Origin of the sequence: Nocardia puris, from assembly GCF_036051655.1 — a bacterium.
Taxonomy (GTDB): domain Bacteria; phylum Actinomycetota; class Actinomycetes; order Mycobacteriales; family Mycobacteriaceae; genus Nocardia; species Nocardia puris.
Genome location: NZ_CP107943.1, coordinates 57,672 through 173,014, shown reverse-complemented (window position 1 = coordinate 173,014; position 115,343 = coordinate 57,672). Strand labels below are relative to the sequence as shown.

At 68.5% G+C, this 115,343-nt stretch carries 97 protein-coding genes, 1 tRNA gene and 4 pseudogenes (2 of these 102 cut by a window edge); 70 read left to right on the top strand and 32 right to left on the bottom strand.

The window, feature by feature from the left end:
• From OHB21_RS00735 to OHB21_RS00720, 4 genes are all read right to left on the bottom strand, one after another.
• Positions 1-598 carry the 5' end (the start) of a polyketide antibiotic transporter gene (locus OHB21_RS00735; RefSeq protein ID WP_067508598.1) on the bottom strand. 1,010 nt of this gene lie to the left of the window's left edge, so only the first 598 of its 1,608 coding nucleotides appear in the window; the start codon lies at positions 596-598; its stop codon lies off the left edge, out of view.
• Complete coding sequence (locus tag OHB21_RS00730; RefSeq protein WP_232331732.1) at positions 595-1,509, bottom strand: ABC transporter ATP-binding protein; 915 nt, start codon at positions 1,507-1,509, stop codon at positions 595-597. Before OHB21_RS00730 ends, OHB21_RS00735 begins: the two co-directional genes overlap by 4 nt.
• 85 nt (positions 1,510-1,594) lie before the next feature.
• Entirely contained in the window at positions 1,595-3,247 is a 1,653-nt protein-coding gene (locus tag OHB21_RS00725) for an ABC transporter permease (RefSeq protein WP_067508596.1), read from the bottom strand.
• On the bottom strand, positions 3,244-4,158 hold the full coding sequence (locus OHB21_RS00720; RefSeq protein WP_067508594.1) for an ABC transporter ATP-binding protein: 915 nt from the start codon (positions 4,156-4,158) through the stop codon (positions 3,244-3,246). The genes OHB21_RS00725 and OHB21_RS00720 overlap by 4 nt, the downstream gene beginning before the upstream one ends.
• Before the next feature lie 32 nt (positions 4,159-4,190).
• Here OHB21_RS00720 and OHB21_RS00715 point away from each other — a divergent pair, with 32 nt between their 5' ends.
• The 6 genes from OHB21_RS00715 (at position 4,191) to OHB21_RS00690 (ending at position 9,932) form a co-directional block, all read left to right on the top strand.
• A complete protein-coding gene (locus tag OHB21_RS00715; protein ID WP_328437023.1) occupies positions 4,191-4,742 on the top strand; it encodes a GbsR/MarR family transcriptional regulator in 552 nt (183 codons plus the stop codon).
• A gap of 14 nt (positions 4,743-4,756) precedes the next feature.
• Entirely contained in the window at positions 4,757-5,245 is a 489-nt protein-coding gene (locus OHB21_RS00710; RefSeq protein ID WP_067508592.1) for a GbsR/MarR family transcriptional regulator, read from the top strand.
• A 238-nt stretch (positions 5,246-5,483) separates the two neighbouring features.
• A complete protein-coding gene (locus OHB21_RS00705) occupies positions 5,484-6,563 on the top strand; it encodes a potassium channel family protein (RefSeq protein ID WP_067508589.1) in 1,080 nt (359 codons plus the stop codon).
• A 293-nt stretch (positions 6,564-6,856) separates the two neighbouring features.
• A complete protein-coding gene (gene nhaA, locus OHB21_RS00700) occupies positions 6,857-8,158 on the top strand; it encodes a Na+/H+ antiporter NhaA (RefSeq protein ID WP_195125674.1) in 1,302 nt (433 codons plus the stop codon).
• A gap of 224 nt (positions 8,159-8,382) precedes the next feature.
• A complete protein-coding gene (locus tag OHB21_RS00695; protein ID WP_195125675.1) occupies positions 8,383-9,189 on the top strand; it encodes a class I SAM-dependent methyltransferase in 807 nt (268 codons plus the stop codon).
• Positions 9,190-9,305: 116 nt separating this feature from the next.
• A complete protein-coding gene (locus OHB21_RS00690) occupies positions 9,306-9,932 on the top strand; it encodes a DUF234 domain-containing protein (protein ID WP_195125676.1) in 627 nt (208 codons plus the stop codon).
• Between the two features lie 61 nt (positions 9,933-9,993).
• On the opposite strand, the gene OHB21_RS00685 is transcribed toward OHB21_RS00690, so the two are convergent.
• Positions 9,994-10,206: a hypothetical protein gene (locus OHB21_RS00685; protein WP_067508583.1), complete on the bottom strand. Its 213-nt coding sequence runs from the start codon at positions 10,204-10,206 to the stop codon at positions 9,994-9,996.
• Positions 10,207-10,639: 433 nt separating this feature from the next.
• Here OHB21_RS00685 and OHB21_RS00680 point away from each other — a divergent pair, with 433 nt between their 5' ends.
• From OHB21_RS00680 to OHB21_RS00650, 6 genes and pseudogenes are all read left to right on the top strand, one after another.
• Positions 10,640-16,060 (top strand): glutamate synthase-related protein, encoded by a 5,421-nt coding sequence (locus OHB21_RS00680; protein ID WP_195125677.1) that lies wholly within the window; start codon positions 10,640-10,642, stop codon positions 16,058-16,060.
• Positions 16,057-17,793 carry a diflavin oxidoreductase gene (locus tag OHB21_RS00675; RefSeq protein ID WP_328437016.1) on the top strand — a complete coding sequence of 579 codons (1,737 nt, stop codon included), beginning with the start codon at positions 16,057-16,059 and terminating at the stop codon, positions 17,791-17,793. The genes OHB21_RS00680 and OHB21_RS00675 overlap by 4 nt, the downstream gene beginning before the upstream one ends.
• On the top strand, positions 17,783-18,616 hold the full coding sequence (locus tag OHB21_RS00670; RefSeq protein ID WP_195125678.1) for a ChuX/HutX family heme-like substrate-binding protein: 834 nt from the start codon (positions 17,783-17,785) through the stop codon (positions 18,614-18,616). Before OHB21_RS00675 ends, OHB21_RS00670 begins: the two co-directional genes overlap by 11 nt.
• Positions 18,617-18,928: 312 nt before the next feature.
• Positions 18,929-19,794, top strand: a pseudogene (locus OHB21_RS37375) (Abi family protein).
• A gap of 218 nt (positions 19,795-20,012) precedes the next feature.
• Entirely contained in the window at positions 20,013-20,402 is a 390-nt protein-coding gene (locus tag OHB21_RS00655; RefSeq protein WP_228791186.1) for a hypothetical protein, read from the top strand.
• Between the two features lie 80 nt (positions 20,403-20,482).
• Positions 20,483-20,860: a hypothetical protein gene (locus OHB21_RS00650; RefSeq protein ID WP_195125680.1), complete on the top strand. Its 378-nt coding sequence runs from the start codon at positions 20,483-20,485 to the stop codon at positions 20,858-20,860.
• Positions 20,861-21,094: 234 nt separating this feature from the next.
• Here OHB21_RS00650 and OHB21_RS00645 read toward each other — a convergent pair whose 3' ends face one another.
• Complete coding sequence (locus tag OHB21_RS00645) at positions 21,095-21,664, bottom strand: mycothiol transferase (RefSeq protein WP_067508571.1); 570 nt, start codon at positions 21,662-21,664, stop codon at positions 21,095-21,097.
• A 187-nt stretch (positions 21,665-21,851) separates the two neighbouring features.
• On the opposite strand from OHB21_RS00645, the gene OHB21_RS00640 reads away from it, so the two are divergent.
• From OHB21_RS00640 to OHB21_RS00625, 4 genes are all read left to right on the top strand, one after another.
• Positions 21,852-23,363 (top strand): aldehyde dehydrogenase family protein, encoded by a 1,512-nt coding sequence (locus OHB21_RS00640; protein WP_067508569.1) that lies wholly within the window; start codon positions 21,852-21,854, stop codon positions 23,361-23,363.
• A 16-nt stretch (positions 23,364-23,379) separates the two neighbouring features.
• Complete coding sequence (locus OHB21_RS00635) at positions 23,380-24,492, top strand: NDMA-dependent alcohol dehydrogenase (protein ID WP_195125681.1); 1,113 nt, start codon at positions 23,380-23,382, stop codon at positions 24,490-24,492.
• Positions 24,493-24,723: 231 nt separating this feature from the next.
• Positions 24,724-26,376, top strand: coding sequence for a sigma-54-dependent Fis family transcriptional regulator (locus OHB21_RS00630; RefSeq protein ID WP_195125682.1), 1,653 nt, complete (start codon positions 24,724-24,726; stop codon positions 26,374-26,376).
• A 113-nt stretch (positions 26,377-26,489) separates the two neighbouring features.
• The gene (locus OHB21_RS00625) at positions 26,490-27,893 is read left to right on the top strand and encodes an amidase (RefSeq protein ID WP_195125683.1); all 1,404 of its coding nucleotides are present in this window, start codon (positions 26,490-26,492) and stop codon (positions 27,891-27,893) included.
• Between the two features lies 1 nt (position 27,894).
• On the opposite strand, the gene OHB21_RS00620 is transcribed toward OHB21_RS00625, so the two are convergent.
• The 6 genes from OHB21_RS00620 to OHB21_RS00595 all read right to left on the bottom strand — a co-directional run bounded on the left by OHB21_RS00620 (position 27,895) and on the right by OHB21_RS00595 (position 34,853).
• Entirely contained in the window at positions 27,895-28,497 is a 603-nt protein-coding gene (locus tag OHB21_RS00620; RefSeq protein ID WP_232331730.1) for a TetR/AcrR family transcriptional regulator, read from the bottom strand.
• A 228-nt stretch (positions 28,498-28,725) separates the two neighbouring features.
• Positions 28,726-30,561 (bottom strand): acyl-CoA dehydrogenase, encoded by a 1,836-nt coding sequence (locus tag OHB21_RS00615; protein WP_195125684.1) that lies wholly within the window; start codon positions 30,559-30,561, stop codon positions 28,726-28,728.
• 201 nt (positions 30,562-30,762) lie between these two features.
• Positions 30,763-32,007, bottom strand: a complete 1,245-nt coding sequence (locus tag OHB21_RS00610; RefSeq protein ID WP_067508559.1) for a TetR/AcrR family transcriptional regulator — start codon at positions 32,005-32,007, stop codon at positions 30,763-30,765.
• Between the two features lie 299 nt (positions 32,008-32,306).
• Positions 32,307-33,176, bottom strand: a complete 870-nt coding sequence (locus OHB21_RS00605) for a nuclear transport factor 2 family protein (RefSeq protein ID WP_232331729.1) — start codon at positions 33,174-33,176, stop codon at positions 32,307-32,309.
• A gap of 124 nt (positions 33,177-33,300) precedes the next feature.
• The gene (locus OHB21_RS00600; RefSeq protein ID WP_157115828.1) at positions 33,301-33,525 is read right to left on the bottom strand and encodes a hypothetical protein; all 225 of its coding nucleotides are present in this window, start codon (positions 33,523-33,525) and stop codon (positions 33,301-33,303) included.
• Positions 33,526-33,863: 338 nt separating this feature from the next.
• Positions 33,864-34,853: an NAD(P)H-dependent flavin oxidoreductase gene (locus OHB21_RS00595; protein ID WP_067508557.1), complete on the bottom strand. Its 990-nt coding sequence runs from the start codon at positions 34,851-34,853 to the stop codon at positions 33,864-33,866.
• Between the two features lie 139 nt (positions 34,854-34,992).
• Between OHB21_RS00595 and OHB21_RS00590 the strand changes: the two genes are divergently transcribed.
• On the top strand, positions 34,993-35,550 hold the full coding sequence (locus tag OHB21_RS00590; RefSeq protein WP_067508555.1) for a PadR family transcriptional regulator: 558 nt from the start codon (positions 34,993-34,995) through the stop codon (positions 35,548-35,550).
• A gap of 9 nt (positions 35,551-35,559) precedes the next feature.
• Here OHB21_RS00590 and OHB21_RS00585 read toward each other — a convergent pair whose 3' ends face one another.
• From OHB21_RS00585 to OHB21_RS00575, 3 genes are read right to left on the bottom strand one after another with little or no spacing between them, the layout of a single operon-like run.
• Positions 35,560-37,503 carry an acetoacetate--CoA ligase gene (locus tag OHB21_RS00585; RefSeq protein ID WP_195125685.1) on the bottom strand — a complete coding sequence of 648 codons (1,944 nt, stop codon included), beginning with the start codon at positions 37,501-37,503 and terminating at the stop codon, positions 35,560-35,562.
• A gap of 32 nt (positions 37,504-37,535) precedes the next feature.
• A complete protein-coding gene (locus OHB21_RS00580) occupies positions 37,536-38,282 on the bottom strand; it encodes a 3-hydroxybutyrate dehydrogenase (RefSeq protein ID WP_067508551.1) in 747 nt (248 codons plus the stop codon).
• Positions 38,279-39,724, bottom strand: coding sequence for an MFS transporter (locus tag OHB21_RS00575; protein ID WP_067508547.1), 1,446 nt, complete (start codon positions 39,722-39,724; stop codon positions 38,279-38,281). Before OHB21_RS00575 ends, OHB21_RS00580 begins: the two co-directional genes overlap by 4 nt.
• A gap of 137 nt (positions 39,725-39,861) precedes the next feature.
• On the opposite strand from OHB21_RS00575, the gene OHB21_RS00570 reads away from it, so the two are divergent.
• On the top strand, positions 39,862-40,788 hold the full coding sequence (locus OHB21_RS00570) for a LysR family transcriptional regulator (protein WP_084537549.1): 927 nt from the start codon (positions 39,862-39,864) through the stop codon (positions 40,786-40,788).
• A gap of 49 nt (positions 40,789-40,837) precedes the next feature.
• Here OHB21_RS00570 and OHB21_RS00565 read toward each other — a convergent pair whose 3' ends face one another.
• From OHB21_RS00565 to OHB21_RS00550, 4 genes are read right to left on the bottom strand one after another with little or no spacing between them, the layout of a single operon-like run.
• A complete protein-coding gene (locus OHB21_RS00565) occupies positions 40,838-41,671 on the bottom strand; it encodes an energy-coupling factor transporter transmembrane component T family protein (RefSeq protein WP_195125686.1) in 834 nt (277 codons plus the stop codon).
• Positions 41,668-43,380, bottom strand: a complete 1,713-nt coding sequence (locus OHB21_RS00560) for an ABC transporter ATP-binding protein (RefSeq protein WP_195125687.1) — start codon at positions 43,378-43,380, stop codon at positions 41,668-41,670. The genes OHB21_RS00565 and OHB21_RS00560 overlap by 4 nt, the downstream gene beginning before the upstream one ends.
• Positions 43,377-44,273 carry a cell division protein FtsQ gene (locus OHB21_RS00555; RefSeq protein ID WP_195125688.1) on the bottom strand — a complete coding sequence of 299 codons (897 nt, stop codon included), beginning with the start codon at positions 44,271-44,273 and terminating at the stop codon, positions 43,377-43,379. Before OHB21_RS00555 ends, OHB21_RS00560 begins: the two co-directional genes overlap by 4 nt.
• Entirely contained in the window at positions 44,270-45,955 is a 1,686-nt protein-coding gene (locus OHB21_RS00550) for an HAD-IA family hydrolase (RefSeq protein ID WP_067508538.1), read from the bottom strand. The genes OHB21_RS00555 and OHB21_RS00550 overlap by 4 nt, the downstream gene beginning before the upstream one ends.
• A gap of 175 nt (positions 45,956-46,130) precedes the next feature.
• Here OHB21_RS00550 and OHB21_RS00545 point away from each other — a divergent pair, with 175 nt between their 5' ends.
• Together OHB21_RS00545 and OHB21_RS00540 are read left to right on the top strand one after the other, a co-directional pair.
• Positions 46,131-47,135, top strand: coding sequence for a LacI family DNA-binding transcriptional regulator (locus OHB21_RS00545; RefSeq protein WP_067508536.1), 1,005 nt, complete (start codon positions 46,131-46,133; stop codon positions 47,133-47,135).
• Between the two features lie 234 nt (positions 47,136-47,369).
• Complete coding sequence (locus tag OHB21_RS00540; protein ID WP_084537561.1) at positions 47,370-47,969, top strand: MspA family porin; 600 nt, start codon at positions 47,370-47,372, stop codon at positions 47,967-47,969.
• Positions 47,970-48,178: 209 nt separating this feature from the next.
• On the opposite strand, the gene hutC is transcribed toward OHB21_RS00540, so the two are convergent.
• Together hutC and OHB21_RS00530 are read right to left on the bottom strand one after the other, a co-directional pair.
• Positions 48,179-48,946 (bottom strand): histidine utilization repressor, encoded by a 768-nt coding sequence (gene hutC / locus OHB21_RS00535; RefSeq protein ID WP_067508532.1) that lies wholly within the window; start codon positions 48,944-48,946, stop codon positions 48,179-48,181.
• A gap of 83 nt (positions 48,947-49,029) precedes the next feature.
• Positions 49,030-52,371 (bottom strand): annotated as a pseudogene (locus tag OHB21_RS00530) (NAD-glutamate dehydrogenase domain-containing protein); the annotation flags it as partial.
• A 203-nt stretch (positions 52,372-52,574) separates the two neighbouring features.
• Here OHB21_RS00530 and hutU point away from each other — a divergent pair.
• Positions 52,575-54,239 carry a urocanate hydratase gene (gene hutU, locus OHB21_RS00525; RefSeq protein ID WP_067508530.1) on the top strand — a complete coding sequence of 555 codons (1,665 nt, stop codon included), beginning with the start codon at positions 52,575-52,577 and terminating at the stop codon, positions 54,237-54,239.
• Positions 54,240-54,611: 372 nt separating this feature from the next.
• On the opposite strand, the gene hutH is transcribed toward hutU, so the two are convergent.
• Together hutH and OHB21_RS00515 are read right to left on the bottom strand one after the other, a co-directional pair.
• Complete coding sequence (gene hutH / locus OHB21_RS00520) at positions 54,612-56,180, bottom strand: histidine ammonia-lyase (protein WP_195125722.1); 1,569 nt, start codon at positions 56,178-56,180, stop codon at positions 54,612-54,614.
• Between the two features lie 403 nt (positions 56,181-56,583).
• Positions 56,584-57,915, bottom strand: a pseudogene (locus OHB21_RS00515) (amino acid permease); the annotation flags it as partial.
• Positions 57,916-58,489: 574 nt separating this feature from the next.
• Between OHB21_RS00515 and hutI the strand changes: the two are divergent.
• Together hutI and hutG are read left to right on the top strand one after the other, a co-directional pair.
• Positions 58,490-59,665 (top strand): imidazolonepropionase, encoded by a 1,176-nt coding sequence (hutI, locus tag OHB21_RS00510; RefSeq protein ID WP_195125691.1) that lies wholly within the window; start codon positions 58,490-58,492, stop codon positions 59,663-59,665.
• 6 nt (positions 59,666-59,671) lie between these two features.
• A complete protein-coding gene (hutG, locus tag OHB21_RS00505; protein ID WP_067508527.1) occupies positions 59,672-60,595 on the top strand; it encodes a formimidoylglutamase in 924 nt (307 codons plus the stop codon).
• A 337-nt stretch (positions 60,596-60,932) separates the two neighbouring features.
• Here the strand turns inward: hutG and OHB21_RS00500 are convergent, their stop codons facing one another.
• Both OHB21_RS00500 and OHB21_RS00495 read right to left on the bottom strand, forming a co-directional pair.
• Entirely contained in the window at positions 60,933-61,979 is a 1,047-nt protein-coding gene (locus OHB21_RS00500) for an FAD-dependent monooxygenase (protein ID WP_195125692.1), read from the bottom strand.
• A 250-nt stretch (positions 61,980-62,229) separates the two neighbouring features.
• Complete coding sequence (locus tag OHB21_RS00495) at positions 62,230-63,168, bottom strand: SDR family oxidoreductase (protein ID WP_195125693.1); 939 nt, start codon at positions 63,166-63,168, stop codon at positions 62,230-62,232.
• A gap of 161 nt (positions 63,169-63,329) precedes the next feature.
• Between OHB21_RS00495 and OHB21_RS00490 the strand changes: the two genes are divergently transcribed.
• From OHB21_RS00490 to OHB21_RS00470, 5 genes are all read left to right on the top strand, one after another.
• On the top strand, positions 63,330-64,169 hold the full coding sequence (locus OHB21_RS00490) for a helix-turn-helix transcriptional regulator (protein WP_067508521.1): 840 nt from the start codon (positions 63,330-63,332) through the stop codon (positions 64,167-64,169).
• 991 nt (positions 64,170-65,160) lie between these two features.
• Positions 65,161-65,242, top strand: a tRNA-Leu gene (locus tag OHB21_RS00485).
• 170 nt (positions 65,243-65,412) lie between these two features.
• A complete protein-coding gene (locus tag OHB21_RS00480; protein WP_328436982.1) occupies positions 65,413-65,847 on the top strand; it encodes a hypothetical protein in 435 nt (144 codons plus the stop codon).
• A complete protein-coding gene (locus OHB21_RS00475) occupies positions 65,844-66,911 on the top strand; it encodes a tyrosine-type recombinase/integrase (protein ID WP_328436980.1) in 1,068 nt (355 codons plus the stop codon). Before OHB21_RS00480 ends, OHB21_RS00475 begins: the two co-directional genes overlap by 4 nt.
• A 17-nt stretch (positions 66,912-66,928) precedes the next feature.
• On the top strand, positions 66,929-67,690 hold the full coding sequence (locus tag OHB21_RS00470) for a DUF2637 domain-containing protein (protein WP_328436978.1): 762 nt from the start codon (positions 66,929-66,931) through the stop codon (positions 67,688-67,690).
• 262 nt (positions 67,691-67,952) lie between these two features.
• On the opposite strand, the gene OHB21_RS00465 is transcribed toward OHB21_RS00470, so the two are convergent.
• Together OHB21_RS00465 and OHB21_RS00460 are read right to left on the bottom strand one after the other, a co-directional pair.
• Positions 67,953-68,114, bottom strand: coding sequence for a hypothetical protein (locus OHB21_RS00465; RefSeq protein WP_328436976.1), 162 nt, complete (start codon positions 68,112-68,114; stop codon positions 67,953-67,955).
• Positions 68,115-68,507: 393 nt separating this feature from the next.
• Positions 68,508-68,957, bottom strand: coding sequence for a hypothetical protein (locus OHB21_RS00460; RefSeq protein WP_328436974.1), 450 nt, complete (start codon positions 68,955-68,957; stop codon positions 68,508-68,510).
• Between the two features lie 120 nt (positions 68,958-69,077).
• On the opposite strand from OHB21_RS00460, the gene OHB21_RS00455 reads away from it, so the two are divergent.
• The 18 genes and pseudogenes from OHB21_RS00455 (at position 69,078) to OHB21_RS00375 (ending at position 83,605) form a co-directional block, all read left to right on the top strand.
• Positions 69,078-70,634: a hypothetical protein gene (locus OHB21_RS00455; protein WP_328436972.1), complete on the top strand. Its 1,557-nt coding sequence runs from the start codon at positions 69,078-69,080 to the stop codon at positions 70,632-70,634.
• On the top strand, positions 70,622-71,371 hold the full coding sequence (locus OHB21_RS00450; RefSeq protein WP_328436970.1) for a class II glutamine amidotransferase: 750 nt from the start codon (positions 70,622-70,624) through the stop codon (positions 71,369-71,371). The genes OHB21_RS00455 and OHB21_RS00450 overlap by 13 nt, the downstream gene beginning before the upstream one ends.
• Before the next feature lie 96 nt (positions 71,372-71,467).
• On the top strand, positions 71,468-72,649 hold the full coding sequence (locus OHB21_RS00445; RefSeq protein WP_328436968.1) for a hypothetical protein: 1,182 nt from the start codon (positions 71,468-71,470) through the stop codon (positions 72,647-72,649).
• The gene (locus OHB21_RS00440; protein ID WP_328436966.1) at positions 72,637-73,398 is read left to right on the top strand and encodes a class II glutamine amidotransferase domain-containing protein; all 762 of its coding nucleotides are present in this window, start codon (positions 72,637-72,639) and stop codon (positions 73,396-73,398) included. The genes OHB21_RS00445 and OHB21_RS00440 overlap by 13 nt, the downstream gene beginning before the upstream one ends.
• Positions 73,399-74,139: 741 nt before the next feature.
• Positions 74,140-74,340 (top strand): hypothetical protein, encoded by a 201-nt coding sequence (locus OHB21_RS00435; protein WP_328436964.1) that lies wholly within the window; start codon positions 74,140-74,142, stop codon positions 74,338-74,340.
• Between the two features lie 381 nt (positions 74,341-74,721).
• The gene (locus OHB21_RS00430) at positions 74,722-75,054 is read left to right on the top strand and encodes a hypothetical protein (protein ID WP_328436962.1); all 333 of its coding nucleotides are present in this window, start codon (positions 74,722-74,724) and stop codon (positions 75,052-75,054) included.
• On the top strand, positions 75,054-75,500 hold the full coding sequence (locus OHB21_RS00425; protein ID WP_328436960.1) for a hypothetical protein: 447 nt from the start codon (positions 75,054-75,056) through the stop codon (positions 75,498-75,500). Before OHB21_RS00430 ends, OHB21_RS00425 begins: the two co-directional genes overlap by 1 nt.
• Positions 75,482-75,700: a hypothetical protein gene (locus OHB21_RS00420; RefSeq protein ID WP_067514202.1), complete on the top strand. Its 219-nt coding sequence runs from the start codon at positions 75,482-75,484 to the stop codon at positions 75,698-75,700. The genes OHB21_RS00425 and OHB21_RS00420 overlap by 19 nt, the downstream gene beginning before the upstream one ends.
• Before the next feature lie 17 nt (positions 75,701-75,717).
• Complete coding sequence (locus OHB21_RS00415; protein ID WP_328439659.1) at positions 75,718-76,386, top strand: hypothetical protein; 669 nt, start codon at positions 75,718-75,720, stop codon at positions 76,384-76,386.
• A complete protein-coding gene (locus tag OHB21_RS00410; RefSeq protein WP_328440146.1) occupies positions 76,284-76,781 on the top strand; it encodes a DUF4192 family protein in 498 nt (165 codons plus the stop codon). The genes OHB21_RS00415 and OHB21_RS00410 overlap by 103 nt, the downstream gene beginning before the upstream one ends.
• A gap of 21 nt (positions 76,782-76,802) precedes the next feature.
• A pseudogene (locus tag OHB21_RS37370) lies at positions 76,803-77,705 on the top strand (DNA-processing protein DprA); the annotation flags it as partial.
• Complete coding sequence (locus tag OHB21_RS37365) at positions 77,602-77,973, top strand: DNA-processing protein DprA (protein WP_407675269.1); 372 nt, start codon at positions 77,602-77,604, stop codon at positions 77,971-77,973. The pseudogene OHB21_RS37370 and the gene OHB21_RS37365, both read left to right, overlap by 104 nt.
• A gap of 42 nt (positions 77,974-78,015) precedes the next feature.
• Entirely contained in the window at positions 78,016-78,270 is a 255-nt protein-coding gene (locus tag OHB21_RS00400; RefSeq protein WP_328436958.1) for a hypothetical protein, read from the top strand.
• 81 nt (positions 78,271-78,351) lie between these two features.
• Positions 78,352-80,007 (top strand): ParB/Srx family N-terminal domain-containing protein, encoded by a 1,656-nt coding sequence (locus OHB21_RS00395; RefSeq protein ID WP_328436956.1) that lies wholly within the window; start codon positions 78,352-78,354, stop codon positions 80,005-80,007.
• A 243-nt stretch (positions 80,008-80,250) separates the two neighbouring features.
• Positions 80,251-80,835: a hypothetical protein gene (locus OHB21_RS00390; RefSeq protein ID WP_328436954.1), complete on the top strand. Its 585-nt coding sequence runs from the start codon at positions 80,251-80,253 to the stop codon at positions 80,833-80,835.
• 540 nt (positions 80,836-81,375) lie between these two features.
• The gene (locus OHB21_RS00385) at positions 81,376-82,464 is read left to right on the top strand and encodes a DUF4192 domain-containing protein (protein WP_328436952.1); all 1,089 of its coding nucleotides are present in this window, start codon (positions 81,376-81,378) and stop codon (positions 82,462-82,464) included.
• A 92-nt stretch (positions 82,465-82,556) separates the two neighbouring features.
• Positions 82,557-83,069 (top strand): single-stranded DNA-binding protein, encoded by a 513-nt coding sequence (locus OHB21_RS00380; protein WP_328436950.1) that lies wholly within the window; start codon positions 82,557-82,559, stop codon positions 83,067-83,069.
• 62 nt (positions 83,070-83,131) lie between these two features.
• Complete coding sequence (locus OHB21_RS00375) at positions 83,132-83,605, top strand: DUF6283 family protein (RefSeq protein ID WP_328436949.1); 474 nt, start codon at positions 83,132-83,134, stop codon at positions 83,603-83,605.
• Between the two features lie 197 nt (positions 83,606-83,802).
• Here the strand turns inward: OHB21_RS00375 and OHB21_RS00370 are convergent, their stop codons facing one another.
• Positions 83,803-85,704: a helix-turn-helix domain-containing protein gene (locus OHB21_RS00370; protein WP_328436947.1), complete on the bottom strand. Its 1,902-nt coding sequence runs from the start codon at positions 85,702-85,704 to the stop codon at positions 83,803-83,805.
• 151 nt (positions 85,705-85,855) lie between these two features.
• Between OHB21_RS00370 and OHB21_RS00365 the strand changes: the two genes are divergently transcribed.
• From OHB21_RS00365 to OHB21_RS00325, 9 genes are all read left to right on the top strand, one after another.
• Entirely contained in the window at positions 85,856-86,071 is a 216-nt protein-coding gene (locus tag OHB21_RS00365) for a hypothetical protein (RefSeq protein ID WP_328436944.1), read from the top strand.
• 50 nt (positions 86,072-86,121) lie between these two features.
• Complete coding sequence (locus OHB21_RS00360) at positions 86,122-86,307, top strand: hypothetical protein (protein WP_328436942.1); 186 nt, start codon at positions 86,122-86,124, stop codon at positions 86,305-86,307.
• Positions 86,308-86,427: 120 nt separating this feature from the next.
• A complete protein-coding gene (locus OHB21_RS00355; RefSeq protein WP_328436940.1) occupies positions 86,428-86,601 on the top strand; it encodes a hypothetical protein in 174 nt (57 codons plus the stop codon).
• 137 nt (positions 86,602-86,738) lie between these two features.
• A complete protein-coding gene (locus tag OHB21_RS00350) occupies positions 86,739-86,990 on the top strand; it encodes a hypothetical protein (RefSeq protein WP_328436938.1) in 252 nt (83 codons plus the stop codon).
• Positions 86,991-87,420: 430 nt separating this feature from the next.
• On the top strand, positions 87,421-88,959 hold the full coding sequence (locus OHB21_RS00345) for a hypothetical protein (RefSeq protein WP_328436936.1): 1,539 nt from the start codon (positions 87,421-87,423) through the stop codon (positions 88,957-88,959).
• 113 nt (positions 88,960-89,072) lie between these two features.
• The gene (locus OHB21_RS00340; protein WP_328436934.1) at positions 89,073-89,459 is read left to right on the top strand and encodes a hypothetical protein; all 387 of its coding nucleotides are present in this window, start codon (positions 89,073-89,075) and stop codon (positions 89,457-89,459) included.
• Between the two features lie 331 nt (positions 89,460-89,790).
• Positions 89,791-95,334, top strand: a complete 5,544-nt coding sequence (gene mobF / locus OHB21_RS00335; RefSeq protein ID WP_328436932.1) for a MobF family relaxase — start codon at positions 89,791-89,793, stop codon at positions 95,332-95,334.
• A 128-nt stretch (positions 95,335-95,462) separates the two neighbouring features.
• Positions 95,463-96,746: an IS256 family transposase gene (locus OHB21_RS00330; RefSeq protein WP_328436931.1), complete on the top strand. Its 1,284-nt coding sequence runs from the start codon at positions 95,463-95,465 to the stop codon at positions 96,744-96,746.
• Between the two features lie 650 nt (positions 96,747-97,396).
• The gene (locus OHB21_RS00325; protein ID WP_195142845.1) at positions 97,397-97,762 is read left to right on the top strand and encodes a hypothetical protein; all 366 of its coding nucleotides are present in this window, start codon (positions 97,397-97,399) and stop codon (positions 97,760-97,762) included.
• A gap of 30 nt (positions 97,763-97,792) precedes the next feature.
• Here the strand turns inward: OHB21_RS00325 and OHB21_RS00320 are convergent, their stop codons facing one another.
• Positions 97,793-98,221 carry a hypothetical protein gene (locus OHB21_RS00320; protein ID WP_067509201.1) on the bottom strand — a complete coding sequence of 143 codons (429 nt, stop codon included), beginning with the start codon at positions 98,219-98,221 and terminating at the stop codon, positions 97,793-97,795.
• A 68-nt stretch (positions 98,222-98,289) separates the two neighbouring features.
• Between OHB21_RS00320 and OHB21_RS00315 the strand changes: the two genes are divergently transcribed.
• The 6 genes from OHB21_RS00315 to OHB21_RS00290 all read left to right on the top strand — a co-directional run bounded on the left by OHB21_RS00315 (position 98,290) and on the right by OHB21_RS00290 (position 102,389).
• Positions 98,290-98,610: a WXG100 family type VII secretion target gene (locus tag OHB21_RS00315; protein WP_195142844.1), complete on the top strand. Its 321-nt coding sequence runs from the start codon at positions 98,290-98,292 to the stop codon at positions 98,608-98,610.
• Positions 98,607-98,897: a WXG100 family type VII secretion target gene (locus tag OHB21_RS00310; RefSeq protein ID WP_195142843.1), complete on the top strand. Its 291-nt coding sequence runs from the start codon at positions 98,607-98,609 to the stop codon at positions 98,895-98,897. The genes OHB21_RS00315 and OHB21_RS00310 overlap by 4 nt, the downstream gene beginning before the upstream one ends.
• Before the next feature lie 14 nt (positions 98,898-98,911).
• A complete protein-coding gene (locus tag OHB21_RS00305) occupies positions 98,912-100,273 on the top strand; it encodes a putative toxin (protein ID WP_328436926.1) in 1,362 nt (453 codons plus the stop codon).
• Entirely contained in the window at positions 100,270-100,980 is a 711-nt protein-coding gene (locus OHB21_RS00300) for a HEAT repeat domain-containing protein (RefSeq protein WP_328436924.1), read from the top strand. The genes OHB21_RS00305 and OHB21_RS00300 overlap by 4 nt, the downstream gene beginning before the upstream one ends.
• Positions 100,977-101,393 (top strand): YbaB/EbfC family nucleoid-associated protein, encoded by a 417-nt coding sequence (locus OHB21_RS00295; RefSeq protein WP_195142854.1) that lies wholly within the window; start codon positions 100,977-100,979, stop codon positions 101,391-101,393. The genes OHB21_RS00300 and OHB21_RS00295 overlap by 4 nt, the downstream gene beginning before the upstream one ends.
• Before the next feature lie 231 nt (positions 101,394-101,624).
• The gene (locus tag OHB21_RS00290) at positions 101,625-102,389 is read left to right on the top strand and encodes a 2'-5' RNA ligase family protein (RefSeq protein ID WP_328436921.1); all 765 of its coding nucleotides are present in this window, start codon (positions 101,625-101,627) and stop codon (positions 102,387-102,389) included.
• Here the strand turns inward: OHB21_RS00290 and OHB21_RS00285 are convergent.
• Entirely contained in the window at positions 102,370-103,707 is a 1,338-nt protein-coding gene (locus OHB21_RS00285) for a hypothetical protein (RefSeq protein WP_328435870.1), read from the bottom strand. The two genes, OHB21_RS00290 and OHB21_RS00285, sit on opposite strands and share 20 nt — an antisense overlap.
• Before the next feature lie 278 nt (positions 103,708-103,985).
• Here OHB21_RS00285 and OHB21_RS00280 point away from each other — a divergent pair, with 278 nt between their 5' ends.
• Genes OHB21_RS00280 through OHB21_RS00270 form a run of 3 tightly spaced genes read left to right on the top strand, consistent with a single transcriptional unit; the run spans position 103,986 to position 105,426 of the window.
• The gene (locus OHB21_RS00280; RefSeq protein WP_067509221.1) at positions 103,986-104,456 is read left to right on the top strand and encodes a hypothetical protein; all 471 of its coding nucleotides are present in this window, start codon (positions 103,986-103,988) and stop codon (positions 104,454-104,456) included.
• The gene (locus tag OHB21_RS00275) at positions 104,444-104,956 is read left to right on the top strand and encodes a hypothetical protein (RefSeq protein ID WP_328435874.1); all 513 of its coding nucleotides are present in this window, start codon (positions 104,444-104,446) and stop codon (positions 104,954-104,956) included. The genes OHB21_RS00280 and OHB21_RS00275 overlap by 13 nt, the downstream gene beginning before the upstream one ends.
• On the top strand, positions 104,953-105,426 hold the full coding sequence (locus OHB21_RS00270; RefSeq protein WP_328436918.1) for a DUF4254 domain-containing protein: 474 nt from the start codon (positions 104,953-104,955) through the stop codon (positions 105,424-105,426). Before OHB21_RS00275 ends, OHB21_RS00270 begins: the two co-directional genes overlap by 4 nt.
• A 643-nt stretch (positions 105,427-106,069) precedes the next feature.
• Here the strand turns inward: OHB21_RS00270 and OHB21_RS00265 are convergent.
• Positions 106,070-107,020 (bottom strand): 2-dehydropantoate 2-reductase, encoded by a 951-nt coding sequence (locus OHB21_RS00265; protein WP_328435878.1) that lies wholly within the window; start codon positions 107,018-107,020, stop codon positions 106,070-106,072.
• A gap of 341 nt (positions 107,021-107,361) precedes the next feature.
• On the opposite strand from OHB21_RS00265, the gene OHB21_RS00260 reads away from it, so the two are divergent.
• From OHB21_RS00260 to hisS, 5 genes are read left to right on the top strand one after another with little or no spacing between them, the layout of a single operon-like run.
• Positions 107,362-108,762 (top strand): pentapeptide repeat-containing protein, encoded by a 1,401-nt coding sequence (locus OHB21_RS00260; protein ID WP_067509227.1) that lies wholly within the window; start codon positions 107,362-107,364, stop codon positions 108,760-108,762.
• The gene (locus tag OHB21_RS00255) at positions 108,759-110,642 is read left to right on the top strand and encodes a B12-binding domain-containing radical SAM protein (RefSeq protein ID WP_084537631.1); all 1,884 of its coding nucleotides are present in this window, start codon (positions 108,759-108,761) and stop codon (positions 110,640-110,642) included. The genes OHB21_RS00260 and OHB21_RS00255 overlap by 4 nt, the downstream gene beginning before the upstream one ends.
• A gap of 7 nt (positions 110,643-110,649) precedes the next feature.
• Positions 110,650-111,576, top strand: a complete 927-nt coding sequence (locus OHB21_RS00250) for a pantoate--beta-alanine ligase (RefSeq protein ID WP_328435881.1) — start codon at positions 110,650-110,652, stop codon at positions 111,574-111,576.
• A complete protein-coding gene (locus OHB21_RS00245) occupies positions 111,573-112,730 on the top strand; it encodes a hypothetical protein (RefSeq protein ID WP_113975337.1) in 1,158 nt (385 codons plus the stop codon). Before OHB21_RS00250 ends, OHB21_RS00245 begins: the two co-directional genes overlap by 4 nt.
• Complete coding sequence (hisS, locus tag OHB21_RS00240; RefSeq protein ID WP_328435884.1) at positions 112,618-114,123, top strand: histidine--tRNA ligase; 1,506 nt, start codon at positions 112,618-112,620, stop codon at positions 114,121-114,123. Before OHB21_RS00245 ends, hisS begins: the two co-directional genes overlap by 113 nt.
• Positions 114,124-114,141: 18 nt before the next feature.
• Here hisS and OHB21_RS00235 read toward each other — a convergent pair whose 3' ends face one another.
• Positions 114,142-115,224, bottom strand: a complete 1,083-nt coding sequence (locus OHB21_RS00235) for a D-alanine--D-alanine ligase (RefSeq protein ID WP_328436912.1) — start codon at positions 115,222-115,224, stop codon at positions 114,142-114,144.
• 71 nt (positions 115,225-115,295) lie between these two features.
• Between OHB21_RS00235 and OHB21_RS00230 the strand changes: the two genes are divergently transcribed.
• Positions 115,296-115,343 carry the beginning of an ATP phosphoribosyltransferase regulatory subunit gene (locus OHB21_RS00230; RefSeq protein WP_328435887.1) on the top strand. 1,251 nt of this gene lie beyond the right edge of the window, so 48 of the gene's 1,299 nt are visible here — the first part of the coding sequence; its start codon is at positions 115,296-115,298; its stop codon lies beyond the right edge, outside the window.

Here is a 115,343-nt window from a genome sequence, read left to right as displayed (position 1 = left end):
CGGCGGCGAGGGCGGTGACGGCCGCGGTGCGGGCGGCGAACAGCTGCGCGGCGAGCAGTCCGAGCGCGGCGAAAGTGAGGGCGGTGCCGAACATCCCGGCCGCATGGATAAGGGCGCCGGTGGCGTCGGTGCCGGCCGCGACGAGCGCCGTGGCGACGGCGATCGCGATCACCGACGCGGCGATGGTCAGGGTGATCAGACACGCGCGGACGAGATCGGTGAGGCGTACCCGGCCACCGGCCAGCAGTTCCCAGCGCCCGGCCGCTTCCTCACCGCGGCTGATCCTGGTGCCTACGAGCAGTGCCCAGACCGCGACCAGCACGAGTAGTGGCGTACCGGTGCGCCAGACGGTGAACCCGCCGGGGTCGTCCAGGGCCAGCGGTGCGCCGAACAGGGTGCGGATCGCCGGGTTGTCGGCCAGCGCCCGGATCGAGTTCTGATCCAGCGCTTCGGCGAAGGTGGTTCGATACTGGGCCGCGACGAGCGCCGACATTCCCGCGGCGACGACCGTGACCAGCGACGTGCTCACCCAAACTTGCCGCATGCACGCGCCGATCACCGCCCGAACCGGATCGCCGAGCCGTGCCGAGGCGGTCATGGGCGCGCCTGACCGTAGTAGCCGAGAAAGATCTCTTCCAGCCCCGGTTCACGCAGCGACAGGGCGGTGACCTCGGTGTCGGCGAGTGCGCGCAGCATAGGCGCCGGTGGTCCGTGGAGGGTGAACCGCAGCCGGTCCTCATCGAGCTGTTCCACGTCCTGTACGCCGTGCGAGTCCGCCAGTCGCGGCGCGCTGCCGCGGTAGGTGACCTCAACGACGGTGCGGCGCAGTTCACGCAGTTCGGGCAGCCCCGCGATCTCCACCAGCCGCCCGCTCCGCAGGATCGCGACGCGGTCGCACACCGCTTCGACCTCGGCGAGCTGATGGGAGCTGAGGAACACGGTCTGACCGCGGTCGCGGGCTTCGCTCAGGCAGTGCCGGAACTCCCGCTCCATCAGCGGGTCGAGGCCGCTGGTGGGCTCGTCCAGCACCAGCAGCGGCGCGCGGGTGGCGAACGCCGCCACGAGGGCGACCTTCTGCCGGTTCCCGGTGGAGTAGGCGTGGCCGGGCTTGTCCACGTCGAGGGCGAACCGATCGATCAGCTGGTCCCGATACCGGACGTCGACATCCGGGCCGACCCGGGCGAGCAGCTCCAGGGTTTCGGCGCCGGTGAGCCGCGGCCACAGCGCGACATCGGCGGGCACGTACGCGAGCAGCCGGTGCGCCATACGGACGTCTCCGGCGTCCACGCCGAACACACGGACCGCGCCTCGGTCCGGGCGGATGAGCCCCAGCACCACCCGGAGCGTGGTCGACTTACCCGCGCCGTTGGGGCCGAGGAAGCCGAACACCTCACCCGGTCGCACCCGGAAGGTGACGTCGTCCAGCGCGACAGTCCGGCCGAAGCGTTTGCTCACGTGCTCGACGCTGACGGCGTCGGCCGATGTGGTCTTGCTCGGATCGATGGCCACGGCGGTCCTTTCGATGGAAGGTGACGTCGGACGAGGTGGCGTGGTGCGCGTCCGCTCGGCCGAGCGGACAGGCTGGTTCGACGGGCTACTTCATGTCCAGGTCTCGTCGGCCGAACCCGGCGCGACCCGCCGCCGCGGCGGCCGCGGCGAGCGCCGTCAGGGTCAGCGGCCCCTGCCACCGCATCGGCTCCATCGGCAGCCGCGCGACGTGCTCGAGCGGCGAGAGGCCGGACACCCAGGCGGGCAGGTCCATGATCGGTCCGAAGAACCCGAGAATCATGCCGAAGCCGAGCAGCGCCCACGTCACTCCGATGCCCGCCGGGGCGACACCGTAGAGCAGCGCGGCCACACCCGCGATCAGCAGGACGGCGGGCGCGTACACCACATGGGCCGCGATGGCCTCCCACAGGTAGTCCGCGTCGCCGACCGACAGCGCGATGCTCGAGCCCAGTACCGCACCGGTGACCAGCAGGAGTGTGACGACTCCGGCGGCGGTGACCAGGAGATGGGAGGTGAACCAGCTCCGGCGGGAGACCGCGGTGGCCAGTACCGGCTCGGCTCGCCCCTTCGTCTCCTCGGTGCGTAGGCCCTGTACGGCGAGAATCGCGAAGACGGCAACCAGCAGAGCGTCGAACAGCGCCATGGTGCCGACGTATCCGTCGAGCATTCGGCTCGCGTCCCCGCCCATGACGGCGACGACTTCCTCGGGCAGATCGTCGAACGAGTCGACGACGGCGTCGCCGATGCCGCCGTAGAGCGCGCCGCCGGCGGCCAGCGCGGCTCCCCATCCGAACAAGCTGGCACGCTGCAACCGGAAGGCCAGCGCGACAGGGGAATTCAGCCACCGCGCCGCAGTCGGCGACCCGGGCCGCGGGGGCACCAGACCCGCGCCCAGATCGCGCCTGCGCGACAGGGCGTACGCCAGCGCCGCAGCGCCGAGGGCGAGCGCCACCGACAATGCCAGTGGCCACCAGCGCCCGTCGGCATAGGCGCGCGTCTGCTGCGACCAGGCCAGCGGCGACAACCACGACAGAGCACTGCCGCCTTCGCGCAGTGCGTCACCGGCGGCGCGGATCACGTAGGCGCCCCCGAGCGCCGCTCCCGCCAAACCGGCTGCCGCGCGCGAGTATTCGGTGATCTGCACGGTGACGGCGGTGATGGCCGCGAACACCAGTCCCACCGCGCCGACGCCGGCGCCGAAGAGCAGGGCGTCCGCGCCCGACGCGCCGGTGAGTGGGAAGACCGCCGCGATCGCAAGGGCCAGCAGCGCGTTCGCGAGCGCCGCGACCAGCAGGGCGGCGGTGAGCTGGGCGTGGCGACCGACGACGTCGGCGCGCACCAGTTCGGCCCGGCCGCTCTGTTCCTCCACGCGCGTGTGCCGCGAGACCAGCAGGATGTTCATGAGGGCGGCGAGCAGCAGGAAGTACAGCCCGTAGATGCCGACGATCACGGATTCCACGCTGGGATCGGACAGACCGTAGCCGGGCCCGGAAACCAATGCTCCGACCACGCCCTGGCCGAACCGACCGACCGCGCGCAAGTCCTCGTCGGTGCGGTAGATCTGGGGAAGTGCCGCGGCGTAGTACAAGCCCATGAACGCGATGCCGGCGATCCACGCGGGCAGCTTCACGCGGTCGCGGCGCAGCGCGAACCGGACGAGCACGACCGTGCCGGTCAGCGCTTCCTCCTCGGTGGGGAGCCTGCGCCGTGCCGCGCCGGGTGCGAAGGTGGTGGTCATTTGCCCGCTCCGTTGCCACTCGCGGCGAGTTCGTCACCGTAGTGGCGCAGCATGAGTTCCTCGAGAGTCGGGGGATGGCTGGTCAGCGACCGGATGCCGGCCGCACCGAGTCGTGCGATCGCCTCGTCGAGCGCGGCGCCGTCGACGTCGAAGCGGATACGGTCGTCCTCCGTCACGACGCCGTACACCCCCGCGAGTGCGTCCAGGTTCTCCACCGGGCGCGCGGTGACCGCCTCGACGGAGGTGCGGGTGAGATGCCGCATCTCGGCGAGGGTTCCCGACTGCACCGTGCGCCCGCGCCGGATGATGCTGACCCGGTCGGCGAGCTTCTCGACCTGGGCGAGAATGTGGCTGGACAGCAGAACCGTGGCACCGGCGGTCTTCAACTCGTGCACCACGTCCTGGAACACCACCTCCATCAACGGGTCGAGGCCCGCGGTAGGTTCGTCGAGCAGATACAGCTCGACCTCGGCAGAGAGCGCGGCGATCAGCGCCACCTTCTGCCGATTGCCCTTGGAGTAGGTGCGGCCCTTCTTGGTGGGGTCGAGGTCGAAGCGCTCGATCAGCTCCTCGCGTCGCGCCGCGTTCTGCCCGCCGCGCAGCCTGCCGAACAGGTCGATCGCCTCACCGCCGGTGAGGTTCGGCCAGAGCTCGACGTCTCCGGGAACGTACGCCAGCTTGCGGTGCAGTGCGACCGCGTCCGCCCACGGGTCGCCGCCGAGTAAGTTCACCGATCCGGAGGTCGGCCGCAACAGGCCGAGCAGGGTGCGGATGGTCGTGGTCTTGCCCGCCCCGTTGGGGCCGAGGAAGCCGTGCACTTCGCCACGAGCGACGTCGAGATCGAGTCCGTCGAGGGCCACCGTCGAACCAAAGGACTTGTGCAATCCGGAGATTGCGATCGCGGTATCCATGAGAGTCAACGCTACAGTCTTTTCACGAATTTGTGAACTATCTGAACTGTATGATGTACCTGCACGCATCGGTGGATCGGGACGGAGGCGCAAGCGTGGACCAGCAGGAGGAGGCCGTCCTCCGCTTCGTGGAGCAGTTCGCGCTGCTGCTCACCGAATCGGGCATGCCGCGGATGTCCGCCCGGGTGTTCGCGTACGTCCTGGCTGATGACGCCGACCGCTACACCGCGCAGGAGCTGGCCACGGGGCTGCGGGTCAGCGCCGCCGCCATTTCGGGTGCGGTACGCCACCTGGTGCAGATCGGTTTGCTGGGTCGCGAGCGTGAGCCTGGCGCGCGCACCGACACCTACCGCGTGTACGACGACGACGTCTGGTACGCCATCACCATGCACCGCCAAGAGGCGCTCGATCGTTCGATCCGTTTCTTGAGCGACGGGGTGGAACTTCTCGACCACGCGCGACCGGGTGGCCAGCGGGTACGCGAGACGCTGGAGTACTACCGTTTCATGCGGGCGGAGGTCCCCGACGCGATGCGCCGCTGGCAACGGCGGCGCGCGGAACTGTTCACTGACACACCCGGTTGACGAAAGGCGCTGGCATGGCGGACGACACGGGCTCACCTACCTCCGACGACCGGGTGCGGTTCATCGAGAAACTGGCCCTCGGTCTGGCCGAGATGGGGTGGCCGCGCACGCCGGCGCGGGTCTTCGCCGCCATGATCGTCGCCGACAGCGGCCGGCTCACCGCGGCGGAGCTGGCCGAGACGCTGTCGATCAGCCCGGCCGCGGTCTCGGGTGCGGTGCGCTACCTCGACCAGGTCGGCATCGTCGCCAGGGAACGCGTCCCCGGGCAGCGCCGGGACAGCTACCGCCTGTACGACGACCTCTGGTACGCCAGCTTCGTCAAACGAGACCGCCTGATGAAGATGTGGGCGGAAACCGCCTCGGAGGGCATCGGACTCGTGGGCGCGGACACCGATGCGGGGCACCGGCTGGCCGACATGCGCGACTTCTTCGAATTCTTCGCCGCCGAGTTGCCCGTCATGTTCGATCGATGGCACGCCCAGCGGCCCAGTCGCGATCGGTGACACCGGCGTTCGTCGCCGGGGCGGTTTCCTTACGCCATCCTTACGCGCGAAAGCGTCAGTGTTGCGGTAGCGTCGCCTCCGGTGTGCCGGGAAGCCTGGTCGGCGAGGTTCTGCGCGAGAACGAACAACCGAGACCGATCGAGGGAGGTGCGCGTGCGCCACGGCGGTATCGCCCGGGCCTGGGGGCCACGGTACGACGGGGTCCACGCGGGATCGGCCGAACCACCTCTCGGCAGCCGTGTCTCGGCGCCCTGAGTCCGGACCCGGGACGACGGCCCCGGACCTCACCGCCGGGCAGGGGCTGCTGCGAATCCCGGATGCCCAAGTCAATCCGGTGCGCGCCATCGTGCGCAGACTCGGTTACGCGCTCGCCGCGCTGGGCCTCGCGACCCTCGCCGTCTACCTCGACCGCGACGGTTACACCGACCACGACGACCACGTGTCCCTGCTGGACGCGGCCTACTACTCGACCGTGTCGCTGTCGACCACCGGCTACGGGGAGATCGCGCCGTTCACCCCGCGAGCGCGACTCGTCAACGTCCTCGTCGTCACCCCGTTGCGCCTGTTCTTCGTGATTGTGCTGGTGGGCACCACTTTGGTCGCCCTGACCGAGAACTCGCGCGCGGCGTATCGAATCCACCGGTGGCGCGGGAGGATTCGCGATCACACCGTCATCGCGGGTTTCGGAACGAAAGGCCGGGCCGCCGCCGATGCCATCATGCTCGACGGTGCCGACCCCTCGCGAATCGTGGTCGTCGACCCCGACCCCGATGCCGTGGAACGGGCGACCGCGCGCGGATTGATCGCGATCCACGGCTCCGCGGCGGCCATCGAAGTGCTGCGTCTCGCGGGCGCCGACACCGCTCGCAGTCTGATCGTTTGCCCCGATCGCGACGACACCGCCTTGCTGATCACGTTGACGGCGCGGCAATTGACCGTCACCGCGCGGCTGGTGTCGGTGGTGCGCCACGCGGAGAGCGCCCGTCACTTGCGACGGGCCGGCGCCGACGCCGTGGTAGTGGGTTCCGAAACCGCGGGTCGCCTGCTGGGGGTGGCGATATCCAACCCGCACGCGGTCCAGATCATCGAGGACCTGCTGACGCCCGCCTCCGGGCTCGCTCTGGGAGGCAGGCCTGTCGAACCGGGCGAAATCGGCGATTCGGTGGACAATTCGGACGACACAGTCCTCGGCGTCGTCCGTGCCGAGCGTTTGCTGAGGGTGGGTTCGCATGAGATCGGGCCCCTGCGAGCCGGTGATCGACTCCTGGTCGTCCAATACGCCGATACCTCGCGCGCGACCGGCGAACGCGGAGTATGACGTCGCCGGGCCGGGGCGCGCCCACCCGGTGGCAGCGGCGCGGGTGCTCTCCGGCGCCGGACACACTGTGAAGCCGAGCGGGGGCCGCGTACGCCGTCGTGACGTGGAGCACAACTGACCATCCGGTTTGCGCATCGACCGATGTATACGGCATCTTTACAGGCGGAGCGCCGGGAAGTCTGGTCGGCAACCCGACCCGAGACGGGCCCGGGTAGGACTGGCGAAAGGTTGTTCATGGCCATCACGGGCGCATCTCGCGCGTTGTCCGCCGAACCCACGACTCGACGCCTCGCATGAATCGACCTACTTCTCGCCCACGTCTCTTCGCGCCGGGCTCCTGGCCCGAAGCGCAGCGCGTCGCCGCGATCCTGCGCACCGAGACCGTCGGTGGCGCGCTGCTGATCGTCGCCGCCGCCGTCGCCTTGATCTGGGCGAATACGCCGTGGTCGGCCGCCTATGACACGATCCGCGACATCCGCGTGGGACCCGAGAGCCTGCACCTGGACCTCACGCTGGGCACCTGGGCCGCGGACGGCTTGCTGGCCATCTTCTTCTTCGTCGTCGGGCTCGAGCTCAAACGCGAGTTCGTGGCGGGCGATCTGCGCGATCCCCAGCGCGCGGCGCTGCCGATCGCGGCCGCGGTCGGCGGCATGATCGTCCCGGCTCTCATCTTCGTCGCGATCAACCTGCCCTCCGAAGGGGACGCGCTGTCCGGGTGGGCCGTGCCCACCGCGACCGATATCGCCTTCGCGCTGGCGCTTCTCGCCGTTCTCGGTTCGCACCTCCCCGCCGCGCTGCGGACGTTCCTGCTGACCCTGGCGGTGGTGGACGACTTGCTCGCCGTCACCGTCATCGCGGTCTTCTACACCGACGACCTGAACACCACCTATCTGGCGCTGGCCGTGCTGCCCCTGGCCGCGTTCGCGGTCGCCGTGCAACGTCGTATCTCCAGCCCGTGGCTGCTGATACCGTTGGCGGCGCTCACGTGGTTCCTCGTCCATGAGTCCGGTGTTCACGCGACGGTGGCCGGGGTGTTGCTGGGATTCACCGTGCCGGTCCTCGCCCGCGACGGCGGGGAGGGCACGGACCAGCACCACGGCTTGGCCGAGCGCTTCGAACACCTCATCCGCCCGTTCTCCGCGGGCGTCGCCGTTCCGGTGTTCGCGTTCTTCGCCGCCGGCGTCACCATCGGCGGTGCCGACGCGTTCGTCACGGCGCTCGGCGACCGCATCACCCTGGGCATCATCGCGGGTCTGGTGCTCGGCAAGGCCATCGGCATCACCCTCACGACCTACCTCGCCGCCAAACTCACCCGGGCTGAACTGGACGACGACCTCGCCTGGGTCGACATCATCGGCATCGCGTTGCTCGGCGGCATCGGGTTCACCGTCTCCTTCCTCATCGGCGCGCTCGCTTACGATGACCCGACCCGCGGCGACTACACCCGAATCGGCGTTCTCATCGGCACCCTCACCGCCGCGGCCTTGGCCGCCGTCGTCCTCACCAGTCGCAACCGCACGTACCGCCGCATCACCGAGCGTCAATCTCGCGACGACGACCACGACGGCATCCCCGACGTGTACCAGAAGCCCTGAGCGGGTTCGTCTCTCGTTGCACTGCGCCGGGATGGCGCCGGCGTGTGCTTCGGTGTCGAAGTGCTCCGGATCGGCGACGCCGCCGGTATCCTTGCCGCGGTGTCGCGTGCCGGTCCGATCGGATGATCCGACCGAGTTCGTGATGTCCGGGCGACTCCTTTCCGGGTCGCCACTGCTGTCCCATGCACCGCCCCGTTCATCGCCCGACCGAGGAGGACATCAGCATGAGTACCGGCGGACCCACCCTGGCATCCGAATACGCGACCCTGTCGCCCTTGCAGGTACGGATCGACGCCCACCGCGAACACAGCGAGCGCCCGGACGACCCGGTGTCGGCGGTGCTGGGTGCGTTGGCGCTGAAGGGATCCGAGGCGCTGGCCGATATCGGCTGCGGTGACGGACGATTCCTCGCCGACCTGCGCGAGCGGGGGCACCGGGGGCGGCTGGTCGGCCTCGACAGCTCCGCCGCGATGGTGACGGCCACCGCGCAGCTGCCCGACGTGCGGGCTGTGCTCGGCGAGGCCGAGGCGCTGCCGTTCGATGACGCCGAGTTCGACGCCACCACCGCCCGCCACATGCTCTACCACGTCCCCGACCCGCAGCGCGCCCTGCGCGAGCTGCGCCGCGTCACCCGGCCGGGCGGCCGCGTGGTGGTGGTCGTGAACCACGCCGGAACCTGCGCCCGCACAAGGCAACTCGTCCTCGACCGGGCGGCCGAACACGGCATCTCGCCCACCCCGGGCCTGCTCAACGCCGTCGACTCGACCACCCTGCCCGACATGATGGGCGAGGTGTTCACCGACCTGCACATCCGCCGCTACGACAACGCCCTCGTCTTCCACACCCCCGACCCCCTCCTCCGCTTCGCCGAAGCCCTCTTCTCCTTCTGCGGCATCACCCCCGACCACCCCCACCGCAGCGCCATCCTCGCCGCCCTCACCACCGACATCCACACCTGGTTCACCACACACCCTGGTCAACCCTGGCGCGACCCCAAGGGGTATACGGTGGCTACGGCGACCGTCGAATAGCCTTCCCCAGCAGGGGAATTCGACTGCATCGAGGCCACTGGACCCGGTGGCTTCCTCGGGGCGCCAACACCTCGTCCGCCGCGCGCCCGGCCTGATCGCGGCCTCGGCGTCCCTCCGTGAGCACAGCGGCCGCCGCGGGCGGGGCGGGCGCGCTACCCGCGGGCACGCTGACGCCACTGCTGAACACCTTGCAGGCCAAGCGAATTGTCGCGGCGGACGTGCCCCTGTCCACACATCCCGACAGCAAGAACAAGCGTTATCGAATAGCGGACTCCTACCTCAGATTCTGGCTGGCCTTTCTGGCACGCGGGATTCCGCTCGTCGAACGTGGTCGCGGGGATGTGGCGCTGGAGCGGATCGAGCGGTCCTGGACATCGTGGCGCGGCCGCGCGGTGGAGCCGGTGATCAGGGAATCCCTGCTCCGCCTCCTGCCCGACGCCCGCTGGCCGGAGACCGAAGCGGTGGGCGGCTGGTGGAACCGGCAGAACAATCCGGAGATCGATCTGGTGGGTGCCGACCGCGAACCCGTCGCCGGCTCAGTGCATTTCGTCGGATCGATCAAGTGGCTGGAGGACCGGCCCTTCGATCGCCATGACTACGACGCCCTGACCCGCGGCGTACTCTCGGTGCCCGGCACGCGGTACGAGACACCGCTGGTGGTGGTCTCGCGCTCCGGGGTGGAGGAGGGCCTGCCGATCGCCGCGCACTGGGGGCCAGAGGACCTGCTCCGCGCTTGGCCGTGAACCCGATCGAAAAGTCTTGTGCTGTAGTCGTTTACGCGCGGACGCGGGGTCCGAGTTTTGCTCAGGTCGGGCAGCCGACGGCCGAGGAAGACCCGGTCGTCAGGGCGGCGACGAGCCCGGCGAGCAGCCCCGCGGCGCATTCGGCGGAGTAGGTGGCGAGGTCGGTGGCGGCGGGGGTCACCGGCACCGCCGGTTCGGCCGCGGCCGTGGGCGCGGCGGTGAGCACCGCCCCGATCACGAGTGCCCCGGCGGCGATCGCTCGGATCCTGGTCATCGGCTCGCTCCCTCTGTCGGTCCCTGCGCGCTATCCGGGTCGGCTCGTCGCACCGACGCTATCCCGGTGAGCCGGACCCGCGGCAGCCCACAGTTATGAGGGGCGAAACGTAGCTTCCCCACGGACGCTCCACAGGGGCTACGGTTGTGATGGTTCTGACGGTTTCAGGGCGCGAAACGCGGCGAAATCGCAGGTAGGCACCGCTGGCCGGGTCGCGCGCGCGGCGGTGTGACGCAGTCCCCACCGGCGATCGGGCGAAGGGGACGTTAGGCTAGGCTATGCTTAGCCGACTTTGGGGTCGGTTTTCCGCCGGCACCCCGTCGGCTCGGTTCCGCGCGGTAACTCCCGCGCCGGCCAGGGCGGTCGCTCAACGGACGAGAGACGAAGTCACGCTGGGTGCGCCGTTCGCGGCGCTGGGTGAGGAGTACGTCGTTTGCAGGGACTGTATGACCGGGATCAAGAGAAGAGCAGCTGTGGTGTCGGGTTCCTGACCCGCAAGGACGGCGTCCAGACCCACGAGGTGATCCGCAAGCTGCACGAGGCGCTGTGCGCGGTGCCGCACCGCGGCGGTATGTCCTCCGAGGGCGTCGGCGACGGCGCGGGCGTGAATCTGGATCTCTCGGTGCGCTTCTTCTCCGAGGTCACCGGCCACGAGCTGCGGCTCGGGCACTTCGGCGTGGGCAATTTCTTCCTGCCCACCGACACCGCCTACCACCCCGAGGCCGAGGCGGTCATCGAGGACGCGCTGCTGGCGCAGGGTTTCGCGATCCTGGCCAAGCGCGACGTGCCCGTCGACAACACCGCCATTCGCCCAGCGGCGGTCAAGTACCAGCTGCCCATCCGGCAGTGGGTCTTCCGCGCCGACTCCGACCGCAAGATCCACGACGCGCTGATGGACATCGAAGCCGTCGCCTACACGCGCCCGGAATTGCTGGGGCTCTACCCGCTGTCGCTGAGCGCGCGCACGCAGGTGCTCAAGGGCCGTCTCAACTCCCACGAAGTGGTGCCCTACTTCCGCGACCTGTCCGACCCGCGGATGGAAGTGCACTCGATGTTCTTCCACACCCGGTTCTCCACCAACACCGCGCCCAACGCGACCATGGCGCAGCCGTTCCGCCTGATGGCCCACAACGGCGAGCTCAACACCGACAAGAAGAACCGGCTCTCCGAGAACGCCCTCGCGCGCGCTCGCAACCGCGCCATCGTGCGCCCGGTCGGCCAGTCCGACAGCTGTCGTCTCGACCAGACCTTGCAGAACCGGGTGCTCGAGGAGGACCTGGACCTGGTCACCGCAGTCGTCGCGATGATGCCGCCCGCGTGGGAGAACGACAGGACGCTCTCGCCGCGCGTGACGGCCATGCTGGAGTACTTCAGCCTCTACGAAGAGAAGAACGACGGCCCCGCGGCGCTGATCTTCGGCGACGGCACCATCATCGGCGCGCGCCTGGACCGCCTGGGCCTGCGCCCGCTGCGCACCGTGGAGACGGCCGAGTACTTGGGCGTCATGTCCGAGGCCGGTCAGGTGTACTTCTCGCCGGAGGAGGTGGTGCAGCGCGGCCGCATCGAGGCGGGCGGCATGCTCTACTACGACCACGCCGAGAGCCGCTCCTACACCACCACCGAAGCGCTGGAGATGCTCGCCGCCCGGCACGACTACCCGGCCATGCTGGCCGAGGCGCGGGTGAACATCGCCGATCTGCCGCCCGTGCCGCCCGCGAACCAGGGTTCGCCCGCGCGCTACGACGGCGATCTGGACCGCCACCAGCGCTACGTCGCCTACTCGCTCAACCAGGAGAGCTTCAAGTTCCTGATGGATCCGATGCTGGCCACCGGCCAGGAGAAGATCTCGGCGATGGGTTACGGCGCGGCGATCAACGCGCTCTCCGATCAGGAAGGCGGTGTCGCCAAGTACTTCTCGCAGCGGTTCGCGCAGGTCACCAACCCGCCGCTGGACAGCATCCGCGAGGCCGACGGCATGACCCTGCGAGTCGCGCTGGGCGCCAAGCCCAACAGCGGCGCGAAGCCCGCGCCGCAGATCGTGGTGCCCTCGCCGATCCTGACGCACCTGGACATGCTCGGGATCCGCGAGCAGGACCACACCCCCGTGCGCCGGTTCGGCATGCGCTACCGGGTGGACACCACCGACCCCGCCGCGAACGCCGAGGCGCTGGTGCGCGCCATCGACGAACTCTGCGACGAGGTGGAGGCTTTCGCGCGCGAGACCGGCGGCATCGCCGTGGTCACCGACCGCCACGTGTCGCGCGAGCGGGCCGCCATGCCGCTCATCATGGTGATCTCCGCGCTCAACCAGCGGTTGATCGAAGAGGGCCTGCGCCTGCGGGTTTCGGTGATCGCGGAGAGCGGCCAGTTGTGCTCCTCGCACCACGTCGCCGCGGTGCTCGGCTTCGGCGCGTCGGCGGTGTATCCGCTGGCGGTGCAGATGCGCGCCGAGGAGAAGTACGGCGCCGAGGCCGATCAGGCGTTCAAGCATTTCGCGAAGGCGGCCGAGAAGTCGCTGATGAAGACGATGGGCCGGGTCGGGCTCTGCACCGCCGAGAGCTACATCGGCGGCGAGTTCTTCGAGCCGAACTACCTCGACACCGCGGATCCGGTGCTGCACAAGTACTTCCCGAACGTCATCTCGCCCGTCGCGGGCGTCGGGTTCGGCACCATCGCCGCCGCCGTGGCCGACTGGCACGCCCGCGCGCTCGAAGTGACGGGGGAGAAGGACGTCCCGCTGCTGGGCCTGTTCAAGGAGCGCGCGGAAGGCGCGGGCCACTCCTACGGCACCACCGCCGTGCGCGGATTCGTGGACATGACCGAGGAATCCATCTCCTTCGGCGACGAAGCGCGCCCGGACAACCCGGATATGGCCGACGCCACCTTCCTGCGGCTGCTGCCGCTCAATCAGCTCGAGGGCGCGTTCGGTCTCGACGACGACGCCTACCGCAACACCAGTTTCGACGAGCTCACCCCGCGCGCCATCGACAGCTTCGACATCACGCCGGGCTACCGGAACTTCGTGCGGTCGATGAACGCCGAGCGCGCCCGCCGTCCTGCGGCGCTGCGCGACGTGCTGGCGCTGCCCGCCGACGTGAACTTCGTCCACACCGCCGACGAATTCCGCAGCGAGATGGGGCACTTCGCGCGGTTCGGCAATAACGACTTCCAGGTGCGCGGCCTGTCCTGTGAGAACCGCGAGGGCGCCTTCGTGCTGCGGCTGAGCCACGGCCCGGAACGCCTTGCGGCGCTGGCGCATTCGCTCGAGGCGCGGTTCGGCGACGAGATCCAGAGCTTCGAGATCGTGGACGCCGAGCTGCGGTTGCACGCGACCGGCCAGGCCGAGCGCTACCTGGCGAAGATCCGCACCGCGCCGGATTCCATTCCGCTCGCCCAGGTGCAGCCGGCCAGCGAGATCACCCGCACCCTGGCCTCAGGCGCGATGAGTCACGGCGCGCTGGTGGCACCGGCGCACGAGGCGGTGGCGCACGGCACCAACATGGTCGGCGGCATGTCGAACTGCGGTGAGGGCGGTGAGCACCTCACCCGCTACGGCACCATTCGCGGTTCGCGCATCAAGCAGTTCGCGTCGGGCCGGTTCGGTGTGTGGGCGGGGTATCTGGCCGACCCGATGCTCGAGGAACTCGAGATCAAGATCGGCCAGGGCGCCAAGCCCGGTGAGGGCGGCCAGCTGCCCGCGCCGAAGGTCACCGTGGAGATCGCGGCCGCGCGCGGCGGCACACCCGGGGTCGAATTGGTCTCGCCCCCACCGCATCACGACACGTATTCGATCGAGGACCTGGCTCAGCTCATCCACGACTGCAAGGCCGCCCGCGTGCGGGTGATCGTGAAACTGGTGTCCTCCGAAGGCATCGGCACCATCGCGGTGGGTGTGGCGAAGGCGGGCGCCGACGTCATCAACGTCGCGGGCAACACCGGCGGCACCGGCGCCGCGGCCGTGACGAGCCTCAAGTACGCGGGCCGCTCCGCCGAGATCGGTGTGGCCGAAGTGCATCAGGCCTTGTGCGAGAACGGTATTCGCCAGAAGGTGACCCTGCGATGTTCGGGCGCGCACCAGACCGCCAGTGATGTCGTGAAATCGGCGCTGCTGGGCGCCGACAGCTTCGAGTTCGGCACCACCGCGCTCATGATGCTCAAGTGCGTCATGGCGAAGAACTGCAATATCAAGTGTCCCGCCGGGCTCACCACCAATGCCGAAGTGTTCGAAGGTGATCCGCGCGCGCTCGCGCAGTACTTGCTCAACATCTCGCACGAGGTGCGCGAGATCCTGGCCACGCTCGGCCTGCGGTCGCTGCGCGAGGCGCGCGGGCGCAGCGACCTGCTGCATCTGCTGGACCACCCGTCCAGCATCGGCAGGCTCGACCTGCGCCGGATGCTCGCCGTCGCCGAGGAATTCGTCGTCGAGAACCCGATCTACATGGAGAAGGACTACTCGATCGACGACGCGTTCCTCGCGCGCCTGGACTTCGGTGGCGTGGACCTGCCCCCGGTAGAGCTGACCAACCGGAACAAGAGCGTCGGCGGACAGCTCGCCATCGATATCGAGCGGATGCTCAATCACGAAGGCGCGGACGGTCCCGCCGTCGCCACCGACGATCGCGGGCGCCGCTACCTGCTGCCCGACAGCGTGCGGATCACCACCACCGGATCGGCGGGCCAGAGCTACGGCGCGTTCTGCAACGACGGAATGGTGCTCACCCACACCGGTACCTGCAACGACGGCGTCGGCAAGGGCGCGGGCGGCGGCACCATCGCGGTGCGCTCGCCGGGCGGCGGCTCGGACGCCCACGGCGGCAACGTGCTCATCGGCAACTTCGCGTTGTTCGGCGCCTCGGGCGGAAGGCTTTTCGTCGAGGGGCAGGCCGGTGACCGGTTCGCCGTGCGCAACTCCGGTGCGAGCGCCGTGGTCGAGGGCGCCGGTGAATTCCTGTGCGAGTACATGACCAACGGCGCGGTACTCAATATCGGCGGCTTCGGCAAGGGCGTCGCCAACGGCATGAGCGGCGGGTTCCTCTACCAGTACGACCCGGAAGGTCAGCTGCCGTCGAAGGTCAGCGCCGACTCGGTGCTGGTGCTGCCGATCGCCGACGCGCCCTTCCACGAGGTCGCCGCCCGCACCCTGCTCGAATGGCACACCGACGTCACCGGTTCGGTGAAAGGCCGTGCGCTGCTGGAGGATTGGGAGACCACCCGCACACACCTGGTCTACGCGATGCCGCGCGCTCTGCTCCAGTACCAGGACGCCGACGCGATCCTCGCCGCCAAGACCCGCAAAGAACTGCTGGACGAACTCGCCGCCGCGCTCTCGGGCTATCAGGTGCGCAAGTTCAAGGTGTCCTACCGCGACAGCGGCGTCGTCCTCGGCGGTGCGGTGCCGGGATACGGCGACACCGACACCGAGGAGATGTACGCGTTGCTCAACACCTACACGGTGCTGAATATGGCGCAGCAGCTGGCACTTTCGCGGATGCCGGGGGTGGGCGACGTGCAGGACCCGCGCATCGGCAAGGCGGTGCGAAACCTGATCCTCACCGAGGACTTCTTCCTCATCCAGAAGTTGCAGAAGTACGCCCGCGAGGCGATCGACGGCTTCAGCGACGAGGATCTGGCCGTCCTCATCGCGAACAAGCGCCTCACCGACTACAAGGAGGCGCTGAGCAAGCGCAACGTCCGATTCATGGACAGTCCGGGCACCTACGGCTGGATCCTGTTCCAGAGCGCCAAGAACACCGACAAGATCGGCCGCCTGCCCTCCTTCGAGGAGTTGTTCTGCCACCAGGCCATCCCCGTCGTCGCCATGTCCGTCCCCGCTGACCCCGTGAAGAGCGCATGAAGATCGCCTACATTCCCGAAGACGCCCCGTTCAACGAGGACCAGCGCGCCTGGCTCGCCGGCTTCCTGGCGGGGTTGCACTCGCGCATCGCGATGAACGTCGTGTCGCCGCCCGCGGCCGTGGCCGACACCTCGGCGCCCCGCCCGCCGCTGCGCGTGCTCTACGGAACCCAGACCGGCAACGCCGAGGGCGTCGCCAACGACGTGGTGGCGGCCGCGAAGGCGCAGGGTTTCGACGCCACGGTGAGCGGGCTGGACGAGATCGCGCTCGACCAGTTCGCCGGGCTGAAGTATGTCCTCATCGTCACCTCCACCTACGGTGAGGGTGAGATGCCCGATAATGCCGAATTGTTCTGGGAGGCACTGTCTTCCGATATGGCGCCGCGACTCGGGGGCGTCGCCTACGGCGTGCTCGCGCTCGGTGACACCGGCTACGACGGGTTCTGTCAGGCGGGCAAGCTCATCGACACCCGGCTCGAACAGCTCGGCGCGCACCGCGTGATCGGCCGCGCCGACTGCGATATCGACTACGAGACGCAGGCCGCCGAATGGGTGCGCAGCGCCGTCGGCACGCTGGTCACCCTCGCGGGCGCCAGCGGCACTCCGGGCACGCCGCCGCCGAGCACGGTGGCGCGGTCGGGCTGGACCCGCAAGAATCCGTTCCCGGCGCAGGTGCCGGTGAACCGGGTGCTGTCGGGTCCCGGTTCGGGCAAGGAGATCCGGCACTATGAATTCGCCTTGGCGGACAGCGGGATTCACTACGAGGCCGGCGACGCGCTCGCCGTCTTCCCGGAGAACGACCCCGCGCTCGTCGAGGCCATCGCGGAGCACTTCCGCGTCTCGCCCGACACGCTGGTCGACGGCGAACCGCTGGGCGAGCTGCTCGGGCACCGCTACGAGATCAGCACTCCCTCAAAAGATCTGCTCAGCGAAGTGGAGCATCGCGCGGAGAACGAGGAGCTCTCCCACGTGGTGCGCGGCGGGGTGAAGGATGTGCTGGACCGCTGGCTGTACGGGAAGGACATTCTCGACATCCTGCGTATCGGCGGTGACACGCTGAGCCTGGAGGAGTTCGTCGGACTGCTCAAACCGCTTGTGCACCGGGCGTATTCGATTTCGTCCAGTTCGCTGGCCCATCCGGAGCGGATCCACCTCACCGTGGCCGGCGTCCGCTACCACAACGCGGGGCGCGAACGCGGCGGTGTCTGTTCGACATTCCTAGCTGACCGATGTGCGGGCGCGAAGATCTTCTTGCAGCCCAACAAGTCGTTCCGTGTGCCCGCCGACGACGTGCCGATGATCATGGTCGGCCCCGGCACCGGCATCGCGCCCTTCCGCGCGTTCCTGCAAGAGCGCGAACAGCGCGGCGCGGGTGGGCGCAACTGGTTGTTCTTCGGCGACCAGCACCGCGAACACGACTTCATCTACTCCGACGAGCTCACCGGCTGGCACGAAGCCGGGCTGCTCGATCGGCTCGACCTCGCGTTCTCCCGCGACCAGGCCGAGAAGATCTACGTGCAGACGCGCATGCTCGAGCACGGCGCGGATCTGTACGCCTGGTTGCAGGACGGCGGCCACTTCTACGTGTGCGGCGACGCGACGCGCATGGCCAAGGACGTGGACAAGGCGCTGCACCAGATCGTCGCCACGCACGGCGGATTGAGCGCCGAGGACGCCGACGAGTACGTCAACAGCCTCAAGCGCGAGAAGCGATACGTTCGCGATGTGTACTGACGGCCGCCGCCGCGAGCACTGCCCAGCGCAGCCGCTCGGCGCCGGGCCCAGGACGGTCGCCGAAGCATTGCCCGCGCTGGGCACCGTCGTATCGGTCACCGCGAACGACGCGGCGCTGCTCAGCCACACCGGCGAGTACGAACCGCCCGCGCTGCCGAGTGAGGCGCTGCGGTGCGGGGAGCGCAGCATCGCGCTGCGGGTGAATCCCGGGCTGGTGGGCGACATCTTCCTCACGTCGCGCGCGCTGACGCTGGCCGACCGGGCCGGCACCCACCGCGCGTACCTGACGCCCATGTCGGACCGCATGGTGGTGCGAGCGCTGGAGGCGACGCCCGCGCAGGAACCCGAGACCGCCGACGTGCTGGACTGGTCGACCGTCGACTGGAGCGACGCCGACCAGATCACCCACCTCGACGCGCTCACCCCTGAGCGCTACCGCGTGCTGCCCTTCACCGGCGCCCGCCGCATCGAATCCCGTGTCGTCCCACACCTTTTGGCGCGCCTCACCGAGATGAGCCTGGCCTTCACCCTCGCCGTCCCCGGCGGCGGCTGCCTCCAGCTCCACCGCGGCCGCGCCGCCATGGTCGACTTCGCCGCCACCCACTTCGCCGTCGTCTTCGGCGCCGCCCGCTACGCCCTCGACCCCACCTTCGTCGCCGAATGCTGGGTCACCCACACCCACGGCACCGCCGGCCCCACGTCTTCGGTGGAGCTCTACGACCACAGCAACCGCTGCGTCACGGTGCTGACCCAGACCGGGCCCATCTGCCCGCATGTGAGTGCGGCGTGGGAGGCGATCACGGCGTCACTACCGGAGGGGTAGGGGACCTCTCCCGGCGACGCGTGGGTCACACGAATAGCTCGGGCTGTGCACCCCGCCGGTTCGAATGGCGGTTCGGTGCGGATTCGCGGGAACCAGCGTGCGGCTCCGATATCTGGCCAGGGGTGGGTTCGATACGGCTCACCTGGGCCAAGGATGCGACACAGATCAGGACAAGCGGCACAGATCACAAGTTTCCGCCGCGACTCGCCAGTTTCCGATGTTGTGGGCCTCTGGTATTGTTCGTAACAACGATGCCCGCCAAGGCTAGAGCGCAAGCTTCCTTACTTCGGCGGGCTTTCTACTACCCTCACCGTGGTGAAGCCCTTTCTGAGCCTTGACCAGCAGGTTCAAAAGCTGCGCGACAACGGGTTGTCGCTCACCGACGCCGAAGCCGTCGACGCTCGCCGGTTCCTCCAGGACCATAACTACTACCGGGTGAGTGGCTATTTTCGGTACTTTCAGGCCGATCCGGTCAACCAGCAGAATCGGTTCACCGCTGAGGCGAGTTTCGCCAAGATCCGGCAGGCTCACGACTTCGACCGGCACCTGGCCGTCCGGCTGCAAGCCGGCCTGGCAGAGTTCGAGATCGTGTTCCGGTCCCAGCTGGCCTACTTGGTGGCGAAATCGACCGGACCTGACTCCTACCTATACGAGACCACTTACGACGGCGGCGACTCTACGAAGAGGCACTGATCAAGAGCATCAACGATGAGCTCGAACGATCGACGGAGCGGTTCGTCCAGCACCATCGGCGGCTGGGCCAGCCGGTGCCGATCTGGGCGGCCGTGGAGGTCTTCTCCTTGGGGACAAGTTCCAAGTTGTACGGCCTGATCGCGGACGCCGAGGGTGTGTTCAAGCCGCTTGCGGAGCGGTTCGGGATCAGTCATCGCGCGTCGCGCAAGATTTTCCGGTCGATGTCGGTGCTGCGCAACGTATGTGCGCACCATGGCCGGATCTGGAATCGCAACCACGGTATCGATGTCGAGGCGCCGCCGCAGGTGCGCAGCGGGTCCGACAAGGCGATCTTCACGAACACGCCGTGGGCTTGGGTGGTTACGGTGGGGTATCTGGCCGACCAGGTTCGCGGGGACGCGAGCTATTCGGAGTTGTTGTGGGACTTCATCGACGCTCAGCCGGACTGGCTGTGTGAGGGGCTGACGTATCCGTCGCCGAAGTAGTGCCGAGGGTGACGCTCACCGGCGAAGTTCGCTGAGCGGTTTCGACGCGCGGCTCGACGGCTCGGGGCTGGGTGCTCAGGTGTCGGTCCGTGGGACTTCGCAACCGATCAGGAATCGAGAAGCGCTGGTCAAGGGGACGTCGCTAGCGTCGTTCGTATCGAAGTCCCGCCCGGTGCTGTGCCGGAGCGCGGGTTTGCCGGTCGGTTGAGGAGGTTCCGATGAAGCGGGTTCGTCAGACGCATCGATGGATGGGCGTCACGTTCGCGGTGGTTGTGGTCGTGACCGTCGTGGTGTTGGGTGCCGGGGGACCCGAGTGGATGTCCTACGTGCCGTTGCTTCCGCTCGCCGTGCTGTTCGTCTCCGGGGTGTCCCTGTTGGTGGGGTGGTGGCGTGGTGGACGGGCGGTGAGTGGGGTGCGGCAGTGGCATCGTTGGCTCGCAACGGCCTTCGTGATCTCGGTGCTCGTCACCACGGTCACGCTGGCGGCGAGTGGGCCGGTGTGGGTTTCGTACATTCCGCTGCTTCCGCTGCTCGGACTGTTGTTCTCCGGGCTGTACATGTTCATTCGGACGTCGGGCGCGGCGCGGGGTATTCCTGTGGCCCGGTAGTTTTCGGTGCTCGAGTATCCGAACGCGGAGGAGCGACTTACGATGGGAGTCGAAGTATTCGGCGGTCGTCGGGGGTTGCGGTGAGCACGACGTTCCTGGTTGTTCACGATGTCGCCGGGTCGGTCCTGGCGCAGGACTCGGTGCCGGAGGCGCCACCGCTCTCGGACAAGGCGCTTCAACTGATGCGCTATCTGCGGTGGCTGGCCATCCTCGTGATCGTGCTCGCGGTTCCGGCCGTGATCATCGTCGCGATCCGTGTGCTGAGTTCCCGAGGGAGCAGGAGGGACCCGGCCGGTCCGCCGCCGGGATACCAACCGCCATCGCTCTACCCGGGCGCGGCGGCGCACCCGGGTGCCGCTCAGCCGCCCGCGGCCCCGCCGTGGGCGCAACCGGCTCCGCCGCCGAACCCCGCCGCCTTCCAGGACGATGCCGTTTGGCGTCGCCCTGACCGGCAGTGAGCGGAGAGGACTTCTCGCCATGTCGACGGTGTACGTCGGGCAGTGCCCTTTCAGGATGCCGCCTACCGTCGCCGTGACCGGCAGTGCGCAGGGCCGGCTTCGCGCTGTTTCGACGGCGAGCGTCGGTCGAAAGCCTTGCGGGACAACGTCGTCTGGCTCGGTCTCGATCGGCGGAGGCCGAGTCCCACGGCACGTATCGGTTGAAAGTCTTGCAGGGCAAGCAAGCTGATTGACTCAGCCTGGGTGCCCCGGCCGCCAATCGTGCGGCGGATCCTCCCCGACGCGCCCGTCCACAGCCTCGCGGAGAAGGTCGGCGTGCCCGGTGTGGCGGCCGTACTCCTCGATGGCGTCGCAGACGAGTCGCCGGAGGCTGACCGCGGCGCCGTCCGGGGGCGTGAGGGCGATCGGCTGGTCCAGACCACCGTCGGCCAGAGCGGCGGCGAGGGTCGAGCGCGACCACTCGACCGTCTCATCCCACAGCGCATAGAGATACTCGGGGGAGTCGTCGGCGGCGGAATCGAAATCCCAGTCCGGATCGCCGCGCCAGTCCGCGGTCTCCCACGGCGCGCCGGGCGACGCACCGTGCAGTTTCATCGCGAAGCATTCGCGCTCGACCCGCGCCATGTGCTTCAGCAACCCGCCGAGCGTGAGGGTTGAGGCGCCGATCCGGGCGTTCAACCCGGCCGCGTCGAGCCCGTCGGTCTTCCAGCGGAACGTCGCGCGCAACCGGTCGAGCGCGCCGACGAGATGTTCGGCTTCGCTGCCCGCGAGTGGCGGCTCCCAGGGCGGGTCTTCGGGCGTCATCCGCCCACGATATTCCTGGTCCGAGCGGTTCGCCGCCCAACTCCGCACTTCGCGCGGCCACGCACAGCGATGGAGTCTGCGAAGCGACCCACCCCACCGCGCCCGCATTGTCCAGAATCTGAACACGGGATCGCCGCGAAAACGGCGGAGTATCCGTGGTGTCACATCAACACCAGGGAGGTCTTCGATGACGGTCGTCTCCGAATATCCGATCCGGGCGGATATCCGCTCCTTTCTCGCCGAGCGGAAACGGTTGCTGATCGACGGCGAATGGGTCGACGCAGCCTCGGGCCGCACCTTCGAAACCACCAACCCGGCCGACGGCGAGAAATTGGCCGACGTGGCGCACGGCGGTGCCGCCGATATCGACCGCGCGGTGCGGGCGGCGCGCACCGCGTTCGACAGCGGCCCCTGGCAGTGGATGAAACCCAATGAGCGCGAACGCCTGATCTGGCGCGTCGGCGACATCCTCTCCGAACGCGCCCTGGAATTCGGCGAACTCGAATCCCTCGACAACGGGAAGTCGGCGGGCATCGCCACCGCGGTCGATACCGCCTGGGCGGCCGACGTTTTCCGCTACTACGCGGGCTGGGCGACCAAAATCGAGGGCGCCACGGTGAACGTGTCCATGCCGTTCGCCCCGCCCGGCAGTCGATTCCACGCCTACACGCTGCGCGAACCCGTCGGCGTGTGTGGGCTGATCATCCCGTGGAACTTCCCGCTGCTGATGGCGGCGTGGAAACTGGCGCCCGCGCTGGCGGCGGGCAACACGGTGGTGCTCAAGCCCGCCGAGCAGACCCCGCTCACCGCATTGCTGCTGGGCGAGGTGTTCCAGGAGGCCGGATTCCCGCCGGGCGTGGTCAATATCGTCACCGGTTTCGGTGACGCCGGGGCGGCGCTCGCGGCGCACGACGGCGTCGACAAGGTCGCGTTCACCGGGTCGACCGAGGTCGGCAAACTGGTGGTCGACGCGGCCAAGGGCAATCTGAAGAAGGTGTCGCTGGAACTCGGCGGCAAGAGCCCCAACGTGGTGTTCGCGGACGCCGATTTCGACGCCGCCGTCACCGGCTCGCTCAACGCGTGGCTGTTCAACCACGGCCAGTGCTGCGTGGCGGGCACGCGACTGTTCGTGGAAGACAAGATCTTCGACGATTTCACCGCGGCCGTCGCCGAGGCGGCCGCGGCGGTGAAGATCGGGCCGGGACTGGACCCGGAAACCCAACTCGGCCCGCTGGTTTCGCAGGAACAATTCGACCGCGTCACCGGATATCTGGAGGCCGGACTCGCGGCCGGTGCCCGCGCGCTCACCGGAGGAAAGCGATTCGGCGACAAGGGTTATTTCGTGCAGCCCACCGTATTCGTCGATGTGCGACCGGAATTCAGCATCGTGCGCGAGGAGATCTTCGGGCCGGTCGTCGCGGCGCTGCCGTTCGACGCCGAAACCGGGATCGCCCCGGTCGCGCGAGCGGCCAACGATTCCGTTTACGGTCTGGCCGCGGGCATTTGGACCCGCGACATCTCCAAGGCGCACCGCGTCGCGCGGGATCTGAAAGCCGGTTCGGTGTGGGTCAACCAATACAACGGCTTCGATACCGCGCTGCCGTTCGGCGGCTACAAGGAATCCGGTTGGGGCCGCGAACTCGGCGCCGCCGCGATGGACCTCTATCTGCAAACCAAAGCCGTCAACGTCGCCCTCTGACACCCGGGAGTACACCGTGAAAACCACCGCCGCCGTTCTGCTCGATGCCGGAAAGTCTTTCGAGCTCATGGAACTCGACCTCGACGGGCCCGGCCCCGGCGAAGTCCTCATCCGCTACACCGCCGCCGGCCTGTGCCACTCCGATCTGCACCTCACCGACGGCGACCTGCCGCCGCGTTATCCGATCGTCGGCGGGCACGAAGGGTCGGGCGTGATCGAGGACGTCGGACCGGGCGTCACCAAGGTCGCGCCCGGCGACCACGTGGTGTGCAGCTTCATCCCCAACTGCGGCACCTGTCGCTACTGCTCCTCGGGCCGGCAGAACCTCTGCGATATGGGCGCGACCATCCTGGACGGGTGCATGCCCGACGGCACCTTCCGATTCCATTCCGGATCAACGGATTTCGGCGCGATGTGCATGCTCGGCACCTTCGCCGAGCGGGCCACCATCTCGCAGCACTCGGTGGTGAAGATCGACCCGTGGCTGCCGCTGGAGACGGCCGTCGTGGTCGGCTGCGGTGTGCCGTCGGGCTGGGGCAGCGCCACGAACGCGGGCAATGTGCGGGTCGGCGACATCACCGTCGTCTACGGGATCGGCGGACTCGGCATCAACGCCGTGCAGGGCGCCGTGCACGCGGGCGCGAAGTTCGTGGTGGTGGTCGACCCGGTGGCCTTCAAACGCGACACCGCGCTGAAGATGGGCGCGACCCACGCATTCGCGACGGCGGAGGAGGCCGCGGCGAAGGTGACCGAACTGTCCTGGGGACAGGGCGCCGACCAGGCGATCATCACCGTCGGCACGGTCACCGAGGAGGTGGTGTCGGCGGCGTTCGACGCGATCGGCAAGGGCGGGACCGTGGTGGTCACCGGGCTCGCCGACCCGGCCCAGGCCACCATCCACGTGTCCGGCGCCCTGCTCACCCTCGGCGGCAAGACCATCACCGGCACCCTGTTCGGCTCCTGCAACCCGCAGTACGACATCGTGAAACTGCTGCGACTCTACGACGCGGGACAGCTGAAGCTCGACGAACTGATCACCACCCGGTACAAGCTGGAGGACATCAACCAGGGCTACCAGGATCTGCGTGACGGGAAGAACATCCGCGGGATAGTCGTCCACGCGAATTAGGGCGTCTCGCCGGTCGGGCCGCCAGCCGACGGGCCGGGCTCTGGGTTCCCGCCGGAGTTCCTGCGTGCTCACCAGAGCGGTCGCCGCGCGGGGTGTTCAGGATCTGAACACCCCGCCGCCCGTCCGGTCACCCACAATCGGGGGTACGCGGTCATCGTGACGCGGAGCACAATGGAGTGCCGTGGCGCATCGGTGAGGCAAGGTGCCACGGGTGAGCGCGAGGAGTTCGCTATGACGACGCGGCACGGCGGGTCCGGGACGTCGGCGCGGCGCCCGGAGATCGAACTGTCGTGGCGCCGGTCGCGGATGTGTGGCGTGCACCCCGAGTTCCACGGGTTCACGCCTGGGGCAGTGGCCGAATTCGATCCGCGCAGCAGGCTGCTCGAGGCCGCGTCCACGGTCATCGATCAGCTGTCGGCCACGCTCGCGGGCTCCTCCTACAGCCTGCTGCTCGCCGACCGCGAGTGCCGCCTGGTCTACCGGTGGTTCGACGATCCGCGCTTCGAATCGGCGCTCGACGCGCTCGGCGTGCGTGACGGGGTGAGCCTGGCGGAGGACGTGGTCGGCACCAACGCGCTCGGGACCGTGCTGGAGACGCGGCGCGGCATCGTGGTCGACGGCGCGGAGCACTTCATCGAACCCTTCAAGCAGTTCACCTGCTACGGCCACCCGATCTGGCATCCGGTGACCCGGCGTCTGGAGGGCGTGCTCGACATCACCTGCGCCGACGCGCCCGCCTCGCCGCTGCTCGCGCCGTTCCTCACGCGCGCCGCCGCGGATATCGAGCAGTTGCTGCTCGACCAGGCGAAGGCGTCGGAGCGGGTGTTGCTGGCGGCGTTCCAGTCGGTGTCGGGCCAGCGGCGCGCGATCGCGGCCATCGGCGACGACATCGTGCTGACCAACAAGGCGGCGCTGGACCTGCTCGGCCCGTCGGACTACGCGGTGCTGCGGATCATGGCCGAGGAGGCCACCGGCCGTCCGAGCAGTACCGAGGTGGCGGTCGCGTCCGGCGCGCGGGTGCGGGTGCGGGTCATGCGGGTGCCGGGCGCCGGCGTCGGCACGCTGTTCCATTTCGACCCGGTCGAGGGTTCGCGCGCGGTGCCCGCGATCGCCCCGCGCGACTGCTGCGCCGGTGCCGTCGAGGTGGTGCCCGATCTGGTGCTCGTCACCGGCGAGCGCGGCACCGGGCGCAGCACCGAGGCGCGCCGGCTCGCCCGCGCCGACGAGGTCGAGTTCCACAACTGCTCCGATCTCGCCGCCGTCGGCGAGCGGCAGTGGGTGTGCCGGTTGACCGAGCGCCTGCGCCGCCCCACCGGCACCGTGTGCGTCGAGAACATCAACGCGCTGCCGGACGCCGTCACCGACGTGGTGCGCGAAGCGATCGAGCGCAGGCCGCGGCCCCGTCTGATCCTCACCTGCCTGCCACCCGCGACGCTGAGCGGTGGGGCCGCCGCGCTCGCGGCGATGTGCCCCGACCGCGTGGAGCTCGAGCCGCTGCGCAATCGCGGTGCGGAGGTGGCCGCGCTCGCCGATCGCATGGTGCGCGAACTAGATCCGTCGGCGGAGGTCCGGCTGCTGCCCAGTGTGCTGGAGATGCTGGGCGCGCAGAGCTGGCCGGGGAACCTACACGAGATGAAAGCCGTTCTCGCGCACGCGCTTCAACATCGCCGTCGTGGTGACATCACCGTCAACGATCTGCCGGCGCGCTATCGCACGGCGTCGCTCTCGCGCCGGTTGTCGGATCGGGAGCGCGCCGAGCGGGACGTGATCGTCGAGGCGTTGCGCCGGTGCGAAGGCAACAAGCGCCGGGCCGCCGCCGAGCTGTGCATCAGCCGGACGACGCTGTACGCGCGGATGAAGGCGCTGCGCATTATCGACGGCTGACCTGAACCGATCGGTTTGGCAAACCATTCGGTTCTGCTACTTTGGTGTGACCGCGTTCACGTCGCTGTTCGAGCGGGCGTGCGCGGTGTCGAGCCGAAGTGCGAGGAGCTGGGATGGCGGACACGTTGTGGAACAGGCGCGCGGGGGAACTCGCGCGGATGATCCGGTCGGGCGAGGTGTCGTCCACGGAGGTGATCGAGGCCCACCTGGCGCGGATCGACGCCGTCAACCCGGAGCTGAACGCGGTGGTCGTGGTGCTCGCGGAGGAAGCGCTGGCCGCGGCGAAGGAGGCCGACCGGCGCATCGCCGCCGGGGACGCCGACCTGGGTCCGCTGCACGGCGTGCCCGTGACAGTGAAGGAGAACATCGACGTGGCGGGCACATCGACCACGAAGGGTGTGGCCGCCTTCGCCGCGGCCGTGCCCGCCGTGGACGCGCCGCTGGTCGAGCGGCTGCGCGCGGCGGGCGCGATCGTGATCGGCCGAACGAACATGCCCGACATGGGATTACGCGTGTCCACCGACAGCAGTTTGCGCGGCCTGACCCGCAATCCGTGGCACGCGGGCGTGACGGCCGGCGGATCGTCGGGTGGCGAGGCGTCGGCGCTGGCGGCGGGGATGTCGGCGCTCGGCGCGGGCAACGACATCGGCGGGTCGCTGCGCAATCCCGCGCACTGCTGCGGAATTTCGGCGCTCAAGCCCACGCCGGGCCGGGTGCCGTGGGCGGACGCCACCCTGCCCGAGGACTGGCCGTTGTCCTTCCAGCTCATGGCCGTACACGGCCCGATGGCCAGGCGGGTGGCCGATGTCCGGCTCGGGCTGGAGATCATGGCGGGCCCGGATCGGCGCGATCCGGGTGCGCTGCCGGTGCCGCTGACGTTCCCCGATTCCGGTGGACCGGTCCGGGTCGCGTTGCTGCCGGAACCGCCCGGGGTGACGACGAATCCGGCTGTCGCCGAGATGGTTCGGCGGGCCGGCGCGCACCTCGCGGCGGCGGGCTACGAGGTGGAGGAGGCCACGCCGCCGGAATACGAAGCGGTGCGGGAACTCTGGGGATCACTGCTGATGACCGAACTCGAATCCGTGCGGCCTTTGCTCGAAAACGTCATGGGCGCAGACGGTTTACGGATGCTTCACGCGTTCGCGGAGATCGCTCCGCAACTCGATCTCGACGCCTACATCCACCTGTTCGTCACCCGGCGACGGCTCGCCCGCCTGTGGCAGGAGTTCTTCCAGACCTACCCGGTGGTGCTCTCGCCGGTGTGGCCGGAACCGGCCTTCCCGCACGGCTGGGATCTCGACAACCCCGGCGTGACCCTGGACGTCATGCGCCCGATCATGCCCGCCAACGCGCTCGGCCTGCCCGCCGTCGCGACACCCGGTGGTGTGGTCGGCGGGCTGCCGGTCGGGGTGCAATTGATCGGCGCGCCGTTCCGGGAGGACCGGGTGCTGGACGCGGCGGCGGTCATCGAGACCGCGGTGGGGATGACGGGCGTGGTGGACCCGTTCGCCGGCTGAGTCAGCGGTTCTCGTGGGGGAGCGCGTCCAGCATCGCGATCAGCGTGTCGAACGCGCTCTCCACCCGTTCCCGATCGCCCGTCGCGAGGAGGTCCAGTTGCAGGCCGCGCACCTGCGCCAGGATCAGCGTCGCGATCACGGGTGCGGTGTCGCGCGCCCACCCGTGGCGGACCAGCGCCTCCGTGATCAGGTGCAGCCAGTCGTCCACGAGCGTGCGCACCGCCGGGCCGCGCTCGTCCCCGTGCACCGCCAGCGAGACCAGTTCGAACAACACCAGGAACTGCCGCTGTTCCCTCGGCTGGCACAAGCGCTCCCACGCCCGGCGCAACAGCTCGATTCCCGAAGCGGCAGAACGCACTTCATCCGAGCGCAACCGCGCCTCGAAGTCGGTGCGGATCTTGGTGAGCACCTCGGCGACCAGCTCGTCCTTCGTCGCGAAGTGCCGGATGAGCGTGGCGTGGCCGACGCCGAGCGCGTGCGCCATCGGGCGCAGCGACAGCTCGCCGACGCCGTGCTCGAGCACGTACTCCGTCGCCGCCGCCAGCAGCTCGGGCCGCCGATGCTGGTACCGCAGCGCCCGCCCGTCGATCCGCTTCTCACTCACCGCGTGCAGCGTAGCGGGTGGTGGGCGCGTTCCGGTGCGCGACCGAGGCGGGTCGGCCGTGAGGGTGGTCGCCGTCGCAGGCGCGGCGGCCGCTGGCATCGCGCTCCTCTTGCGTGTTCCTGTCCCGGGTGCGATTCGGCGGGAGGGGCTGCGCGCACTCTTGGGAGCGCGGCTGACACGGGCCCCGCGTTACTCTGCCGCGCGACCGGCAACGCGGGGCCCCGGTGATCAGAAGGCCTTCTCGTCGACCCGCATGATCTCGGCGTCGAGCTGGGAGATCACCGCCCAGTCGCTGCTCAGGCGGGGGAGGACGGTCGTGGCGAAGAACGAGGCGACCGCGATCTTGCCCTCGTGGAAGGCGCGCTCGTCGGTGCTGAGGTCGTGCTCGAGTGCGGCGGAGGAGATATCGGCGGCGACCAGCAGTCGCCAGCCGATGAGGAGGTCGCCGACGGCGAGCAGCAGCGGCACCGCGCCGAGTCCGACCTTGTACAGCGCTGCCGGATCCTCCTGCGCCGCGAACAGGTGCTGGGTGAGTTTGCCGACGATGTCCTGGACATCGTCGAGGGCCGAGGCCAGCTGTACCTTCTCGGCTTTGAGGTGGCCGTCGCCCGTGCCGGAGTCGGTGAACTCCCGGATCCGACCCGCCAGATGGGCCAGGGCGGTGCCGCGGTCGCGGGCGATCTTGCGGAAGAAGAAGTCCTGGGCCTGGATGGCCGTGGTGCCCTCGTAGAGCGAGTCGATCTTGGCGTCGCGGATGTACTGCTCGATCGGGTAGTCCTGGAGATACCCGGAGCCGCCGAAGATTTGGAGGGATTCGGCCAGGTACTGGTAGGCGCGTTCGGAGCCGACGCCTTTGACGATGGGCAGCAGCAGATCGTTGACGCGCGCGGCCATTTCGGGATCGGCGCCCGAAACATGCTGGGCGACCAGGGGATCCTGGTGAGCGGCGGTGTAGAGGTAGACCGCGCGCAGCCCCTCGGCGTAGGCCTTCTGCGTCATCAGCGATCGCCGCACGTCGGGGTGGGCGATGATGGTGACCTTCGGCGCGGTCTTGTCGGCGATCTTGGTCAGATCGGACCCCTGCACGCGCGTCTTGGCGTACTCGAGCGCGTTCAGGTAGCCCGTGGACAGCGTCGCGATGGCCTTGGTGCCCACCATCATCCGCGCTTCCTCGATCACCCGGAACATCTGCGCGATCCCGTCGTGCACCTCGCCGACCAGCCAGCCCTTGGCGGGAATCCCGTGGCCGCCGAAGGTGAGCTCGCAGGTGGCCGAGGCTTTGAGTCCCATCTTGTGCTCGACGTTGGTGACGAAAACCCCGTTGCGATCACCGATTTCGCCGGTCTCGGAATCGAAGTGGAACTTGGGCACCAGGAAAAGGCTCAACCCCTTCGTTCCGGGGCCCGCGCCCTCGGGGCGGGCGAGCACCTGGTGCACGATGTTCTCGAACAGGTCGTCGGAGTCGGCCGAGGTGATGAACCGCTTGACGCCCTCGATGTGCCACGAGCCGTCTTCCTGCGGAACGGCTTTGGCGCGGCCCGCGCCCACGTCGGAGCCGGCGTCGGGTTCGGTCAGCACCATGGTCGCGCCCCAGTTGCGCTCGACCGCCAGCTTCGCCCAGCGGCGCTGCTCCTCGGTGCCGAGGCCGTGGACGATATCGGCCATGCCGGGACCGGTCAGGTACATGTAGGCGGCCGGTTGCGCGCCGAGCACGAATTCGCTGATGGCCCAGGCCACTACGCGGGGCGCGGCGACGCCGCCGACCTCCTCGGACTTCCCGACCCGCCACCAGTCGCCGTCGTACCAGGCGCGCACCGATCGCTTGAACGACTCCGGCAGCCGCACCGTATGCGTCTGCGGGTCGAAGACCGGCGGGTGCCGATCGGTCTCGGCGAACGACGCCGCGACCGGTCCCTCGGCCAGGCGGGCGGCCTCGGCCAGCATCGAGCGCACGGTCGCGCCGTCCAGATCGCCGAACGTTCCGGTGCGCAGGATCTCTTCGAGTCCGAGCACGTCGAAGAGGTTGAACTCCAGGTCTCGCACGTTGCTCTTGTAATGGCCCACCGGCGCTGCCCTTCCCGACGAATCGCCCGATGGCACGGGCGGGGTGAACCCGGGGCGCGGAGGTGTGCCCCGGTGCGCACAGTCTGTCGGACGCGCGCCGGGTGTCGCAACCGTAAGTTATCGGCTACTAAGTGATCTGCATTACCGATCGTGCGAACTGCCGCACTATTCACTCTATTTTCGGGCGCAAGTTAACGAGCGCTAAACGGTTATCGCCACCGGCTGTCCGTGCGAGCGGGGCGCGGAGAACGCGATGCGGTCGCCCACCGAGACCAGCGCGTCGAGCAGATCTTCGCGGCGGGTGGCGCGCGGATTGCGCACCGTGTCGATGACCACGGTCGACATCGCCTGGATCAACACCCGCGCGGTCGGCAACGACAGCTCCGGGCGGGCGGTCTGCAACAGCCGCGCCCAGTTCAGCACGCCGTCGCGGTGGGTGCGGCGGAACCGGCTGGCTTCGGGCGCCGGAAGGTGGCCCGCCTCGCTGACGGTGGTGCCGAGCAGGTCCGGGTGGTCCATCGCGAAGCGGACGTAGGACCGCAGCAGCAGGCGCATCGAGTGCGCGGCGTCGCGGCCCTCCGCCAGCGCACGGGAGGTGTACAGGCGAATCCATTGGTCGGTGCGTTCGATGATCTCGTTCAGCACCTCCGCCTTCCCCGCGAAGTGGTGGTAGAGCGCGGGCCCGCTGACCCCGGCGGCCGCGCCGATGTCCTCGATGCCGACCGCGGCGTACCCCCGGGTGTTGAACAGGCGGGCGGCCGCACCGATGATCCGTTCCGAGCGAGTGAAGCTCTCCAGCTCCGCGGGGCCGGCGGCGACGGGACTCGGGCCGGTCGCGCGCGCGATGTGCCCGCCCGCGGGCAGGTCCGCGGTGATCACCTCCAGTACCGCGCCGTTCAGGACCGCCGTGAAGGTGGCGGCGGGTAGGTCGACGCCGTGGTAGGAGGGGCTGACGGCGACCGACAGCGCGCACCAGCTCAGCAGTTCCACCTCGGGCTCGGCGACGTCCGGTCGGCGCAGGCGGATGACTTCGCGCAGATAGCCGGTCAAGCGCGCGGCCCGCACCAGCACCGCCCGGCGGTCCCGCGCGGACACGTTGCGGAACTCCAGCTGCCACAGCTTCGGCAGCCCGCGCAGCTCCAGCGCCATCGCGACGAGTTCGGTCAGTACTCGCTCGCCCCCGGGGTCGTCGGCCGCCGCGCTGTCGAGCCGGGCGATGGTGGCGTCGAGCCCGCTCAGCAGGCACTGGCCGAGCAGATCCTGTTTGTTGCGGAAGTGCCGGTAGAGCGCGGCCGACGAGATGCCCACCGCGGCGGCGATATCGGCCATCGACGTCTCGTGATAGCCGGACCGGGCGAACGCCTCGGCCGCGGCGGTCAGGATCGTCGCCCGCCGATTGGTGGGCCGCGTGCGCTTCGGCCGGTCGGTCTTCGTTGTGCCTGTCATCGCCCACCAGTCTGACGGAGTCCGTCGCCGGTCGGGCGGCTGCGGTCGAGCCGGTCCTGTGATTGCAGCGAGTTCCGGCCCGCCGGACGGAATGGCGCGGAATCGAAATTGCTGGAGTACGTGCAGGTTCCCTGAGAGCGTGATCCAGGTCGAGTTGGTATCGCCTCATGTCAGCCTGTGCAAATCCGGCAGTTTCGAGTACGCCTTGATTTGGCTGGTAACTATCGGATTTCACCAGTTGCTATCGCCGCCGCCGGGCGTCGGGGTCGGTTGGCATGCTCGCAGTTGAGAAGCAGGCATCATTCCTTGCGGATCCAGGCAGGCGTAATCCGGATCTCGCTGAGTCGCCAGCCCGCCGAAGTCCGTACTGCGGTGCAGGTCTGCCGGAGACCGCCTGTCTGGTGGGGCGGCTGGCCGTCGCGGTAGTAGTACACGATCGAGTTCGACGAGGCAGCGGCATGGTCGCCGTTCACGTTCACCAGTAGGTCGGTGGTCGTGTGCTGGGTGTGTTCCCCGTCGACCTCGGCCTGTCGCATGAAGTCGACGACCTTGTCGATACCGCGGACTTGAATTCGGGGTGAGTCGACCTTCACATCGTCGGCGAAGACAGTGCCGACATCGTCCCACCGCCGCTCGTCGAGCAGACGGGCCAAGCGGGTGAACAGGTCGGCGATCTCGAGGCGGTCTGCGGTCGAAGCAGCGGTGGACATGGCGTCCTCTTTCGTTGTCGTGGTGGAGGTGCGGCCCTCGGGTGAGGCCGTGGGTCGGTGCCGCAGGCGGTGACGGTGAGGGCGAGAGTGAGGGCGACGGCGCAGGTTGCTGCGGCCCGGAGCATTCGGTGCATACCTTATTCGATTCCGATCGGCCTTCAGAGCCCGAGCCAGCGCTTCGGTCCGCGCCACCGGTGACACGTCGAGTCGGTCGAAACGCCAGCCGCTGGCGCTGCGGCGTGCTCGGTAGCGGTGGATCGCGGCCGCGAGGGCCTCGGTCTTGTCGTCGAGGACGTAGACGGCGACGTCGTGCGCCCGCACCGTCGCGGTGTCGCCGTCGATCTCGATGACGAGGTTGCACTTGCTGCGCAGAGTGCGGGCGTACGCGTCATGCCCCTTGCGCGCGAGGGCGGTGAGCGCCTCGATACCGTGCGCCTCCCCGCGGAAGGAGGTGACCACGACATCTCGGTGAGAAGCTGGCCGGTGTCGGCGTATCCCTCGTCGACCCACAGGCTGTGGCGGGCGATGAGCTCGGTCAATTCAGCGCGGTCGGCGAGGCTGCGGATCAACGCATCGATGCTGGTCATGAGAGTCTCCTCGCAACGACCTCGAAGACGGCGGGTGGGTTCGCCGCGCGCCCGACCCCGCTGACAAGCGTCGCAACGTCATCACCATCACCGAGCACGGCGAGCGCCGCCTCGCCGAGTTCGACCGTGTCCTCGACGGCGTCAACAAACACATCATGACGCCGCTCGACCACGACGAACGCGCGCAGCTGTTCAACCTGCTCAACCGCATCAACACTCATCTCGCCACAGCAGCGGGTGGCACCCGTCCGCCGGGCCGGCAAATCCCCTAGCGGTACGGACCAATCAGGTCGAGTTGGACCATCTCGACCAAGGTCTCGGGGCAGTGCAACCAGCAGCCGAACCCACATCCCACACCTGGTATTCAACCCAGTGCCAACGCGAGTTCCACGCCCACCACCTCCGAGAATCGGCGAACCCGCCCGGTTTCGTCCGCACCGAACCGGAACCCGCCCTCCGGGAGACCGTGTGTCGGCGCGCTCGCCCAGCGCGGGCTGTCGAGCGCGGCCGACGAACCGGGCTCGGCCGGTGCTGGGCGAGCCGAGCACGGTCGGCCCGATCAGGCGGCCTGGGTGACGCGTCCGAGCTTGCCGGTGAGCGCGCGGGCCGCCTCGTCGTACTGTTCGGTGAGGGTGGCGACGAGTTCGGCGACCGTGCCGTTCGCCTTGATCGCGCCGACGCCCTGGCCCGCGCCCCAGATGTCCTTCCACGCCTTGGCATCGGTGTTGCCGCCGGAGCCGAAGTTCATGGCCGACGGGTCGGAGACCGGCAGCGCGTCGGGGTCGAGACCGGCGGCGAGGATGCTGCCGCGCAGGTAGTTGCCGTGCACGCCGGTGAACAGGTTGCTGTAGACGATGTCCTTGGCGGTGGAGTCGACGATCATCCGCTTGTAGCCGTCGACGGTGTTGGCCTCGGCGGTGGAGAGGAAGGCCGAACCGATGTAGGCGAGGTCGGCGCCCGCGGCCTGGGCGGCGAGGATGGAGCGGCCGTGCGCGATGGCGCCCGAGAGCAGCAGCGGCCCGTCGAACCATTCGCGAATCTCCTGGACCAGCGCGAACGGCGACTGGGTGCCGGCGTGCCCGCCCGCGCCCGCGGCGACGGCGATCAGCCCGTCGGCCCCCTTCGCCACGGCCTTGCGCGCGAACTCGTCGCTGATCACGTCGTGCAGCACGATGCCGCCGTAGGAGTGCACGGCGTCGTTGATCTCGGGGCGCGCGCCGAGGGAGGTGATCACGATCGGGACCCGGTGCTCGACGATCACGGCCATGTCGTGGTCGAGGCGGTCGTTGCTGCGGTGGACGATCTGGTTGACGGCGAACGGCGCGACGACGGCCTCGGGATGCGCGGCGGCGTAGGCCGCGTTCTCCTCGGTGATGCGGTCCAGCCAGTCGGTGAGCAGGGCGGCGGGGCGGGCGTTGAGCGCCGGGAAGGAGCCGACGATCCCGGCCTGGCACTGGGCGATGACGAGTTCGGGGCCCGAGGCGATGAACAGGGGCGAGCCGACGACGGGCAGGGCGAGCCGGTCGGACAGGACGGCGGGGAGGGCCATGGGATGTCCTTCGAAAGTCGTGGTGGGAGGCAGCGCGCTCCCTCGACGGTAGGGCGCGCGCACCCATTGTGCAACTAGTTGCACAATGATGTGGCGGCCGTCACCCGGAGCGCCCCGCGCACCCCTTTACGATGGGCGGGTGGCCCTCCAGTTCGCGATCCTGACCGCGTTGACCGAGCGTGAATCGACCGGTATCGAGCTGGCTCGCCGCTTCGACCGCGCGTTCGGGTACTTCTGGCCCGCCACCCACCAGCAGATCTACCGGGAGCTCGACCGGCTCAAGACCGGCGGGCTGGTCACCGAGGTCCCGCAGCCGGAAGCGCCCGGCCGCGGGCAGCCGAAGATCTTCGCGATCACCCCCGCGGGCGCCGAGGCCCTGCGCGACTGGGTGAGCGAGACCGACGATCCGTCGCGCCTGCGCGACGGTTTGATCGTGCGGTTGCGGGCGGCCGCCGCGACGGGCGATTACGAAAGCGTCCGTGCCGCCGTCGAACACCACTTGGACGTGCACGAGCGGACCTACGCGCTCTACCGCGAGATCGAGGACCGCGATTTCGCGGCGCCGGCCGACGGCGGCGACGCGCTGCGGCACATGGTGTTGAAGGCCGGGCTGTCGATGGAGCGGAGCTGGGCCGACTGGTGCCGCGAAGTGCTCGAGACCCTGGACTCGATCCCGGCCCCGAGCGAATCGCGCTGAGCCGCAGGGCTATCGGAGCGCGGGCGGCCGGATCCGGGCGTACCAGTCGAGCAGGGCGGGCTCGTCCACCGCGCTGCGTTCCACCACCCGGGCCGGATCGGCGCCCTGGAACAACTTCTTGATCGGCACTTCGAGCTTCTTGCCGGTGCGGGTGTGCGGAATGGCGGGTGCGACGAGGATTTCGTCCGGGACGTGCCTCGGGGAGGCCTCGGCGCGGATGACCTCCTTGATCCGGGTGGTCAGCTCCTCGTCGAGGGTGCTGTCGGGGGCGAGCACCACGAACAGCGGCATCCAGTAGCCGCCGCCGGGCTGTTCGACGCCGATGACCAGCGCTTCGGCCACCTCGGGCAGGCGTTCGACAGCCTGGTAGATGTCGGCGCTGCCCATGCGGATGCCGTGGCGGTTGAGGGTGGAGTCGGAGCGTCCGTGCACGACGATGCTGCCGTGATCGGTGATCGTGATCCAGTCACCGTGCCGCCACACGCCGGGATAGGTGTCGAAATACGCGTCGTGATAACGCTTTCCGTCCGGATCGTCCCAGAACTGGACCGGCATGGACGGCATCGGCGCGGTGACCACGAGTTCGCCGACCTCGCCGCGCACCGGCTCACCCGTACTGTCGTAGGCGTCGAGCGCGACGCCGAGGTAGGGCGCGGAGAGTTCGCCCGGCCATACCGGCACCGTGCGGACGCCACCCGCGAAGGCCGACACCACATCGGTGCCACCGCTGATCGAGTTCACCGGAATGTGCTCGCCGACCTTGTCGCGCAACCAGAGTGCCGAACTCGGCGGCAGCGCGGAGCCGGTGATGCCGATCTGCCGCAGCGCCGAAAGGTCGTGGTCGCGACCGGGTTCGGCGTCCGCCTTGAGGCAGGCCAGCACGTAGCCGGGACTGGTGCCGAGCACGGTGACGCGGTGTTCGGCGGCGATCCGCCACAACGAATCCGGCGCCGGATGGGTGGGGCTGCCGTCGTAGGTGACGATGGTCGCCCCGGCGAGCAGGCCGGCCACCTGGAAGTTCCACATCATCCAGCTGGGGCTGGTGTACCAGAGGAAGGTGTCGTCCGGTCCGATATCGGATTGCAGGGCAACGGCTTTCACGTGTTCGACGAGAACGCCGCCGTGGCCGTGGACGATACCCTTCGGCAGGCCGGTGGTGCCGGAGGAGAACACGATCCACAGCGGGTGGTCGAAGGCGAGCGGTTCGGTGACGACGGCCCGTCCCGGCGAGCCCGCTGTGGCCTCCGCGAAGGGCACGGAGTTCGGAATCCGGTTGCCCAGCCGGGTGATCGCCACCGTGGTGTGCACCGAGGTCAGCCCGTCGCGCAGGGCGGCGATATCGGCCCGCTTGTCGAACACCTTGCCGCCGAAGCGGTATCCGTCGGCGGTCACCAGCACCACCGGCTCCAGCTGACCCAGCCGGTCCAGTGCCGCCTTCGCCGAATAGTCCTGCCCGCACGCGCTCCACACCGCGCCGACCGCCGCCGTGCCGAGGAAGGCGATGACGGCCTCCGGAATGTTCGGCAGGTAGCCGACCACACGGTCGCCGGGGCGCACACCCTGCGATCGCAGGGTGTGTGCGAAAGAAGCTGTCGCACTGAGAAGTTCGTCCCATGTAATCTCCTGCGCGGGGGCGTCCTCGCGGAGTGCGATGAGTGCGGGCCGATCGGTGCGGGCCTGTCGCACGACTCGGTCGACGTAGTTCACCCGGGTGCCCGGGAACCACCGCGCGCCCGGCATGGCGGGATCGGCGAGGACCTCGCCGGCGATGTCGCCGAGCTCGAAGTACTCCCACAGCGTGCGCCAGAATCCGGTCGGATCGTCCACCGACCAGCGCCACAGCGCGGCATAGTCGGGAGCCTCGATGTCGTTGCGGCGCTCGGCGAATCGCGCGAAGTCGGTGATCGTCGCCTCGGTGAGGTCGCGGTCGGACGGCGTCCACTGCGGTCGCATCGGTGTTCCTCCTGAGTTTCCCGGGCGGCGCCTCAGCGGGCGCTCCACCCGCCGTCCATCGTGTACGACGCGCCGGTGACCATCCCGGCGTCCGGCCCCGCCAGCCACGCCGTGAGCGCGGCGACCTCCCCCGGTTCCACCAGGCGCTTGATCGCGCTCTCGGTCAACAGGATTCGCTCCACGACCTCGCTCTCGGCGATGCCGCGGGTGCGGGCCTGATCGGCGATCTGCTTGTCCACCAACGGTGTCCGCACGTAGCCGGGATTGACGCAGTTGCTCGTCACGCCGTGCGGGCCGCCCTCCAGCGCGGTCACCTTCGACAGCCCCTCCAGGCCGTGCTTGGCGGTCACATAGGCGGCTTTGTAGGGCGAGGCGCGCAGGCCGTGCACCGAGGAGATATTGATGATCCGGCCGAAACCGTTGGCGTACATGTGCGGTAGCGCCGCGCGGATCAGCAGGAACGGTGCTTCGACCATCAGGGCCAGCAGCGCGCGGAACCGCGCGGGATCGAATTCGGGGATCGGGTCGATGTGCTGGACGCCCGCGTTATTGACCAGGATGTCGACATCGAGGGCCAGGTCCTCGAGAGCGTCGGTGGCCAGCAGGTCGACGGCCCACGCGGTGCCGCCGAGGGCGGTGGCGACCTCGTGGGCGCGGTCGGCGTCGATATCGGCGACCGTGACCTTCGCGCCGCGCTCGGCCAGCGCCTTCGCGCACGCCGCGCCGATCCCGCTGCCGCCGCCGGTGACCAGGGCGTGCCTGCCGTGCAGCGTGCTCATTCGACGCTCACCTGCGCCGCATCGCGCCGGGCCGAATCGCGCTGGGCCGCACTGGCTGTCGTCACCGCGGCGGGCGTTTGTCCCGAGGCCAGCGCGGCCGCGTCGGCCTCGTCCACGTCGGTGAGATCGACGCCGCGGGTCTCCCGGGCGACGATCACCGCGATCGCCGTCACCGCGCACGCCGCGGCCAGGTACCAGGCGATCGGCACCGCCGAGTCGAACGAGTCCAGCAGGCGCACCGCGATGATCGGCGCCAGCGAGCCCGCCACGATGGAGGTGACCTGATAGCCCAGGGACACACCGGAATACCGCATCCGGGTCGGGAACATCTCGGCCATGATCGCCGGCTGCGACGCGTACATGAGCGCATGGAAGACCAGGCCGATGATGATCGCCGCCATGATGACGGCGTTGTGCCCGCTGTCCATCATCGGGAAGGCGAAGAAGCCCCAGGAGCCCGCCGTGATCGCGCCCGCCAGGTACACCGGCCGCCGCCCGATCTTGTCGCTGAGCCGCCCGGCCAGCGGGATCGCGAAGAAGTGCACCGCGTGCGCCGCCAGCAACCACCACAGGATCACCGAAGTGTCCACGCCCACCTGGACTTTCAGGTAGGTGATGGTGAACGTGACCACCAGGTAGTACATGATGTTCTCGCCGAAGCGCAGGCCCATCGCGGTGAAAACGCCACGGGGATACCGCTTCAGCACCTCCACCACGCTGAACGAGCTCGCCTTGGCCCGCTCGGCCTGCTGCTGGGCCTCCACGAAGATCGGCGCGTCGGTGACCTTCGTCCGGACGTAGTAGCCGACCAGCACGACCACCGCCGACAGCCAGAACGCGACCCGCCAGCCCCAGCTCAGGAACGCCGCCTCCGACAGGGTGGAGGTGAGCGCCAGCAGCACCAGCGTGGCCAGCAGGTTGCCCATCGGCACGCCCGCCTGCGGCCAGCTGGCCCAGAATCCGCGGCTGCGGTTCGGGCTGTGCTCGGCGACCAGCAGCACCGCGCCGCCCCATTCACCGCCCACCGCGAAGCCCTGGATGAAGCGCAGCAGCACCAGCAGGGTCGGCGCCCAGTAGCCGATCTGGCCGAAGGTGGGCAGGCAGCCCATCAGGAAGGTCGCGCCGCCGACCAGGAGCAGGCTGAATTGGAGCAGCTTCTTGCGGCCGTACCGGTCGCCGAAGTGGCCGAAGACGATGCCGCCGAGCGGGCGGGCGGCGAATCCGACGGCGTAGGTGACGAACGCGGCCAGGATGGCGTCGAGCTCGCTGGTGCCCTCGGCGAAGAAGATCTTGCTGAACACCAGGGTCGCGGCCGTGCCGTAGAGGAAGAACTCGTACCACTCCACGACGGTGCCCGCCATGGAGGCGGTCACCACCCGCCGTAATCCGGTCGGCGCCGTTGCCGGCTCGCCGCTACGCCCCGGTGCGTTCTGCGCGCGCATCCTGCTCTCCTCGTGATCCGAACCACGGTCGCCGATCGAATGTGATCGGCGACACGTCTATCTCGGATCGAGTATCGGTGCGCATTTACGCCCATGCAATGGCCAGATGTGCAGGACATATCTGCGAGAATGCAGATATGTCCGCGAGTTCGCCCGGGTCCGCGCGCCCGCCCAGCGCCGACGATCTGCTCGTCCTGCTCGCGGTCGGGCGTTCCGGGCGGTTCGTCACGGCCGCGGCCGAGCTGGGCATCAACCACACGACGATCTCCCGGCGCATCGCCGCGCTGGAGGCGACGCTCGGCGGGCGCGTGCTCACCCGCGTCACCGGCGGCTGGGAGCTCACCGATCTGGGGCGCGCCGCGCTCACCGCCGCCGAGGCGGTCGAATCGGCGGTGCGCTCGCTCGCCGCCGATCCGGCCGGGCCGCCGGTGCTGCGGGGCGTGGTGCGGATCGCCGCCACCGACGGGTTCAGCGCTTACGTCGCGGCGCCCGCCGCCGCCGAGGTGCAGCGGGAACATCCGGAGATCCAGGTGGAGATCGTCTCGACCCAGCGCCGCGCCTCCCAGCAGCGGTCGAGCCAGGACATCGAGATCGTGGTCGGCCAGCCCGACGTGCCGCGGGCGCGGGCCGAACGGCTCGCCGACTACTGCCTGGGCCTGTACGCCGCGCCCGACTACCTACGCCGCCACGGATTCCCGCGGACCGAGGCCGAACTCGCCCGCCACTCCTTCGTCTACTTCATCGACGCCATGCTCCAGGTCAAGGCCCTCGACCTGGCCGCGCGCTTCACCCCGCCGATGCGCGAATCCGTCACCTCCACCAACGTTTTCGTGCACGTCGAAGCCACCCGCGCCGCCGCGGGCATCGGCCTGCTGCCCTGCTTCATGGCCGACCGCCACCCCGACCTGGTCCGCGTCCTGCCCGACCAGGTCACCGTCGGGCTCACCTACTGGATGGTCGCCCGCGCCGAAACCCTGCGCCGCCCCGAGGTGGGCGTGGTCCTCGACGGCATCCGCGCCCGCGTCGACGACTTGCACGACGTTCTGCTGGGGTTGGATCGCTGAGTCGCCGCGGCCACTCGGCCCGCGCCGCCAGGACCCGTCTCGGCATCTGTCAGAAGTTCCGGGAGTAGACCGGGAACTGGCCGCCGAGCACGAAGGCACTGACGAGGAGCACCGTCGTGACCATGACCAACGCGATGTCCGCCGGCCCCACCCGGAGTCCGCTCAACCGGATCTCGCGCCCCAGCGCGCTCTCACCGGCGAATGTGAAACCACGTGTTTCCAGGGCTTCCACCGTGGTTCGAGTGCGCTTGGCGGTGTTGAGCATCATCGGGTAGAAGCTGCGCACCAGCATCATCGCGAGGTGGTGCACGGAGCGCCAGCCCAGGATGCCGCGGCGGGCCGGCGGCGCCGAGCGGAGCCGATAGCCGTCGATGATGGTGTGGAACTCGTCCATCATGACCGGCAGCATGCGGTAGCCGTAGCTCACGCCGAAACTGAGCAGCGGCGGCGCGTGCAGGCTGACCAGAGCGTTGGACAGCTTCTCCGGATCCAGCGAGACGAACGCCGCCATGCTCGCCAGGGAGATGACGCCCAGCTTCAACGTGAGGGTGAGCAGCGACATGATGGTGCGCAGATCGCCGTCGAACAACCATGCCGCGGCGAACAAGTAGACGCTCTCCATGACGAGGCCGAAGGTGAACAGCCCCAGCACCAGGGGGCCGACCCGGCTGAGCAGCACCATTACCGCGGTGAGGGCGAACAGCGCCCCGAGCGTGACGATATTGTGCGTCAGCCACGGCACCACCGCGAACACCAGGTACCAGCACAGCACCACCCGCGGATCGCGGCGCGAGAGCAGACCGCCGCGGGTGGCGTAGGCGGTGCGGAGGAGCTCGAGCTTGACCCACTCCACCGACAGGACATCGCGTGGTTTCCGGTTCACGTCGTGGTTCCGATCAGGTCGGCGGGCGAGCAGGCGGCGACGAGGGCATCCACCGACAGCGGTGGCGGGCTCATGCCGAGCGACCTGCCCAGCAGACTGATCTGCGGGGGGATCAGCCGCACCGCCTCGGTGAGCTCAGGAGTGTCGAACAGCGCGGCGGGCGTGGTGTCGGCGACGACGCGGCCGCCGTCGAGCACCAGCACCCTGGTCGCCCACTCGGCCACCAATTGCATGTCGTGGGTGGCCACCATCACACATCGGATGTGCTCGGAGAGGGTGTCCAGCATGGCGGTGACATCGTGGCGGGTGCTCACGTCCAGGCTGGAGGTGGGTTCGTCGAGCAGCAGCAGCGAGGGGCTCATCGCCAGTCCGATGCCGAGCGTCACGCGGCGCTGCTGGCCACCGGACAGCGTTCGCCCGTCGCGTTCGGCGAGTTCGGTGAGCCGCAGTTGACGCAGGACCCGATCCACCAGCTCGGCGGTGCCGGGGCGCCCGCGCTGGGCCGGGAACATCGAGATCTCCTGGCGCACGGAGTCCTTCAGGAACATCTGCTCCGGATGCTGATACAGATAGCACACGTGCTCGGCAAGCTCCGCCGGCCGGACCGAACGGGTGTCCACACCATTGACCTCGACGGTCCCCGTGCGAGGGACGATGATTCCGGTGAGCAGCCGCAGCAGCGTCGACTTGCCCGCCCCGTTGGATCCGACCACGGCGACGCGTTCGCCCGCGTGCAGGCTCAGGCTCACCTCGTCGAGGACCGCCGACCGCGCGCCGTGGACATCGCGGTACCCGTGACCGACCCCCGTCAGCGTGGCCACCACCGGATCGCTCGCCGAGGTTCCGGCCGCGGCTTCGGTCGTACGTCCCGCGACGGGTCTCCGGCCCGCGGCGACGAGGGCGTCGCGCGCCTCCTCGATGGTGAGCGGCACCTCGGCCTCGGGTGCGAGCCGCGCGACGGCGGACACGATCTGCGGGGCCGGGATTCCGTGCCCGGCCAGCTCACCGGTGCGCGAGAGTGCTTCGCGCACCGGCAGATGCCACCGCACCGCGCCATCGGCCATGAGCACGACGCTGCGGGCGTACCGGGCGATGAACTCAGCGTGATGCTCGATGACCACGATGGTGGTTCCGCGTTCGGCATTCACGCGCGCCAATATCCGGTAGGTCTCCTCCGCCCGTGCCGGGTCGAGTTCGGCGACCGGTTCGTCCACCACGATGACCGCCGGTTCCATGGCCAGCACACCGGCCAGGGCGGTCAAGTGCTGCTGCCCGCCCGACAGTTCCCAGATGTAGCGGGGCGCGAGGTGGTCGATGCCCAGCAGCCGCATGGCGTCTTCGGCCCTGGCCCGGAAGTCGGGCAATCCGAAATTGAGCGGGCCGAAGCAGACGTCGTCGCGCACCGAGGGCCGGACCAGCTGATTGCCGAAGTCCTGGTACACGTACCCGACGCGATGCGAGAGCGCCGCGACCGAGGCGTCGAGGGTGTCGACGCCGTCGACGGTGACCTTGCCGCTGAACTCACCCGACCAGAAATGCGGTATCAGCCCGTTGAAGCTCTTGCACAGCGTCGTTTTGCCCGAGCCGTTGCTCCCGACGACCGCCACGAAATCACCGCGCTCTATCGCGAGATCCACCCCGGTCAGACTCGTCTGCTCCGCACCGGGGTACTGGAAGGACAATCCCTCCACCCGGATCACGTCGGTCACTGATCGGTCTCCCGTTCCGGCCTGTTCTCGCGTGCCACAGCCCGCGCGGCGACGACGATCCCACCGAATACGAGCAGCGCGGCCGCGACGCCGACCCACAGGAAGTTCGGTCCGTACTCGTCGAGGAAGTCCGGTTCCCAGACGCCGAACTGCACGTCCGCCGCTTCCAGCAACGCGAAGAACGCCGAGCCGAGCATCAGGAGGATCCCGAGACCGATGAACGCGGCGCTCGGGCGGGCCCGCCCGGCCAGCGGCTCCGCGGGATCGCGGGGCCGCATGCCCATGAGGGGTTCGATCTTGCCGTACAGACGCGCCGCCAGATACGCGGCCGGGATCGCGCCGAACAGGACACCGCTGATGAGGAAGTCCGACGCGAAGGCGAAACCTTCCAGCAGCAGAATCGATTCCGGCAGGCCCTCCACGTATTCGGCGTCCTCCACACCGACCCAGACCTTGGTGATGTCGACCAGGCCGCCGATGCCCTTGTCGATCGCGACCGCGACCATGGCGGCGGTGGCGACCTGCCACTTGCGGCGGGGATCGCGCACCAGCGAGCCCGCGACGTACAAACCGAGGGCGAGCTGGAGGTAGCCTTCCACCTCGCCGATTCCGGAGAAGTTGCCCATCAGGAGATCGACGAAGACGATCTCACCGAGGGGCGCGCCGAGCGCGGCGTAGAGCGGGTTGAACAAGCTGACCATCACGACCGGGACGAATGCCAGGTAGGAGACCGACAGCTCGACCGGGCCGACCCGGAACTCGGGCAGCACCTCGGTGAGGATGTTGGCGAGCCCGAACAGCGTCATCGACAGGACGAACACCATCAGCTTCTGCGAGGACGTCATGTCCTGGGGACGCGGCACGGTGCGGGAACGGGCGGAGATGTCACTCATGACTGACTTTCTGCACTGGTGGGTCGAGCGGGAACAGCGGTGGCCGGTGAGCCTTCGATCGCGGCGCGCAACGCTTCGTGCACCGCGGTGATCGAGTCGAGCAGCAGATCGGGCCGATCGGCGGCGAGCCCGTCGGCGAGCGCGTCGTCCGCGGGCGCGCCGCCGCGCACGACGACCGCCGTGCCGACACCCGCGGCCCGGGCCGCGGCTACGTCGCGCCAGGGCTTGTCGCCGACGAACCAGCAGTCGGCCGGGTCGACGCCGAGTGCCCGGGTGGCGGCGAGCACCAGCGCGGGATCGGGTTTGCGGTAGCCGACTTCGTCGGAATAGGCGAACGCGCCGATCAGTTCGATGACGCCGGCCTCGCGCAGGCGACGGCGCCCGCTGCGGCCGCAGATCGTGTTCGACACGATCGCCACCGGGATCGCCGCTTCCCGGCACCAGGCCAGCAGTTCGGACACGCCGTCGCGCACCTGGCAGCTGCTCTTGGCCTGGGCGTAGCCGAAGGTGAGTTCCGTCGATTCGGCCAGGAGCCAGTCGCGCGCCGTCGCGGGCAGGTGCGGTGCGACGAACTCGCCCCAGAACTTCGCCGGGGTGACCTCGGGGTAGCGGTCACCGATCCGCTCGGTTCGCTTGCCGGCCTGGTAGGCGCGGCGCGCGTGGTCGAGTGCCGCGACCATCTGGTGATCGGGGACCGCATGTCCGGCGGCGCGCAGCCGAATCGCGACCTCGGTGGCGAAACCGGCGATCGCCTGCGGTGTCTTCACCGACGAGGTCAGGACACCGCCCTGGTCGAGCAGCAGCGCTTTCGGCGTACCCGGCCGCCGGGGTGACACCGGTCGCGGTGGCGTCTGTGGTCCGGGCCGCGCTTCGAGGAGCAGGGGGAGCAGCTGCTCCGGCGTGTCGAAGATCGCATCGGGACGCTCCACCACGGCGAAGGGCGGGCTGTCGGTGTGCTTGCTCCGGGTGAGTATCACCGCGCCCACCCCGGCCCGGCGTCCGGATTGCACGTCCCGATCCTGGGTGTCGCCGACATACCAGCACCGGTCCGGCGTCGTCGCCAGCGCGGCGGCGGCGCGGTGCATCATGCCGGGGTGGGGCTTGCGGATGCCCGCCTCGTCGGAATAGAGCTGGACCGCGAGGAGATCGGCGAGCCCGAACTGGCGCAGGAGCCGGCGATGCGCCAGGCCGGAATGGGCGTTGCTGACGATGCCGACCGGAATGCCGAGATCCCGTGCTGTGCTCAGCAAGTCGCGCACGCCGGGCCGCACTTCGTGATCGTTGAGCAGCGGATTGATCGCGGCCATGAGGTGCAGCGCATCGCCCGCGGCCCTCGCCCGGATCGATGCGGGCTGATCGGCGAGCAGGAAGTCCTCCCACAGCGCACGATGGGTCAGCTCCGCGGGTTCGCGGGTGCGACTCATGGCGTGCTTCCAGTGGCGGAGTGCGGCCAGCCCCGCGGCCAGCGAGGCGTGCACGCGCTCCGGGTCGAGCGCGTGGCCCGCCCGGCGCAGCTCGGTACACACCAGGGCGGCCGCGTCACGCAGGCCTTCCGGGCGCTTGCGGGTCTCGAAGACCACCCCGCCGAAGTCCAGCAGCAGCGCGGCCGGTCGCACGCGCAGCGCGTTCGGCACCGGCTCCGCATCGAGCGCGGGGGAGTGCAGGGGTGGGCCCGAAGTCATGGTGGCGTTACTCCAGATGTGTTCGTGGGCTGGGACTTGACGAGCGTGGAGCCGTTCTCTGAACGGAAAGGGGGACTCCTGTAGACGAGGAGTGAACCCGACTGGAACGTTCCAGTAGCCGTCGGCGCGGCCGGGCTCCCGCACGCCGCGCGCGAGGGATCGCCAAGATAGGGCTATGACCATCCGCCGAACGCGCCGCCCGACGATCGTCGACATAGCCGCTCGGGTGGGCGTCTCGAAATCGCTGGTATCCCTTGCCCTGCGCGGTGACGAAGGGGTCAGCGACGCGACGCGCGCCCGTATCGTGCAGGCGGCCGACGAACTCGGCTACCGCTCCAACTCGCTGGCGCGAGCGTTGGTGCGCGGCCGGACCGGTCAGATCGGCGTCCTGGTCACCGACTTGCGCAACCCGTACCACACCGAGGTCGCGCTGGGCGTCGAGACCGCGGCGGAGGCCGTGGGCCTGGAGACCTTCCTGGCCAACGGCCGTCGCGATCCGAACCGGATGGCCGCACACCTCAACGCCATGCTCGGCCTCAATATGGAAGGCATCGTCGTGGTGAGTTCGCGTGTCGAGTACGCCGTACTGGCCGCCGCCGCGAAAGAGACGCCGGTGGTGGTGGTGGGCCGTCCCGAGGACACGCCGCCCGGCCTCGATTCGGTAGCCAACGAGGACGAGGCGGGCATCGGGCTCGCCGTCGATCACCTGATCGGGCTGGGGCACCGCCACATCGCGTTCGCCTCGGCATCACGGCGCCCGGCGGCACTGGCGCGGCGCCGTGGCTACGAGGCAGCGCTCAGGCGCGCCGGTCTGGAGCCGCTCGATGCTCGACCGGTCCCGCTCGGCGCGGGCCGAACCGAAGCGATCGACGCCATCCTGCGGGGGCGGGCCACCGCCGTCGTGACCAACAACGATCTGCTCGCCGTCGACGTCCTCGACCGGGCCTTCGATCTGGGCGTGGACGTCCCCGGGCGGATATCGGTCGTCGGTTACGACAACACAGATCTGGCCGCCCGCGTGCGCCCCCGTCTCACCAGCGTCGACCAGTGCGGACCGGCACTCGGCGAAACGGCGGTGGCGTTGCTGCTGGAGCGGGTCGCGGGCCGGGACGCCGACCGGCACGAGGTGCTGTTCCCGAACCTGGAGGTCCGCGACTCCACCGCATCTCCGGCTTTCTGATCCCGGCCCGTACCTCGCTGACCTCGGCTCCCGTCATGGTTCGCTCGGGGTTGTTTGCCGATTCACCTCGGGTATGAGTGCTGATTGTTTGCCGTTCGCTTTCATGGAAGACGCTCCCCAGGTCCTGAAATGGGGACGCGTCGGTCTCGACGGCCGAGGCTGAGCAAGAAAACCTGATGAGGTGGCAATTACATGAGGGGAACGACCCGTCGCGGCAGCCGCAACGTGTTCCGCATGCTGACCGTAGCGACCGCAGCTGCGATCGGCCTGACGCTGGGCAATGGCCCGGCATCCGCTGAGATCGACAGCAGGGCGCATATCGTCGACAGCGCCGGTCTGACGATCGAAGCGATCCAGGAAGACACCCTGATCGAGTTCATCCCGCCGCTGGATGGCAACCCGCTGACCCGTGAGTGGTTCCACAACGGGACCGCCGCCTTCAAGATCAGCGGCGACGGCGCGGAGGACTTCGAGGGCGAGATCACCATCGGTTACCAGGTCGGCTTCCCGGCCTCGTTCGACGGCAAGCTCTCGTTCGGATGGTCCACCCCCGGTCTGGAGCTGGAGCTCGGCCTCGACGGTGGCGGCGCTGTGACTCTCGACAGCCTGATCCCGCAGGCCGGTGTCGAGCTCGAGGTCGGTTTCGGCCCGGGTATCGAGACCATCGAAGCCGCTACCGGCGAGATCTCCGGTGACGAGGGCTTCATCCGCATGCACGGCTTCCACGGCACCGTCACCGGTGTGGTCGGCCCGACCAACATCCGGCCGTTCGTCACCGTGAAGAGCTCCGACGGCGGCACCGTCACCACGTACGGCAAGCCCTGGACGCTCTGATTCGGCGGTCACCTTTACGGTGACCACAGCGGATCGTGCGGCGGCGGCCTACCGGACGTAGGCCGCCCCAGCTGAACAAATATCGGGCGGGGTGTGCGAATGCGCACCCCGCCCTTGCTGTTTCCGCGAGTGGGCGACAGGCGGCACTATCCCATCCGGCTTCGGTGAGCGCGCGGACTCCGCTCGGCCGGCGACGGGATTCCGCGCGCTCAGTCGCCGGTCCCGAAACTGCCTTCCAACCGGTTCCGCGACCCCGGATGCACCAGCCGCGCGGCGCTGACCAGCCCGCCCGCCGACCAGGTGCGGCGACGAATCAGCAGACACGGTTCACTCTCGGGGATGCCGAGCAGGCGGCACTCCTCGGCGCTGCCCAGCACCGCCTCCACGATGTGCTCGCCGCGCACCAGCGGGGCCACCTGGCTGAGGTAGGTGTTGGGGGTGGTGGCGGTGAAATCCTGCTCCAGGTACTGCGGCACCTCGGCGGGGTTGACGTAGCGGTCCTCCACCTGGAGCGCGACGTCGTCCTCGAAGTGCACCATCAGCGAGTGGAACACCTTGCCGCGCACGGTGTTCCGCAGCACGGGCGGCGCTTCGTCGGCGTCCTCGGCGCGCACGAAGATCACCTCGGTGCGGTGCCGGTGCCCGCGCTGGGAGATCTCGTCGGCGATATTGCGCACCTCGAACAGCGGCGAGGCCTTCTTCGTCGGCGCGACGAAGGTGCCCACGCCCATGACGCGGTTGAGCACGCCCTCGGCGGTGAGGTCGCGCAGCGCGCGGTTGATCGTCATCCGCGACAGGCCCAGCGCGCTCACCAGCTGGTTCTCGGACGGTATCTGATCGCCCTCCTGCCACCGCCCGCCCTTGATCTGCGAGGTGATGAGCTGCTTCACCCGTTCGTAGGCGGCGACCTCGGTGCCGAGCCCGCCGTACAGCGCGGCGAGTTCCGCGTCGACCACTTCGATCCCCACCACCGGCATCCGTTCTCTCACCGCACGCGCGCGTGCTCCCGATGGCTCCGGGGCGGCGTGCCCCGTAGCCGTTGCGCTCCTCTGTGCGCCCATCATCGCACCAGCGCCCGCAGTTGCCGGGTCGCGACCGACAACGCCGCCAGATCGTCCTCGCCCGATTCGGCGATCGCGCCGAGGATGCGCCGGGTGCGGTCCAGCCGGGCGGCGCTGCGCTGCTCCCACCGGCCCACCACGGGTTCGGCCGGCTCGCCGGGATCGCTGTCGAGCAGCACGTCCCGGCAGATGGCGCGGGCGGTGGCGTACAGCTCGTCGCGCAGCGCCACGCGGGCGAGCGCGTTCCATTTCGTGCCGCGTTCCAGTCGCGACACCGCGACCAGGTGCGGCACCACCTCGAGCCGGTCGCCGAGCAGGTAGTACACCTCGGCCACGTCCCGCGGTGGGCGCCCGGACAATTCGGCGACCTCGATGATGTCGAGCAGCGCGAACTGGTCGAGCAGCAGCGCGAGCCGTCGGGCGAGGTCCGCGGGCACGCCGCGCGCGGTCAAGGCGTCGGTGCGCGCGGCGAGCGATTCGGCGTCGCGACCCGTCAGCCAGCTTGCGATGTGCGGGGTGAGCGCGGCGACGGTGTCGCGGAACCGGCGGATCTCCGCGCCGACGGCGAGGGGTTGCGGCCGCTGCGTCAGCATCCAGCGCGCGCCCCGGTCCAGCAGCCGCCTGCTGAGCACGATCAGTTCGTCGGTGAGGTCGGCGCTCAGGCCGGCGGCGCGGATGTCGCGCCACAGCGCGGGCAGGTCGAAGACCGCCGCCACCACCGCGAACGCGCGCACGGCGTCGGCGTTGTCGGCCCCGGATTCCTCGGCGAGCCGGTAGGCGTAGGTGATGCCGCCGTGGTCGACGACGGTGTTGGTGAGCACGGTCGCGACGATCTCGCGGCGCAGCGGATGCGCGGCGATGGCGTCGGCGTAGTTCTCGCGCAGGCGCGCGGGGAAGTAGGCGGCGAGGTCGTCGGCGAAGGCGGCGCTGTCGGGCAGGTCGCCGGCCAGCAGATCCGCCGCGAGCGCGAGCTTGACGTGCGCGAGCAGCGTGGCGAGTTCCGGGGAGGTCAGCCCCTGCCCGGCCTTGCGGCGCGCCGCGATCTCCTTCTTGGTGGGCAGCGCCTCGAGCGTGCGGTCCAGCCCCCGGGTGGCCTCCAGTTGTTCGATCAGCCGCCCGTGCACGGCCAGCGTCGCGGCCGCGCGCGCCCGGCCGGTGCCCATGAGTTCGTTCTGGGATTCGTTGTCGGCCAAGACGAGTCGCGAGACCTCCCCGGCCGTCTCCGCCAGCAGCGCGTTGCGCGCCGCCGCGTCCAGGCGTCCGGAGCCGACCAGTCCGTCCAGCAGGATCTTGATATTGACCTCGTGATCGGAGCAGTCCACACCGGCGGAGTTGTCCAGCGCGTCGGTGTTGATCCGCCCGCCCGCGCGGGCGAATTCGATGCGGCCCAGCTGGGTGAACCCCAGATTGCCGCCCTCGCCCACCACGCGGGCGCGCAGCTGCGCGCCGTCCACCCGCACCGCGTCGTTGCCCTTGTCGCCCACGTCCAGGTGGGATTCGGTGGCCGCCTTGACGTAGGTGCCGATGCCACCGTTCCAGAGCAGGTCGACGGGAGCGCAGAGGATCGCGCGCACCAGCTCCGGCGGCGTCAGTGTCGTGACGCCGTCGGCCAGCCCGAGCGCCGCGCGCACCTGCGGCGCGATCGGCACGGCCTTGGCGGTGCGCTCCCAGACGCCGCCACCCGGGCTGATCAGCTCGGGCGCGTAGTCGGCCCACGACGAGCGGGGCAGCGCGAACAGCCGCGCCCGCTCGGCGAACGACCTCGCGGCGTCGGGATCGGGGTCGAGGAAGATGTGCCGGTGGTCGAACGCCGCGACCAACCGGATGTGCGGGCTGCACAGCATGCCGTTGCCGAACACGTCCCCGCTCATGTCGCCGATCCCGGCGACCGTGAAATCCTTTGCCTGCGTATCGATTCCGAGCTCGCGGAAGTGCCGCCGCACGCTGCGCCACGCGCCCTTGGCGGTGATGCCGAGCGCCTTGTGGTCGTAGCCGACCGAGCCGCCGGAGGCGAACGCGTCGCCGAGCCAGAACCCGTATTCGGCGGCGACCTCGTTGGCGAGGTCGGAGAAGGTGGCGGTGCCCTTGTCGGCGGCGACGACGAGGTAGCTGTCGTCGCCGTCGCGACGCACCACCCGCGCCGGGGGAAGCACCGCGCCGCTCGCCAGATCCACGTTGTCGGTGAGGTCGAGCAGTCCGCCGACGAACGTGCGGTAGCAGCGAATCCCTTCCTCGCGCAGCGCTTCTCGATCGGCGGCGGCGTCACCGGTGGGCGCTGGCGGACGCTTCACCACGAATCCGCCCTTCGCCCCGACCGGGACGATCACCGCGTTCTTCACCGCCTGCGCCTTCGCCAGGCCCAGCACCTCGGTCCGGAAGTCCTCCTTGCGATCCGACCAGCGCAACCCGCCGCGCGCCACCTTGCCGAACCGCATGTGCACGCCCTCGACCCGCGGCGAGTAGACGTAGATCTCGAAATGCGGCCGCGGCAGCGGCAATTCGGGAATGCGGCGGGGATCGAGCTTGAACGACAAGCATTCCCGGCCCTCGGTGACGTCGCGGTAGAAGTTGGTGCGCAGGGTGGCCGCCAGGGCGTTGCGGTAGGCGCGCAGGATGCGGTCGGCGTCGAGTCCGGGGACGGCGGCGATCTCGTCGTCCAGGGTGGCGGTCAGGTCGCCGGCCGCCGCCGGGTCGACGCGCTCGGGATCGAACGACACCTCGAACAGCTCGATCAGACGGTGCACCAGGGCGCGATGTTCGCCGAGTACCGTGGCGATATGGGTCCGGCTGTACGGCAGACCGCCCTGGCGCAGGTAGTTCGCGTAGGCGCGCAGCACCGCGACCTGCCGCCAGTTCAGGCCCGCGCGGGCCACCAGCTCGTTGAAACTGTCCGCCTCGGCCCGGCCGTGCCAGATCGCGGCGCACGCGGTGGTGAAGCGCTCGGCGAAATCGCGCTCGTCCAGAGGTTCGGGCAACGATCTTGCCGGGTAGCGCAGCGTGAACTCGTAGATCCGGCAGGTGACGCCCGCGCTGTTCGCGACGGTGTAGGGGCGCTCGTCGAGGACTTCGACGCCGAGGCTCTGGAGAATCGGCAGCACTTCGCTGAGGGTGAGCGCGCGGCCGCCGACGTAGAGCGTCAGCCGCCATTCGCCCGAGGTGTCTGCCGCGCGTTCGAGTCGCAAGTCCAGCGCATCGGGTGTGAGCCCTTCGAGACGGGTGACGTCGTCGGTGGCGCGCTCGGGATCGCGATCCTGCTTATAGCCCGCGGGTATCGCGGACGTGTAGTGCAGCGCGCGGTCGCGGTCCAGGGTGCTGCCCGCGAGGAATCGCTCGTCCCAGGTGTCGCGCTCGCGGACCTGCGGGGCCGCGGCCGAATCCGTCGAAGTCGCCTTCATGTCACTACCTTCCGGCGGAGGCGCCACCGCGTCCGCCCGGCTCGCTTGACAGTTAGTTGTATATACAGGACTATACACGTATCCCCGGATTTTCGTGACCCGGACCACAGACTCGGTGTTAGCCGTAACCACATGTGAGGAGAGACTTCATGAGCGACGTCCCCGGCCCCCGTCCGGTGTCCGCGAGCCGCGGCAGCGAGCTGAGCACGCTCGGCTGGCAGCAGGAGGGCGCGCTGCGGATGCTGATGAACAACCTCGATCCCGACGTGGCCGAGCGCCCCGACGACCTGGTGGTCTACGGCGGCACCGGCAAGGCCGCGCGCGACTGGGCGGCGTTCGACGCGATCGTGCGGACGCTGAAGACGCTGAAATCCGATGAGACGCTGCTCGTGCAGTCCGGCAAACCGGTGGGCGTGTTCCGCACCCACGAGTGGGCGCCGCGCGTGCTGCTGGCGAACTCGAACCTGGTGGGCGACTGGGCCAATTGGGAGGAGTTCCGCAAGCTCGAACAGCTCGGCCTGATCATGTACGGCCAGATGACCGCCGGGTCGTGGATCTACATCGGCAGCCAGGGCATCCTCCAGGGCACCTACGAGACCTTCGGCGCGGTGGCGCGCAAGCGTTTCGGCGGCACCTTGGCCGGCACCATCACCTTGACCGCCGGGATGGGCGGCATGGGTGGCGCGCAGCCGCTCGCGGTGACCATGAACGAGGGCGTGGCGATCTGCGTGGACGTCGATCCCGCCCGCATCGACCGGCGCATCGCGCACGGCTACCTCGACACCAAGGCCGACTCGCTGGACGAGGCACTGCGCCGCGCCGTGGAGGCGCGCGACGCGCGGACGCCGCTGTCGATCGGCCTGGTCGGCAACGCCGCCGAGGTGTTTCCGCGGCTGCTGGCGATGGACGCGCCCATCGACATCGTCACCGACCAGACCTCTGCGCACGACCCGCTCTCCTACTTGCCTCTCGGTGTGGCACTGGAGGATTGGCACCGCAAGGCCGAGCAGGACCCGGTGTGGTTCACCGAGCAGGCGCAGGCGTCGATGGCCAAGCACGTCGAGGCGATGGTTGGGTTCCTGGACAAGGGCGCCGAGGTGTTCGACTACGGCAACTCCATTCGCGACGAGGCGCGCAAGGGCGGCTACGACCGCGCGTTCGAGTTCCCCGGCTTCGTGCCCGCCTACATCCGGCCGCTGTTCGAGGAGGGGCTCGGCCCGTTTCGCTGGGCGGCGCTCTCCGGCGACCCGAAGGACATCGCCGCCACCGACCGCGCCATCCTCGAACTCTTCCCCGAGAACGAGCACCTGAAGCGGTGGATCACCATGGCGGGGGAGAAGGTGAAGTTCGAGGGACTGCCCGCCCGCATCTGCTGGCTCGGCTACGGCGAAAGGCACCGCGCCGGACTGAAATTCAACGAGATGGTGGCCTCCGGCGAACTTTCCGCCCCCGTCGCCATCGGCCGCGACCACCTCGACTCCGGTTCGGTCGCCTCCCCGTACCGCGAAACCGAGGCCATGCGCGACGGCTCCGACGCCATCGCCGACTGGCCCCTGCTCAACGCCCTGCTCAACACCGCCTCCGGCGCCTCCTGGGTGTCGCTGCACCACGGCGGCGGCGTCGGCATGGGCCGCTCGATCCACGCCGGCCAGGTCTGCATCGCCGACGGCACGCCGCTGGCCGCCGAGAAGCTCGAGCGCGTGCTCACCAACGACCCGGGTATGGGCGTCATCCGCCACGTCGACGCGGGGTATGAGCACGCCGCGGATGTGGCGCGTGAGCGTGGGGTACGTATTCCCATGTGGGAGAGCTGAGTTCGGTAGTTCGCGACCCCGGAACCGTATGGACGGTTCCGGGGTTGTTCTGTTGTGGGTGCGCCGCGGTCGAGGCCGGCGAGAGTTTCACGATCACGCGGGACGGTCAACCGGTAGCCGAACTCAAGCCACTCTCCTGGCGGGGGTTCGTTCCGGTTTCCGAGCTCGCGCGCACCAGTGCGCGTATTCCGCGCATCGACTATGCGGAGTGGCACGCATTGCCGCTGCCTCCCCGGCATCCCGGCGACTTCAAGGGATTCGGTCCGCTGCTGAACATCGTCGCCGTCTAGCGGGTGGGCGCCGGGAGCACGCTGGATCGCAGACGTAAACGGCCGGCGGCGTTGTGCCGTCGGCCGTTTCGCGCGGTGGGGGTCAGTCGAGTGGGCCGACCACCGACTCCGCGCCCGCGACGAGGGCGCCGGAGGCGGCGAGTTCCACGGCCGCTTCGATTTCGGGTGCGAGGTAGCGGTCCGTCCCCGGCCCGGCCACGCGTTCGCGCAGCACCGCGCGGACGGCGGCGGTGGCGGGGGAGGGGGTGAGGGGAGCGCGCAGGTCGAGGGCGCGGGCGGCGGTGAGCGCTTCGATGGCGAGGACGCGCGTCAACCCGTCGAGCGCGCGGCGGAGTTTGCGGGCCGCGGACCACCCCATCGACACGTGGTCCTCCTGCATCGCCGAGGACGGAATCGAATCCGCGCTGGCGGGTGCGGCGAGGCGCTTGAGCTCCGAGACGATGGCGGCCTGGGTGTACTGGGCGATCATGTGGCCGCTGTCGACGCCCGGATCGTCGGCGAGGAACGGCGGCAGGCCGTGGTTGCGGGCCTTGTCGAGGAAACGGTCGGTGCGGCGCTCGCTGATGCTGGCGAGGTCGGCGACCACGATGGCGAGGAAGTCCAGCACGTACGCGATCGGCGCGCCGTGGAAGTTGCCGTTGGATTCGACGCGCCCGTCCAGCGTGACCACCGGATTGTCGACGGCGCTGGCCAATTCCCACGCGGCGACACGCTCGGCGTGCGCGAGGGTGTCGCGCGCGCCGCCGGCCACCTGCGGTGCGCACCGCAGCGAGTAGGCGTCCTGCACGACGGTGCAGTCCGGCGTCGCGTGACTCGCTATGATCGCCGAATCATGAAGCAGCCGAGTCATGTTCGCGGCCGCGGCGGCCTGGCCGGGATGCGGGCGCAGCGCTTGCAGATCGGCGGCGAACACCTTGTCGGTGCCCATCAGCGCCTCCACGCTCATCGACGCGGTCACATCGGCCAGGCGCAGCAGGCGGCGCAGGTCGTGACAGGCCAGCACCAGCATGCCGAGCATGCCGTCGGTGCCGTTGATCAGCGCCAGCCCCTCCTTCTCCGCCAGCTCGACGGGCTCGATCCCGGCGGCCGCCAAAGCCTGTGCGGCGGGCAGGAGTTCGCCGTCGGCGTCGCGCACCGTGCCCTCGCCGATCACCGCGAGCGCCACGTGCGCCAGCGGCGCGAGATCGCCGGAACACCCGAGGCTGCCGTATTCGTGCACCACCGGGGTGATGCCGGCGGTGAGCAGCGCGGCGTAGATCCGCGCCACCTCCGGCCGCACGCCGGTGCGCCCGGTCGCCAGCGTCGAGAGCCGCAGCAGCATCAGCGCGCGCACCACCTCGCGCTCCACCTCGGGCCCCGACCCGGCCGCGTGCGAGCGAACCAAGCTCCGCTGCAACTGCTTACGCAGCTCCAGCGGAATGTGACGGACGGCGAGCGCGCCGAATCCGGTCGAAACCCCGTACACCGGTTTGGGATCGGCGGCCAGCGCCTCGATCCGCTTGCGGCTCTCGCCGATCGCGGCCAGCGCCTCCTCGGACAGCACCACCCCGGCGCCGCCCCTGGCGACGCGCACCACGTCCTCCGGCGACACCGGACCGGTCCCGACGATGACCGGCTCGCCGGCGTCCGCGGAATGCCGGGCGTGCGGCAGGCTTTCGATGCTCACAATGTCTCTCCGTTCGAAATGCTCGGTGGTTCAGGAAAATTCAGACGCGATCGTGGATCGACGGGTCGCCATCGGTCGCCCCGTGCCGGGCGGCGGCCCTGGTGCCGCCGCGTAGCGGTGCGGAGTCCGGGGACGCCGTCGAAATGTCACTGGACGTCAGGTCGACGGCCGCGGTCTTGTTGTGCAGCGCCGCAGTGCCATTGGTGGCTGCGGCGACGACGCCCCCGGGTGAATCGCCGCTGCTCGCGGTGTCGGCCACGTCGGCGGGTGCGGTGCGCGTGCTGTCGAATGCGACGGTGCCGTCGACGGCTGCGGCCACCATGCCGTCCGGCGACCCGGCCCCGCCTCCCGACACCACCGCAGCCCCCTGCGGCCGCACCCACCGCCGATACGCCAACCACAGCAGCACCAACCACCCGCCCCCGACGAACAGCGCCACCCGGCTGTCGGCGTCGAACGCGATCACCACGATCACGAACACCAGGAACCCGATGGTGATCAGCTGCCCGTACGGCCAGAACGGCACCGGGAACTTCAGCGCGGCGGCCTCGGCGGGGCTCATCCGGCGGCGCGACCGGTAGTGCGAGAGCAGGATCATCAGCCAGACGAAGATGGTCGCGAAGGTGGCCAGCGAGGCGATCACCAGGAACACCTTGTCCGGGATCAGGGCGTTGAGCAGCACGCCGACCAGCAGCGTCGCGGTCATGATGACGACGGTCATCCACGGCACGCCACCCCGCGAGACCTGCCGCATCACCCCCGGCGCCTGCCCGCGCTGCGCCATGCCGTACATCATGCGCCCCGCGCCGAAGATGTCGCTGTTGATCGCCGAGAGTGCCGCGGTGATCACCACGATGTTCAGCACCGTCGCGGCGGGACCGATGCCGAGCGTCTGGAAGATCTGCACGAACGGGCTGCCCTCGGAGCCGATGCTCTGCCACGGGTTGAGCGCCATGATCACGGCGAGGGTGAGCACGTAGAACAGCATGATGCGCACCGGGACGGTGTTGATGGCGCGGGGGATGGTGCGCTCGGGCTTCTCGGCCTCGCCCGCGGTGATGCCGATGATCTCGGTGCCGCCGAAGGCGAACATCACGATGGCGAAGCACAGCACGAACCCGCCGATGCCGTTGGGGAAGAACCCGCCGTCGGCCCACAGATTGCTGACGCCGGTGCCGGTGTCGTGCATGCCGAAGCCGAAGATCAGGATCGCGATGCCGCCCGCGATCATCGCGAGGATCGCGACGACCTTGACCAGGCTGAACCAGAACTCCACCTCGCCGAACACCTTCACGTGCAGCATGTTGAGCGCGCCGATGAAGAAGATGATCGAGAGCACCCAGATCCAGCGGGGGACGTCGGGGAACCAGAAGCCCATGTACACGCCGAACGCGGTGACGTCGGCGAGGCAGACGATGAGCATCTCGAAGGTGTAGGTCCAGCCGGTCATGAAGCCGGCGAGTGGGCCGAGGTGTTTGGTCGCGTACTCGCCGAACGAGCCGGAGACCGGATTGCTCACCGCCATCTCGCCCAGCGCCCGCAGCACGATGTAGATCGCCGCGCCGCCGATCAGGTACGCCAGCAGCACCGACGGGCCCGCCCGATTGATCGCCTCCGCCGATCCGTAGAACAGCCCGGTGCCGATGGCCGACCCGAGCGCGATGAAGCGGATATGGCGTGCGGTGAGACCGCGAGTAAGCACGGCGGCGGGCTTGTTCAAACCAATCTCCCGGAGTCTTCAGGGCGGAAAAGTGCGAGCGATACGACCGCGGCGCGCTCTGTGCGCCGCATCACACGGCTACATGTATAAGCCTGTCTATACAGGATTGTCAATCCGCACGGGGCGGCGACCCATGATGCAAGATCACCCGCCCGTGGCGAATTCCGGGCAACGCTTGACAGGTTGTATATACAGGTTTATACATATCCCTCATGGCGTGATCCACCGCACGCCGCGCCTCTCCGACGTTGTCGCCGCAGAAAGCCGATGTCATGAAGAACGACGACGCCCGCAGGGCTCCTGACCCCGGAACGCCGCGCCATCGACGTGGTACAGGGCGGCGACCGGTGCGCCGCGGGTCGGTTCACGCTGCACCCCGGCGCGAACACGGGAATCGTCGCCGGCCTGGCTTCGGTGCTGCTCTGGCCCCGGGACCCGCGATGGGCCGGTCCGGACAATCCACCCGATCCATGCCGACGGCGGCGTGTCCTCGGAGTTCGCGCCCGATCGCGCGCTCACCGGGGAGGATTCGCGGTGAGCGCGTCCCGTACCCGGCGAGAGAGGAGCAACTGAGGTGTCGACCACCGCGTTGACCGGAATCGGTGTCCTGGTGACCAACGATCCCACCGTGGGGGAGGGGCAGCTCGGGATAAGACGCGACGCCGCAGTGGTTTTCGAGGACGGCGTGGTGGCCTGGGTCGGGAACTCCGCCGACGCCCCGGCCGCCGACATCGCCCACGATCTCGACGGGCGGGCCGTGCTGCCGGGATTCGTGGAATCCCATTCGCACCTGGTATTCGCCGGTGACCGGGCCGAGGAATTCGCCGCGCGGATGTCGGGGCAGAAGTACGCGGCGGGCGGCATCCGCACCACCATCGAAGCCACCCGCGCCGCCACCGACGAGCAGTTGGCGGCGAATGTGCGCCGCCTGCTGGACGAATCGGTGCGCACGGGCAGTACCACGGTGGAATGCAAGTCCGGCTACGGCCAGACCGTCGAGCACGAGTTGCGCAGCGTGCAGGTGGCGGGACGGTTCACCGAGGAGGTGACGCTGCTGGCCGCGCACGTGCCGCCACCCGAATATGCCGGGCGCGCCGACGATTACGTGGCGATGGTGGTTGGCGAAATGATCCCGAAGTGCGCTCCTCATGCGACTTGGATCGACGTGTTCTGCGAGGAGGGCGCGTTCGATCGCGATCAGTCGCACGCGGTGCTGACGGCGGGCATGGCACACGGTCTCGTGCCGCGCGTGCACGGCAATCAGTTGCGCCAGGGGCCGGGCGTGCAGCTCGCGGTGGAACTCGGTGCGGCGTCGGTGGATCACGTCACGCACGTGAACGCCGACGACATCGAGGCTTTGGCGCACAGCGACACCGTGGCCACGTTGTTGCCCGGTGCGGATTTCAGCACCCGCTCCCGCTACCCCGACGCCCGCGCGCTGCTCGACGCCGGGGTCACCGTCGCGCTCGGCGCGGACTGCAATCCCGGCACCAGCTACACCACCAGCCTGCCCTTCTGCATCGCGATCGCGGTCCGCGACCTGCGGATGACCCCCGACGAGGCCGTGTGGGCGGCCACCGCCGGTGGGGCGAAAGCCTTGCGCCGCAGTGATATCGGCGTTCTGTCCCCGGGCGCGCGCGCCGATGCGATCGCGCTCGACGCTCCCTCGTACCTGCATCTCGCCTACCGTCCCGGCGTGCCGCTCATCAGCCGGGTGTGGCGCGGTGGCGCACTCGTCCACACGAACTGAGGTGTCATGAATTCCGGTTGGTCCGGCCGTATCGACGGCACCGCTCCCGAGCATCTGCGCTGGCATCAGATCGTCGAACCCTACGAGCCCGGCGGTGCGCCGGGTGCGTGCGCGTTCGTCGGGTTCGCCAGCGATGAAGGCGTGCGGCGCAACAAGGGCCGGCGCGGTGCGGCCGCGGGACCCGACGCGCTGCGTTCGGCCTTGTCGCCGATGGCTCTCGCCGCACCGCTCCGTGCGATCGACGCGGGGACCGTCGCGGTCGCCGGTGAGCGGCTCGAGGAGGGACAGCGCGAATTGGGTTCGCGGGTAACCGCATTGCTGGACGCGGGGCACTTCCCGGTCGTCCTCGGTGGCGGGCACGAAATCGCTTACGGCACTTACCTCGGGCTGGCCGGGTCCACGCGCCGAGCGCCGGGCACTCGCGTCGGAATCCTGAACCTCGACGCCCATTTCGACCTGCGGCCCGACCCGGTGCCGAGTTCCGGCACGCCGTTCCGGCAGATCCTCGAAGCCGACGGCGACTCGGTCCAGTACTCGGTGATCGGGATCAGTCAGCCCAGCAATACGAAGATCCTGTTCGACACGGCGGCGACCTACGGTGTGCGCTACCTCCTGGACGAAGACTGCGGACAGTCGAACGCCCTCGCGTTCGTGGACGATTTCCTCGCCGGCGTGGACCTGGTCTACCTGACCATCGACCTCGACGTGCTCCCCGCCGCCGTCGCCCCCGGCGTCAGCGCGCCCGCGGCGTTCGGGGTGCCGCTCGCGACGATCCAATCCGTGTGCGACTACGTCACCGCCAGCGGGAAGTTGGCCGTTGTCGATGTGGCGGAACTGAATCCGAGTCTGGATGTGGACAACCGGACGGCTCGGACAGCGGCGCGGTTGCTGCACCGGATCGTGACGGGGCATGTGGCGTTGGTGGGGTGAGTGTGGTGGACGGCGGGTAGTCCGGCTCGGCGCCGGCGTGGCTCACGGCTCACGACCGGCCTCGCGGTGCTGCTGTCCCGGCTGGTCGCGGGCCCGGCTGCCGGGGTGCGTACGCCGTGTGGCGGTGGTGGCGGGCCGGACGAGCCTCGGGGTGGTTCGATCTCGGTGGGGAATCCGAGGAGGACACGCCGCGATGGCCGGGTGCGCACCTTGACGCGGGTGGGTTGGGCTCGCCACCGACTCGTGGCGGGCGCGCCGCGCTTCGATGCGGACGAGGTGTCGGCGCGCCGCGCGGACGGTCGAGCACCGCTATCCGGCGGCAGGCTGCACGAAACGCCTACCGCGACACCGACGCTCGGTTGCGGAGGGCGCGTTGCCGGTCCTCGAGAATGGTGGTGCGCCGCAAGGACATTGCTTCGGCAGGGCAGGTTCCCGTGGTGAGCGCGGTGTAGACGGCGTGCGCGTCCTCCAGCGCGTCGCGCGCGCCGACACCGGCGGCGGGGGTGATGGCGTGGTCCGCGTCGCCGATGAGTAGGACCGGCAGGGTGGGCGGCGCGGCCGTGTCGAGGGGTACGTCGCGAGCGTTGCTGACGTGCACGGAATCGGTGCGGTCCAGCAGGGTTTCGACCATGTCAGTGATCGACGGCGTGGCCCGCAGGACGGTGTCGTGCCACTCCTCGGTGGGTCGCATACCGAGGTCGTCCGGCCCGTCCAGCGGGTCCCTGGCGATCCGGATGAACCAGTGCGCGGCATCACCCGGCCGCCAGATGTGCCCGAATGTACTTGCGGCGCTGCCGGTTTCGTCGAGTTCGGCGAAGAAGTGCAGGATCTGCGCGTCGGTGTCCAGCGCGAGCGGATCCTCCGTCCGTCCGTAGAGCACCACATCGCCCGCGTAGACCGGCACGCGATCCGGCTCCAGACGCGCCCGGACGACGGAGTCGATACCGTCGGCGGCGATCACGGTGCCGTCGGCGGTGCCGGACGACCCGTCCCCGTGGGTGAGCCGGGTTTCGCCCCCGTCGAGGGCCACGCCCGTGACTGCTTGCCCATACCGGACGTCCGCGCCGGACGTACCGAGGAATTCGCCCAGCACCCGCATCAGCGAGCTGTGCAGCCAGAATCGGTGACCGCGGCTCATCGCCGCCCGTCGACCATCGCTGCCCGCGTACTCGAGCGCGGTCACCGGAAACGACGCCGCGTCCACCACCTCGTCGGCGACCCCGAGTTCATGCAGCACCGAATGCCCGCGCCCGTCGACGAACAGGAACGCGCCACCCTCGGCGCCCCGCCGCTGCCGCTCGTACATCGTGACCGGTTCACCCTGCCGGGCCAGCGCGCCACCGAGAACAGTTCCGGCGATACCTCCACCGATAATGGTCACCATTCGAATCTCCTACCTGGGTAAGCGGGTTCGAGCGTTGCGGAAGGTGGGGACGGCCGGGATGCCGTGGCGTCGCCTTGTCGTTCTTGCGCTGTCGACAGTAGTCGTGGGTGGTGTGCCTGGACTCGTGAATGAGCTACCCATGTGTCGGGACGGGCTCCGGTCTGGGGTGCGGCCCACGACAGCGCAGTGTCCTCCAACCTCCATGCTCGCGCGGACCTCGCGCCCGGCGTTGCCGAGTGGCATCCGAAGCTCAGGTGAGGGTGACCCCGGTGAGTTCTTCCGAGATCTCCCAGATACGGTGCGCCTCTTCGAGACTGCGTAACCGGCTGTAGATCTTCTGTTCGGTGGGCGGGCCGCCCAGGTGCCCGATTCCGCTGGGGCCGTACAGGCGTTCGCCGTGCGCGGCGGGGGAGGTGGCGGCATACAGGGCGGGGAGCTTCGCGGATTCGACGGTGCCGAAGAGGATTCCGCGCGTCGAGAACCAACGGATGAGTTTCACGCCTGTGGTGTCGTCGGTGCGTCCGAGTTCGGGGCGGGCGGAGAGGAGGTTGGTGGGAGCGACGCCGGGGTGGGAGAGGTTGCTGGTGACGCCCCAGCCGTGGGCTCTGCTGCGTCGGCCGAGCTCGAGTCCGAAGAGGCCGAAGGCGATCTTGGACTGGCTGTAGGCGCGCATGCCGTCGTAGGAACGTTCCCAGTTCAGGTCGTCCCAATTGATCCGGTTCTGGTTGGCGGCGATGCTGATCTGGGAGGTGACGCGGGCCGCGCCGGCCCGGAGCAGGGGGAGGAGGTGGCCGACCAGCGCGAAGTGCCCGAGGTGATTGGTGCCGAATTGCAGCTCGAAGCCGTCGGCGGTGACCTGGCGATCCGGTGGGGTCATCACGCCGGCGTTATTGATCAGCAGGTGGATCGGGCGGCCTTCCTCCAGCAGCGTTTCACCCAGTGCCGCGACGGAAGTCAGGGACGACAGGTCGAGTTCCCGCAGTGACACCGCGGCCGTCGGGTTCTGCTGCCGGATCGCGACCAGCGCCGCCTCGCCCTTGCGCGGATTGCGCACCGGCAGAACCACTTCCGCACCAGCGGCCGCCAGGCGCGCCGCTATTCCCACGCCCATGCCGTCGCTGGCGCCGGTCACTACGGCACGTTTGCCGGTGAGGTCGGGGATGGTGATGTCGGGATGTGTGCGTGGCATGGCTGCTGCTCCTCGTTCGGGGCTGGACGACGGCCGCGGCGTGCTTGACGTCCTGCTTTCACGGTGGTCGGATCGTGACGCGACATCCAGGGACTCTCGATCCGTGGATAACGCGGGGCTCGGCGGGTAGAAACGAGGCCAATCGCGAAAGGAGGATTCCGGTGATCGATCGTGCGGGGCTGGCGGGGTTCCTCCGGCAGCGCCGGGAGGCGTTGCAGCCCGAGGATGTCGGGCTGCCGCGCGGGCAGCGGCGCAGAGCGAACGGGCTGCGGCGGGAGGAGGTCGCCGGTTTGTGCCACATGTCGGCCGACTACTACGCGCGACTCGAACAGGAACGTGGGCCCCAGCCCTCGGAACAGATGATCGCCGCGATCGCGCAGGGCCTGCACCTTTCTCTCGACGAACGCGACCACCTCTTCCATCTCGCGGGCCACCAGCCGCCCGTGCGCGGCGAGACCAGCGACCATGTGAGTCCCGGCCTGCTCCGAATCCTCGACCGCCTCCACGACACACCCGCCGAGATCGTCACCGAACTCGGGGAGACCCTGCGCCAGACGCCGCTCGGCAAAGCCCTGACCGGCGACACCACCCGGCTCACCGGCCCCGCCCGCAGCATCGGCTACCGCTGGTTCACCGACCCCGCCGAACGCGACCTGTACGCGCCCGAGGAGCACCCGTTCCTGTCCCGGCTGTTCGTCTCCGGCCTCCGCGAGGCCGCCGCCCGCCGCGGTCCCGCCTCCCGCGCCGCGCACTACGCCGACCTGCTGCTTGCCGAGAGCGACGAATTCCGGACCCTGTGGAACACCCACGAAGTCGGCGTGCGCCCCCGCGAGGTGAAGCGCTTGCGCCACCCCGAAGTCGGAACGATGGACCTCCACTGCCAGACCCTCCTCGACCCCACCCAGTCCCACCTGCTGCTGGTGTACACGGCCACGCCGGGAAGCGAGAGTTACGAGAAGTTGCAGTTGTTGTCGGTGGTGAGCACCGAGATGCTGCGGTGAGAGGGTGGAGAGCGCGGTCGCTCATGGATGACGAGGGTACCGTCGCGGGTCCCGGTAGCCCTCCACCGAGTGTTCGTTCCCGGCGCCGGACGAGACCTGGTCGGTCATTCCTGTCGCGTTCCAGGAGGACTTCCACGACTGGGGATCGCGGGATCGAACTGGGTGAAGCCGGATCGTTGTTTGAATTCGTCGACGGAGTCGCGGGGGATGTCGAGACTACGGCTGTCGAGGTGGATTCCCTGAATTCCCTGTCGCCTTCGTATCAGACGACGTCGGTGTTCTCGGGGAAGGCGATGTCCGCGCAGTCGGTGAGGCGCTGGATCTCGTCCCCTTCGTCGGAGCAGCCGCCGGCATTCGCGACCACGGCGCAGACTGGGAGAACGGGACCAGTGGCTCGAATGATGCTGTGCGTCAAAGTTTTCCGATCCACCGCTCGAGCGGGGGTGCGCCGCCGTGGACGCGGAAGCTCCGTGCCCCAACCGGCCTCCACGAGGTGCCGCATGTCGTCGGCGATGCGTCGGACCGAGCCTGGCGCCGAATGCCGAAGCCCTACGGGACCGCCGCATGCCCCTCCCGAGGCGCTGTCGGTCTCCGGCGGATGCCTTCGTTCCGAACGCTGTGGCGGCCGGCGATGTCCGCGGTGCGCCGTGACTCGGCGAACGGAACAGCGAGGACTCGTATGTGGCCGAAGCCTGCGCGGTCGGGGCGGTCGTGTGCGTCGCGCGTGCGACGGACAGTCACGACCAGCCCTTGCGTGCCACGTCGCGATCGCGGTACGCGGGTACCAGAATGCTCGGACACATGCGTCCACCCCGCCCGTGATTCCGCAGCTTCGCGCGGTTCTCGATCTTGTGAAACGTGAGTGCCCCTCATGTTGGGGACCGGTCCGGCGACAAAAGCCCAGGTCGGGTTACCGGTGAGTACGACACTCGCCACAGAGGCTTCGGATTCGCGCGTTCGGCCGGTAGAGTTTGGACGGTCGTACCATCAAGCGCGAGTGGCGGAATTGGCAGACGCGCCAGATTTAGGTTCTGGTGTCCTAGGACGTAGGGGTTCAAGTCCCCTCTCGCGCACAGATCCACGTCATACGTGCCGGATTTCCGTGCCACGTGTTAGAGGGCCCTTTGACACGCGAGGTATGACCTGTGGAAACGACCCTTGACCTGCGACGATTGTTGGCAGATCTGCCGGATTCCGGCCCGTCGGCGACGTTCAGAGGGTTTGCTGGCGGCGGTGATCGCCGGTGATCCCGCCCGTCATCCCACCCCGGACTCCGCTGCTGGCCCGCGCCGCCCAGCGCTCGCCGGTGCCGGCGCCAGTTCTGGTTCGGGCCGCTGATCCCGCCATCGTGTACGGGCTGTGCACGGTCGGTGAGGCGGGCCGCATCCTCGACAAGCACTGCTTCACCGCGTTGGGATGGCACCCCGGCACGCGCCTGTCGCTGACCTGCCTGAACTCCGGCACCGTGTTGGCCCAGGTATCACCGGATGGCCCAGTCGCGATAACGGCCGGTCACTTCTTTCGCGTTCCTCACCCCTTGCGGCGCCGGGTCGGGCTGTCTGTCGGTGACCGCCCACTGCTCGTCGGGCATCCTCGCCACGGGCTGCTTATCCACCCACCCGCCGCGCTCGAGGCGCTGTGCGCGGCGAGCTTGAACGACCTCGGAGCGGCCCGATGACCGATCTGACGACCGCCCCGCCGAGCGCGGAGACTCTGGCCGCCGCGCGCCTGCTCCTGGCGCAGATGGGTATCGAACCCGCCGACCTGAGCACCGGCATTCCGGCGGTGCCGACCTTCGGCGACGTGATACCGAAGGTGCGGGACCGCCTGTCCCCGGGCACGCTGCGCACGTACAACACGCACTTCGAACGCCTGCTCGCCCAATGGCACGACCGTCGCCTCGACGAACCCACAAAGCTCGACCTCGACGAGATGGCACTCACTGTTCAAGCCGGAGCCCGCATCAACCGCGCATCCCGCGGCGGTGTCAGCGCGGTCGAGAACTTCATCAGCGCCACCCGATGCGTCTACCGGTACGCCGAGGACAACGGCTGGATCCGCCGCACGGACAACCCCGCCCGTCAACTCACCATGCCGACCCGCCGCCCGTCGAACCGCTACGCCATCCCCGCTCCTCAACTGGCCGAAATCTGTGAGGTCGTGGCCACCACCGGCGATGATCCTGAACTCGACGCCCTCATTCTGCGCCTGCTCACCGAGACCGCGTGCCGCCGCAGCGGCGCCCTGGGCCTGCGCCCGCACGACCTCGACGCGGACCAGTGCCTGGTCTACCTGCGCGAGAAGGAGGGCACCGACCGCTGGCAGCCGGTCTCGCCCACCCTGATGCGGCACCTGGTTCAGCACGCCGCCGAGCGCGGCGGCCCGAGATCTGGTCAACTGCTGCGCTACCGCAACGGCAAACCCATCACCACGCGACGATTCGACCACCTCTGGACACGTGTCGGCGAGGTCCTGCCCTGGGTCGCCACGCAAGGCATCAGCACGCATTGGATTCGCCATACCACTCTCACCTGGGTCGAACGCACCTTCAGCTACGCCGTCGCCGCCAAATACGGGGGACACCGCGGCAAGGCCAGAGGAACGACCCACACCTACGTCAAAGCCACGCTCCTCGAAGTCGCGGCGGCGCTGTCGGCGCTCACCGGGGAACCGCACCCCCTCGTCGCCGTGCACGCCTCCGACCAGGAGACTTCCTCCCTCACCCCTGGAGAAGATCATTGACCGCCACAACCGCTGACGTGCGCACCCCCGAGCCGACACGCTCGACATCGCGTGCGCACACGTTCTTCTGGACGGTCCTCGCTGCGGCCGCCGCGGTCAGCATTACCGGCAACGCGACCCAGGCGCTCCTACACGAGAGCGCCACCATCCCGGCGATCGCCGCCATCGTTGCCATCATCCCACCGTTGGCGTTGCTGGCGGCGGTGCACGGTGTGTCGGTCCTGGTGCGTGCGCACGCGGGATCGCGCGGCTCGTACTTCGTCGCTGTCGCCATGACCATGTTCATCGCGATCGGCGCATTCTGGTTGTCCTTCACCGCCCTTCGGGCATTGGCTGTCACGGCAGGTGTCCCAGCAGGTGAGGCGTGGCTGTGGCCGCTCATCATCGAGGGCTCGATGGCGCAGTCGACCGTCGCGCTTCTGACTCTGGCACACCACAACGCCGCGGACGTGCGCACGCCGCGGACACCGACGCCCGACGACGCGGTCGTCTCCACGCCCGCCGCGCCGCGCCCACCGTCGGGAACCGTGCGCACGCCACGGCGAGTGGCGGTGCGACTGTCGAGCGAGCAGATCGACGCGCTGGCGGCGACGCTGTGCGCACGTGACCCGGCCCGTCGCCGTGACCCCGCGCTCGTCACAGCAGCGCTCACCTACCATTACGTCGAGGGCTGGAACGCCACACGGATTGCCCGGGCGGTGAACAGGAGCCGCTCCTCCATCAGCCGGATTCTCACGGAGGCAGCCGAGCACGCAGCGGCAGGATCCGGTACTGAGTGACGCCTCAGAGCGAATGCCCCGGCGTGCGCCGCGATTCAGTGGGGTCCGGGGTATGTGCTACCCGTCCAACGCGAGGGAGAGTCATGGATCTCGAAACACCAGTCTCGGCATCTCGACTTCGTGGCGCCGACAGCGTTCGATGGATGGGCAAGTGTGCGCGCCAAGGTGCGCATGGGCCGCGTAGGTCGGGAGGGCCGATGGGACATGACCTTTCGTGTCCGACGTGCGGGCAGATCGACCTCGTGCAGAGCGTGCCTGCTGTCTACGCCGGCGGAACCGGCAGCGAGATCGCCAGCGCCGTGATGGGCGGAGTCGGGATCACATCGTCGGGAGTCGTGCCGGTGCTCGGCGTCTCGACGACCGAGCGCACGCGGACGTCGGTGCTGGCGAATTCGCTCGCTCCCGAACCCGTTGTCGCACCCACCGGACGCCTTGTGGCTTCCGGGCTGGTTATGTCCGTCCCCTTTCTCCTTGGGATCTATCCCGCAGTCAAACTGATCACTCACGACGCTGGGTCCGCGTCGGTCGGAATGCGAGTTTTGGTCGCAATGGTTGTTTTGGCGATATTTGCCACTCCGTCCGCGATTCTGTTCGGGATCGCCGCACGGAGAGCGGTGATGATGACCCGGATCGCGCGAGGGCGTCCGGCCGCATATGCGGCCTGGGAAACGGCGATGTATTGCCATCGGTGTCACAGTTGCCACTGGCCAGCTAATGCTCCACCGGGTATTCCCGCCCGGATGGCGCTGCACCCTCTGTCATTTCAGAGCGTCATCTGGCGGCCATATTCCGTCTAAGCCGCGAGGTTCGGGTCGGTTCACCCTTCTTCATTGTCTGTCGAAGTTCCGCCGCCCGTTTCGCCTGTGTTCTGAGCTTGTGTGGCGGAGATTTCTCTTGCCGGTTCAGGCGGTGGGGCGGTCGCGGCTTGCTGGGTGGGGGCGAGCCGCAGGAGTTGACGTACGCGTGCCGGTGTGAGACCGAGAAGGGTCGCGACGTCCGCGTCGCTGTGGCTGTTACGTCGAATCGCTTCGACTGTCGGGCCCAGTCGTTGTTCCAGGGTTTCCACTCGCTCGGCTGTAGTTGAGCGAGTGGTTGCGACCTGCTCTTCCAGCTTCGCGATCTGGGCGGCGGATTCAGCCTTTAGCGATTCGATCTCTTCCCACACTGTCAAGTAGTCCCGTACTGCGGTGTCGATCGCCTGCTCCCGCTGGCGCGCTTCTGCGCGAGCGAGTTGTCGTCGCTCGCGAATTGCTTCCAGAAGTTGCACGGCCTCGGGGGACCGCGGCCGACGCTTAGGCATCGCTGCTCTCCTTAACGCGCACCTGTCCCCGTGCCGCCACGTCGGTCTCCAGAATATCAACGAGCACTCATCAACGTCTCTGGCTTCGTGGCGCTGGCTGGCGGGCGACTTCGGCTGTGCCTGAATCGAAGGCTGCGCACCTGGATTCGACTGGTCTATCGTGTCGGCCGCTGCTACACGGGGCCGGGCAACGCCTGGGGCGCACTCGATATCGTGCGCCGCGGCACACGTACCGCGGCGGGCCGTGTCCTGCTCGCGTTCGCCGCGCATCAGACCGCCGATGCCGTCACCGGCAACGGTCACGACCGAGTGCCGCTGACCGGCTCCGATGCCTTAGCAAGCCGTGCCCCGGAGCTCTGCGTTCTCGCGGTACTTCGAGCCAGTTCCCTGTCCGTCCCTGTCGCCGTATCGGAGTGCGTTCCGGTGCGGCGTTTTTCGTTTCTGGAGGCTGTCATGCCTGATCTTGATCTGATACCCGCGTGTGCCGTGTGCGGTGGCCAGAGTCCGACGACGCGGCACACCGCTGATGGCGGGCCGTTGTGTTGGTCGTGTTTTCAGGGGTTGCCGCGCTGCGGCGAATGTGGTTGTGCTACTGGCGAATTGCTTGATGTGGTCGGTGGTGGTCGCGTGTGTCGTGGGTGCGCGGGCCAGCTGTTGGCGTGTGTGGCGTGCGGTGGGTTGACCAGATCGCCTCTACCCACGGACTCCGGTTCGGTGATCTGTGCATCGTGCACGACCGGTTTCGAGCAGTGCTGGCAGTGCTCGCGGTTCAGCGCCGACAGTCGCTATCTGTCCGGTGGGTCGCGGGTGTGTCAGGTGTGTGGGCCGCAGTTCGAGTCGTGTGCCGAATGCGGCACGCTGGTGCGGCCGGGTCGGTCGTGTGATCGTTGCGCTGATCCCCGCCGTGTCTGGGGCTACGTCTACAAGCCGGACCCGGTGTTTCACGGGCAGGGGCCGGTATATCTGGGGCTCGAGCTCGAGATCATCGTCCCGGAGCTCGTGTACGACGACGCGGTCGCCGAAGTCGCCGCCCGGGTGGGCAATCTCGCCTATCTGAAGCAGGATTCCTCGATCCGGCCGAATGGGTTCGAGCTGGTCACTCACCCCATGTCGTTTCAGTGGGCGATCGATCATTTCCCGTGGTCGCTGCTGACGGATCTGCGTGAGATGCGGTGTGAGGCAGACGGTTCGGTGGGGTTGCATGTGCATGTCAGCCGTGCGGGTTTCGACGGTCCGGCGCACATCTACCGGTGGCTGAAGCTGGTGTATCGCAACGAGACTGCGATCACGCGGTTGGCGCGGCGGCGCTCGACGCGGTACGCGCCGTTCGACGCGCGCGCTCGGGCCCGTGCCCGCGATTCCGCCAAGGGTGCCTCAGTGCGTGATCTGCCGCGGCGAATGGCGGTGAATGTGCAGCCGCGCCACACCCTGGAGGTGCGTGTGTTCGCCAGTTCGCTCCAGATGCGCGAGGTGCAGGCCGCGCTGGCGTTCGTGGCGGGATCGGTCGAGTACACCCGCGCGCTGACGGTGCCGGATCTGTGTGCCGGGGCGTGGGAGTGGGAGCGGTTCGCCGCCTGGGTGGCCGAGCGTGCGGAGTACGCGCCGCTGACCGGCGAATTGGAGGATCTCGCGTGTGCCTGCTGACCTATTTCGCGCCCGGCGCGCTACCGGACACGACGGCGTTGCGGTGGGGTGCGTGGCGCAATCCGCACGGGCACGGGTACGGGATCGTCACCGGCGGTGAACTCCTGGTGGGGCACGGGATGGACGGCCGCGAGGTGGTGGCGGAGTTCGCTGCCCTGCGTGCCGCTCATCCCGACGGTCCGGCCCTGTTCCATTCCCGCTACGCCACCAAGGGCACGATCGGGCTGGCCAACTGTCATCCGTTCCCGCTGGGAACGGACGGTCGTACTGTGTTGGCGCACAACGGGACTCTGCCCAAGCGGGTGCATCCGGGCGCCTATGACGAGCGGTCCGATACCCGGATCGCCGCCGAGGATTACCTGCCGACCGAACCGTTCGGCCCGGTGGACACTCGTCGCGGTCGGCGTGGTCTGGAGTCCTGGCTCGGGTCGAGCAAACTCGTCCTGCTCACCGCCGATCGCAGCGCCTATGCGTCGAGCGCTTTCATCTTCAATGAGGACCTCGGTGTGTGGGATGTCGAGCGCGGCATCTGGTATTCGAATCACACCTACCGGGCGACGCCGCTGCTGGCAGGGCGGTGGCTGCTGCGCTGCCTGTGCTGCGGGCACGTCGATCAGGCCCGTCGTGGCCGCTACTGCCGGCTGTGCGGGTGGTGTTTCGCCTGCCGTGAACCGTTGCCCGATTGCGAATGCGCGGCGACTCGGATCGCCCGGCCCCTGATCGGGTCCCTTTTCTGAGCCCTGCCAGCCGTTCACCTCTTTCGAGCCTCGGTGCCGCGACGGATGTCGTTGCGGCGCCGGGGCTTTCTTCGTTCCCAGGAAGGATCCTCTCTTTTGCCGACTCCTGTTTCCGCGCGCTCCGAGCGCGCCGACGATGCCGATCACGATCTCGACTGCAGTGAGTGCGGCGCACCGACGGTCTCGGATCGGCGCACCGTCGATGAGCTGATCCTGTGCGCGGACTGCGCCGGGGACTGGTACAGGTGCGGCGACTGCGGCCGTTTCGACTCCTTCACGATCACCACGGCGGGCGGAGACGAGGTCTGTGATTCGTGCGCCTCGGCATACACCTACTGCCTCGACTGCGACTGTCCCGCCGAGGACACCGTCGGAGTCGACGGCGGCGGTGAAGTCTGTACGTCGTGCCTTCGGCACGGCTATCACGAGTGCCAGCATTGCGACACCTACATCCGTGACGGCGAGAACTACTGCGGGCACTGCGAAGCCACTCAGTACAGCGACGACATCTTCGACAGCTTCTACAGGCCGAGCCCGGTCTTCCACGGGTCCGGCCCGTTGTATCTGGGCCTCGAGCTCGAGGTGCGGCTGCCGCACGGCGTGGACCGGGCTGCGGCCACCGCGGTGGAACACCTCGGTGGCTTGGGCTATCTGAAGCATGACGGGTCGATCAGCTGCGGCTTCGAGCTGGTCACCCACCCCATGTCGTTTCCGTGGGCGATCGAGCATTTCCCGTGGTCGCTGCTGGCGCGGCTGCGGCTGCTGGGCGCCTACACCGACGACGAGGTCGGTATCCACGTCCACCTGTCCCGCGACGGGTTCGACGGCCCTTCGCATGTCTATCGGTGGATGAAGTTCGTCTACCGCAACCAGCAGTCTGTCACCGTCCTGGCGCGGCGTGACGCGCCGTACTGGGCGGCCTTCGATGAAGGGGCGCGCGCCGAGATCGCTTCCTACGCCAAAGGATCGCCGTCCACCCATGGCCGATATCAGGCCATCAACGTCTGCAGCGAGCCCACCTACGAGCTGCGCGTGTTCGCCAGCTCACTCGATACGCGCGAGGTGCAGGCCGCGCTCGGGTTCGCCGCCGCCTCCGCCGAGTACACCCGTGCGCTGACGGCGGCCGATATCGCTCGTGGTGGCTGGGAGTGGGACCCGTTCGTCGCCTGGCTGCGCGTCCGGCCCGCCTACGCCGCGCTGCTGGCCGAGCTCGACCGCCTCGGTATCGCCGGCACCCCGGCCGACAGTGAGGGCGAGGGCTTGGCGTGTGCATCCTGACCTTCCTGCGCCCCGGCGCCGCCCCCGATGTGGAAGCGCTGCGCGGCGGCGCCGCCGCGAACCCGCATGGCCACGGGTACGCGGTTCTCACCCCTGAGCGCATCATCGTCGGCCGTGGCATGGACCCCGAAGCCGTCCTCGGCGAGTTCACCGAGGCGCGGTCACGCCACCTCGACGGGCCCGCCCTGTTCCACTCCCGGCTGGCCACCCACGGCACCCGCGCACCCGACAACTGCCATCCCTTCGCGGTGGGTGGTGATGGGCGAACTGTGCTCGCGCACAACGGTATCCTGCCCGATGCCGTGCATCCGGGACCGGGTGATCAGCGGTCGGACTCGCGGATCTTCGCCGAAGATTTCCTGCCGCGCAGCCCGTTCGGGTCGCTGGATTCCTGGGCGGGCCGCGACCGGCTCGAAGCCTGGCTCGGTGGCGACAAAATGGTGCTGCTGACCCTCGACCCGGCCTATGCCCACCGCGCCTACATCTTCAACGAGCAGCGCGGGCACTGGGATCTCGAACGGGCGCGCTGGTACTCCAACCACAGCTACCGCGACTTCGACAGCTACTACGACGCGCACGGGTGTTACGACTGCGAATCCTGCGGCGAGCAGGCATATCTCGACGATGGGCCGCACTGCGGTTACTGCGGTTACTGCCTCGACTGCCGGCAGCGCTTTCCCCGCTGCCGCTGCCCCGAACTCGACGGCACCGACCGCTACGCCGATCTTTTCGATCTCGAATACACCTGACCACCAACACAATCAGAGAGGAAGGACCCGTCCTGGCATCCACCACCGATCCCCGCCCCGACCTGCCGGACACCCAGGCCAGTGAGATCGTCTCGATTCTCGATCACCTGCGGTACACCATCGATACGGAGCTGACCGCGCTGGACTGGGCCGAGGAGGAGATCACCGCAGCCGGGGCCCGCCACCCCGACGCGGCCGATCTGCTCCACCACGCCTACGAACTGCTGCGCCCCACCCACCCGCAGATCCGGAGCGAGTTCCTGTTCCGCGCGCACGCCGCACAACTGCTCGACCGGCTCGCCGTCGGCGCCGACACCCGTCCGGCCACCGACATCGAAATCGCCCTCGCCCTGAGCACGATCAGCCTCGCCACACCACTGAACACCCCCGCGACGGGCCTCTACCTGCGAGTCTGGCACCGCGCCGGACTCCCCGACCTCGACGCCGAGGACGTGCTCACGCACTACGAGGCCATCGCCGGAAGCGACATCGACGCCTTCGAGCACCTGACCCGCACGAAACTCGCGCAACCGGACCGCATCCTGGGCGAGATCACCTGCGACGGCCGCCACCGCGACGTCCCCACCACCTGCCGGTTCACCGCTACCGCCAGGTGAGGTCGTCGACGGTGTCGCGCTGACTCCGGTGTCCTCGCCTACCCCGAACCGCCACCGGACCCCGCACACGGTGACGCTCCCACGCCACCGGAACCGGCCCCCGCAGAAAGGATCACCCACCGCCATGCTCGCTGTGCCCGACTTGATCGCCTGGCTGAACACCCTCGCACCGACCTCACTCGTCGCTATCGACGAGGGCGGAGTGCGGCTCGACGCACTGACCCCCAGCGGTCACACCACCGGCGCCTACCTCGAGCTCGGCGGCTACGACCCCACCACCGCGACCTCGCAGCGGAGTGACCGGCCCGGCTCCCCGACGAGCTGACCCCACCACCGCTCGCGACTACGTCCTGTCCACCACACCCGAACCGGCGGCATGACCACCACCGGAGTCGGTGCCGCGCGTCACCGGCAACGGAAGACGGTCCCGCACCGACCATCTCACGGCCCCGCACAAGGTCTCGCGCTGGGATTCGGTCGCGGCGCAACCGAATGCCAGCACCGCCGCGCAGCCACATCCCCACCACCCGACGCACACGCCACCCGACCCGACACCTCGACATCGCATCGGCCGATCGCGATTCCACGAGATCGCTTCGTGTTCGGCCTGATCGGGCACGACGCGACCACCGCGGGCGGCGGAACCGGGGTGGCCGGGACGTGAGCGCATGCCTCGCGGCCCGGCCACCTGTTCAGGAAGGAACCCATGACCCACCCCCTTCGCTACCCGGCGTTGCCCGCGCGGGCGCGGCAGTTGCTGAGCCGCTGGCACCTCGGCCGCGCCGACCCGCCCCCGACACCCGGCCGATCGCCGGATACCGCACTCGACCCTCACACGGTGCGCGAAGCGCTCGATCAGGTGCGCCGCAGCGGCGCGGACGCGACGATCCGGACCCGAGGCGGACACCTCCACCCGCACGTGCGCGTCACCGCGCTGGGCCGCCGTCACGCCGTCCTGCACGCACCGCACACCGCGACGGTGTTGCTCCCGCTGTGTTTCGTCGAGTCGGTCACCCGGCACGAGCCCGGGGACCGGTGATGGTCGCCGCAGCCCACGAACCGTTCCTCGTACGCGTCGAGCCCTGCCACTACACCGACCCGCCCGCCACCCCACCCGAGGTGCTGGTCATCGGCTACCACGCCGCGTTCGCCACCCCGCCACCCCCGCGCACCCCGGTGGCGGTGTTCCGCGGGATCGACCGAGCGTCGGTGCCCCGCGCGATGCCGACCTACGCGCTGGTACGCATCGAGCACGACCCCGACCCAGACGGGTGTTCGCCGCACGGCTTGGACTACCGGCTGATGCCCGCCGAGGTCGACACCACCAGTTTCCGGTGGGTCCTCGCCGACGGGGCATGGGCCGCCGGTGGCCGTCACGCGCTGCTGACCCGCACCGTGCGTGAACGCGTCCCCGGCGCACCGATCCGGATTCCGATCCACGACCACAACCCCGACACCGGACGGCGATGGACTCCGACCCCGTGATCGACTCCGCGGTCGCGCTGCTCAGGTGGATCGAAAAGTGCTTGCCCGCGTGCGATCCCGAGCGTTTCCACCCCTGGCGCACCGACCCCGAGGTGCCGGGCGCGCTGACCGCCGACATCCACCTCACCGTGCGCAGCGCCGGGCGCCCCGACCGTCACCTGGACCTGCGGTTGTGCGCCCACCCGATCACCGACCCCTGAGCTGGGAGAGCCTTTTGATGACCAACACCCCGCGCGTGCCCATCCCCGTGGCCCTGCACGACGCGCCCGTCTCGGCGGGCATGGTCGTGCCCCACATCACCCTCGCCCACACCGACCGCACCCGTGCCGTCTTCGGCCGGCTCGACGCCCAGCGGCTCGCCGACACGTGGGCGCGGTCGCTGTGCCAGGTCTGCGGCAAGCCGCTGACCGACCTTGTCGTGCTCTACATCCGTCCCGCCGACTACCTGCGCGGCATCGCACCCGAACCCGGCGTCCACCCCTGGTGCGGCGCGTACTCGAGCCGCGCCTGCCCGATGCTGGCCGGACGCATGGAGCACTACCTCCGCGTCCGCCGCGACCATCCCGGCCGCTGCGAGGACCCCGCCTGCCCCTGCGCGCAGTGGGCCTCGGCCGAACGGGATCCCCGCGAAGCCGTGCGCGAGGGCGCGCCCGCCGACCCGTGGTACGCGGTATGGATCGGCCTCGACGACTACACCGTCATCCACGACCCCGGCGACGACACGACACCACCGGTCACGGGAATCCCCTTGCAGTACAGGATGTTCCGCGCCCTGCGCCGGATATCGGAGGGCGGGCCCGACTTCACCGGCCCCGACCCGCTCGCACTGCTCTACGCTCTCACCACCGCACACCGAACCCTGCGGACGCTCACCGACACCGACTGACTTGCGCGCTCGCCCGCAGGCTCGCCGCACTCGGACGCGTTGTCGCGGCGCGCGATCGCGCCCACGCGGCACTGGCGTTGCGGGACAACGTCGTTCGTGACGCGATGCTCGCGCTGACGATCACTCCGCGCGGGTGGGCCGCCGGCGCGCTGTGGCAGCACCTCACCGTCACCGTGCCCGCCACCCACCGCGGCGCACCCGCCGCGCTGCTGGCCTGCCATACCGCCGCCACCGGTGATTTCCCGCTCGCCACCGCGGTCCCGGCCGCACCTGCCGTGATCGAGATTCGGGAACTGAACCGCACCAGACCGGGCACGCCGCTGGCGTCGACGACTACCTCATCCCGTGCCGTACGATCTGCCTCTCGGCACTCCGGCCTGGCCTACCCTGGGTAGCGGGTCGGGACCCGTCACCTCGTGACCGGGTCTCGATGCCGCCCCGCACCCGCCGCAGCGTGGTGTGCCGAGGCGCGAGGGTGGGCGCGTCCAATCCCCTCCGGGTTCGCCCACCCTTCCACCACCGTGCACTCGAACCCGTCCCGTGCTGATCGTTCCCGGTTCACACCCACACCAGCCGGTGCCCACACCCTCATTGCCGTCCCGGGCTGCCGCGTGCCCGCGCACGGCGATTCGCGCTGCGGCGTTCGCGTATCCGATTCCATTCCAGGAGGTTTCGTGTCCAACAACAAGGAGACTGTCGTGTCCGATCCGCCGCCGGAGCGGGTGCTGGCGTGGGCGGTCTCCGCTCGCGCCGCGCTGCAGGCGCCGCGGCTGGTCGAGCACCTGCTTGCCGGATCCGGTGTCGAGGGGGCCGCCGACCAGCTGCTGCACACCCAGGACCGCACCGGTCTGCCCGTGGATCTGGGTGATCAGGCTCGCCGCGACCTCGACACCGCCCACGCGTGCGGAGCGCGGCTCATCACGCCCGATCATCGCGAGTGGTGCGACCGCCTCGGTGTTCTGCGCCCCCGTGGTGATGCGCCCCGCTGTGCGCTCGTCGCGCTGTGGGCGCGTGGCCCGCTGCGGCTCGACCGGGCCGGTGAGTCCGCGGTCGCGGTCATCGGAGCCCGCGCCGCCACCAGCTACGGCGTCCACGTCACGACCGACATGGTGCAGACACTCGCCGCCACCCACACGATCCTCAGCGGCGGGGCCTACGGTATCGATGCCGCCGCCCACCGCGCCGCGCTGGCCGCCAGTGCGAGCACGGCCGCGGTTGTGGCCACCGGGATCGACCGGATCTACCCCGCGGGCAACGAGACTCTGCTCGAACAGATCGCCGAGCAGGGGCTGCTGCTGTCGGAGTACCCGCCCGGTCAGCCCGCCGCCCCCCCAGCAGTTCCTGGCCCGCAATCGCATCGTCACCGCGATCGCGCGCGCCGTGCTGGTTGTCGAAGCCGCCGCCAAGAGCGGGACCATGTCCGCCGCCGAGTGGGCCATGCAGTTGGGCCGCCCGGTGTTCGCGGTGCCCGGCCCGATCACTTCCCGGCTGTCGGACGGACCGCACACCCTCATCCGCACCCTGCGCGCCCGCATCGTCACCGATCCCGCACAGATCACCGTCAGCCTCGACACCAGCCCGTTCTGAACCCGCCCGTACCCGAAACATCGCCCACGACAGGAGAATTCCATGACCGCTTCCGATACCCCGCCGGTCCCGACGCTGACCGCCGACGAGTTCGCCCGCCTCGACAGTCTCGGCCAGAGCGGCACCCTGGCCGCGCTCAGCGACACCAGCGTGGGGGAGCGCTGGCGCACCGCGCACCGGGACTGGCGTGGCCGCCACTGGGCATTCCAGCCCGACCACCGCGGCGTGCTGCGCCTGGGCCCGGTCAACGTCGCCCGCCGCCCCCGCACCCGCACCCGGCGCCGCGCGGCGGCCTGACCCACCCCTACTTCTGTCCTCGCGCGGGCCGCTCGACCCGACCTCATGGCCCGCGCAACCACACCCTGCCCCGGAGGCCCCATGCCCGTCACTACCCGCGAACTGCCCGACGCCGAAACCCCGGCCACCACAGACGATCCCGGTACCAGCATCGATATCGAGCCGATGGTTGTGCCGCCGCCCGACGCGCGCGCGGAGACTCTCGTCCTGTCGACGTTGGTCATCGGGGAGAACGTCCGCAAGGACTTCGATCCCGCCGACCATCCCGACCAGGTCGCGCGTATCCGCGCCCACGGGGTGCGGGCACCGATCATCGCCGAACGCGAACCGGACGGTACCATCGTGGTCACCGACGGTCAGGTCCGTGCGATCATCGCCCAGCACGTGGGGCAGTTGACAGCGCCGGGTTGGGTCACCGACGCACCCACCGACATCGATCCCGACGTCCGGCGCAGAGAGCGAGTCCTGAACCAGCTCGAGTTCAACGACGGCCGGATCCCGCTGCGCGACAGCGACCGCGCCGGCGGTATCGCCCTGGCCCTGGATCTGGGCGCCAGTTTCGAGCGTGTGCAGGAATCGGTCCCGGCCGCCAAGACCCGGCTGCGTGCCCTCGGCGCGATCGGCCGCTCCGAGACCGCCCGCCCGATGCTCGACGACTCCCAGTACAGCCTCGACCAGCTCGCGGTGATCGCCGAATTCGACGCCCTGGGCGATGAGGACGCCGTCGCCCGATTGACTCGCGTCAACCGCTGGGACTTCGACTATCTGGTCGCGCGCATCCGCCGCGAGCGCGCCCAGCACGCCGCCCGTATGCAGGCCTCGCTGCCCTACGGTGTTTTCGGCTTCGGCATCCTGACCCGCGACCCGGCCGAGGACACCGGCGGCGAGCCCGCGTTCCTGCCCGACACACAGCTGGTCGAGGCCACCGGTGACCCGGTCACCGAGGACACCATCCGCGCCGACGCCACCCGCTGGACGGTGTGGCTGGACCGCGTCGAGAACGGGATCCTCGTCGACACCGAGACCGGGGCGCCGGTCGACCCCGACACCATCGACCACGACCTCGCCGACGACCCCGACGCCAGCCCCGCCGAGGGCAAACGCCACCCGAGCAGTGTCGAGTACCGCGACCGGTGGATCCCGCGCTACTACCTGCCCGCCGAATCACTCGCCGACTCCGGTCTCGCCGTGGCCACCACCACCGCTGCCGCCGACGCTTCCGACGGCGACGGTGATGATGATGATCAGCTCGCGCGGCTCGCCGACGCCGAACGTGAACGGCGGACCGCGGCCAGCCGCGATCTGCGGCGTGTCCGCATCCTCAACGTGCGCGGCGAGGCCGCCGCGGACCGGCGCGTGAGTTTCCTCGACGAATACCTGCGTCGGCGCACCCCGCCGCCCCAGGCCGCGGGTTTCGTCGCCGAGCACCTCGCACGCAAATCCGACGCCGCCACCCGCATGCTGCTCGACGACATGCTCGGCACCGGATCGAGCGTCGACGACCTCGTCACCACCATCCACGCCGCCCCACCCAACCGCCAGTGGGTGATCGCGTTCGCGATCATCCTCGCCGACTACCACACCGGCACCAGCAAATCCCTCTGGCGCGATGCCGACGCGAACACCGTGCGGATGCTGCGCGTCCTCGCCGAGATCGGCGGCGAGAAATACCATCTCGCCGACGTCGAACAGGCCGCGGTCGGCGACCTCGACTACCGCGACATCGACCTCGACTGACCCGCACCGGGGGTGGGGCCGGGCCGCGCCGGCTCGCGCCCGACCCACCCCCGGCAATTCCCAGGGCTTTCCGAACACCTCCCCCCGCGGGCTCCGCGCGCCGGGGTCGGGTGTCATCAGCATCAAACGCGGTGCGCGATACCGCCCTGCCGCGGTCCAGCGGCGTGCGGGTCTCCTCGTCCGGCTCTGCACTACGTGGCGCTTCGAGCGGGTTCGCTTTGCCCAGATCACGATAGGAGTGTCTTGTCCACCGAAGGTTTCCTCACCTTTGTCGCCGGCGGGGTCGAGATATCGTCGTTCAACAAGTGGAGCAGCTGTCCCCGGCACCTCGGGTTGCGGGTTCTGCGATGGCTGCGTGAGGCCGTCACCGATCCCGACGCCCTCGCCGCGGCGATCGCGCGGCTGCGCTACGTCGACAGTGTGGGTGTTCCCACTGCCGAGGAGATCCAGCGCTTCCACAAGTACGTCACCCGAAACGAGCCCCCGTTCGACGACCTGTACGACTGGTACTACCTGCTCAGAGACACCCAGAGCGACCCCGCGATGATCCTCGAAGCCGGGCTCATCACCGACATCGGCAGCATGACCCTGCCGTGGGACCCTGGGATGCACTACGGGTACGTGATCGACACCGACACAAGGGTATTCGAAGTCTACGAAGGCCCCTCCGACCACACCCGCCGTGCTCGCGGCAGGTTCGCCGAGCAGCCCGCGCCAGGCTCGGACCCTGACGGCTCGCCTTGGCCGGCCGCCATGCTGGTCCTCTCCTGGCCGTTCGACGCGCTACCGACCGACGACGCCTTCCTCGCCGCGACCGCGAACATCTGACCACCCGCTCGACTCGTGACCGACCGCCCGCGCGCCCTCGTGCGCCCGTGCGCGGGATTTCTGCATCCGATCGGCATCCACGCTCACCGTACGAAGGAGAATCCGTTGTCTCATCATGTCTTCGCCCGCCTGCGTCGCTGGCGTCACGATCTGGCTCCTGCCGTCAGGGTCCGTGTGGGCTCGCGCCGTCGGTGGCAGGAGCGCTCGTCGCGCTGATCGCGGGCATCGCCCTGGTCGCGGTGGTCATCACGGTGCTGCTGTCGAGCACCCCACACCCCTCGGGTTCATCGACATCCTCACCTACATGTTCGTGATCTGGCTCGTGCTGGGCCCACTCACCGCGGCGATGCAGCACCGCTCGTCGCGCTGAGGGGCGGCTCCGCACAACGATGTCCACCCCCGAGTGCGGGTTCGCGCTCCTGCTTCGGGTCCGGCGGCCCCGTCCGCCGAGTTCGCGCCGTCCGCTGCGGCCCACGTGCCCACCCTGATTCGGCGGGGCTCGACGTTCATTCGATATCTCGACCACGGAGGCGATATCTCATGTTCAGCAACCCCGGAGGGAAACGTCCGCGTGTCGATCACGGCGGGGAGTTCATCGCCGCGGTCCCAGCGCTGCTGGGTTTCCACCCCGAGCGGTCCCTGGTCGTCGCGGTCTTCGACAAACCACGGGCCGGGCGAGCGATCGCACCGATCGAGGTGGTCGTGCGTTTCGACCTCGACCTCAGCCGCCCGGGCGTTCCCGCGCAGATCGGGGCCGCTCTCGCGCGGCTGTGCCCGGCCGGGGGAACCGACGTAACCGCTCTCGTCGTCGACGACCGCATCGGTGAACCACCTCCGGACGGCACCGACGCGTGGCGTGCGTTCCTTCACGCGGTGATGGACACACCGCGCCGCGCCGGGATGCGGTTGGTCGAGGCGTATGCGGTGCGGTCGATCGCCGCCGGTGAACGGTGGTGGAGCTGGGTCGATGACCGCCACGGCGAGGTGCCGGACCCGGCCACCTCGATCATGGCGGTCACCCGCGTGGCCAACGGCGGACCGATCCACCGCACCCGCGACGAACTGGCCGAAATCTTTGCCCGAGACCTGAACTCCGCCGCCCAGGTCGCCGCGGTTCTGCCGGACGAGGTTTCGGCGGACCAGGATCGGCGCGCCGCCGCACTGGCAGGCCGAGATCTCGATGCGTATCACCGTGACGCCCTCGGACGCGTGCTGAGCGTGATCGACACGGTCGAGGCCGATGCGCGGCCCGACGCGAGGGATATCGCTGCGATCGCTGCCGTGCTTCGCGACCGTGTGATCCGCGACCTGATGTTCGCGCTGGCGATCACCGATCACGCCCCCGCCGCCCAGCGTTTGTGGAGTGCGATGACACGGTCGACCACTGGTCGTGACCGCGCCGCGGCGGCAACATTGTTCGCCTACACCGCCTACCTGCGCGGTGACACCGTGCTGGCGGGCATCGCCGTGCACGCGGCGCTCGACGCCGACGACCAGCATCCCGTCGCGGTGCTGCTCGACACCATCATCGGCCTCGGAATTCGCCCTGCCCGCCTACGGAGACTGGCCGACGACGCGATCCGGGCCGCCACAAACCTGGGCGTCGACCTGGGACCGACCCGTGCCTGACCCGGCCCAGCAAGCAGACCACGGCTGACGACCGCTGCGACTGCGCCGTCTGATCCCTGTTCTCCCACATCGACTCTCGAAGGAGACCTGCCATGTCCGGCGAAACCCTGCTCACGGTGATCGGAAACCTCACCGCCCCACCCGAACTCAGGTACACGCCCGACGCAACCGCGGTCGTGAACTTCACCGTCGCTTCCACCCCAAGGGTTTTCGACCGCGCGAGCGGTGAATGGAAGGACGGGGAGACGCTGTTCCTGCGCTGCAATCTGTGGCGCCAGGCCGCCGAACACGCCGCGGAAAGCCTGACCCAGGGTTCGCGAGTCATCGTGAGGGGGCGGCTGATCCAACGATCCTACGAAACACGCGAGGGGGACAAGCGCACCGTCGTCGAGCTCGCCGTCGACGAACTCGGTGCCTCCCTGCGGTACGCGACCGCGAAGATCACCCGCTCCGGCAAAACCACCAGCCCGGCCACCGCACGTCGCGACGACTCGTGGAGCGCGGGAACAGGTTTCGCCCCCACCGATCCCTCGGAGGAATCGAACACGGACGCCGCGGCGGGCGACAAAGGCGTGCGCGTCGACGCCGGCGATCCCGCGTTATGATCCCGCCGATACCCGGGCACGCGGACGCATAGTGGCACTATCAGTGCCGAAAGGAGCGCGGCATGACAGGCGATCGAGCCGTCCCCGGCGACGGCCCGGCACCGGGCCCGGAGACCATGGGGCCACCCGCGCCGCGCCCGTGTGACAGTTGCCCGTACCGGCGTGACGTCCCCAGCGGGGTGTGGCATGCCAGCGAGTACGAGAAACTGCGTGCCTACGACCGCGCCGACCTCGCTGAGCAGCCGGTGGCATTGTTCCAATGTCACCAGGTCGACGCCGACAGCGATCGGCGACGGGTGTGCGCGGGCTGGGCGGGCTGCCACGGCGACACCTTGGCTCTGCGGGTGGCGCTGATCGAGCAGCGCATCAGCCCGCGAACGTTCCAGGCCGCTATCGACTATCGGTCGCCCACACCGCTCTTCGCGTCAGCGAGCGAGGCCGCCGACCAATGGCAAGCCGACGTGCCCCGTCCTGGCGCCCAAGCGGTCGCGGCGATCGCCAAGATCCGCCGACACCGTTCCGACCTGACGACCTGAGCGGCGCGGGGCCCGGCTCGACCGAGCCGTTCCACCGGTAGGACGTTCCCACCGCGCCCTTGTCGTCTGGCGTGCTCACCACCACCATCGGCGACACTCGGGCGTTACTTGAACTACTCAGGCGTATGGGAGCTGAACCGGAACCTGTACGCCGCCCACGCTAGTGGCGGGTTCGGCTGCTTCACCCGTGCTTGGAGCTAGGTATCGGTCTGCTCCGGCGTTCCGATAGGAAGCGCGAGCGCGTTCATGCTGTGTTCGGCGTCGGCGGCGCGCTGAAACCAGGTCTCGGCCTCGTCGGTGTCACCGCGCTTCTCGCACAGGAGCGCGAGTTCATACATGGCGTTGCAGTGTCCCATGACGGCGGCCTGCCGGAATTGGACCTCGGCCTTGGCGGCCTCACCCCGCTCGCGCATGTGAACCGCGGCGTTGTACCCGATGTTTCTGGCTCCGACGTGGGCGGCGCGGTAGAACCAGTCCTCGGCCTCGTCGAACCTACCTAGCGTTTTGAGGAACATTGCGAGGTTTTCCATCGAGATGCGGTCTTCGGCTCGAGCGCCACGCAGGAACCAGGTCTCGGCCTCACCGATCTCACCTCGGTTGTGGAAGAAGCCTCCGAGGTTGTTCATGGCGGCGAAGTCCCCGGCCTCCGCCGCGCGCCGCCAGCAGGTTTCGGCCCAATCCTTCCGCTCTCGGTGGCTCGCCACCAATCCGACATAATGCAAGATGTCGGGTTCGATGATGATTGAGGTCGCAGTACGCCAGAACTCGTCGGGCACGACGCGGCCACGGCGCGTGTCGTCATCGGCAGCGACGAGATAGTCGAAGGGCCGGTAGCCGCGGATGGTTATCGGGTCGGGGTGGGCAAGCAGTGCGGGCACGCGGCCGCCGCCCGGTATCGGAGTGCGGGCGCTGGCGATCGCGGTCGTGATGTCGTTGTCGTGGATGTCGCGGTGCGGCTCCAGGTCGCAGGCGGCGGCGCGGGCGAGGTCGATGAGCACGGCTTCGGGGATCGGGAGTGGGTGCCCTATCCGCGCCCAATCGATCACCACACGCATCACCGTCCACAGCAGTGGGTCACTGGCGCGAGCATCGTGATATCGGCGCAGCAGCTCCGGCGCCCCGGCCAGGACTTCGGCCAGTCCGAACCGGTCCAGCGTCAGCTCGGGGTAGGCGGCCGCGGCGCGGGCCTGCTCGTCCGGGTTGTCGCTGGTCGGGTTGAGCCGGACCTCAATAGCTTCGTCGAGCAGGTGCCGGATGTCCTGGGTGAGTTCGCCCCCAGCGAGGGCGCGCAGTCGGTCGCGGACCTCGCTGCGCAGCGTGGCCACCACCACCGTTGGGTGAGGACGGGCGGTGAGCCGGGCCAGCAGTCCCGGAGTCAACGCGTGTGTGCCGATGAGGAACTCGTCGAGATTCTCCAGCCACAGGACCACCGTCGCAGGCAGCTCACGATACTGCGGGCAGGCGGCGATATCGGTCAGGCTATTGCGGGACGGGACCACGACCCGCGCCTCCGGCAGGTGGGTTTGCACGGCGTGGAACAGGCTGCGGGTCTTGCCCGCCTTGCTCGGTCCGACGACCAGCACGAGCCGGTCGCTGCTCAGCGCTCGACTCAGCTCGGTGTCGACGTCGCGCGCGACGTACGGGTCACCTACACCGGATTCCCCGGCGCGGCCGTAGTTGCTCGGCGTCACGAACAATAGATATGGATCCAGCTCGCACGCGCGGGGGAGCTCCCCGTCGACGCCCCGGCGCACCACCAAATCCACCAGTCGCGGCCCGTCCGCCCGGTCGACGTCCGATCGGTCGGAGCCCTTGTGGGCGGGGCGGCCACGGCCAGGGCGGTTGTTGGCCGCGGCCCGCTCGTGCGCCCGCCGCCACGTGGGCAGCAGGCGGTCAGGCACGCCGTAGACGGACAGGATCGCGCGCACCGTCTCCCAGGTGGGAAACGTTGTCCCATTGACGGCGGCGTGGACCGCGCCGATCGACACCCCTGCGGCGGCGGCAACCTTCTGGTAGCTGGCGTCGTGCCGCTCGTGAAGGCGGCGCAGGGCCTCGTGCAGGTCCGCGCGGGTCACGACCGCGCTCGGCTCGACGATCATCTCCCCGCCCCCATCTTCTTCCGGTCGGACCGTTCACCGTTCAGCGCTTCGCCGAACCTTCCCACACGACCCGCGGCGTCTTCGGCGTGATCGTGTTCGGCGCGTTCAGCCTGTGGTGCTCTGAACGGTCATTGTCTCCCATCGTTGCGGCGTGACCACCCATATCCTCGCCGCGATCGGCGCGATCGTGCTCATCGTCCGGACCGCCATCCTCATCCCCGGTGCACTGGCCGACCTGCTCGACGCCTGCCACCGCCTCGTGGCCGCCGCCCACAACCTACGCGAGGCGCTCGCCTACCACCCCGCCCCCGCCGCTTCCCGGACCCCACCGTCCGACCCCGACGCCGACGCCGAACCTCGCGGGTGACTCGCCGACCCCGGCACCGGAGACCGTGGGCATCGGGTTGCCGACGCGGCATGGAGCTGAGCCGCGAGGAACTCGACTCCGCACTCGCAGCGCTGCGCGTCGACAGGGCATGTTCGACCGGGCAACGCAACTGGCTGGACGGAACCACCCCGCGCGCCAAGGACATGGGCGCGGCGATATCGGCGGTCTGGGCCAGCAGCTATGACCCGCTCAGCTTCGACCACAACGACTGGTAGCCGCCGCACCGCGCGGCCGGGGCAGGATCCCCGGTGGGTGATCTGCTACGTCGCTCGAGATTCGTGCGTGCGTCGCCCTGTGATTGCCCGGAAGTCCGGCATCCCCAAATGGGTTGCTGCATGGTGTCCGGCAAGGTTCTGCATTGCGGTGAGCTTCTGCGCGGCGGCGGCCAGGCTGACCTCGATCGCGGCCACCTCGCCCAGCCAGCCGTTGCTTTTCGCTTCCTCCAGTCGGTCGTGGAGGTTGGCATGGATCTGTTCCAGGCGGGGTCTTTGCGCTGGATCAGGCCGTAGTTGCGGACATCTCAGACATGCGTGCTCGTGGACGCACGGTGAGCCGAAGTCGCGGGTGCACACGCCCAGGGCAACCTTGCGTAGCTCGAAGGTGTCGGTGTTCTGAGTCCGAATCGAAACCCCTGTAGGAGACTGTCGTGTCCATGTTCGCCTTCCGCCGTCGGTCCCGCGCTCTGTTGTCCGGCCGCGATATCTCGCTGCGCAGGGTCGCTGAGGGGCTCTGGTTCGCGGTACAGCTGACCGGGTACACCGCAGCGGTCGTCGTGGCCGTATCGGAGACGCTGTCGAGCACGCCGACCCCACTCGGGGTCGGCGACGTGCTCGTCTACACGATCGTGGCGTGGATTGTGCTGGGCGGCGCGACCGGAGCGTTCATCGGCCACCGCTGAGCCCGCCGTCGGACGGCGGCGACACCATGATCCGCTCGCGGCGCTTCATCCGTCGGTGACTGTGGTGCGGGGCAACCGGATTCGTGCCCGCGGGGTGTTGTGGGTGCTGGTTGTGGTTCGTGGGTGGGGGCTGCCCGTCTGGTCGGGTGACCCGCCTGTCGAGTGCTACCAGGGGAGCCGCGCCACGGCCTTCGGGCCCGCGCCCGGCCGCGAGCAATTCCCGGGCGCGCCGTGCGCGTGGGATCTGCCGGTGGGTGGGTGTGCGCGGGGAATTGCTCGCGTCCGTCTTCGGCGCGTTCCCTGCGGCCGTGTCGCGGCTCCCCTGGTCGGTCGCACTCGGCGGGTCACCCGACCAGCCGACCAGCCCTCGTGGCGGAGCGTGTGCTTCGTCGCGGGGGCTGGTGCGTTTGCACCACTTTGGAGGAACACCATGACCGATCTCGAAGGCACCGACCGTGACGCGTTCTTCGGCGCGCTCGCCGATGTGGATGATTTGCTGCGGATAGACCGGAAGGAGGCCGTGCGCCTGTTCGGCAAAGCGCTCGCGATGCTCAGCCCCGCGGACCTGAAGTTCTATCAGGGGGTGGCTGATCAGATGGGGCGGATGCCGTGGAAGATCGCCACGCGCCATGTCGCCGCCCGAGCCCGCAGGGACCCGTCGGTGGCGGATCTGGCGGAGTGGACGGCACCGTCGGATCCGAGTCTGTATCTGCCCGAGTCCGACCCGGTCGATGTGCATCACGTGCCGGTCGATGCCGCCGAGTGGGTGCGACAATCCATTCGGGAGCGCCGGGATCGTGAGCGTGTGGCGGCGGTGCCGACCGCGGCGACCGACGCTGTTCGTCTGTCGCCGGAGGCCCGGGCGCGTCGCGCGCGTTACGGGTTGCGTCACCGCGGCCGCGACGCGCGCGCTCGTCGCGCGCAACGCGCCGCCGACGCGCTGTATGGCGCGTATGCCGCCGAGCGCGCGTTCCGCATCGACGGGCCGGACGAGGAGGACCGGACCCCGCCGGTGCAGTGCCCGCGTAAGCCGGAGCATCTGATGTGGGGTCATGTCGGGGATCGGTTGTGGGACCGCTCCTACGTGCTGTACGTGGCTGAGCAGCTCGATGAACGCTCCCGTGACGTGCTCGATCCGCCGCGGCGCACCGCGCGTTCCTCCGCCGAGACCACGCTCGGTTCGGACGCGGCGCTCGAGGATGAGACGACCGCGTATCTGCGCCAGCACGCACCCGAGCTCGACGAGCAGCCCCGCACGACGGCCTCGCGCGGGTCGCGACGGCCTCGCCGGTCGCGGCTCACGGCGACCGAGCAGATGCGGTGGGCCAAGAACCGCACCGGTATTCCGGTTCCGAGTGACTACGACGAGCTGGTGCCCTACACCCAGCAGGACGTGCCCGAGTTGCCGTGGGACACTGCCGGTTCCGGTGGGCTCGACACCGATGTCGAACTCGCGCATCGTGGTTGGCCGTGTGTGGTGTGCTGGATGGAGCGGTGCGTCGCCGATCGCCGGTACGCGCACCGTGTCGCGGGTCGGTGGCGCTCCGATGACGGGCTCTGCGCCGAGTGCCGGGCCGACGGGCATGCCGGTGTCGCGGCGCTGCCGGTGCCGTGGACGGCCGCGCAGTTCCATGAGTCGCGGTGCGCCTACATCGCCGAGCATTACCCGGCGCATGCGCGCGCGCTGCTGGATCGGATCCGGCGTGACACGGCGGGCAGTGCCGGTCCGGTCTGGCGGATCATCACCCGCTGGATGGCGATCCACATCGACGATGAACCGCACACGCCGTATGCCGAGCGCTCGACGCGTCGGCGGTCCGGGGCGCGTCGTCCTCGCCGGGTCGGCCCGGGACAGCGGTTGCGCGCGTGCGACGGGTGCGGGCAGACCGGCATCGTGTGGGCCGACGGCTACTGCGGGCCCTGCCGGGTCTGGCTCGGATTGATGCCCGCCGCCGACCCGGCGGCCTGACATTTCTCGACCCCGGTCCGCCGCGGCGAATAGTCCCGCGGCGGACCGGTTCCCACCGTTCATCCTTCCCGCGCCCGGCTACGACGGTGCGCGGATGTCCTGAGGAGAAGTTGATGCTGTCGAGTCGTCGTCGTGTTCTCGCGCGACTGCGTGCCTTGTTCACGCGCCGCCGCGGTGTTCGTGTTCGTGTGTTCTACAACCAGAGCCCGGCGTTCTCGGCCTACCGGCACGCAGATCCGGTGCGGCTCATCGTGACTGTGCGCCTGGCGATCGATGCGGGGGTGCCCGACGACGAGGTCGACCGCGTCGTGCTGGAGCGGGTGTTCGCCGCCTGCAACGGTCACCCGCTACGGCCCGGTGACCGAGTCGACGCTCGCCTGCCGCGCGCGATGTCGGTCGGTGACCTCGCCGCCGTCGCCGACCGCTGGTATGCCTGCGACCCGGTCGGGTGGCGTCCGGTGCCCGCCCCGCGGCGCGCCCGCGTGCCCCGGCGCGGGTAAGTCGAGCGGGCCGGTGGTGATCGGCGGGCGCGCGCCGCCCCGCCGAATCACCACCGGCACACACCGAACCGGCCCGACACGGCCACCGCACCTTCAACCCGGCCCCCTCATCTCTCCGAATCCTGCTCTCCCGCACGCTTCCTCCACCCTCGACGCGCCTCTCCCTTCTCTCTCACCCCTGAAATCTCACCCTTCTCGCTCGTTTTCAGAGAGCAGACCTCTGGCATCCCGGATAACGATCCGATAAACATCTGGGGCTTTGTGGGGGTGTGCACAAACTGTGCACATTTGGGTCATTGTTTCCGGTGATATTCGGGTGCTGGATGGAGGTATGACCGCGACACTGCATCGGGTCGTGGCGGGGAATGGCTACGAGTATTACCTGCGGAATGTGGCGACGCAGGACGAGACGGGGCGGGGCCGGTCGAGCCTGGGCGACTATTACTCGGTGCATGGGGAAGCGCCGGGGACCTGGCTCGGGTCGGGGTTGACCGCGCTCGGTCTCGCGGTCGGTGAGGAGGTCACCGAGGCGCAGATGAAGTCCCTGTACGGGCTGGGCCGGCACCCCGACGCCGAGGCGATCGAGTCCCTGATCTTCGAGATGGAGTCCGCGCTCGGTGCCGAACCCGCCGACGCCGCCCGCGCGGCGGATCGCGCGACGCGACTGGGGTCGCCGTTCCGGTTCTCGGCGGAAGTGCCCGAATTCCAGCGTCGGTGCGCGCGGGAATTCGCGCGATTCAACCTCGAACGTGGCCTCGATCCGCTCACTGCGGTACCCGAGGAAGACCGCGCCCGGATCCGGACCCGGGCCGCGACCGCCATGTTCACCACCGAATACGACCGGCCGCCGGTGGGGCCGCGGGAGCTGTCGGGATGGGTGACGAAGAATTCCCGGCCGAAATCAGCGGCGGTCGCCGCGTTCGATATCACTTTCTCGCCGGTGAAAAGTGTCAGTGCGTTGTGGGCGATCGCCCCGTTGAATGTGTCCCAGCGGATCGAAGCCGCCCACGACAAGGCGGTGACCGACGCGATCCGGTGGCTCGAACAGCACGCGCTCTACACCCGGCTGGGGCGCAACGGGATCCGCCGCGTCGACGTCGAGGGCGTGGTCGCGGCGTGTTTCCGCCACCGGGAAAGCCGCGCCGGCGACCCGGATCTGCACACGCACGTGCTGATCAGTAACCGGGTCCGCACCTTGGCGGGCGGGTTGTGGCGCACCCTCGACAGCGCCACCCTGCACAAATTCGTGGTCACTGTCTCCGAGATCTACAACACCCGCCTCGAACACCACCTCACCCACGATGTCGGTGTCGGTTTCGCCGAACGGGCCGGCACCGACCCCGCCAAACGCCCTATCCGCGAAATAGTCGGTGTCCCACTGACACTGATCACGGCGTGGTCGCAGCGTGATGCCGCGATCACCGCTCGCCTGGGACAGCTCGCCGCCGACTTCCAGGCCGAGCTCGGACGCGAACCCCTCACCACCGAGCTCTACGCGCTGGCCGAACTCGCGACCCTGCAGACCCGCCCCGCCAAGAAGGCGGTGCGATCTTTCGCCGAGCAGCGCGGCGAGTGGCGTGCCGCGGCCACGACGGTCCTCGGTGGCCGCGACCAGCTCGCGGCCACGGTCACCGCGGCGTTGAACCCCCTACCGCGGCCACCGATTCCGCGGTCGGCGCAGTGGGCAGAGCGGATCGCCGACCAGGTGGTGGCAGTGGTCGGCCAGCACCGCGCGGTGTGGCAGCACCAGCACGTCCGCGCTGAAGTCGAGCGTCAGATCCGCGACCACGTGGACCGTGACGAGTGGGCATCCGCGGTCGAGGCGGTGCTCGCCGAAGCGCTCGCGCCCGCCAGGGTGGTGCGGCGCGGGGACCCCGATGCCGCGCTCGAACCGGTCCTCGCGCAGACCCCGGAGATGTTCCGGCGCGCCGACGGCACCAGCGTGTACGCGGGAGTCGACGCCGACAGCGTCTACACCTCGGCGCGGATGCTGACCCTCGAGCACCAGCTGATCGAGCTGTTCGTCCAGCCCGGCGGGCGCGCCCTGGACCCGCGTCTGGTCGCCGACGCGGTCACCCGCCACGACCAGACCCATCCCGACACCCCGCTCAATCCGGGCCAGGTCGCCCTGCTCACCGAGTTCACCCGCGCCGACGGCCCCCGCATCCGGACCACCAACGCGCCCGCCGGTGCCGGGAAAACGACCGCGATGACCGTGCTGGCCGACGCGTGGCGGGCCGGCGGCGGCACCGTACTCGGGTTGGCGCCACTGGCCTCGGCGGCCTCGGTCCTGGCCGCCGAGATCGGCGGACGGGTCGAAACCGTCGACAAACTGCTGCACATCCTCGACGGTCACGCACCCGCCCACCTCGCCCTCGCCGAGAACGACACAGCCCGGCCCATACCGCAATGGGTGCTCGACATCGGACCCGACACCCTCGTCATCGTCGACGAGTGGATCAAGATGGGCACCCTCACCCGCTGGAAACTGCTGCGGTGGCTGACCTCTCGCGACGCCTCGATCCGGCTGATCGGTGACGACCGGCAACTACCGGCCATCGACGCCAGCGGCGTCGAAGCCGACATCGCCGACACCGACCCCGTCCTCAGCGAGGTCGTGCGGTTCAACACCGCCGGGGAAGCCGCGGCCGGACTGCGGCTGCGCGAGGGCGATCCGATCGGGCTGGGCTGGTATCTGGACCACGACCGCGTCCACGCCGGGCACCCCGGCGCCACCCACGACAACGCCTACACCGCCTGGGCCACCGACGTCCTCGCCGGCCGCGCGAGCATCATGCTCGCCGCCACCCACACCATCGTCACCGACCTCAACGCCCGCGCCCGCGCCGATCGCCTCCACCGCGACGGCCCCCCCACCACCGAATGCGCGCTCGCCGACGGCCTCCACGCCAGCATCGGGGACCTGATCCGCACCACCCGCAACAACCGCGCCCTGCGCACCAGCGACGGCGACTGGGTCCGCAACGGCGACACCTGGACCGTCACCCACACCGCCCCCGACGGGTCGCTGACCGCACAACGCCGCCGACCCGGCCGATCCTCCGGACCTACCGTGGCCCTGCCGGCCGACTACGTGCGCTCCCGCGTGCGCCTCGGCTACGCCGCCACCATCGACTCCTCCCAGGGCGCGACGGTCGACACCTGCCACATCGCCCTCGACGGCGGCGAATCCCGCCAGCAGCTCTACATGGCCCTCACCCGCGGCCGCGGCGCCAACCATGTCTATGTCCCCACCACCCTCGACGGCACCGAAGCCGATTTCCTCAGCGATCGCGCGATCATGCCGCGCACCGCCACCGAAGTCCTGCTCCACATCCTCGACCGGGACGGCGCCCAGCAGTCCGCCCACACCCACCTGCGCGAGGCCCTCGCGCCTCGCGCGCGCTTGGGCGCCGCGGTCGACACCTACCTCGACGCTGTCGGTGTCGCCGCCGAAAACACCGTCGGCGCAACCCTTCTCGCCCGCATCGATCACGCCGCCGACACCGTCTACCCCCACCTCGCCGACGCCCCCGCCTGGCCGGTCCTGCGTCAGCACCTGGCCGTGCTCGCCCTGTCCGGGCACGACCCGATCACCGCCCTCACCGCTGCGGCGGCCGAACGCGAACTCGACAGTGCCCGAGATCCGGCCGCAGTCCTGGACTGGCGACTCGACCCGACCGGCGCCCACTCCGCCCGCGGCGGGCCGCTGCCCTGGACCCCCGCCATACCCGACGGCATCACCGACCCCACCGTGCGCGGGCACCTGCACGCCCGCGCCCGCATCATCACCACCCTCACCGACCAACTCCGCACCGAAGCCCTCACCTGGACCGCCACCACCGCACCAGCCTGGGCGCGACCGCTGCTCGGACCCGATCCCGGCCTGGTCGCCGACCTCGCCGTCTGGCGCGCCGCCCAACACGTCGGCCCCCACGACCTGCGCCCCACCGGACCACCCCGCCAACCCGCGCTCGAACGCACCCACCAACACCACCTCGACACCCGCGTCGCCGTCCTCGACACCGACAACGCCACCGCCCGCTGGAGCGAGATCGCCCGCCGAATCGACCCACGCCTGCCCACCGACCCCTACTGGCCCATCATCGCCACCGACATCGAAACCGCCCACCGCGCCGGCATCGACATCACCCACCACCTCACCACCGCCGCCGCGCAACGCCCACTACCCGACGACCTCCCCGCCAGCGCGCTGTGGTCACGCCTCGACCACACCCACACCACACCCACGCCCAACCCGCGCCGGCACGCCCCGTGGAACACCGAACTGGCCCACACCCCACCCGCGGAGACCACTGCCATGCCCCACCCCACCGACCCGGCCGCGACCGAACCCGCCGAGACCGAATCCGACCCTCTCCCCGACGAACTCGCCCGCATCGCCGAACTGTTCCGCGCCGGGGACACCCGCGCCGCCAAAGCAGCGTTCCGGCACCTCACCCACACCCTGACCGCCGAACAACGCGACATCCTCGACCGTGTCGCCGCCACCCTCAACGAACACTCCTACGTCGTCGCCGTCGCCCGCCTGCGCTGGGCCGCCGACCACCTCCACCCCGAATACGCCACCCTCATCCGCGCCTGCATCCCCACCACCAACCCCCAACTCCACCAACACCTTCCACACCTCCACGACACCCGCACGCCACCAACCCCACCCGTCCCCGCCACAGACATCGACACCCGCCTCGACACCACACCACCCCGACCACGCCGCACCATCGCAGAAACCGACGCCCAGCGCGCCCACCAGGACTACCTCGACCGCCGCGCCGACCTCGACACTGACCCCGACCACAACCCCCTCCCCGAAGGCGCACCCCACCCCTACTACCAAAAACCACGCGCCAAGAGCGGCATCCAGCTCCCCGAGGAGCAGCGCTACCCCGACACCGCACCCGCCCGCGACACCGACGCCTGGACACTCACCCCCACACTCGACCTCCCGTGCGTCTGCTGCGGACTCGAACGCCTTAACATCGACCTCGAACCCCCGCCCCATCGCCAATCCAACGACGGACTCTGCAGCGAATGCCGCGACAACAACCAACCCGGCATCCCCGACCACCACCCCCGCAACCGCATCACCGCCCGCTGCGACTACTACGCCACCCACCACCCACCCCACCAACTCGCCGCCCGCCTACGCCGCGACCTCCACGCCACCCGCACCACCCTCCAACAGCACTACCTCGCCACCCGCATGGCCATCCACACCTGGATCGACAACCACCCCCACCTCCTCACCCCCCACGCCCTACTCACCAACACCGAACTCACACAACGCATCCACGACATCGAACAACAACTCCACACCGCCACACCCCCCAGCCCTGATCCCGATCACGACGCCGACAGCACCGCCCGCGCCGCCATCGAACGCGCCACAACCGCCGCCCGCCGCCACCAACAAGCCAGCCAAGCACTCCAACGCAACCACGCCGAAACCCAGCACCTCCGAGACACACTCGACGCCACACCCACCCGACGGCGGACCGAACGCCACACACTTCAGCAACGCATCGACGCACTACTCGGCGACCAACAACGACTCCTCCGCAGACATAACGCCACCCACGCACACGCCGAAAGCACCCACCGCGACGCCATCAACCTCGCCGGCCACCCCTCCACCTGGCCCCAAACCCTCAGCCGCATCAACGAAAACCCAACCCCGACAAGCCCAGCGACGCACACCATAGTCTCGCCACAGTCGCACACCGAACTCCAGGCGCTGCGCGCCGAACTCGATCACCGCGCCCAAACCAGCCCAACCGTCGGACACCTGGACGACACCGAGATCCCCGACACTGAAACACCTGTACTCGGTCCCGGCTATGACGCCGGACTCTGACAAACCCCCATGGGCTCAGCCCAGCGACCACGGTCGCCAGAGTTCATTCAGAGCGTTGACAACGGGACTGTGGATTTATGGGTGTTTCCGGCCTGATTCGCTGATCGGATGGTCAGCGGGAAGGTGCCGTGATGACGACACTTGATGCCGTGGCGAAGAAGAAGGCCGAGGCCTCGGCCGAGCAGCTGGCAGCGGCGGAGTTGGTGAGGATGGCCAAACAGCAGGGCTTGTCCCTGACGGGGCCCGACGGGTTGCTGCAGCAGTTCACCAAGACCGTCCTCGAGACCGCGCTGAACGAGGAGATGACCGAGCACTTGGGGTATGAACCCAACCAGGCGCCCGAGGGCCGGGAATCGGTGAATGTGCGTAATGGGACCAGATCGAAGACGGTGTTGACCGAGACGACCGGGCCGGTGCCGATCGAGGTGCCGCGCGACCGGGACGGCAGCTTTCAACCGCAGATCGTGCGCAAGCGGCAGCGCCGATTGTCCGGGGTCGATGAGATCGTGCTGTCGTTGTATGCGAAAGGCCTCACAACCGGGGAGATTTCGGCGCATTTCGCTGAGATCTATGGCGCGTCGGTGTCCAAGGAGACGGTCTCCCGGATCACCGACAAAGTCGTCGCGGAGATGCAGGAATGGTCGAGCCGACCCCTGGACGAGGTGTATGTCGCGATCTTCATCGACGCGCTGGTCGTGAAGGTGCGCGACGGTCAAGTCGCCAACCGGCCGATCTATGCCGCGATCGGGGTCACCGTGACCGGGGAGAAGGACATCCTCGGCCTGTGGGCCGGCAGCGGTGGTGAGGGCGCGAAGTTCTGGATGAGTGTGCTCACCGAGATCCGTAACCGCGGGGTCAAGGATGTCTTCTTCCTGGTCTGCGACGGGCTCAAAGGCCTGCCGGAGGTGGTCGGCAACGTGTGGCCGCTGGCCACGGTGCAGACCTGCATCATCCACTTGATCCGCAACACCTTCCGGCTGGCCGGACGCCAGCACTGGGACGCGCTGAAACGGGACGTGAAACCGATCTATACCGCGGTAAACGCAGATGCAGCCCGGGCAGCGCTCGATGAGCTGACCGAACGCTGGGGCTCGAAATACGGGGCCATCATCCGCCTGTGGCACAACGCATGGGATGAGTTCATCCCGTTCCTCGACTACGACATCGAGATCAGGCGGGTGATCTGCTCGACGAACGCGATCGAGTCGCTCAACGCCCGCTACCGGCGCGCGATCAAGGCCCGAGGGCATTTCCCCACCGAGCAAGCCGCCCTGAAATGCCTGTATCTGGTGACTCGTTCACTCGACCCGACCGGCGCCGGTCGGGCACGATGGACGATGCGCTGGAAGCCTGCGGTCAACGCGTTCGCGATCACCTTCGCCGACCGCTGGCCCGACGCCCGAACCTACTGAGAGAACCGCCGGAAACACCTTTAGCGAGATAGTCCCTTGACAACCGGTAGGCCATAGTCGCACTTCGAGTTTCGCGTCAGGTGGACATCAACACGACTTAGTCGCCCGAATGCAAGATGCGTGCAGGGCAAAGCTGAGCGGATGGCGGGCTCGGCTGTGACAGAGACTTCCGGAGGCACGACCTGCTGCCAGACTGGGGTGGCCTATCAATTATCTGGACAGACCCCGTGGAAGCACCGAGCCGTATGTGGGCTGCGGAGCGCTGTGGGCGACGCTGCGCCCACGGCGCGAAGCAGTGCAGGTAGGCATTGGCGCGGAGTGGAAACGTGGTTGAGGCTCGTTAGGGTGATCGTCTGACAGGCTGGCGCGCGGAAGGAGTCGTGTTGGGGATTCGGCGGCTGGTGGTCGTTGGGTTGTGCGCCGTCACGATGGCGGGGTGTTCGGCGGAGACGACATCGGATACGGGCACGGCGACGACGAATGCGCCCGGCTCCGCAGTGGCTCAGGTCTACTCGTGTGCGGCAGCCGCAGCCTCCGGGTCGACGTTCTCGCTGGAGCCGACGTCCGAGCGTCCGTTCACGTTGTCGATTCCTCGGCTTGAGGGGTGGGAGGAGGCGACTACGGCCAGTGGCGGTGGTTCGGGATTAACAGTGTCCCGCAGCGACGTCGTGGCAGGGCGGTTCGGTAATCCGAATGGGACGGTGGCGGTCACGCTACTGGCGGCAGAGCGAAGCGTGGAGGGCGCTTGGGCGCGGCTGGAGCTGCTGGCGCGCGCGGACAACGGGTGGGAGCAGGATGGCTATGAGCGGGTCAATGTGTGTGGGCACAGTGGGATTCGTGCAGCTTCGACGTCGACCCCTCCCGCCGGGGTGCGTGACGACCACCTGGGTGTTGCGATAGAGGTTGGCGAGGCGGTGTATCCGGTGATGGTCACCGGGCGGGTGAACGCTGCGGCGACCGACGCGATCCGCGCTGATGTGACCACGATTCTCGACGGAGTGCAGCTGGCGGTCTGAGGTGCGCTGGCAAGGAGCCTGGGGCTTGGGTCAAGCCCAGAGCCGGGGCGTTCCAACCGCAGCGTTGGCGGCGTTGAGGCGGATGTCGAGTCGTTCGGGGGTGAGAGTGTAGGGCACGAGGACGTCGATTACGACGCCGTCGCGGTGTTCCAGGATCGCCTTGATCGCGTCGCCGGTAATGGGCGCTGTAGCGGTGACATCGAAGACGGCGGCGCGAGCACGCAGTTGCTGGCGGTCGGCTGGGAGCTGGACGTCGGTGAGGAACTGTTGCTCGGTTCGGGCAGGCCCGCCGGGTGGAAGACTGCGGATCGTGGTGTTGCCGTTGAGGTCGATGACCAGCATGAACGGATCGAAAGTGTCGGCGGATTCGAAAGTCCGGGCGGCGGCGTTGACAGCGTCGCGCAAGAGTGTGTCAAGGTCGTGTTGCGCTTGTTGAGAGGCTGTGCTCCGCCAGTCCATGCGAGTCCCCACCTTGCCGGTCGCGATATACAGTGGCTACCGTTCAGTGCGGAGACAGGGGGTAGCCGATGGCCGAGGGCAGTCTACAAGCCGACCCTGCGGCATTGCGGCAGGCGGCCACGGATCTGCGTGGGCATCATTTCCGGTTGCACGAGGCGTTGTCAGCGATGCGCGCCGAACACGAAAGCCTCGCGCAACTGTGGTCAGGCCCGGCAGCTGGCCAGGCCTCAGCCGTGTGGGAGGAGTTGCGGCCGAGACTCGGCCAGCATATCGACAAAATCAGCGAGTTCGCGACCAGCCTGACAACCACAGCGAACACGTTGACCGAGCAGGATGATCAGAACGCGGATACCGTCACCTCGACCACATCGAGCCTCGACCTGCCATGACCGCGCGCAGCTATGATCTAGCGGCGATGCAGCGGTTCGTCGATGTGCTGGACAAACAGATCGACGCGATCAGCGGTGAGCGCGATGCGGTGAAGAGAACCGCGGAGGCGCTCCTGTTGGGGTTCTCTGGTGCGGCGGCAGCGTCGTTCGACACCGCGCATCAAGGCTGGCAGTCCGGAACCGGTCCGCTGATCGAGCAGTTGCGGGCGCTGCGCGATCGGGTGAGCACCGCGCTGGAGAACTACATCAAGGCCGAGGAAGCAAACCGCTCCATGACGGGCCGGTAGCGAGGGGGACCGCGATGACCACGGTGGATTCGGATGACTACTATCTGGTAGCGCGCAAGCTCATTGAGGCGAGTCTGACCCTGGAGACCGATCTTCTGGACTTGGACAAGGGCCTCGATATCTCACGGTCGGCGGGGCTGTATCCGTATGGCGGTCCGCAGTGGGCGATGAGTTTCGACCAAAGCCTGTCCGATGCGTTCGAGGCCGGCGGACTCGGGGCGATCGCGGCCCGAGAGCTCGGCTTTCTGATCCACCTGGCTGGCAACAACCTGGACGTGAGTGAGAGCAACTCGCACGAAGGCCCGAAGACCGCGCCGCCGAAACCGCCCGAGGGCTCGACGTTGGTGACAAGCCCCCCGATCAAGCAACTGTCGGTCGGCGGAAAGGAGGACAATCCGACGTTCTGGTCGCTGGTCGAGGATTTCGTAGCCAAGGTGTGGGCCGACTGCGACGAAACGCGCATCGGCAAGGTCGGTGAACAACTCGCCGCCTATGGCACGAAGAAGTCCGAGCTGGCCACCACCCTCTACAACGAGGTAAATGGCGCGTTCCCTGCGGCTGCGCAAGCCGAGGATGTTGTGCTCGAAGCATATGTCGAGGATGTCGTGAACGTCTGTACCGCCATTGCGGCCACCGCGGATGCGGCGACGTATCTGTCCTATGCCTGCAGGGATGTCGCGCAGACTGCGGATTCGGCCAAGGACGATTGCCGTACGTCGCTGAAGCTCCTGGCCGCGATCGTAGCCTCCTACGAGGCCGACAAGATTCCGACCTACATCCTGCCCGGTGGCTCGCGCCTTCGGCGCAACATCGACCGCGCCATCGAGATGAACAAGCGCGCCTACGCCGCCGCCATCGACGCGCGCCTGGGCAACATCGAAACCAAGGTCGCCGAGGCGGTCAGTTCCAACTCCGGCATCTACGGCATGGTCAATGAGGGAACGAAGGTGCTGTCCTCCATTCTCGACCGCACACCGCGCAACACCGAGGAAGTCAAGTTCCGCAACGAAACCGAGAACAAGGCTGCCGGTGATGAAGGGGAACGACGATCCGGGATCAACCCGGCGGGCCGTAAGCGCACCGTCTACGTCGATGTCACCCAACCTGACGGCAGTATCAAGACCACCGAGGTGGTCCCCGACCGGGTCGATGATGTCAACAAGCAGGTGGTTGAGGTCAAGAACACCAACGAGATTAGCCCTGACAAGAAGCAGATCCTCACTGAAGCTCAGTGGGCGCAGGAGAACGGTTACACGATGACCTTGATCGTCGACCACCGGACCAAGATCAACAGCCCGGAGATCCAGGCACTGATCGACAGCGGACAGATCCAGCTCATTCGGAAAGAACTCGATGACAACAACGATAAGAAATGACCGCAATGACCGTTAGCTACATCGGCATGCCCCCGGGAAGCGAGAACGGCGGTACGGAGTGGATGAACGATCTGCCCGCCCGCTACGTTCACGGACGCGACGGGTTCGACCGGCGCCTCATGGAAGAACTCGCCGCGGCCGGGGTGCCCTGCTACACCCTGGACGATCTCGCCAACGGCCCGCGCACGATCCCCGCAGGTATTCCGATCTTCGTGGAATGGCTGGCGAACCTCGAAACCAAGATCCCGGGATCGGAAACCGAGCACCGGTCCACCATCCGGTCCGGGCTCATCCGTAACCTCATCGATCCCGCCGCCAGAGGCAACGACCAGGTCATAAGCCTGCTCATCGCTCAGCTTCGACGACAACCACCGCTGCCACGGCCCCAACGCGACTGGGCGTGCCAGGGCCTGGCACGCATCGCCACGCCAGCACACTTCCCACAGATAGCTGCGGTCCTCGATGAACTCCCACCCGACACAACGGGCCGCTATCCCCTGATCGAGTACCTCGGGAAAGTAAAGACCGCCCAAGCCCGCGAACGCGCGATCCGTGAACTCGACGGCCGCGCTGTCGTCGCCGCGCTCAACGCTCTGGGCACGATGAAAGCAGAAGGCGTTCGCCACCTCATCGAGCCGTTCGTCACGAACACCAGCAGCGACGTCCGCAAGGCCGCGATCCGAGCCCTGAAGAAGCTCCCAGAATGACCGACGCCACCGACGCCGCGCTCACCGAGCTGCTCGAACGGCAACGCCAGCTGATGGAACAGGCGAAGGTTCGCATCCAGGCCGTCGAAGCAGAAGCCGAAACGACCGACCGGCTTGTCCGCGTTCGCGTGAATGCCAGCGGAGCTCTCCTCGACGTCACTCTCGGCCCCGGCACCGAACGACTCAGCCGAAACCAACTCGGTGAAATGATCACCCGGACAGCGCAACGAGCAACCCGTCGCGCGGCAGACCGCGTCGCCGCCGAACTCGATGACCTCGACACCGCCCAGCAACAGCTGCTCGAGATCATCGAGTCCATCAACCCTGCCACCGCGAGCATCGTGCGCCCGGCTCCCCACTACCCGCAAGTACGTCAGAACCCCGGCGATCACGATGCGGCGCAACCATTCTGACCGCTGCAACTCCAAGACGAACCACGCCCCGGCGACCGATCCGGATCGGCGCGCGGCAGCCAGGCTGCCGTGCGATGCCGGGTTCGTGACCAGGTCCCACATTGGCGAGACGACTGATCTTCGCCGCGCTCGACGGCGGTGGGGGCCGCCGTTGGCTGGTGTGCGCTCGACAGGATGTGGGCATGCGATGAGGCGGCCTTCCGCCGCGCGGGGACACCTAGACTCAGCGTTGTGAATCGTCGCTTCAACACTGCTGACCGCTCGCTGCACGGTGATGCTGGGATGGACGACGAGGTGGCCGGTGGCGTTTCGTTTCCCCCGGGCGTACCCGACTCGCTCGCCGATGCCGAGGCGATTCGCGTGAACGATTGGCGCGCGTACAAGGAGCTGGTGCAGCTCGAGGATCATTGGAGTCTCAAGGCGTGGGTGCCGGGCTACGCGGCGTACTACTGGTATCTGACTTTCGCCGAAGAGGAACTTGTCGCGCTGGCCGCGCGGTGTCAGGATCGCCTCGATACGACGGATCTGGATCTGATTCCACCCGAAGGTTTGCACGTGACGCTCGTGAAGGTGGGCGCGGCCGACGACATCACAGACCCGGAACTACCGCAGTTCGTCGCGGCCGCCGAACAGCGGCTGGCCGGCCTGGCGTCGTTCTCGGTGGAGGTGGGGCCGTTGGCGGGCTCGCGCAGCGCAATTCGCCTGTCGGTGACGCCTTGGGAGCGGCTGGTGGATCTCCATGAGCGGCTGCGGATGAGCGTGATCAGCGTTCGCCCCACGCCTGCGCCGAAGCCGACGTCGCGGTTTCGCCCGCATTTGGGCATCGCGTACAACAATCAGCGGCGTCCGGCGGCTCCGGTGATCGAGATGGTCGCGGCACTGCGCGACATCGAGCCGGTTTCGGTGTCGGTCGATCGGGTGAAGCTTGTTCGCCTGTGGAGGACCGACCATCGGTATCGTTGGGTGGAGTGCGCCGCTATTGCGCTGGGGACGTAGGGTTTTCGGGAGCGGCGATCGGTTTGGCGCTGGCCGTCCATTCGCGTAGCTCGCCGATGTAGTCATCGACTTTGCGTGTATCGACGGTCGCGACCGCGTTCGCGAGGTCGTGGGATCGTTGCCAGACCGAGCGAATCGGACGGTGGCGTGAGGCGTCGAGTGCTTCGATACCGAGATCCATGGCGTACTCGATGTCCGGGTGTGGCTGGTGCACCAACGCGGTGGCCATATCCAATCGCACCAACGAACGGCTCCATGCCGAATCCGAGGAATTGACAAGGTCTTCGACCTGTCGGCCGTACGCGAGGGACTTATCGTATTCACCCACGGTGAGATACGCGGTGGCCGCGTTGGCTTTCCATCGAGCCTCGCTGTACGCCGCGAACGACAGTGCCGGGCTCAAGCCAGACGGCGTGTCGACTGTCGAGGCGACCGACATCGCCGCGTCGATCGCGCGCTCGACGCCGGTCCTGTCGCCGAACCGGCCCAGTGCTCTGGCAAGTCCGTTGGTGTAGAGCCGAATCGCTTGTGGACCACCAGCCGCGAGTCGGATGCCCTCTTCGGCCAGCGCAACGGCCCCGGGGTAGTCGCCCTTGTAGTAGGCGCAAAAGCTCTGTGTCCCCTTGGCCCAGGCTTGCAGGTCGGTGTCCTGGATGAACTCGGCGACGCTCAACGCCTCGCGACTGTAGATGTTCGCGTGGTGGAAGCGACCGCGGTTGACCGCCATGTAGCCGAGCACGCCGGCGAGTTGTCCCGCCAGCCGGAACAGCCGTTGCGATTGTCGCGGCTGACGGCACAGGTCGAGTAGCGCATCGACTTCCCGGCGCAACGCGCGCACTTCACCCGCGAGGCGGACGGGCCCCTCCAGCTCGTAGCGGTCAAGGAGATCGGCAAGCGCCAGATCGATGACATCGAGCACCGCGTCATCGACTTCCCGGGTTTGAAGGAGACGCATCCGCTCGACCACCTCGGACGGCCCCTCGAAAACGTCGTGGTCTGCTGCCACGATGGCCGCGACCGGCTCGGGTAAGTCGCGCTGCCGTGATGCGGATGAACGCCGTCGGCGCCATGCTGCTTCACCCTCGGCCACGATCTGGGCGAACCGCTCCCGATCTTCGGGCGTGGTGCGCTGCTGATACGTGGTGTCGAGAATGCCTTGAGCTTTGGTACGCGGTCTAACACTGCCCAGACCAGTCCGCCAGTTGGTCACGGTGGTCGTCTCGATGCCCAGCATCGCCGCGAAATCCCGGACCGAACAGCGCATCGCCTCTTGCAGGGCTGCTGCTTCGAATCCGGTCCATTCCCGCCCTCTGACCATGATCCCCACCTCTGCGCATGCGTTTGAACTGGGCAAATGCCCACAATACGCCCACGATACGCCGCCATAACGCGGTTCCGGACCAAACCTCCTGCGGGGCAGGCTGAAACCCGGCACCCGGTACCGGGGAAATCCGCCGTGACCCCTTGCACGGCGTGCTCGCCCGCCGGGAGTGGAGGTGGGCGGGCACGAGCGTCCACGGTACCGGGTGCTCGTTGACCCGACGAGCCTGGCAGGGAGGCGTCCATGGATTGCTCCACCGGAACTGGGTGGCCGTCATGACCGGCACCAGCGACACCCCGGTCTCGCGGTGCCGCTACTACCGCACCGTCTGCGGTCTGCCTGCTGCGGTTCGGGATGGGACCGGGCGGATCAGCTTCACGACGAACTTGGTGTGGGCGATCTCGATGCCCGCCGATGTCGGGCACGCGGTGAAACTGGATCTGGAGCGCCGCCAGCGCGATGGCGGACCGATCATCTCCCACCCACGCAGCCACACGTGGACGATGCTGGTCCGCTCGGACATCCCGCTGCGGGAAGTACCGGATATCGCCCAGCTGCGGCGGTTCGGCGTGCAGGTGCTGCGACGCGGTCACGAGATCGTGCTGCCCTCACCCACCGACAGGGGCGCACAGGTGCGGGCGTGGATCACCGCACCATGCAGCACTTTCCGGCCCTCGGGGATGGTGGTGCTCGAATCGGTGCGGATGGCGTTGGCGAGCCGGAGGGGGACGCCGTGCCCGAGATGAGCGGATTCATCGGTTCTTGTGTCACCCCGCACGAGGTCGCCTACGTCTACCGTGAGCGACTCGGGCTTCCGGTGGACCAGAACGACGTGAACCTGTCGGTGCTGACCAGCGACCGTCTCGGTGTGGTGGAGATGCCCGAACCAGTCGGGCGGCTGGTCTCCCGACACCTGCCCACCGCAGCAGTACTCGGGCATCCCCGGCGTCGGCAGTGGCGGTTTCTGGTCCGGCCCAGCCGCGTGGTGATCGGGGAACTCACCGCGCGGTCCCTGGCCGAGCGCGGTGTCATCACGCTGGCTCCGGACAGCCGGGTGCCGCTGCCCACCTCGTCCCACACCGGCTGGTACTGGATCACCGCACCACGCCGCGCCCCCAACACGAACACCGGCACGGGTTCGGGTGTAATGGTATTGCCGCCCAGCGACCAGATCCTGAACGCGGCGAAATCTGCTTCTTACCAAGCACTCCCACTCATTCCGAATAGGGAGGTGAGGCTGCCGTGACCGCATGGTCCTCGCCCGGCCGCGGGGAAGATCTGGCGTGGCCGGGCCAGGATGGCCTGCTCGCCGCGATCCGAGGCCAGCACATCGGCCCGCACCCCATCACCGGGTGGGCGCATGAACTCGGCATCCTGCACACCCGTCTGCTCGACCACCCGGCAGAACACGAAACCCGTTCCCGCAGAGCCCGTGTCATTCAGGCGATCGACAGGTGGCTGCAGCCTCGACTCCCCAGCCCGCACCGGGCCGCACGGGTGTATCCGGAGACGGTGGGTGTACTGGTGGACCGGATCGCCGCGACCCAAGTCCGCGCGTGGCGGCTGCTCATGACCTACCCCGCCGACGACACCCGCGTCCACGGCGCCTGGCACCAGCTGGCCGTCCTGGTCGACGCCTACAACGATCTCGTCACCGGCCTGGACCGGCGAACCTACCGACTGCCCACCACGCCAACACTGCTCGCCAGCGCCTAACGCTCACCGTTCACAGGATCACGATCGGCCATGAGAATCACACTCCCACAACGCAAGCCAGCGACTCCTGCGATCCTGCTCGAACCGGTCGCGGTCGGCTACATCCGCCTCCCCGCCCTCGACCCCACAGCTGTCAAGGGCCTCGGTGTGGCGATGCGCCACCGGGCTGAGGTGCTCGGCTACCGGTTGGGGCGGGCTCTACCTCGACCGCTCCGAGCCCTGCGATCTGCTGTCGCAGACGCAGGCCGCGGCTCGCGCGGCGGGTGGACCGCCAACCCGAGATCTGGGTCGTCCTCGTCCCCGACGACACCCACCACCCTGGCCTACCAGCGGCGGTCGGGCGTAGCGGCGTGCGCGTCGTCGCCACCACGAACACTCAGCCGCACATCCGAGATCCTGAGAAGGAGGGCATCTCCCGATGACCCCACGCGCGACACCCCCGCCCCGGCTATCACCGAAGTCGACCAGGGCGTTGAGCCGTGGGACGTGGCCGGGTTCCTCGACGTGATCATCGGCGCGGACGAGCCCGCCGTGCCGGTGTTCGCGTGCCAGTACGTCGAGGCACGGCTGATGTGCCAGGAGAGGTTGACCGGATCAGAACGCTGCCAGCCTGAGGTTGTTACCTTCGCGAGGAGGGTGGTGTTCAGTCTGGCTCATGCTGATCGCCGCGTGCTCGCAGTTCGCGGGGTAACAGCGCGCCGTAGACTACGGAATGGGTCGGTGTGGGAACGTTGAGCCATTCTCCGTAGTGGACGATCGCGCCGGTCTGCTCGTACAACTCCGATGGTTTGCCTGCGGCGAGATCTCGCATCATGGACGCGGTGGAACGCGGATCGGAGTAGTCGAGCCGTGACACCGCGTCATCGACGTCGGCGGGGGTGATTTTCGTCGAGGCCGCGCGGGCAACAGCGGCTGCCTCATGCACCGCCGCGTGGAACAGTGCGCGCGTTCGGGGCTGATCACGGATGACACCGGCAGTGGCGTTGGCCAGTGCGCACACTCCGCCGAAGGAAGAGATGAAGATCAGCTTGCGCCACAAGTCCCGCCAGATGTCGACGGAGACTGTGGACGCGATGCCCGCGTCCGCCAGCATTGACGCGGTGGTTTCGAGTCGGCTCATCTGCGACGCGGCGCCAGGCAAGCTGCCGATACGCAGTGATGGCGGATCTCCCAAGCGTTCGATCGTGGTGGGCGTCGTGCGCCGGGCGAACACAGTGCACACTCCTGCGACGACACGGTCGGCGCCGAGTACGTGAGTCAGGCGAGCTGCTGCGTCAACACCGTTCTGTACCGGTATGACCATGGTGTGCGCTGATACCACCGGGCGGATCGCCTTCGCAGCTGCGGTCACTTGCCACGACTTGACACACACCAGCACGATATCTGCGGTCGGCGTCTCGTCGTGGGAGTTGACCACCCGAGCCGGTCTGACGACTCGGGCATGGCCGGCCTCTTCGATTCGAATGCCCGATCTGCCGATCGCTTCGAGAGTTTCGCCACGGGCAACCACAGTGACCTCGTGTCCGTGCTCTGACAGCAACGCAGCGAAGTAGCCGCCCACGCCGCCAGCCCCGATCACAACAATGTGCACCACAGCACCACTCCGTCCCGCGCGCCACGCACGCGGGTCCGATGATACCGGCCCTCTGAGCTCAGGGAGTCGACTCAGCTCCCCATTTCGGCAGATCCACAACGGATCCGGGCCTATTGCGCAACTTTGAGAACCTCGGCGGTCGATGCCGCTCGCGCGTAGGATGTCCCGTGAAGCAAGCCGTGAAAGGTATTGCTGTAGGGGCCATTTGATTCGGCACACTCGCTAGGTCATTGGATGCATAGGGGTGCAAGTTGCAGGGGACTGCTGTACAAGGTTCGCGCGAGTCGGTGGGCGACGCTCCACCAGCAAAAGCTCAGGCGCCGCGGAACAATGATCGCGTAATGCGGGTGATCGCCGCGGCGCGCTCGGACGACCCAGTCGCCGCGCGGAAAGTCGTCAGCGAGCTGACAGAAGCATGCTTAGCGGAGTCGGGGCGCGGGCTGGACTTGACCGCAGTGGATTTGAGCGGTCTGGACCTCTCGGGGTTCGACCTTCGGCAGGCGACGTTGAATCGCACGGCGTTGTACGGCACCGATCTGTCGGCCGCTGATCTAACAGGTGCCTCGTTGGTATGCGCCGGGCTGGAGAGAACCAACTTCACCGACGCGGTCCTTCGTGGAGCCTACGTCCATGCAGTCGCCGCGCAGGCGAGTGTGTTCGTCCGGGCGGATTTGAGCGGGCTGATCGATGCGACCGGTGCACTGTTCCACGGCTGCAATATGTCCCAAGCACGGCTGGATCATTCCGAACTGGCTGGCGTGACCTTCTATCAATGCAACCTCGCTTCCGCGCAGGCCAGAAGCTCCGACCTACGTGGCGCGGTCTTCAACGAGTGCCGGATGGACGACGCGGACCTGACCTCGGCCGTGGTAGGGGATTGCACCATCACACGCAGCGGAGTGCGTGGGCTAACCCTGGCTCGAGCACGAGGACAAGGGCTGGTGATCCAGCGTCCCAGCACCGCGGATGGGCTCAGGCTTTCCGGCGCGCACCTGCCGAGCCTACGGCTGTCAGCAGTCCGAGGCAGGGGGATCACCGCCGATTCGCTCAACGCCACAGGCATCGACGTTCTCGACAGCCACCTCGCCGAGGCCAGTTTCCGCGGTGCCGATCTGTCCGGAGGACGGTGGTCACGCGTCGGCATGGACGGGGCGGTCTTCGTCGGCGCTGCGCTGGCCGATTCGTCATGGCAGCACGTCAGCGTGTGCGACGCCGACTTCGCGGAGGCGACCGGCGAGAGCATGACAGCGAGCGAATGCAGTTTCGCCCGTGCCGATCTCAGTGGGTTCGCCGGTCGATACTCGACGTTTCGCAACTGCGATTTCACCGCAGCCGATCTGCAGCGCACGTACCTGTACCGCGCTTCGTTCATCGGCGACCCGCCCTCCTCAGCGTGCATGGCACATGCCAACCTGGACGGGGCAAACCTGACACAGGCGTACCTCGCCGCCGATTTCACCAGTGCGAGTCTGCGACATGTCACCGCCACCTACGCCAGGGTCAACCAGTCGATTTTCAGCGACGCCGACTTGAGCGGGCTGAGCATGTTCCGGGCCAGTGCCGTAAAAACCGACTTCACGAGCGCACGGGTCACCGGCACGCTCGGCTTGATGTTCGCCGATCGCTGTATCGGCCTTTCGGCTGCCCTAGACGCCTCGGTTGACCCCGAGAGTCTCCGAATCGCCAAGTTCATCACCGACTTCGACGGCCTGATCGCCAGCGACAACCGGAAGTCGACATGATCGCAACCGATCGCGACCGAGGCTCGATCAAGGTCAGTCTGGTTGACCTCTCAGGTGAGAGTTCGGTCCGGTATACCCCACTCGGGGCGATGTATCTGCGGGCGGCCATCGAATCGGACCCCGAAATCGCCGACCGCGTGAGAACCACGATCTGCTCCTACCTATCGGGGACGAGCCTGGTCGCGATGGCCGAGCAGATCGCAGACACAGCCCCCGACCTCGTCGGGTTCTCCTGCCAAGGGTGGAACATCACGACCTACCGGCAGCTGATTCCCACCCTCCGGCAACTCCTGCCACACACGACCATCGTGCTCGGCGGCAACCACGTGACCGATCAAGGCGCGCGCTGGCTGTCACAGGTCCCTGAGGTCGACATCGTTGTCAACGGCGAAGGCGAGAAGACGATCGTGGACCTGGTCCACTGGCTACTCGACACGCAACCGCAGCTCGCCGACATCGCCGGGATCACCTATCGCGACGACGGTGGACTTGTGACCAGCGCGGCTCGGCCACGGGCCAGATCGTTCGACGAGATCCCCTCACCGTATCTGCGACCGTCACCCGAACTGGCCAACGCCGATGTCGTGCTGTGGGAAACCAACCGGGGCTGTCCCTACCACTGCGCGTTCTGCTTCTGGGGCGCCGCCGTGGGCCAGAAACTGTGCATCGCCGAGTTGGGCAGGCTGCGCGCGGAGCTGACGACAATCGCCGAAGCGGGAGCGCCAGCGATCTTCCTGTGCGACGCGAACTTCGGAATACTCCCGCACGACGTCCAGATCGCCGAAATGGTGGTCGAGATGTACAAGCGATTCGGCGCTCCGCACACGTTGCACGTCAACTGGGCCAAGAACCACGCGAGCCGAGTCGGCGAGATCGTCGACGTCCTGCACTGCGGTGGTGTGCACACCAACGTCTACCTCGCCCTGCAGACACTCAGCCAACAGGCCCTCACCCTGGCGGGACGCGACGAACGCGGCAGACCGGAGATGTTCCAGTTGGCGCGTGACATCGTTGAGTCGGGCGGGGATGTCGGGGCGGAGCTCATCTTCGGACTCCCCGGAGAGACCCTCGACGATTTCCGAGCCGCCTATGATCAGCTGTACCTGCAGTTCCCGAAACTGCTTGTGCACCCGTTATGGGTGCTGCCGAACACGACCTACGACGCCGACCGCGACCTGTTCGGTCTGGTCACACTACGGCCGGACCCGACAGCCGACTACGAGGGAGTGCTCGAACACAGCACGCTGCCGCGCGAGGACAATCGAGCAGGCTTGAAGTTGCTCGTGGCCGACGAGATCCTCACCGGCACCGGCTACGCCCGAACAACCATGCGTGGACTCGCAGTGTGGGCCGGTCTGCCGCCAACCAAAGCGCTCGAAGCGTTTCATGCCTTCCTCACCGGTCGAACCGACGAGTTGTCTCGGCAGTTGGCCGACGCATTCTCATACGTCGATGCCGAGTGCTACTTCCATCGGCGTGTCCGCAGTTCGGTCCGGCGCGCGCTGGTCACCGATCGAACCCTCGCAGGTCAACTCCTGGCGGAGTTCGTGTCCTCGATGGTCCAGGACGAGACAGTACGTGCCGCGTGCCACGAACTCGCTCGCTACGACAGCGCCCTGCTCCCCAGAGTCGATCTCGCCGAAGGCGCACCCGACGCCGAACTACTACTAACAGCCTTCAATGTTCACGCTGTCGCTACGGAGCTTTTGCGTGCGCCAGCCGCGACCCGGGTTCCGCCCGATGCCCCAACAGCCATCCGAATACGACATCGTGCGGGGTTCGCACGCCACGCGGCTGATGCGATCGACCTCGCCGGACAATGGCGTGGCCACGTGATCGACGCGACCCCCGCCGTCTCGATGAGGAGTTCCCATGACTGATGTACGGGTGGTCCGGTCCGTCTCCGAAGCGCGGCCGATCCTTCGCAAGCTCTGGCGCTCGGGCGCGACCGTGGGATCGATACACACCCTCGGCGCGCTCCACGCGGCCCACGGCGAACTCATCAAGAGATCGGCGGCGGAGAACGATCAGACCATCGTGACCATCTACCCCAACAAGATCCAGCTCTTCGAGGGCTGCGTCTACCAGTACGACCTCGACGTCGATATCGACCTCGCGCAGCGGTGCGGCGCAACGTTGGTCATCGCTTCCGACGACGCGGAGATGTATCCCCCCGGGTACTCGACATTCATCGACCAGGGTGAGCGGGCACATCGGCTGAACAGTTCGATATTCGACTACGCGTCCAGAGGACAGGTAACCGGCGCGATCCGATGGATCAGCCTGTGCCGACCCACCGCCAGCTATTTCGGGATGAAAGACATCGAGCAGTCCCTCCTCGTCGAGCGAGCCGTGACAGATCTGCTGATCGATTGCGACATTCGCCACGTTCCATGCGTGCGGGACCGCCGAACGGGAATCCCGATTTCGTCGAGACTGCGGTTTCTGCCACCGGAACGCCTGAACGAAGTGGGCTCGGTGTTCCACGCGCTCGAAGCAGGCCGCCGCGCAATCCTGGCCGGCACGACCGATGCCGGGACAATCTTGGCCGGTGTCCGCACACATCTCGAAGAGCACTTGTCGACCTTCGACATCGTGTACCTCACTCTGGTCGACGCCACGGACTTCCACGCCATCGACTCGGCCGCATTGCCGTTCATCCTGCACTGTGCGATCACCGATGGATCATTGACCCACTTCGACGGCCTGTGCATCCGCACCGGTGGGGAACTGGCAAATTCGCCCGAGGTGATTTGGCTCGATACCTCGCACGACCGGTCGATCCCGTCATCCCAGACCGAGGAATCTCAATGACATTGCGGGTTCTCATCGGACTGCCCAGCTTCAACGGCGCCGACACCATCGGCAAGGTCGTCAGCGATATCGATGCCGCGCTTCGGACCTTGCCGTTCCCGGTGGAAGCGACGCACCTCAACGCCGACAGTTCATCGGTCGACGGCACCACCGGCGCCTTCCTCTCGACACCCACCCACTACCCCAAGAAAGTGATCAAGACAGGGTACTGGTCCGGACAAGGGGCCAACGGGAAAGCCATCCTCGAGGCCGCTCACAGCGAGGGCGTGGACGCGACGCTGATCGTCGACACCGACCTGGCAGCAGTCGACTACACGTGGGTCCATGCCTTGATCGGTGGCGTGCACACCGGCCGGGACTTCGTCTACCCTCTTCGCCCGCCGACGTGGAACGGTGGCGACCTCACCTACCAGCTGACCTACCCGCTCTTGGCCGGTGCCTCCGGAGTCGACCTTCGTGAGCCGCTGTGTGGCGACCTCGCACTTTCCGCATCCGCAGTGCGGGCTGTACTCGAAGCCGACTGGACAGCCGACGACCTTCGCTTCGGATTCCATGTGCTCGTCGCCTCGACAGCGGTGGCCAACAACTGGACCGCCGCCCGGCTGGAGGTGCGCCGCCGCAACCCTCTCCGAAGCTTCGGGCCGCGCCCCGCCGGCGAGTTCCGCATGGGCGGCAAGTTCGCCGAGACCAGCACGTCGGTCCGTCACCACATCCGCCGCATCGCACGCGAGGTGGTCCTTGACCGATGGACACCCAGCCCTGCGGAAACTCCGATCGACTCCACCTTCATCGTCCCGGCCCGCGACCCCGACATCAAGCGGCTTGCCCGCACGACCGCCCACCAGCTGCGCGAGGACGTCCGAAATGCGCAGCTGGACTGCTTCCCAGCCCCGCTGCGCGACCAGCTGGTCGAACACGCCCTCGGCGAGGCGGAACTCGGGATGAACTGGGAGCTGTGGCGCGAATGCCTGTTCGTGTGGCTGACAGCCGACGACGACAAGCAGATACCCGTCGACACCCTCGAGACGTTGTTCCTGAACCGTGCGGTCGGCCATCACACAGAGATCGCCGATCGGCCCGATTGGTACTCGACAGTCCTCGCACAAGCGCGTGACGTGTTCGCCCACCGAGATCGCTTTACAGGAGCCCCGTAACATTCTCCTTGTCAACGCGGCGCTCGGCGGCAAAACCGGGCGTCGCGACCCACCTCGATGCCGAAGGAATATCGTGAGCCGTCCGCAGGTCGTCAAACCAGGATCGATCAGTGGCTTCCCCGAGTGGTTGCCCGAGGTCCGGATGGTCGAACTGCATTGGCTCGACACCATCAGGGCCACGTTCGAACGCTACGGGTTCGCCTCCGTGGAGACCCCATCCGTCGAGGCGTTGGAGACCCTGCAAGCCAAGGGCGAGACCTCCCAGGAGGTCTACACCCTGCGTCGACTGCAGGCCGATCCCGACGATTCCAGCGACGCGCGCCTGGGCCTGCACTTCGACCTCACAGTCCCGTTCGCCCGCTACGTCGCCGCTAACCTCAACGACCTGGTATTCCCGTTCAAGCGGTACCAAATCCAGCGCGCCTGGCGGGGTGAGCGCCCGCAAGAGGGCCGCTTCCGCGAGTTCACCCAGTGCGATATCGACGTCATCGGTGTCGACCGGGTGCCGCTGCACTTCGATGCCGAGCTGCCGCGCATCATCATCGAGACGATGACGGCGCTGAACCTGCCGAAGTGGACCCTCTACACCAACAACCGCAAGATCCTGCAGGGCTTCTACCAGGGCCTCGACATCGCCGACCCGGTCGCTGTCATCCAAGCAGCCGACAAGATGGACAAGGTCGGCCCCGACGGAGTTCGCCAGATCCTGACCGGCAAGATCGGTCTGGATGACCGCCGGGCCGGGGCGGTACTCGACCTCGCCGCGATCCACGGCAACGATGCTTCGATCATCGACGCGGTCAAGTCCCTCGGCGTGCAGTCGGAGCTTCTGGTCGAAGGCCTCGACGAATTGGCATTCGTCCTGGACTCGCTGTCTGACCTACCTGAAGGCCTCGTCGTCGCGGACCTGTCCATCGCCCGCGGGCTCGACTACTACACCGGCACCGTGTACGAGGGAAGGTTCGACGGGTGGCCCACCTATCCCAGCATCTGCTCGGGCGGCCGGTACGAGAACCTGGTCGGATCCTTCGTCAACCGGTCTCTCCCCGGGATCGGGATGTCTATCGGGTTGACACGGATCTTCTCCAAGCTGGTGAGCGAAGGCATGCTCGACACCTCCCGCAAGTGCCCGACCGACGTGCTGGTCGTCGTTCCTTCCGACGAACGCCGCGCCGACGCCCTGGCTACCGCGGCACAGCTGCGGCAGCGTGGCTACAACACCGAGGTGTACCACCAAGCGGACAAGCTCGCCAAACAGCTTCGCTACGCCTCCCGCAAAGCGATCCCGTTCGTGTGGTTGCCGCCGTTCACCGACGACGGCCGTCATGAAGTCAAGGACCTCGCGACCGGCGAGCAGGTCACAGCCGACCCGGCGACGTGGCAACGCCCGTAGCGGTACCTCGACGCTGACCTACTTGTCGGCCGCCAGCCGAGCGAGCTCAGTCAGCAACTTCGGGTAATCCCATCCCGCGGCACCCATGACCTTGGGAAATACGCTCACCTCGGTCAGCCCCGGGATGGTATTCACCTCGTTCACCAGCAGGGAGCCGGTTCGCTCATCGAGGAACAGATCAACCCGAGCGAACACCGAACACCCCAGCGCCGTGAACGCGCCGACTGCCAACTCACGGGCACCGGCAGCCGTGACCTGATCGATCGGCGCCGGGCACGCGAACAGCGGGTTGCCCAAGCGCACCTTCTCCTCGTACGTATACAGATCACCCACCGGCACGCACTCCCCGGCCGGGGACACCACCAGCGACGACCCGCCAGCATCGCCGACAACACCCACCACCAATTCCCGATGAGGAATCGCCTCTTCGACCAGCGCGGCCGAATCCCAACGAAACGCTTCCCTCAACGCCGTCGCCAAGTCGCCCTCAGAGTCCACTCGACCAATACCCAGACTGGACCCGCCACGGACCGGCTTGACGAACCACGGGGGTGCTCCGACCACGTCACGAAGGTGCTTGATCGCCGAATGCGGAGAGCACATGTATCGACTCCGCTGGACGGATACGCCTTTCGCTGTCGGCAGGCCCGCCGCTGACAGCACACCCTTCGCAAGTGACTTGTCGAAACACACCGCTGACGAAGCGGCACCGCAGCCCACCAGCGTCAGCCCATAGGCGGTGAGCAGCCCCTGCAGAGTTCCATCCTCACCCCACCGCCCGTGAGACACCGGGAATCCGAGCTGAAAGCCATCGAAGACGGCTGCGTCCGGTGGGCCGTCGAACTCCTCCGCATCGCCCCCGCCGCCTGGCATGTCATCGTGCGGAGTCGCCCCTCTGGTGAGTCGATCCGGATCCGATTGGCGCCATAATCGTTCCAGCGCACCATCACCTACCAGCCATCGCCCCGACTTCGTCACTCCGGCGGGCAGGACATCCCATCCGATCGCACCGGCGTTGTCCAGCACGGCTCGCGCGCTGGACAGACTCACCTCGTGTTCTGGCGTGTCACCGCCGAACACGACAACAATCCGCGTACCCATCGACTTTCCTCCTGTATCTCGACATTCGTTCTCAGATACATTGTCCTGGAACCGATTAGAGAGCCAGGACGATGACCGTGACCTCCCGCCACACGGATCTCCCTCGCGGCTTCAGCGAC

Bases quoted from the DNA above. Each gene is read 5' to 3' on its own strand.
- OHB21_RS00260 (WP_067509227.1), top strand. From the start codon at position 107,362: ATGCGGGTGATCGCCGCGGCGCGCTCGGACGACCCAGTCGCCGCGCGG.
- OHB21_RS00475 (WP_328436980.1), top strand. From the start codon at position 65,844: ATGACCGATCTGACGACCGCCCCGCCGAGCGCGGAGACTCTGGCCGCC.
- hutU (WP_067508530.1), top strand. From the start codon at position 52,575: ATGAGCGACGTCCCCGGCCCCCGTCCGGTGTCCGCGAGCCGCGGCAGC.
- OHB21_RS00345 (WP_328436936.1), top strand. From the start codon at position 87,421: ATGACCGATCTCGAAGGCACCGACCGTGACGCGTTCTTCGGCGCGCTC.
- OHB21_RS00595 (WP_067508557.1), bottom strand. From the start codon at position 34,853: ATGGCCCTCCCCGCCGTCCTGTCCGACCGGCTCGCCCTGCCCGTCGTC.
- OHB21_RS00655 (WP_228791186.1), top strand. From the start codon at position 20,013: ATGAAGCGGGTTCGTCAGACGCATCGATGGATGGGCGTCACGTTCGCG.
- OHB21_RS00570 (WP_084537549.1), top strand. From the start codon at position 39,862: ATGTCCGCGAGTTCGCCCGGGTCCGCGCGCCCGCCCAGCGCCGACGAT.
- OHB21_RS00500 (WP_195125692.1), bottom strand. From the start codon at position 61,979: ATGGTGACCATTATCGGTGGAGGTATCGCCGGAACTGTTCTCGGTGGC.
- OHB21_RS00550 (WP_067508538.1), bottom strand. From the start codon at position 45,955: ATGACTTCGGGCCCACCCCTGCACTCCCCCGCGCTCGATGCGGAGCCG.
- OHB21_RS00370 (WP_328436947.1), bottom strand. From the start codon at position 85,704: ATGATCGTCGAGCCGAGCGCGGTCGTGACCCGCGCGGACCTGCACGAG.
- OHB21_RS00340 (WP_328436934.1), top strand. From the start codon at position 89,073: ATGCTGTCGAGTCGTCGTCGTGTTCTCGCGCGACTGCGTGCCTTGTTC.
- OHB21_RS00320 (WP_067509201.1), bottom strand. From the start codon at position 98,221: ATGGACTGGCGGAGCACAGCCTCTCAACAAGCGCAACACGACCTTGAC.
- OHB21_RS00380 (WP_328436950.1), top strand. From the start codon at position 82,557: ATGTCCGGCGAAACCCTGCTCACGGTGATCGGAAACCTCACCGCCCCA.
- OHB21_RS00305 (WP_328436926.1), top strand. From the start codon at position 98,912: ATGACCACGGTGGATTCGGATGACTACTATCTGGTAGCGCGCAAGCTC.
- OHB21_RS00720 (WP_067508594.1), bottom strand. From the start codon at position 4,158: ATGGATACCGCGATCGCAATCTCCGGATTGCACAAGTCCTTTGGTTCG.
- OHB21_RS00645 (WP_067508571.1), bottom strand. From the start codon at position 21,664: ATGACGCCCGAAGACCCGCCCTGGGAGCCGCCACTCGCGGGCAGCGAA.
- OHB21_RS00710 (WP_067508592.1), top strand. From the start codon at position 4,757: ATGGCGGACGACACGGGCTCACCTACCTCCGACGACCGGGTGCGGTTC.
- OHB21_RS00415 (WP_328439659.1), top strand. From the start codon at position 75,718: ATGACCAACACCCCGCGCGTGCCCATCCCCGTGGCCCTGCACGACGCG.
- OHB21_RS00385 (WP_328436952.1), top strand. From the start codon at position 81,376: ATGTTCAGCAACCCCGGAGGGAAACGTCCGCGTGTCGATCACGGCGGG.
- OHB21_RS00540 (WP_084537561.1), top strand. From the start codon at position 47,370: ATGCTGACCGTAGCGACCGCAGCTGCGATCGGCCTGACGCTGGGCAAT.
- OHB21_RS00435 (WP_328436964.1), top strand. From the start codon at position 74,140: ATGCTCGCTGTGCCCGACTTGATCGCCTGGCTGAACACCCTCGCACCG.
- hutC (WP_067508532.1), bottom strand. From the start codon at position 48,946: ATGCCGGTGGTGGGGATCGAAGTGGTCGACGCGGAACTCGCCGCGCTG.
- nhaA (WP_195125674.1), top strand. From the start codon at position 6,857: ATGAATCGACCTACTTCTCGCCCACGTCTCTTCGCGCCGGGCTCCTGG.
- OHB21_RS00395 (WP_328436956.1), top strand. From the start codon at position 78,352: ATGCCCGTCACTACCCGCGAACTGCCCGACGCCGAAACCCCGGCCACC.
- OHB21_RS00640 (WP_067508569.1), top strand. From the start codon at position 21,852: ATGACGGTCGTCTCCGAATATCCGATCCGGGCGGATATCCGCTCCTTT.
- OHB21_RS00420 (WP_067514202.1), top strand. From the start codon at position 75,482: ATGGACTCCGACCCCGTGATCGACTCCGCGGTCGCGCTGCTCAGGTGG.
- OHB21_RS00685 (WP_067508583.1), bottom strand. From the start codon at position 10,206: ATGACCAGGATCCGAGCGATCGCCGCCGGGGCACTCGTGATCGGGGCG.
- OHB21_RS00360 (WP_328436942.1), top strand. From the start codon at position 86,122: ATGGAGCTGAGCCGCGAGGAACTCGACTCCGCACTCGCAGCGCTGCGC.
- OHB21_RS00400 (WP_328436958.1), top strand. From the start codon at position 78,016: ATGACCGCTTCCGATACCCCGCCGGTCCCGACGCTGACCGCCGACGAG.
- OHB21_RS00695 (WP_195125675.1), top strand. From the start codon at position 8,383: ATGAGTACCGGCGGACCCACCCTGGCATCCGAATACGCGACCCTGTCG.
- OHB21_RS00610 (WP_067508559.1), bottom strand. From the start codon at position 32,007: ATGACAGGCACAACGAAGACCGACCGGCCGAAGCGCACGCGGCCCACC.
- OHB21_RS00675 (WP_328437016.1), top strand. From the start codon at position 16,057: ATGAAGATCGCCTACATTCCCGAAGACGCCCCGTTCAACGAGGACCAG.
- OHB21_RS00310 (WP_195142843.1), top strand. From the start codon at position 98,607: ATGACCGCGCGCAGCTATGATCTAGCGGCGATGCAGCGGTTCGTCGAT.
- OHB21_RS00580 (WP_067508551.1), bottom strand. From the start codon at position 38,282: ATGAGCACGCTGCACGGCAGGCACGCCCTGGTCACCGGCGGCGGCAGC.
- OHB21_RS00495 (WP_195125693.1), bottom strand. From the start codon at position 63,168: ATGCCACGCACACATCCCGACATCACCATCCCCGACCTCACCGGCAAA.
- OHB21_RS00630 (WP_195125682.1), top strand. From the start codon at position 24,724: ATGACGACGCGGCACGGCGGGTCCGGGACGTCGGCGCGGCGCCCGGAG.
- OHB21_RS00585 (WP_195125685.1), bottom strand. From the start codon at position 37,503: ATGCGACCGCAGTGGACGCCGTCCGACCGCGACCTCACCGAGGCGACG.
- OHB21_RS00280 (WP_067509221.1), top strand. From the start codon at position 103,986: ATGACCGGCACCAGCGACACCCCGGTCTCGCGGTGCCGCTACTACCGC.
- OHB21_RS00245 (WP_113975337.1), top strand. From the start codon at position 111,573: ATGACATTGCGGGTTCTCATCGGACTGCCCAGCTTCAACGGCGCCGAC.
- OHB21_RS00625 (WP_195125683.1), top strand. From the start codon at position 26,490: ATGGCGGACACGTTGTGGAACAGGCGCGCGGGGGAACTCGCGCGGATG.
- OHB21_RS00235 (WP_328436912.1), bottom strand. From the start codon at position 115,224: ATGGGTACGCGGATTGTTGTCGTGTTCGGCGGTGACACGCCAGAACAC.
- OHB21_RS00575 (WP_067508547.1), bottom strand. From the start codon at position 39,724: ATGCGCGCGCAGAACGCACCGGGGCGTAGCGGCGAGCCGGCAACGGCG.
- OHB21_RS00725 (WP_067508596.1), bottom strand. From the start codon at position 3,247: ATGACCACCACCTTCGCACCCGGCGCGGCACGGCGCAGGCTCCCCACC.
- OHB21_RS00375 (WP_328436949.1), top strand. From the start codon at position 83,132: ATGACAGGCGATCGAGCCGTCCCCGGCGACGGCCCGGCACCGGGCCCG.
- OHB21_RS00300 (WP_328436924.1), top strand. From the start codon at position 100,270: ATGACCGCAATGACCGTTAGCTACATCGGCATGCCCCCGGGAAGCGAG.
- hutG (WP_067508527.1), top strand. From the start codon at position 59,672: ATGAATTCCGGTTGGTCCGGCCGTATCGACGGCACCGCTCCCGAGCAT.
- mobF (WP_328436932.1), top strand. From the start codon at position 89,791: ATGACCGCGACACTGCATCGGGTCGTGGCGGGGAATGGCTACGAGTAT.
- OHB21_RS00355 (WP_328436940.1), top strand. From the start codon at position 86,428: ATGGTGTCCGGCAAGGTTCTGCATTGCGGTGAGCTTCTGCGCGGCGGC.
- OHB21_RS00555 (WP_195125688.1), bottom strand. From the start codon at position 44,273: ATGAGTGACATCTCCGCCCGTTCCCGCACCGTGCCGCGTCCCCAGGAC.
- OHB21_RS00285 (WP_328435870.1), bottom strand. From the start codon at position 103,707: ATGGTCAGAGGGCGGGAATGGACCGGATTCGAAGCAGCAGCCCTGCAA.
- OHB21_RS00600 (WP_157115828.1), bottom strand. From the start codon at position 33,525: ATGAGTGTTGATGCGGTTGAGCAGGTTGAACAGCTGCGCGCGTTCGTC.
- OHB21_RS00430 (WP_328436962.1), top strand. From the start codon at position 74,722: ATGACCCACCCCCTTCGCTACCCGGCGTTGCCCGCGCGGGCGCGGCAG.
- OHB21_RS00545 (WP_067508536.1), top strand. From the start codon at position 46,131: ATGACCATCCGCCGAACGCGCCGCCCGACGATCGTCGACATAGCCGCT.
- OHB21_RS00315 (WP_195142844.1), top strand. From the start codon at position 98,290: ATGGCCGAGGGCAGTCTACAAGCCGACCCTGCGGCATTGCGGCAGGCG.
- OHB21_RS00295 (WP_195142854.1), top strand. From the start codon at position 100,977: ATGACCGACGCCACCGACGCCGCGCTCACCGAGCTGCTCGAACGGCAA.
- OHB21_RS00425 (WP_328436960.1), top strand. From the start codon at position 75,054: ATGGTCGCCGCAGCCCACGAACCGTTCCTCGTACGCGTCGAGCCCTGC.
- OHB21_RS00670 (WP_195125678.1), top strand. From the start codon at position 17,783: ATGTGTACTGACGGCCGCCGCCGCGAGCACTGCCCAGCGCAGCCGCTC.
- OHB21_RS00255 (WP_084537631.1), top strand. From the start codon at position 108,759: ATGATCGCAACCGATCGCGACCGAGGCTCGATCAAGGTCAGTCTGGTT.